The sequence below is a fragment of the Reichenbachiella sp. genome (genome assembly GCF_039969095.1).
Lineage (GTDB): Bacteria > Bacteroidota > Bacteroidia > Cytophagales > Cyclobacteriaceae > Reichenbachiella.
In genome coordinates this window covers 461,374-576,716 of sequence record NZ_JBDVOL010000013.1, presented here as the reverse complement: position 1 = coordinate 576,716, position 115,343 = coordinate 461,374, and the positions used below count along the sequence as shown (strand labels likewise).

At 39.4% G+C, this 115,343-nt stretch carries 86 protein-coding genes and 1 CRISPR repeat array (2 of these 87 only partly in view); of the genes, 53 read left to right on the top strand and 33 right to left on the bottom strand.

Annotation, left to right across the window (positions count from 1 at the left end; all coding sequences use genetic code 11):
* The 5 genes from ABJH98_RS14945 to bshC all read left to right on the top strand — a co-directional run.
* Positions 1-81, top strand: the end of a protein-coding gene (locus ABJH98_RS14945; RefSeq protein WP_348308502.1) for an efflux RND transporter periplasmic adaptor subunit. 1,170 nt of this gene lie to the left of the window's left edge; 81 of the gene's 1,251 nt are visible here — the last part of the coding sequence; the start codon falls outside the window, past its left edge; its stop codon occupies positions 79-81.
* Between the two features lie 36 nt (positions 82-117).
* Positions 118-831, top strand: coding sequence for an ABC transporter ATP-binding protein (locus ABJH98_RS14940; protein WP_348308501.1), 714 nt, complete (start codon positions 118-120; stop codon positions 829-831).
* A gap of 146 nt (positions 832-977) precedes the next feature.
* Entirely contained in the window at positions 978-2,372 is a 1,395-nt protein-coding gene (locus ABJH98_RS14935) for a TolC family protein (RefSeq protein ID WP_348308500.1), read from the top strand.
* A gap of 255 nt (positions 2,373-2,627) precedes the next feature.
* A complete protein-coding gene (rimO, locus tag ABJH98_RS14930; protein ID WP_348308499.1) occupies positions 2,628-3,944 on the top strand; it encodes a 30S ribosomal protein S12 methylthiotransferase RimO in 1,317 nt (438 codons plus the stop codon).
* A gap of 91 nt (positions 3,945-4,035) precedes the next feature.
* A complete protein-coding gene (gene bshC, locus ABJH98_RS14925; protein WP_348308498.1) occupies positions 4,036-5,589 on the top strand; it encodes a bacillithiol biosynthesis cysteine-adding enzyme BshC in 1,554 nt (517 codons plus the stop codon).
* Positions 5,590-5,647: 58 nt separating this feature from the next.
* Here bshC and typA read toward each other — a convergent pair whose 3' ends face one another.
* The 3 genes from typA to ABJH98_RS14910 form a co-directional block, all read right to left on the bottom strand.
* Positions 5,648-7,426, bottom strand: a complete 1,779-nt coding sequence (typA, locus tag ABJH98_RS14920) for a translational GTPase TypA (protein ID WP_348308497.1) — start codon at positions 7,424-7,426, stop codon at positions 5,648-5,650.
* An 84-nt stretch (positions 7,427-7,510) separates the two neighbouring features.
* Positions 7,511-8,296, bottom strand: a complete 786-nt coding sequence (locus ABJH98_RS14915; protein ID WP_348308496.1) for a hypothetical protein — start codon at positions 8,294-8,296, stop codon at positions 7,511-7,513.
* 58 nt (positions 8,297-8,354) lie between these two features.
* Entirely contained in the window at positions 8,355-9,227 is an 873-nt protein-coding gene (locus ABJH98_RS14910) for a YegS/Rv2252/BmrU family lipid kinase (protein WP_348308495.1), read from the bottom strand.
* 143 nt (positions 9,228-9,370) lie between these two features.
* On the opposite strand from ABJH98_RS14910, the gene ABJH98_RS14905 reads away from it, so the two are divergent.
* Positions 9,371-10,123 carry a pirin family protein gene (locus ABJH98_RS14905; protein ID WP_348308494.1) on the top strand — a complete coding sequence of 251 codons (753 nt, stop codon included), beginning with the start codon at positions 9,371-9,373 and terminating at the stop codon, positions 10,121-10,123.
* A 58-nt stretch (positions 10,124-10,181) separates the two neighbouring features.
* Here the strand turns inward: ABJH98_RS14905 and ABJH98_RS14900 are convergent, their stop codons facing one another.
* Positions 10,182-11,084 carry a DUF3078 domain-containing protein gene (locus ABJH98_RS14900; RefSeq protein WP_348308493.1) on the bottom strand — a complete coding sequence of 301 codons (903 nt, stop codon included), beginning with the start codon at positions 11,082-11,084 and terminating at the stop codon, positions 10,182-10,184.
* A gap of 75 nt (positions 11,085-11,159) precedes the next feature.
* The gene (locus ABJH98_RS14895) at positions 11,160-12,845 is read right to left on the bottom strand and encodes an AMP-binding protein (protein WP_348308492.1); all 1,686 of its coding nucleotides are present in this window, start codon (positions 12,843-12,845) and stop codon (positions 11,160-11,162) included.
* Positions 12,846-13,714: 869 nt separating this feature from the next.
* Between ABJH98_RS14895 and ABJH98_RS14890 the strand changes: the two genes are divergently transcribed.
* From ABJH98_RS14890 to frr, 4 genes are all read left to right on the top strand, one after another.
* Complete coding sequence (locus ABJH98_RS14890) at positions 13,715-14,179, top strand: Lrp/AsnC ligand binding domain-containing protein (protein WP_348308491.1); 465 nt, start codon at positions 13,715-13,717, stop codon at positions 14,177-14,179.
* A gap of 62 nt (positions 14,180-14,241) precedes the next feature.
* A complete protein-coding gene (locus ABJH98_RS14885; protein ID WP_348308490.1) occupies positions 14,242-14,736 on the top strand; it encodes an acetyl-CoA carboxylase biotin carboxyl carrier protein subunit in 495 nt (164 codons plus the stop codon).
* 68 nt (positions 14,737-14,804) lie between these two features.
* Positions 14,805-15,509 (top strand): UMP kinase, encoded by a 705-nt coding sequence (pyrH, locus tag ABJH98_RS14880; protein ID WP_348308489.1) that lies wholly within the window; start codon positions 14,805-14,807, stop codon positions 15,507-15,509.
* A gap of 56 nt (positions 15,510-15,565) precedes the next feature.
* Positions 15,566-16,126: a ribosome recycling factor gene (gene frr / locus ABJH98_RS14875; RefSeq protein ID WP_348308488.1), complete on the top strand. Its 561-nt coding sequence runs from the start codon at positions 15,566-15,568 to the stop codon at positions 16,124-16,126.
* On the opposite strand, the gene nadD is transcribed toward frr, so the two are convergent.
* The 4 genes from nadD to ABJH98_RS14855 all read right to left on the bottom strand — a co-directional run bounded on the left by nadD (position 16,127) and on the right by ABJH98_RS14855 (position 18,156).
* Entirely contained in the window at positions 16,127-16,699 is a 573-nt protein-coding gene (gene nadD / locus ABJH98_RS14870; RefSeq protein ID WP_348308487.1) for a nicotinate (nicotinamide) nucleotide adenylyltransferase, read from the bottom strand.
* Between the two features lie 10 nt (positions 16,700-16,709).
* Entirely contained in the window at positions 16,710-17,279 is a 570-nt protein-coding gene (gene gmk / locus ABJH98_RS14865) for a guanylate kinase (RefSeq protein ID WP_348308486.1), read from the bottom strand.
* 3 nt (positions 17,280-17,282) lie between these two features.
* Positions 17,283-17,513: a hypothetical protein gene (locus ABJH98_RS14860; protein ID WP_348308485.1), complete on the bottom strand. Its 231-nt coding sequence runs from the start codon at positions 17,511-17,513 to the stop codon at positions 17,283-17,285.
* 64 nt (positions 17,514-17,577) lie between these two features.
* Positions 17,578-18,156 (bottom strand): sigma-70 family RNA polymerase sigma factor, encoded by a 579-nt coding sequence (locus ABJH98_RS14855; protein ID WP_348308484.1) that lies wholly within the window; start codon positions 18,154-18,156, stop codon positions 17,578-17,580.
* A gap of 288 nt (positions 18,157-18,444) precedes the next feature.
* Between ABJH98_RS14855 and ABJH98_RS14850 the strand changes: the two genes are divergently transcribed.
* The 7 genes from ABJH98_RS14850 (at position 18,445) to ABJH98_RS14820 (ending at position 32,539) form a co-directional block, all read left to right on the top strand.
* Positions 18,445-20,064: a DUF6377 domain-containing protein gene (locus ABJH98_RS14850; RefSeq protein ID WP_348308483.1), complete on the top strand. Its 1,620-nt coding sequence runs from the start codon at positions 18,445-18,447 to the stop codon at positions 20,062-20,064.
* A 271-nt stretch (positions 20,065-20,335) separates the two neighbouring features.
* Positions 20,336-23,293, top strand: coding sequence for a TonB-dependent receptor (locus ABJH98_RS14845; RefSeq protein ID WP_348308482.1), 2,958 nt, complete (start codon positions 20,336-20,338; stop codon positions 23,291-23,293).
* A gap of 20 nt (positions 23,294-23,313) precedes the next feature.
* On the top strand, positions 23,314-24,777 hold the full coding sequence (locus ABJH98_RS14840) for a RagB/SusD family nutrient uptake outer membrane protein (RefSeq protein WP_348308481.1): 1,464 nt from the start codon (positions 23,314-23,316) through the stop codon (positions 24,775-24,777).
* A 63-nt stretch (positions 24,778-24,840) separates the two neighbouring features.
* On the top strand, positions 24,841-25,782 hold the full coding sequence (locus ABJH98_RS14835; protein WP_348308480.1) for a PKD domain-containing protein: 942 nt from the start codon (positions 24,841-24,843) through the stop codon (positions 25,780-25,782).
* A gap of 77 nt (positions 25,783-25,859) precedes the next feature.
* Positions 25,860-27,305, top strand: coding sequence for a glycoside hydrolase family 30 beta sandwich domain-containing protein (locus tag ABJH98_RS14830; RefSeq protein WP_348308479.1), 1,446 nt, complete (start codon positions 25,860-25,862; stop codon positions 27,303-27,305).
* Between the two features lie 7 nt (positions 27,306-27,312).
* Positions 27,313-28,773 (top strand): glycoside hydrolase family 30 protein, encoded by a 1,461-nt coding sequence (locus tag ABJH98_RS14825; RefSeq protein ID WP_348308478.1) that lies wholly within the window; start codon positions 27,313-27,315, stop codon positions 28,771-28,773.
* 136 nt (positions 28,774-28,909) lie between these two features.
* Positions 28,910-32,539: a carbohydrate-binding protein gene (locus ABJH98_RS14820; protein WP_348308477.1), complete on the top strand. Its 3,630-nt coding sequence runs from the start codon at positions 28,910-28,912 to the stop codon at positions 32,537-32,539.
* Between the two features lie 190 nt (positions 32,540-32,729).
* Here the strand turns inward: ABJH98_RS14820 and ahcY are convergent, their stop codons facing one another.
* Both ahcY and ABJH98_RS14810 read right to left on the bottom strand, forming a co-directional pair.
* Positions 32,730-34,031 carry an adenosylhomocysteinase gene (gene ahcY / locus ABJH98_RS14815; RefSeq protein ID WP_348308476.1) on the bottom strand — a complete coding sequence of 434 codons (1,302 nt, stop codon included), beginning with the start codon at positions 34,029-34,031 and terminating at the stop codon, positions 32,730-32,732.
* A gap of 72 nt (positions 34,032-34,103) precedes the next feature.
* Positions 34,104-34,859, bottom strand: coding sequence for a biotin--[acetyl-CoA-carboxylase] ligase (locus tag ABJH98_RS14810; protein ID WP_348308475.1), 756 nt, complete (start codon positions 34,857-34,859; stop codon positions 34,104-34,106).
* A gap of 40 nt (positions 34,860-34,899) precedes the next feature.
* Here ABJH98_RS14810 and rsfS point away from each other — a divergent pair, with 40 nt between their 5' ends.
* Genes rsfS through ABJH98_RS14775 form a run of 7 tightly spaced genes read left to right on the top strand, consistent with a single transcriptional unit; the run spans position 34,900 to position 41,221 of the window.
* Entirely contained in the window at positions 34,900-35,271 is a 372-nt protein-coding gene (gene rsfS, locus ABJH98_RS14805; RefSeq protein WP_348308474.1) for a ribosome silencing factor, read from the top strand.
* Positions 35,272-35,320: 49 nt separating this feature from the next.
* Complete coding sequence (ftsH, locus tag ABJH98_RS14800; protein WP_348308473.1) at positions 35,321-37,417, top strand: ATP-dependent zinc metalloprotease FtsH; 2,097 nt, start codon at positions 35,321-35,323, stop codon at positions 37,415-37,417.
* A 45-nt stretch (positions 37,418-37,462) separates the two neighbouring features.
* A complete protein-coding gene (locus ABJH98_RS14795; RefSeq protein ID WP_348308472.1) occupies positions 37,463-38,233 on the top strand; it encodes a UDP-2,3-diacylglucosamine diphosphatase in 771 nt (256 codons plus the stop codon).
* Complete coding sequence (locus ABJH98_RS14790; RefSeq protein WP_348308471.1) at positions 38,230-39,033, top strand: hypothetical protein; 804 nt, start codon at positions 38,230-38,232, stop codon at positions 39,031-39,033. Before ABJH98_RS14795 ends, ABJH98_RS14790 begins: the two co-directional genes overlap by 4 nt.
* A gap of 25 nt (positions 39,034-39,058) precedes the next feature.
* The gene (locus ABJH98_RS14785; RefSeq protein ID WP_348308470.1) at positions 39,059-39,502 is read left to right on the top strand and encodes a DUF6452 family protein; all 444 of its coding nucleotides are present in this window, start codon (positions 39,059-39,061) and stop codon (positions 39,500-39,502) included.
* Entirely contained in the window at positions 39,477-40,196 is a 720-nt protein-coding gene (locus tag ABJH98_RS14780; RefSeq protein ID WP_348308469.1) for a DUF6048 family protein, read from the top strand. The genes ABJH98_RS14785 and ABJH98_RS14780 overlap by 26 nt, the downstream gene beginning before the upstream one ends.
* A 2-nt stretch (positions 40,197-40,198) precedes the next feature.
* On the top strand, positions 40,199-41,221 hold the full coding sequence (locus ABJH98_RS14775; RefSeq protein ID WP_348308468.1) for an NAD-binding protein: 1,023 nt from the start codon (positions 40,199-40,201) through the stop codon (positions 41,219-41,221).
* 59 nt (positions 41,222-41,280) lie between these two features.
* Here the strand turns inward: ABJH98_RS14775 and ABJH98_RS14770 are convergent, their stop codons facing one another.
* From ABJH98_RS14770 to ABJH98_RS14755, 4 genes are all read right to left on the bottom strand, one after another.
* Entirely contained in the window at positions 41,281-42,600 is a 1,320-nt protein-coding gene (locus ABJH98_RS14770; protein WP_348308467.1) for an inositol-3-phosphate synthase, read from the bottom strand.
* A gap of 18 nt (positions 42,601-42,618) precedes the next feature.
* Positions 42,619-43,617, bottom strand: coding sequence for an NAD(P)-dependent oxidoreductase (locus ABJH98_RS14765; protein ID WP_348308466.1), 999 nt, complete (start codon positions 43,615-43,617; stop codon positions 42,619-42,621).
* A gap of 70 nt (positions 43,618-43,687) precedes the next feature.
* Complete coding sequence (locus ABJH98_RS14760; protein WP_348308465.1) at positions 43,688-44,920, bottom strand: pyridoxal phosphate-dependent aminotransferase family protein; 1,233 nt, start codon at positions 44,918-44,920, stop codon at positions 43,688-43,690.
* 135 nt (positions 44,921-45,055) lie between these two features.
* Entirely contained in the window at positions 45,056-46,177 is a 1,122-nt protein-coding gene (locus tag ABJH98_RS14755) for a hypothetical protein (protein ID WP_348308464.1), read from the bottom strand.
* A 363-nt stretch (positions 46,178-46,540) separates the two neighbouring features.
* On the opposite strand from ABJH98_RS14755, the gene ABJH98_RS14750 reads away from it, so the two are divergent.
* Positions 46,541-47,140, top strand: coding sequence for a DUF2306 domain-containing protein (locus ABJH98_RS14750; RefSeq protein WP_348308463.1), 600 nt, complete (start codon positions 46,541-46,543; stop codon positions 47,138-47,140).
* Positions 47,141-47,154: 14 nt separating this feature from the next.
* Here the strand turns inward: ABJH98_RS14750 and ABJH98_RS14745 are convergent, their stop codons facing one another.
* The 7 genes from ABJH98_RS14745 to cas9 all read right to left on the bottom strand — a co-directional run bounded on the left by ABJH98_RS14745 (position 47,155) and on the right by cas9 (position 58,587).
* A complete protein-coding gene (locus ABJH98_RS14745; protein WP_348308462.1) occupies positions 47,155-49,038 on the bottom strand; it encodes a tetratricopeptide repeat protein in 1,884 nt (627 codons plus the stop codon).
* A gap of 694 nt (positions 49,039-49,732) precedes the next feature.
* A complete protein-coding gene (locus ABJH98_RS14740) occupies positions 49,733-50,467 on the bottom strand; it encodes a response regulator (RefSeq protein ID WP_348308461.1) in 735 nt (244 codons plus the stop codon).
* Positions 50,468-50,619: 152 nt separating this feature from the next.
* A CRISPR array of direct repeats spans positions 50,620-51,514; the repeat unit is 37 nt; unit sequence AGTTGTGATTGGCTAACAAATTGGTATCTTAAATAGC.
* 51 nt (positions 51,515-51,565) lie between these two features.
* On the bottom strand, positions 51,566-51,904 hold the full coding sequence (cas2, locus tag ABJH98_RS14735) for a CRISPR-associated endonuclease Cas2 (protein WP_348308460.1): 339 nt from the start codon (positions 51,902-51,904) through the stop codon (positions 51,566-51,568).
* Entirely contained in the window at positions 51,886-52,803 is a 918-nt protein-coding gene (cas1, locus tag ABJH98_RS14730; RefSeq protein ID WP_348308459.1) for a type II CRISPR-associated endonuclease Cas1, read from the bottom strand. Before cas1 ends, cas2 begins: the two co-directional genes overlap by 19 nt.
* Before the next feature lie 11 nt (positions 52,804-52,814).
* On the bottom strand, positions 52,815-53,399 hold the full coding sequence (locus ABJH98_RS14725) for a transposase (RefSeq protein ID WP_348308458.1): 585 nt from the start codon (positions 53,397-53,399) through the stop codon (positions 52,815-52,817).
* Positions 53,400-53,474: 75 nt separating this feature from the next.
* The gene (locus ABJH98_RS14720; RefSeq protein ID WP_348308457.1) at positions 53,475-54,116 is read right to left on the bottom strand and encodes a hypothetical protein; all 642 of its coding nucleotides are present in this window, start codon (positions 54,114-54,116) and stop codon (positions 53,475-53,477) included.
* A gap of 367 nt (positions 54,117-54,483) precedes the next feature.
* Positions 54,484-58,587: a type II CRISPR RNA-guided endonuclease Cas9 gene (gene cas9 / locus ABJH98_RS14715; RefSeq protein ID WP_348308456.1), complete on the bottom strand. Its 4,104-nt coding sequence runs from the start codon at positions 58,585-58,587 to the stop codon at positions 54,484-54,486.
* A gap of 304 nt (positions 58,588-58,891) precedes the next feature.
* Here cas9 and ABJH98_RS14710 point away from each other — a divergent pair, with 304 nt between their 5' ends.
* Positions 58,892-62,113 carry a caspase family protein gene (locus tag ABJH98_RS14710; protein ID WP_348308455.1) on the top strand — a complete coding sequence of 1,074 codons (3,222 nt, stop codon included), beginning with the start codon at positions 58,892-58,894 and terminating at the stop codon, positions 62,111-62,113.
* 1 nt (position 62,114) lies between these two features.
* Here the strand turns inward: ABJH98_RS14710 and ABJH98_RS14705 are convergent, their stop codons facing one another.
* Positions 62,115-72,926, bottom strand: coding sequence for a BspA family leucine-rich repeat surface protein (locus ABJH98_RS14705; RefSeq protein ID WP_348308454.1), 10,812 nt, complete (start codon positions 72,924-72,926; stop codon positions 62,115-62,117).
* A gap of 236 nt (positions 72,927-73,162) precedes the next feature.
* Between ABJH98_RS14705 and ABJH98_RS14700 the strand changes: the two genes are divergently transcribed.
* Together ABJH98_RS14700 and ABJH98_RS14695 are read left to right on the top strand one after the other, a co-directional pair.
* The gene (locus ABJH98_RS14700; protein WP_348308453.1) at positions 73,163-74,968 is read left to right on the top strand and encodes a tetratricopeptide repeat protein; all 1,806 of its coding nucleotides are present in this window, start codon (positions 73,163-73,165) and stop codon (positions 74,966-74,968) included.
* 152 nt (positions 74,969-75,120) lie between these two features.
* Entirely contained in the window at positions 75,121-77,127 is a 2,007-nt protein-coding gene (locus tag ABJH98_RS14695; RefSeq protein ID WP_348308452.1) for a tetratricopeptide repeat protein, read from the top strand.
* Here the strand turns inward: ABJH98_RS14695 and ABJH98_RS14690 are convergent.
* Positions 77,124-79,250, bottom strand: coding sequence for a response regulator (locus tag ABJH98_RS14690; protein WP_348308451.1), 2,127 nt, complete (start codon positions 79,248-79,250; stop codon positions 77,124-77,126). The genes ABJH98_RS14695 and ABJH98_RS14690 overlap by 4 nt on opposite strands.
* Before the next feature lie 121 nt (positions 79,251-79,371).
* Here ABJH98_RS14690 and ABJH98_RS14685 point away from each other — a divergent pair, with 121 nt between their 5' ends.
* The 3 genes from ABJH98_RS14685 (at position 79,372) to ABJH98_RS14675 (ending at position 82,942) form a co-directional block, all read left to right on the top strand.
* The gene (locus tag ABJH98_RS14685; RefSeq protein WP_348308450.1) at positions 79,372-80,115 is read left to right on the top strand and encodes a LytTR family DNA-binding domain-containing protein; all 744 of its coding nucleotides are present in this window, start codon (positions 79,372-79,374) and stop codon (positions 80,113-80,115) included.
* Positions 80,116-80,312: 197 nt separating this feature from the next.
* Positions 80,313-81,719: a hypothetical protein gene (locus ABJH98_RS14680; RefSeq protein ID WP_348308449.1), complete on the top strand. Its 1,407-nt coding sequence runs from the start codon at positions 80,313-80,315 to the stop codon at positions 81,717-81,719.
* Between the two features lie 23 nt (positions 81,720-81,742).
* Positions 81,743-82,942, top strand: coding sequence for a hypothetical protein (locus tag ABJH98_RS14675; protein WP_348308448.1), 1,200 nt, complete (start codon positions 81,743-81,745; stop codon positions 82,940-82,942).
* A gap of 171 nt (positions 82,943-83,113) precedes the next feature.
* Here ABJH98_RS14675 and ABJH98_RS14670 read toward each other — a convergent pair whose 3' ends face one another.
* From ABJH98_RS14670 to ABJH98_RS14655, 4 genes are all read right to left on the bottom strand, one after another.
* Positions 83,114-83,752 carry a tail fiber protein gene (locus ABJH98_RS14670; RefSeq protein WP_348308447.1) on the bottom strand — a complete coding sequence of 213 codons (639 nt, stop codon included), beginning with the start codon at positions 83,750-83,752 and terminating at the stop codon, positions 83,114-83,116.
* 19 nt (positions 83,753-83,771) lie between these two features.
* Positions 83,772-85,406 carry a hypothetical protein gene (locus ABJH98_RS14665; RefSeq protein WP_348308446.1) on the bottom strand — a complete coding sequence of 545 codons (1,635 nt, stop codon included), beginning with the start codon at positions 85,404-85,406 and terminating at the stop codon, positions 83,772-83,774.
* Between the two features lie 78 nt (positions 85,407-85,484).
* Positions 85,485-85,973 carry a T9SS type A sorting domain-containing protein gene (locus ABJH98_RS14660; RefSeq protein ID WP_348308445.1) on the bottom strand — a complete coding sequence of 163 codons (489 nt, stop codon included), beginning with the start codon at positions 85,971-85,973 and terminating at the stop codon, positions 85,485-85,487.
* Positions 85,974-86,325: 352 nt separating this feature from the next.
* Positions 86,326-87,753, bottom strand: a complete 1,428-nt coding sequence (locus tag ABJH98_RS14655; protein WP_348308444.1) for a hypothetical protein — start codon at positions 87,751-87,753, stop codon at positions 86,326-86,328.
* Positions 87,754-88,192: 439 nt separating this feature from the next.
* Here ABJH98_RS14655 and ABJH98_RS14650 point away from each other — a divergent pair, with 439 nt between their 5' ends.
* Genes ABJH98_RS14650 through ABJH98_RS14640 form a run of 3 tightly spaced genes read left to right on the top strand, consistent with a single transcriptional unit; the run spans position 88,193 to position 91,177 of the window.
* Positions 88,193-88,669 carry a hypothetical protein gene (locus ABJH98_RS14650; RefSeq protein WP_348308443.1) on the top strand — a complete coding sequence of 159 codons (477 nt, stop codon included), beginning with the start codon at positions 88,193-88,195 and terminating at the stop codon, positions 88,667-88,669.
* Between the two features lie 31 nt (positions 88,670-88,700).
* Positions 88,701-90,548 carry an ATP-binding protein gene (locus tag ABJH98_RS14645; RefSeq protein WP_348308442.1) on the top strand — a complete coding sequence of 616 codons (1,848 nt, stop codon included), beginning with the start codon at positions 88,701-88,703 and terminating at the stop codon, positions 90,546-90,548.
* Positions 90,545-91,177, top strand: coding sequence for a response regulator transcription factor (locus tag ABJH98_RS14640; protein WP_348308441.1), 633 nt, complete (start codon positions 90,545-90,547; stop codon positions 91,175-91,177). The genes ABJH98_RS14645 and ABJH98_RS14640 overlap by 4 nt, the downstream gene beginning before the upstream one ends.
* Here the strand turns inward: ABJH98_RS14640 and ABJH98_RS14635 are convergent.
* The 3 genes from ABJH98_RS14635 to lysA all read right to left on the bottom strand — a co-directional run bounded on the left by ABJH98_RS14635 (position 91,170) and on the right by lysA (position 95,109).
* A complete protein-coding gene (locus tag ABJH98_RS14635; RefSeq protein WP_348308440.1) occupies positions 91,170-92,105 on the bottom strand; it encodes an ABC transporter ATP-binding protein in 936 nt (311 codons plus the stop codon). The two genes, ABJH98_RS14640 and ABJH98_RS14635, sit on opposite strands and share 8 nt — an antisense overlap.
* A 107-nt stretch (positions 92,106-92,212) precedes the next feature.
* Complete coding sequence (locus tag ABJH98_RS14630) at positions 92,213-93,718, bottom strand: HAMP domain-containing sensor histidine kinase (RefSeq protein WP_348308439.1); 1,506 nt, start codon at positions 93,716-93,718, stop codon at positions 92,213-92,215.
* 215 nt (positions 93,719-93,933) lie between these two features.
* On the bottom strand, positions 93,934-95,109 hold the full coding sequence (gene lysA, locus ABJH98_RS14625) for a diaminopimelate decarboxylase (RefSeq protein ID WP_348308438.1): 1,176 nt from the start codon (positions 95,107-95,109) through the stop codon (positions 93,934-93,936).
* A gap of 111 nt (positions 95,110-95,220) precedes the next feature.
* Here lysA and ABJH98_RS14620 point away from each other — a divergent pair, with 111 nt between their 5' ends.
* The gene (locus tag ABJH98_RS14620) at positions 95,221-95,892 is read left to right on the top strand and encodes a hypothetical protein (RefSeq protein ID WP_348308437.1); all 672 of its coding nucleotides are present in this window, start codon (positions 95,221-95,223) and stop codon (positions 95,890-95,892) included.
* 27 nt (positions 95,893-95,919) lie between these two features.
* Here the strand turns inward: ABJH98_RS14620 and ABJH98_RS14615 are convergent, their stop codons facing one another.
* On the bottom strand, positions 95,920-96,675 hold the full coding sequence (locus ABJH98_RS14615) for a M23 family metallopeptidase (protein ID WP_348308436.1): 756 nt from the start codon (positions 96,673-96,675) through the stop codon (positions 95,920-95,922).
* 1 nt (position 96,676) lies between these two features.
* Positions 96,677-97,012 carry a PadR family transcriptional regulator gene (locus ABJH98_RS14610; RefSeq protein WP_348308435.1) on the bottom strand — a complete coding sequence of 112 codons (336 nt, stop codon included), beginning with the start codon at positions 97,010-97,012 and terminating at the stop codon, positions 96,677-96,679.
* Positions 97,013-97,331: 319 nt separating this feature from the next.
* Here ABJH98_RS14610 and ABJH98_RS14605 point away from each other — a divergent pair, with 319 nt between their 5' ends.
* The 18 genes from ABJH98_RS14605 to ABJH98_RS14520 all read left to right on the top strand — a co-directional run.
* A complete protein-coding gene (locus ABJH98_RS14605) occupies positions 97,332-98,594 on the top strand; it encodes a cytochrome c3 family protein (RefSeq protein WP_348308434.1) in 1,263 nt (420 codons plus the stop codon).
* A gap of 73 nt (positions 98,595-98,667) precedes the next feature.
* Positions 98,668-101,733: a TAT-variant-translocated molybdopterin oxidoreductase gene (locus ABJH98_RS14600; RefSeq protein WP_348308433.1), complete on the top strand. Its 3,066-nt coding sequence runs from the start codon at positions 98,668-98,670 to the stop codon at positions 101,731-101,733.
* 19 nt (positions 101,734-101,752) lie between these two features.
* Positions 101,753-103,114 (top strand): NrfD/PsrC family molybdoenzyme membrane anchor subunit, encoded by a 1,362-nt coding sequence (nrfD, locus tag ABJH98_RS14595; protein ID WP_348308432.1) that lies wholly within the window; start codon positions 101,753-101,755, stop codon positions 103,112-103,114.
* Position 103,115: 1 nt separating this feature from the next.
* On the top strand, positions 103,116-103,646 hold the full coding sequence (locus ABJH98_RS14590; RefSeq protein WP_348308431.1) for a DUF3341 domain-containing protein: 531 nt from the start codon (positions 103,116-103,118) through the stop codon (positions 103,644-103,646).
* Positions 103,647-103,680: 34 nt separating this feature from the next.
* On the top strand, positions 103,681-104,301 hold the full coding sequence (locus ABJH98_RS14585; RefSeq protein WP_348308430.1) for a cytochrome c: 621 nt from the start codon (positions 103,681-103,683) through the stop codon (positions 104,299-104,301).
* A gap of 19 nt (positions 104,302-104,320) precedes the next feature.
* On the top strand, positions 104,321-105,571 hold the full coding sequence (locus tag ABJH98_RS14580; protein ID WP_348308429.1) for a quinol:cytochrome C oxidoreductase: 1,251 nt from the start codon (positions 104,321-104,323) through the stop codon (positions 105,569-105,571).
* A gap of 31 nt (positions 105,572-105,602) precedes the next feature.
* Positions 105,603-106,658, top strand: a complete 1,056-nt coding sequence (locus ABJH98_RS14575) for a cytochrome c oxidase subunit II (protein ID WP_348308428.1) — start codon at positions 105,603-105,605, stop codon at positions 106,656-106,658.
* An 11-nt stretch (positions 106,659-106,669) separates the two neighbouring features.
* Positions 106,670-108,514: a cbb3-type cytochrome c oxidase subunit I gene (locus tag ABJH98_RS14570; protein WP_348308427.1), complete on the top strand. Its 1,845-nt coding sequence runs from the start codon at positions 106,670-106,672 to the stop codon at positions 108,512-108,514.
* Between the two features lie 10 nt (positions 108,515-108,524).
* Positions 108,525-109,598: a COX15/CtaA family protein gene (locus ABJH98_RS14565; RefSeq protein WP_348308426.1), complete on the top strand. Its 1,074-nt coding sequence runs from the start codon at positions 108,525-108,527 to the stop codon at positions 109,596-109,598.
* Entirely contained in the window at positions 109,591-110,487 is an 897-nt protein-coding gene (gene cyoE, locus ABJH98_RS14560) for a heme o synthase (protein WP_348308425.1), read from the top strand. The genes ABJH98_RS14565 and cyoE overlap by 8 nt, the downstream gene beginning before the upstream one ends.
* A gap of 13 nt (positions 110,488-110,500) precedes the next feature.
* On the top strand, positions 110,501-111,070 hold the full coding sequence (locus tag ABJH98_RS14555) for a cytochrome c oxidase subunit 3 (protein ID WP_348308424.1): 570 nt from the start codon (positions 110,501-110,503) through the stop codon (positions 111,068-111,070).
* Positions 111,071-111,087: 17 nt separating this feature from the next.
* Positions 111,088-111,837 carry a cytochrome c oxidase subunit 3 gene (locus tag ABJH98_RS14550; protein WP_348308423.1) on the top strand — a complete coding sequence of 250 codons (750 nt, stop codon included), beginning with the start codon at positions 111,088-111,090 and terminating at the stop codon, positions 111,835-111,837.
* Between the two features lie 21 nt (positions 111,838-111,858).
* Entirely contained in the window at positions 111,859-112,188 is a 330-nt protein-coding gene (locus ABJH98_RS14545; protein WP_348308422.1) for a cytochrome C oxidase subunit IV family protein, read from the top strand.
* Between the two features lie 56 nt (positions 112,189-112,244).
* Entirely contained in the window at positions 112,245-112,835 is a 591-nt protein-coding gene (locus ABJH98_RS14540; RefSeq protein ID WP_348308421.1) for a hypothetical protein, read from the top strand.
* A 13-nt stretch (positions 112,836-112,848) separates the two neighbouring features.
* Positions 112,849-113,421: a DUF420 domain-containing protein gene (locus ABJH98_RS14535; RefSeq protein ID WP_348308420.1), complete on the top strand. Its 573-nt coding sequence runs from the start codon at positions 112,849-112,851 to the stop codon at positions 113,419-113,421.
* Positions 113,422-113,457: 36 nt separating this feature from the next.
* On the top strand, positions 113,458-113,715 hold the full coding sequence (locus tag ABJH98_RS14530) for a hypothetical protein (protein ID WP_348308419.1): 258 nt from the start codon (positions 113,458-113,460) through the stop codon (positions 113,713-113,715).
* 25 nt (positions 113,716-113,740) lie between these two features.
* Positions 113,741-114,058: a DUF983 domain-containing protein gene (locus ABJH98_RS14525; protein ID WP_348308418.1), complete on the top strand. Its 318-nt coding sequence runs from the start codon at positions 113,741-113,743 to the stop codon at positions 114,056-114,058.
* A gap of 116 nt (positions 114,059-114,174) precedes the next feature.
* Positions 114,175-115,343, top strand: partial view of an ATP-binding protein gene (locus tag ABJH98_RS14520; protein ID WP_348308417.1) — the beginning only. Its footprint extends 2,368 nt past the window's final position; only the first 1,169 of its 3,537 coding nucleotides appear in the window; its start codon is at positions 114,175-114,177; the stop codon falls past the right edge of the window.

The following is a 115,343-nucleotide window of genomic DNA, read 5'->3' as shown; positions in this document are numbered from 1 at the left end:
GAAGGCTTGCAACCAGGCGAGAAAGTTGTTGTCTCTTCATACGATGGTTATGAAGACAAAGACAGACTTGTATTTAAATAAAAAATAAAGAACTAAAACATACTAAACAATATTCAAATGGAAAACGCGAATACGCTACTCAAAACCGACGGATTAAAGAAATTCTACTATACAGATGAGATTGAAACCACTGCATTGGCAGGAGTGAACCTCAACGTGAATGAAGGAGAATTCGTCGCTATCATGGGACCATCAGGTTGCGGTAAATCTACCTTGCTCAACATCGTAGGCCTACTCGACAACCCTTCTGAAGGAGAGTTTTATTTCAGAGATGAAGAGATCTCAGAATACAGTGAAAGACAAAGAGCCGATCTGAGAAAAGCTAACATTGGATTTGTATTCCAGAGCTTCAACTTGATCGACGAGTTAACCGTATTCGAAAACATAGAATTGCCATTGATCTACTTGAAGTACTCAGCTTCTGAGCGTAAGAAAAGAGTAGAAGAAGTAATGGAGCACATGAAAATCATGCACAGAAGAAATCACTTCCCTCAGCAGCTTTCAGGTGGTCAGCAGCAAAGAGTTGCAATTTCAAGAGCTGTAGTAGCAAAACCGAAGTTGATCCTTGCCGATGAGCCTACAGGTAACTTGGATTCAGCAAACGGTCAGGAAGTAATGACACTGTTGAGCGATTTGAATGAGCAAGGAACTACAGTTGTCATGGTGACTCACTCACCAGTAGATGCAGAGTATGCAGACCGAGTGATCCACCTTTTCGATGGTCAGATCGTATCTGAAAATGTAAATGCTAAGGACAAAGCATTAGTTTAAAATAATTACCAATTACAACTGCTCTATAAGTTAGTTGGTGTTCTCCTAAAAAGAACACCGGCTGGCTTACTACGGCCGAACCTCAGGGACAAAACTCAAACTCAACTACCCCAAGGGCATACTCAAAGACTTGAAAACTTGAAGAAATGAAGATAGGAATAGTGAAAAGGATGGTTTTTTTATTGGTGCTCGTAGCACTTGGTGTGCAGGTAACTGCTCAGAATCAGGATTCTACAGCGGCACCTCAACAAAAACAGGAAAAGAAAATACTTACATTGGATGAATGTATGAGAATTGCCATGCAAAACAATATCGAGCTAAAAAGATCGAAAAACAATGCTCAAATTGCTAGTGCGAATTATTTTCAGAGCATGATGGAGTACCTTCCGAATGTTAGCGGAAACATAAACTATGACTGGTACAATGGAACTTTCTTTGATAATACAGCAGCCAGACAGGTGACGGAAGTTACCAATTCTTCCAATCCAAATTTGAGTGCCAACATGGTGCTGTTTAATGGCTTTAACAATCATTTTTACAGAAAATCAACGGAAAATCGACGTGAGGCAGCTATTAATGCAATTAATGAGCAAAAGATAGGTGTTGAATCAAATGTGTTGGCTTCTTATCTACAGGTGGTACTGGATAAAGAAAATATCAAAATTTCAGAAAACTTGATAGCCCTGCTGGAAGCACAATTGGAACGCGAAAAAAAGAGACATGAAGTAGGTGTCGGAAATCTTGAGTTGGTTTACAACTTTCAGTCGCAGCTAGCGAATGAAAATTTAAACTTGGTTACCGCCAAAAATAGGTTGATGACTGATATGCTAACCTTGCTACAGGTGCTACAACTAGAAGTGTCAGCGAACTATGATGTAGCTCCTTATGAGCTAGCTCCTGGAGAGCATTTAGCTGACAAAGAACAATTTGCAGAAGTTTTAGAATCTTCGTTGAGCTACTCACCTGGAATCAAAAGAGCTGTGGCAGCATCAGAGGCCTCGCGTTATGATTATAAAAGTGCTCAAGCTGGATATATGCCAACCATTACTGCCTTTGGGCGAATTGGTTCTAGTTTTTCATCCAATGGTGCAAGGAATCCGGAGACTGGTAATTATGACGCCGGTGCCTCCTTTGATGATCAGATGAATTGGAACAAATTTGATTACTTGAACCTCTCCATGAATATCCCCATTTTCAATAATTGGAGAACAAAAAATAGCTCGCAAGTTGCCAAACTGAATATGGAAAATGCTGCATTAGACTTGGAACAAACCGAATTAAATGTAACAAATACTATCCAACAGGTCTATGTAGACCTCATCTCAGCTCAGGCTACTCATAAGGCGGCGGAAGAGAATTTAATTGCTTTGAACCAGTCGTTTGAATTTGCGGAAACCAGATATGAGAATGGTAATACTGATTTTTTTACCTATTTGGAGAGCTTGAACAACAAGAATCGAGCAGAGATAGAGCTGGTCAATGCTAAGTACCAAATTGTATTCAGAAAGAAAATCCTCGATGTTTATAGAGGCTTATTATAAGGTCAAAACTCAAAACTCTAATTCAGAACCGTCCCGATTGCATCGAGGCGGTTTTTTTGTGTCGGTGATTTAAACCTTACAGGTTTTGCTGCATTTTAGTCTGTTGTTTCTAGAACCAACAGTGCATGATTAATCTGCAATGGCTCTAAAATCAAACCTGCAAGGTTTCATTGAATAAAACACCAACTTTCAATTCACTTCCCGTAATTTTGCACCCGCCTGCCGGCTGGCAGGGCTCAATAAAATCCAAAGGCATTGAAGACTAAAGGCAGAAAAAAGGAGAAGGTGAATATCGTGACATTGGGTTGCGCTAAAAATCTAGTGGATTCAGAAGTGATACTCACTCAACTGAAGGGGAATGATATCGATGCGGTACATGAGTCTAAGAAAAATGATGCTACCACAGTCATTGTCAATACTTGCGGATTTATAGAAAACGCCAAGCAAGAGTCCATCGACACTATTCTGAAATTTGTTGATGCCAAGCAAGAAGGCCATATCGAAAAATTGTATGTGACCGGTTGTTTGTCGCACCGCTACAAAGATGACTTAGCCAAAGAGATCACAGATGTAGATGAGTACTTTGGCACAACAGACCTCAAGTCTATCCTAGCCAAATTCAATGCCGATTACAAGCATGAGCTGATCGGAGAGAGAGAAATTGCCACTGATTCTCACTACGCATATTTGAAAATAGCTGAAGGCTGTGATCGACCGTGCTCGTTTTGTGCCATTCCCTTGATGCGTGGCAAGCATGTATCTCGACCAATTGAAGAGTTGGTTACTGAGGCTAAGAACCTTGTCAAGAACGGTGTTAAAGAAATTTTATTGATCGCACAGGATTCGACTTATTACGGACTTGATTTATACAAGAAAAGAAACCTAGCTGAGTTGCTCGAAAAACTTTCTGAAGTAGAAGGCTTGGATTGGATCCGTTTGCATTACGCCTTTCCTACTGGATTTCCAGAAGACATTCTGAAGGTGATGGCAGAAAAGAAAAATATCTGTAGCTATTTGGATATTCCTCTACAGCATGGTTCGTCCAAGGTGCTCAAATTGATGCGAAGAGGAACCGATCGTCAAAAGACTACAAAGTTGCTTCATAAGATCAGAGAACAAGTGCCTGGCATTGCCATTCGTACGACTATGATTGTAGGTCACCCAGGAGAGACGGAAGAAGATTTTCAGGAGTTGATGGATTTTGTGGAGGAGAGCAAATTTGACCGCTTGGGCGTATTCGCTTATTCTCATGAGGAAGACACGCATGCTGGTACTATGAATGATGATGTGCCCGAGGAGGTTAAGAATGAAAGAGTAGATGCTCTCATGGAGTTGCAAGAGGGTATTTCCTTAGAAATAAATGAAGGCAAAATCGGGAATACTTACAAAACTCTCATAGATCGAAAAGATGGAGAATATTTCGTAGGGCGCACCGAGTTTGATTCACCAGAAGTAGACAATGAAGTGTTGATCAGTGCCAAAGATCACTACTTACGCGTGGGTGATTTTGCTAATATTAAAATTACAGCTGCCGAACCGTTCGACCTGTATGGCGAACCAGTTATTGAATAATTGAATGGTTTTAAACCAATTCAGCATCTTATTTTCAGACTGTGCGTAAACCCATGCATCTTTTTTATATTTAGAAAAATCTTGACAAAGCATGCAGGTAGAAAAAATTGATCTACGCGATACTAATTCCTTTTCAAACTTCTTTTTAGACTATTTGGATGACAAAGAGGCCTTAAGAAAATTTCACAGCCTTCGGCCCAAAATTGAATGTTTTGAGGAGCAAATCAGTAAAAAGCAGTTTGCTGATGAAAACAGACAAGTACTTTGTCAGGTGTTGGAGGAGCAATACGGAAAAGTAAATAAGTCCTCCGCTGTCGAAACAAATCTTACCAATCTAAAAGAGTCCAATACCTACACCATAACGACTGGCCACCAACTCAACATCTTCACAGGCCCGCTTTATTTCATCTACAAAATTGCCACTGTGGTAAATGCCTGTAAGGCGCTAAAGGAAAAATATCCGACTTGCAATTTTGTGCCAGTCTATTGGATGGCTTCAGAAGATCACGATTTTGACGAAATCTCCTATTTCAATCTGTTTGGAAAAAAGTATGAATGGAAAACCGATCAGACTGGAGCAGTGGGCAGGTTCAAGAATGACGGATTAAAAGATGTACTGGAATCATTGCCAGAAAAAACGCCTTTGTTTGAACAAGCCTATTTGGAAAATGAAAACCTCGCAGACGCTGTTAGATACTACGTTAATGAACTATTCGCAGATGAAGGAGTAGTGGTCATTGATGCGGATCATTCAAAGCTCAAAGGTCTATTTGCGCCAATCATAAAGGATGAATTGTTAAACAGCCAGTCCAATGATTTGGTGGAAGCAACTAATACTGAACTAGAGGCCGCTGGTTACACACCTCAGGTTTATTCTCGTGAAATCAACTTTTTCTACTTACAGGAAAGTAGTCGTGAACGTATCCTAAGAGAAGAAGAGAGTTACCAAGTAAATAACACTTCCTTGAAATTTTCAGAAGCTGAAATACTTGCTGAGTTGGAAAATCATCCGGAGCGATTTAGCCCCAATGTGGTGATGAGGCCATTGTATCAAGAGGTGATTTTGCCAAACCTCGCCTATGTGGGAGGACCGGCAGAGATGATCTACTGGCTTCAACTACCTAAAGTTTTTGAACAGTACGAAACAGCTTTTCCTATCCTTCTGCCAAGAAATTTTGCACTTTATATCAATAAAGGCTTTCAGAAAAAGATGGAAAAATTTGAATTATCATCTACTGATATTTTTAGAGATGTAGAAGACCTGAAAGCAGATTACTTGGCTAAGCACGGTGAAAATGAAATGAATCTGAATGGTGAGGTAGATGATTTGAAAGAAGTGTACGATATGCTCATTGAAAAAGCCGAAACCATTGATGCTTCTCTCAAGGGCTTTATTGCTGCAGAACATGCCAAAGCAGCAAAAGGGCTGGATAATATTGCTAAAAGACTCAAAAAGTCTGAAGAACAAAAGCACGAAATTGCGTTGAACCAAATTGGTGCATTGAAGGAAAAACTCTTTCCTGGAGGCGGCTTACAAGAACGCCACGACAATTTCTTGAACTTCTATTTGAACGATCCCAATTTCGTCAAAGAGATACTGGAGTCATTAGATGCATTTGATTTGAGAATGCACGTGCTCAAATAGATATAAAAAAGGCAACTCGTGTGAGTTGCCTTTCAATAATTTTATCTGTGTCAGAGGATTAAGGTTTGAAATCAATTTTTCTCATCCTTAATGAAACTGGAGTAATTTCAGCATATTCATCTTTTCCAATATATTCCAAAGCTTCTTCTAATGAGAATTTTTTGGCTGGAATAATCTTTGCGTTGTTATCAGTACCTGACGTTCTCATGTTAGTCAGCTTTTTACCCTTCTGGATATTGATCGCTAAATCATTGGCTCTAGAGTGCTCTCCAATGACTTGACCAATATACAAGTCTTCTCCTGGATCCACGAAGAAAATACCTCTGTCCTGAAGTTTGTCTATCGAATAGGCCGTACCAGGCCCTGTTTCCATAGATACCAATGAACCATTGAGTCGGCCAGGGATATCTCCTTTGTATGGTTCATATCCGTTAAACCTGTGAGTCATCACTGCTTCACCTGCCGTAGCAGTCAATACTTGGTTTCTCAATCCAATCAAGCCTCTGGCAGGGATGTTGAATTCCAAATGCTGTACATCACCTTTAGGTTCCATGATGGTTAATTCACCTTTTCGTTTGGTAACTAACTCGATGGCTTTACCTGAAGTTTCTTCTGGTACGTCGATCACTAAGTGCTCTACTGGCTCGCATCGCACACCATCAATTTCTTTAAAAATTACCTGAGGCTGGCCTACTTGTAATTCGTAGCCTTCTCTTCTCATCGTTTCTATCAAAACGGACAAGTGAAGGACACCACGACCGTATACCAAAAATTTATCTTCAGTGTCAGTTTCTTCAACTCGAAGAGCCAGATTCTTTTCTGTTTCTTTCATCAAACGATCTCTCAAGTGTCTTGAGGTTACGAATTTTCCTTCTTTTCCGAAGAAAGGAGAATTGTTGATTGTGAATAGCATGTTCATGGTAGGCTCATCTACACCTACTCTCTCTAGTGGCTCTGGATTTTCAAAGTCAGTGATAGTATCGCCAATTTCAAAATCATCAATTCCTGTTACCGCACAAATGTCTCCGCACTCTACTTTTTCTACGCTTCTTTTACCAAGCCCTTCAAAAACGTGAAGTTCTTTTATTCTAACACGTTTAACGGTGCCATCTTTTTTAGTCAATCCAAGGCTTTCTCCAACAGAAATGGAACCTTGATGAAGTCTGCCAATAGCTATTCGTCCTGTAAAAGAAGAAAAGTCCAAAGAAGTAATTTTCATTCTTAGAACACCTTCTTTTTTCTCTGGAGCTGGAATGGCCTCCAAAATAGTATCTAATAAGGGTTCAAGTGACCCAGTTTCATTTTTCCAATCATGGCTCATCCAGCCATGTTTAGAAGAACCATAGAGCGTTTGGAAGTCCAATTGCTCTTCTGTAGCCTCAAGGTTGAACATCAAGTCGAAAACTTCTTCATGCACTTCATCAGGACGACAATTTTCCTTGTCTACCTTATTTACAACTACGATAGGAGTAAGTCCAAGCGACAATGCTTTTCCTAGTACAAATCTGGTTTGAGGCATAGCGCCTTCAAATGCATCTACCAAAAGGATAACGCCATCGGCCATGCTTAATACACGTTCAACTTCACCGCCAAAATCGGCGTGACCTGGAGTATCGATAATATTGATTTTTGTGCCTTTGTAGTTTACAGACACATTTTTTGAAAGAATCGTGATGCCACGCTCCCTTTCAAGATCATTTGAATCGAGGATCAATTCATTATTGTCCTGAGCTCTTTTTGCGTCATTTGCCTGAGCAGCATAAATGATCTTGTCGACCAAGGTAGTTTTACCGTGGTCAACGTGTGCTATGATAGCAACGTTTCTGATTTCTGTCATCCTTCTAAAAATTAAAGCGCAAAATTACGTCTATTTAATGAGAAGAACAGAGCTTAAGAGATTAATTCATTAATAAATCAGACGCTAGAGCTCTTCCAGCTCGCTATCCACCGAATCTGCCGTGATAGGCACCGTGATTTTATTTTTGGGGAGGCTAATATTTTGTTTGCTTTCTTCTGTTTGGGATTGTTCTATAGTATCAGTTGCCTCAGGTTCAGTTTTGGTGTTTTGTGCGGCTTTTAATAAATCATCAGGGTTTCCGACAGTCACATTCCAGAATGGATCCCTAAGGTCATAATACTTATTATTATACTGCGTCAGCATAATTTTTACTGCATAGTTTAGCCTATTCAATGCGTCAATTTGATAGTCTTTTCGATTCATCGGGTGAAAAATAAAGAACTTGATGACTGGAAAAGCTTTTTTGCGCAGATCTCCAAGAATAGAAGTAATACGAATTTCGCCGGCGTCATTTTCAGCTTGCATTCGGTCAAGAGCATCTTTACAAAAAAGGGCGAGACCATTTAATAATTCAAAATAGGGCCAAATGTCCCCATTTTGCTCCTTTTTCATATCTTCGACATAATCTTCACAAAAAACTTTGAGGATGTTTAATTGAGGAATGCAGAGGGCTGGTTGGGTATATACGTTGGGTTGCCATAGAATTTCACGAAAAGTAAAAATTGAGGGAAGAAGTTCTGTATCGTAATTCTCTTCTTTTTTCAATTTTAGGATATCGTCAGATTTGAGCCGTGATATGGTAATGTCTCCGGTCACTAATTCATAAATCCATTGATCTCCCTCATTGGCAGTTTTTGGCTTTGGTGCCAATTCCATAAATTCCCAAATCTCGTTTAGATCAATTTTCATAACTAATTTTCAGCTTAAAGCCTCTTAAACAAATATATCTTAAAGGAAATTAAATTACCTAATATAAGATTTTAAGGGAGTTGGACTCGATTTTCACTGTTATTGGTTGGCCAGAATCGAAAGGCTCACCATCAATGTGAGCAATTGAATCAGATGATTCAAGTTTTAATGACTTGAATTTGTAGGATTCACAATATTTTGATTGAGGTAATTTCTTGTTGAAAACTTTGAGTATAATACCAAGCATGGACCAGATTGGAAATGGTTTAATGATGACTAGGTTGAGCCAGCCATCATTAGTTTGTGCGGTAGGAGAGATGAAAGCGTTATTTCCAAATTGAGAAGCGTTAGCAAATGTTACTAAGAATGCTTTAGTATTAACTTTTACTTCATCCATCACAATATTATAAGTAGCAGGTTGAAAGGTAAAAAAATTATAGACCGATAACCAGGCGTAAGATAGGAGGCCTCTTTTTCCAAATTGATCAAATGCTTTGGCAATCGTCGCATCAAAACCCATTCCAGCTACGCATAAAAAAAGTTTACTATTCAATAGACCTGTGTCCATGAGCTGTATTTTGCTGGTGTTCAATCTTTTAATTGCTTTGATTGGATGCATAGGAATGGAAAAGTGTCTGGCTAGCCCATTTCCAGATCCTCTGGGTATAATAGCGAGTGCTGTGTCGGATTTATTGAGACCTTGAGCCACTTCATTGATGGTGCCATCACCGCCAACTGCACAAACTATATCAGTGTTATTTCTAACCGCCTCTTGTGCAAATCGAGTGGCATCCCCTTTGGCTTGGGTATATTTAATACTCGAATTGAATCGGTTAGCATCGAGATTACTGGAAATTAAGGATTCCCAATCCAGTGGTTTACCAATACCAGAAATGGGGTTTATTACAAAAAGAATTTGCTGTTTGGGCATACTTGAGATTGGCGTAGAATTAATTGAACCAAAATTGTGATGCAATAATAGGAAGAGGGTATCAAAATGATCATTTTTTGTGCATAATTAATTTGTAATTACAATATATGTAACAACATATAATATATTGCGTTTAGTAGATCATGAGTGTAGAGATAGTAAGTAAACATCATCAAGCTCAAGGAGCATTTGATTTTGGTAGAATAAGAGAAAACAAACCCATTGGTTTTCCTCATGAGAGAGGCGGTATCAGTTCTATGTCTAATTTGTTTTATTGGGCGCATGCTTGGTCGGATACTGGCGGATTGATAGATACTCATCCACACCAAGGATTTGAAATCATGTCTTATGTATTGGGTGGAAAGATTTCCCATTATGATACAAAATATGATCGATGGTTAGATTTGGATACTGGTGATGCGCAAGTCATTAGAGCTGGAAATGGAATTTCACATGCTGAAAAGGTATTGCCTGGTGGAGAATTTTTTCAAATTTGGTTTGACCCTGATTTGACTAAGACCATGAAAAAGGAGGCCTCCTATTCGGATATCAAGTCTTCGGATTTTCCGACGAAAACATTAGCCAATGGCCAAGCTAAAACTATCATAGGTCAGGGGTCACCATTTGAGATTGATGCGGAAGGAATCGAAGTCACGGATATTAGCGAAATTTCAAAAAGATGGGATATGACACTTGACAAGGAAAAAGTGTACAGCATTTATGTAGTAGAAGGGGAGGGAAAAGTGGCAAGAAGTTCGGTGGCTCCCAATGATTTTTTGGTAGTCAAAAGTGAAGATCAAATTGCTATAGATTTCACTGGAAAGGCCAGATTGTTCATCATCCAATCGCCATCAAAAGTATCCTATAAAACTTATGCTGAAGGACAGCTGATTTAAAACAAGAAGAGGCGAAATAAATTCCTTTCGTCTCTTCTTGTTTTATGCTATTTGCAATTTATCCTCTTTTACCACCGAATTGAAGTGCTAGACCAAGTCCGATAATATTTTTGAATTGCCATTTGTCTGTAAAACCTATCACATCTCCCGACCCATCGACTTCTTCAAATTTTATATCATAGTCATAAATAATTTGATTATAAATATTGGCTGACAGGACGTTATTAATTTTCATTGTCAATGTGTTTTCCCAGTTCACATCAATTTTTTCAGGATTTTCTGTGTAGTTGCTAAACAATATAAGCGTTGAGGTTAGAGTGCCATTAGTAAAAATTTCCTTATCAAAAGTAGCCAAAAATTTACCCCCTAATTCAGCTCTATATTTATCTCCTGGATCTACGCCAAATGCACCAATCGCAGCAAGTTGATCGTCATTTACAAAAGTTATCTTGCTAGTAAGTGGACTTATCGTAATACTAAAATATTCTTTAGGTTTCCAGTCAATACCAAGTGAAACCATCAAGTACCCAGGTGCCATGAATTTCGATATGTAATTTTCTTGATTGACATCAGTTTCTCCATAACCTTTTGCAAACTGGGTTCTGAAATCAACAGTTGCGTTATAGAACCAAACCTCCTTAGCATCAATTTTTTTACCATAACTTGAAGTGAACACTAATCGGTCATCAGATTTTCTTTCTTTCGACTCAGCTTCTTTAATTAAGCCGATGCCCATATCAATTGTGTTTTTCCAACGATTATTTCCTTTTTTATAATCAAAAAAGTATTTGAAATATGTACCTCCGGCAATTGAACTAGATCCACCAGCAGCCCAATTTGTGAGTGTGGCTTGGTTAAAATTGATTCCAAAACTGCCACCTTTATTCCAATAGGTAGTATCAGATTGCGCGAATAATATAGCTGGGGACAAAAGAAAAATTGAAAGAATAAATTGCTTCATTGGTTTAAATTTTGATTGATTAATTCAATACGGGCAAAAGTAGAACAAATGAAGGAATCTAATATCAAACTAGTATTATTCGTAAGAATTTACTTTGGCATCTTCCTCTTTTAGCACTCTCCTTAAAATTTTGCCTACATTGGATTTAGGTAACTCGGAAGTAAATTCTATATGCTTCGGACATTTGTATCCCGTCAAAATCTCATGTGCATGAGATTTGATTTCCTCAACTGTTAAAGACGGGTCTTTTTTAACGATAAAAACTTTTACTGCTTCAGTAGATTTATTGTCAGGTACTCCAATGGCACCTACTTCAAGTACTTTTTCATGTCTCGCAATAGCATCCTCTATTTCGTTAGGATATACATTAAAACCAGAGACTAGAATCATTTCTTTTTTTCTATCTACAATTTTGATAAAACCGTCTTTGTCTATTACAGCGATATCTCCGGTCTTGAACCATTCGCCATTCATTACTTGAGTAGTATCTTCTGGACGTTCCCAATAACCTTTCATGACTTGAGGACCTTTAGCACAAAGTTCACCAGGCTCCCCTAGCGCAACTTCATTTCCATCATCATCAAGCATTTTGATATCTGTACTCGATATCGGCAGCCCTATGGTGCCAACTCGGTCTGACCCATCCAGTGGGTTAATTGTTAGAACTGGTGAAGTTTCTGTCAAGCCATATCCTTCGGCTAATGAGGCACCAGTTGTCTTGAGCCATTTTTCTGCAACTACTTTTTGAACAGCCATCCCACCACCAAAAGCTACTTTGAGTTTAGAAAAATCTAATTCAGCAAATTTTGGTTGGTTGAGTAGTCCATTAAACAAGGTATTAACACCTGTGATGACTGAGAATTGGTGTTTGTTCAATTCTTTGACAAAACCTGGCATATCTCTGGGGTTAGTAATTAACACATTTTTTGCTCCCATTTTAAACATAACCAAGCAGTTGCAAGTCAGTGCAAATACATGGTACAAAGGCAAAGCAGTAATGACAGTTTCTTTGCCTTCTTGGAGCATAATGCTCATCCATGCACATACCTGTTCCAAGTTGGATACTAAGTTTCTATGGGTAAGCATGGCTCCTTTAGATACACCTGTTGTTCCTCCAGTATATTGCAAAAAGGCAATGTCATTACCGGTCAACTCCACTTTTTGGAATTGGCTAGACTGACCGGTTTTCAATGCATCATTAAATGAGATTGTATTAGGCAATGAAAATGAAGGCACCATTTTCTTAATTCTTTTCACAACAAAATTGGTAATAGGTCTTTTTAGTCCTCCCAATAAATCACCTATTTCGGTAGTGACGATAGTCTCAATCGAAGTTTCAGATAAGATTTCTTCAAGATTGCACGCAAAATTTTCCAGAATCACAATGGCCTTAGCTCCAGAGTCATTGAATTGGTGTTTCATTTCGGCTGGAGTGTATAGCGGATTAGTATTGACTACTACGAAACCGCACTTCAATGCCGCAAACATGGCAATCGGGTATTGCAAAAGGTTAGGCATCTGGATGGCCAATCGATCTCCTTTTTTGAGATTGGTGTGGTTTTGTAAGAATGAAGCAAACTGATCTACTTTTTCTTCAAATTCACTATACGAAAAGCATTTGCCCATATTTTCCATGGCGGGTCTATCTCCATATTTATCAAACCCTACTTCAAAAAGATGTGGAAGTGAAGTGTATTCATCTGGATTGATCGTTTGAGGAACTCCTTTCGGGTAGTGTTGAAACCAAGTATGCGTAGCCATTTTGTTTTGTTATTGCTTGAAGATTCTTTTCTTCATATATCTGAAGAAATTTAAAAATCCTCTAAAGATGGTGAATGAGAGTGGAATTATCAAAAAGTGAAAGGTACTTTTAGAATACTAAAAGCTAAAAATGAAAAAAGTCTGGAAAACCAGACTCTTTCATTAAACAACATTAACCCAAAAATGATAGCTGTAGGAGAAGGATTCGAACCTTCACGGAGAGGTTAGTCTCAAGTTGAGATTTGTCCCAGTTCCCCACCCCCGAGAGAGGAGGGCATGGCTGCCTGTTTCATCACCCTACAGTATTAAACAAAAGAACGTCTTTTCGTTTGTTTTGATAATTCAAAGGTAGTAAAAGGTGCTCTATATTGAAAATATTACATTAAAAAGAGTGAATAAATAGATTATTTTTACTTTATTAGTGTAATTATTGATAATATCATAATTACGTACTGGATTAGGGTGCTGAAATTGCGAATTATACATCGTTAACGATAAAGGTTGGTTTAATGAGTCAATTTTGCATGATTTGCTAAAAATGAAAAAAGTCTGGAAAACCAGACTCTTTCATTAAACAACATTAACCCAAAAATGATAGCTGTAGGAGAAGGATTCGAACCTCCACGGAGTAGTTAGTCGCAAGGAGCGATTTATCCAAAATCTCCACCCCCGAGATAGGAGGGCATGGCTGCCTGTTTCATCACCCTACAGTATTAAACAAAAGAACGTCTTTTCGTTTGTTATTGATAATGTAAAATTAAGAAAACAGCTGATATATTAAAAATATCACATTAATTAGCTTAATTATTTACATATCATTTAATATTTTATTAATATTGTTGAATAATTACTAAAATCAGTATTGAAACATGCCAAAAAATTATGAAATTGATGATGTGGATTTGAAGATCCTTTCCCATCTCATGCTGGATGCAAAAACACCTTATACTGAAATAGCCAAAAAAGTTTATGTGTCTGGAGGTACAGTTCATGTGAGAATGAAAAAAATGGAAGAGCTGGGTGTAGTAAAAGGCACTACGCTTCAGTTGGATTATTCAAAACTAGGATTTGACGTGACTTGCTTTTTAGGGATTTATCTTCAAAAAAGTTCTTTATACGACACTGTAGTTGATAACCTAAGAGCAATTCCTGAAATTGTTAAAATCCATTATACTACAGGTAACTATAACATTTTTATCAAAATTCATTGTAGAGATACCAATCACTTAAGAGAAGTTTTGCATGACAAGATTCAAAAGGTTGAAGGTATTGACCGTACGGAGACTTTTATATCGCTTGATGAAAGTATGAGTCGCCCCATTCAATTGGGATAATTTTCTCTATAGTTATTGTGGTTTGAGTCAAGGCAGTTATTTTTGGCTCAAACAGCATAATAATGATAAAAGCCCAAATAGGAGAAAAAACATTCGAGATTGACCAAGAGCAGGACGAATACAAATTCAATGGTCAGCCCTTCAAGTTTGATTTTGCAAAATCTGGAAATGGAGACTTACATTTCTTAGTAAACAACAAGTCCTATCAGACCAAAGTCATTTCCATAAACAAGGAAGAGAAAACAGTTGATGTAAAAGTCAATAACACACCTTATACGGTCAGTATTAAGGATAATTTGGACTTGCTATTAGCCAAGCTAGGCATGGAATCTGTTGGTCAGGTTGGAGCAAGTGATGTAAAAGCTCCAATGCCAGGACTTATACTAGAAGTGTTAGTTAGTGAAGGGCAAGAAGTAAAAAAAGGAGACCACCTACTCATCTTGGAGGCAATGAAAATGGAAAATGTGATAAAAAGCCCTGCGGATGGTGTGATAAACGGTCTTCATGCAACAAAAGGAGAAAGCGTAGAAAAAGGGAAAATTTTACTTTCATTATAAATACCAAGTGTCAATTTCCCTCCTATCTTTGTGAAATTTTTGTTTAACATCATAATCACAAATCACCGATGAAGTATAAGAGAATATTGTTGAAGTTAAGTGGAGAGGCCCTAATGGGAGATAATCAATATGGCATAGATGCTTCAAGACTTGAACAATATGTAAATGATATCAAAGAAGTCAAAGATTTAGGTGTAGAAATAGCCATTGTCATCGGTGGAGGCAATATTTTCAGAGGAGTGCAAGCGGAGGACTCGGGAATTGACAGGGTCCAAGGTGATTATATGGGCATGCTGGCCACTGTGATCAACGCCATGGCTTTGCAGTCGGCACTTGAAAAAACAGGACTTTATACTCGACTCATGTCTGGTATCAAAATAGAAGAAGTTTGTGAACCATTTATTAAGCGAAGAGCAGTCCGTCATTTAGAAAAGGGGAGAATCGTGATTTTCGGTGCAGGAATTGGTAATCCTTACTTTACTACAGACTCTACAGCTAGTTTGAGAGCCATCGAAATGGAAGCTGATGTGGTCTTGAAAGGCACAAGAGTAGATGGCGTATATACCGCAGACCCCGAAAAAGACCCTACCGCAACCAAATTTCAAAGTATCAGTTTTCAAGATGTATATGAAAAAGGCTTGAATGTGATGGATATGACAGCGTTTACTCTTTGTCAAGAAAACAACCTGCCAATTATCGTATTTGATATGAACAAAAAGGGAAACCTAAAAGCAATTGTGGCTGGTGAAGATGTGGGAACCCTTATCTCCTAATTGGTATTTTTTGAAATTATTATCTTTGAAAGAATCACTGAAATTATAATATAGTCATGGAAGAAATTGAAATGTATTTGGAAGAAGCCAAGGAATTAATGGACAAGTCTGTTAAACATTGCCTTCAGGAGCTTACAAAAATTCGAGCTGGCAAAGCGATGCCCAACATGCTTGATGGATTAATGGTTGAGTATTATGGTGCCATGACACCAATCAATCAGGTGGCGGTAGTAAGCACTCCAGATGCTCGTACCTTGTCTGTAAAACCATTTGAAAAGAGTATTATCGCGGATATTGAAAAAGCCATTATTAATAGTGATTTAGGCCTAAACCCTCAAAATGATGGCGAACAAATTCGCATAAACATTCCTCCATTGACTGAGGAGCGAAGATTGAACTTGATGAAGCAAGTAAAATCTGAAGCAGAAAATGGAAAAATCAGTATCAGAAATGTGAGAAAAGACACCAATGATTCATTAAAGGCGCTTGTCAAAGAAGGAGCTTCCGAAGATGCGGTCAAAGGAGCGGAGGGAGATGTTCAGAAATTAACGGATCAGCATGTTTCTCAAATTGATGACTTGGTAGTAGCCAAAGAAAAAGATATTATGACGATTTAATTATTGGTAGAATTTTTTTCTGGCAATAAAGTCTTCGACTTCAGTGGGCACTAGATATTTGATCGAGTGCCCATTTTTTATATTAGACCGTATGAAGGTAGCAGATATGTCTAATAATGGGGCTTCTATAAAATGAACTTTATCTGATATTTCAATTTCAGATTTTTTACTATTAGGTCTGGGATAGACGAGCAAATCATGGTGTTCGAGAATTGTTTTATAGTTTTTCCACTTATGAAAAGAGGCCAGGTTGTCTCCTCCTATAATGAGTGAAAACTCTTTGTCTGGATGTTTCTCAGAAAGTATGGCCAAGGTATGAGCAGTATAATTTGGTTTGGGTAGATTGAATTCGATGTCCGAAGTCCTAAACTTAGCATTGCTTGCAATGGCCGCCTCAACCATATCCAATCGATCAAACTCATGTAGGAGATTGTTGTTTCTTTTGAATGGGTTTTGCGGGCTAACGACAAACCAAAGTTCATCAATAAAGGTACTGTCCAGCATGGTTTGGGCAACGATCATATGCCCAATGTGAATAGGATTGAATGAACCAAAAAATAGGCCGACTTTCATAAACCTAAAGTTATGCTAAAAAGTCGCTAATCAACTTTTTAGCATTTTCATACGACTCTTCAAGTTTGTCATTCACAAGCGTGACATCAAATTTGTTCTCAAAGGACATTTCAAATTTCGCCTTGTAGAGTCTTCTGGATAGACTGGCTTCATCTTCTGTGCCTCGGTCTTTGAGGCGCTCGGCTAACACATTTTCGTCCAAGACTTTTACAAATATAGAAAGGGCATCGTCTCCAAAATATTCTTTCAAACTAATACCACCTTTTACATCTACATCGAAAATAACGTGATGACCTTTTTTCCAAATCCTGTCTATCTCGGACTTTAGCGTACCATAGAAATTTCCTTCATATACTTCTTCCCATTCGATAAACTCGCTATTGTCAATTTTTGATTTGAATTCTTCAGGAGTTAAGAAATGATAATCTTTTCCATTGGTTTCTGAACGACCCCGTCGATCTCTTGTTGATGCCGAAATGGAAAATTCAATGTTTGGGAATTCCGATAGGATATGTTTGACTATGGTTGTTTTTCCAGATCCGGAAGGAGCAGAAAAGATAATTGCTTTGCCTTTTTGCATGAATTAAGCAGATTTAGCGATTTTGGTTTTAATGGCATCAGCTAGACCTTCAGGTACTTCCTTGCTTGCCAGTTTTAATTGCATGAGCTTTTTTATTTCCTGATCTAAATTGTAGTGTTCGAGACATTTCAAACACATTTTTAGATGTCTTTTTAAATACACCTCCTGAGACCGAGTGGCTTGTCCATCTAGCACTATTTGAACCAAGTCTAGATACTCAGTGCACCTGGCCATTCCAGTTCGGAATTTAATTTCACGTACCATTTTTTTTAAACTCACAATCGCGCAAATCTAATTATTAATATCCCATGCTGTGCGCATAGGATTGTAATTTTTCTTTCAACAAGTTTCTGGCTCTATGCAATCTTGATCTAACTGTCCCGATTGGAATATCCAATATTTTAGCCATTTCCTCATACGTGAATCCTTCAAGGTCACATAGTATTATTACAGTTCGAAAATCAACGTCTAAGGAAGCCAGGGCTATCGTAATTTCATCTCCTATAAGATTTTTTACTGTATCTATTCTCAAATCTGTAGTCACTGATTTTTGAGTGCCTTCAGAATTATAATAGCCTTCGACTTCCTGATAATCCACCTTCGTAGGTTGTTTGCTTTTTTTACGAAAGTCGTTGATAAAACTGTTTTTCATGATCCTGAACAGCCATGCTTTTGCATTAGTTCCCTGATGAAATGAATTTATAAATCGGTAGGATTTCATAAAGGTATCCTGCACTAGATCTTTTGCATCATCTTCATCATATGTGAGGCGATGCGCAAAATTGTACATGGCACGGATGTGAGGCATAAACTCTTCATTGAAGATTTTATCCTTTGCTTGCGTGGAATAGTTGTTTTTGGTCGGTGACTCTTCCATTAGTTTCGATTGACGTTCAATTTACATGTATGAACACACAATCCTACGTACTTAAATTTATACGGTTTTGCTGAGTTAATAAATTATATCAATGGTTTAACTCATTTTGCCTATAAAAAAGGCCGCATTGTCTCAGTAAGTACGAAGACAAGCGGCCTTTTGGATTTGCTGACAACGTAAAAATTATTTGAATTTAGATTTTTCACTTTAATATGACACATTTGTATCTCGTCACTATTTCGAAACTGGCATACATTGAGAAAGTTTTTGTTAATTATTGTTTGTATTATGAGTACCACGCAGGTTCATGGGTCTGAAGAAATAGACTCCATGTATACGATGCTGGAGTTCCACATGTCCAAACGCATCGACTACGAATCTGAAAAGTTGGCCAGAATCAATAATCTCAAAATTATTCTTGGTTCTGAGGAAATAAGTATTACAGAGAGTCATCATGTGGTCAATCGGCTTATAACAGAATACACTACTCTAAGCTTCGATTCTACGCTCTATTATATTAATTACAATTTGAGTGATCAAAGTATTTTGGACAACCCTGTAGCTTATAATGAGACTATTTTAACCCAAGCTATACTTTTTGTGAAGTCTGGTGCATACAAGGAGAGTTTGGATATTGTAAGTCAGGTAAAACGTCGAGCACTCGACAAAACAGGGAAAGTGAGATATTACAACGTATATCGAAAAATATATGAGGATTTATCGTTTTATACTTCTCTGGCGAAGAATAGGGTTAGATATGAAGCATTGTATCAAGCTTATACAGATTCGGTGCTGAATATCTTGAATTCGGACTCACCAGTTCGTCTGGCTATTCAAGAAAAGCAGTTTCGTGATTCTAGACAGCTAGAGCTATGTAAAAATATCAATGATAAGCGAATACAAGATTTGGAATTAGGTACCTCGCAGTATTCGATGGTCACATTCGAGAGGTCTTTGCTTTACGAATTGAAAGGGGATCTGGAAAACGAAATAAAATATTTGATTTTGTCTGCTATTTCGGATATTCGGGCATCAATTAAAGACCATGCTTCATTAACAAAACTTTCATTGTTGCTTTATGAAAATGGGCAAATTGAAAGGGCTTATCAATACATTCAATTTTCATCCCAAGATGCAGAGTATTTCAATTCCAGACTGCGTTTCGTCGAAATTTCAAATATTCTACCACTCATTACCAATGCCTATCAAAACATCATCAACGAACAAAATAGTGACCTCAAAAGATATTCTGTTATTACAAGTGTTTTGTCAGTCGTATTGACTTTTTTACTCTACAGTACATTTAGGCAAGTAAAAAAGGTTCGAACTACACGTAATGCATTGCGACTGGCCAATGACACTTTGAAGGAATTGAATGAGGAGTTGAGCGAATCCAATCAAAACCTGAAAAACCTCAATGCAAAGCTGGTAGTTTCGGACAAGGTGAAAGAGCAATACATTGCCAACTTCTTGAACATTTGCTCAGAATTCATAGATAAGTTGGAAAACTATCAGCGCATGGTCAAACGATTGGTATCTACCAGAAAGTTTGACAAACTGATGACTCGGGCAAGTTCTCAAGAATTCATAGATGCCGAAGTGGAAGCGTTTTATCAAACGTTCGACACTACGTTTCTTAATATATACCCAGATTTTGTAGATCGTGTAAATGATTTACTCGAAGAGGATCAAAAAATTGAATTGAAAAAAGGTGAAGTGCTTAATACTGAACTTAGAATATTCGCTTTAATCCGACTGGGTATTGAAGATAGTTCTCAAATATCAAAACTGCTACGCTACTCTGTAAACACCATCTATAATTATAGAGCAAAAGTCAAAAACAAAGCCGTCAGTCCTAGGGACAAATTCGAAAAAAGAGTAATGCAAATAGATGCTTTCACAAGCTAAAAAATATATCGTCTTTTTACTTGAATGAGGGCAGATTCTATTCTGTTTTGACAAAAAACCTTAATACGCTCAATTATTCTGTCCACTTTTTTTGAAAATCACTTTTCAGTTATGTATCAGATAATCAGATAGTAACGAATTTTCACTTTCCACTTTTATCCACTTTCTCACCACTTGATCTGGGAATCAGCTTGTCACTCAGCCTTATTTGTGAAGGTCAATGGATCACCCTTGACTCGATTGGCCAGAATTGATAAACAAAACAAAAAGCATGGATAAGAGACGATTACTTAAGAAGATTTTAGGGGCTATGATGATCGTGCTGTTGCAGGCAACTGCATCCTGGGCACAGACCACAATAAAAGGAGAAATCCTTGATCCAAATGGAGATGCCATACCAGGTGTTACCATTCAAATCGTAGGGGGCACATCAGGTACAATTACCCAATTTGACGGGAGTTTTGAGATCAATTACGATTTCAATGAAACGGATCAACTAGCCATCAGCGCGATTGGTTATGTGAGTCAAACACTGACAGTTGGAACGCAGAGCTATTTCAAAGTTAGCTTGGAGGAAGACGTGATCGCATTAGATGAGATCATAGTGGTGGGTTATGGCTCTCAGGAACAAAAAGATGTGACAGGATCAATCGCGGTAGTAGATGATGAGGATATGACGCTCAGGCCCAATACTCAAATAGGATCGCTCATACAAGGAAAGGCAGCTGGTGTACAGGTCATGTCTAGTAGTGGAAAACCGTCACAAGGGTTGAATTTGAGAATCAGAGGTACTAACTCCATCAATGCAGGGAGTGAGCCACTCTATGTGGTGGATGGAGTGCCTACTACAGATACACGATCACTTAATCCAGCAGATGTGGCATCCATCTCTATTTTAAAAGATGCTTCTTCGGCGGCCATTTACGGTGCGCAAGGAGCCAATGGCGTGGTGCTGATTACAACCAAAAGTGGTGATTCGGAGCAAACACAAATTTCATTCAATGCCTATGGTGGTTTTTCTGAAGTATGGAAAAAACAGGATGTACTTCAAAGTAGAGATTATATCGAGCTGATGCAGGAGATGGGTCAAAATACAGATTGGACGCTTTACACAGCCAATACCGATTGGCAGGACGAAATATTCCAACGCGGAATTTCACAGAACTACCAGCTTGCCATTTCCGGCAAGGATGATAAGACCAACTATTACATATCAGGTGGATGGACAGATCAAAAAGGAGCGGTAAGAACTTCTGAAATGAATAGAGCCAATTTCAAAGTAAACCTTGATCATGAAGTGAATGATTGGCTAAAAGTAGGGACTAGAACCGCATATACTAGCTATTCTGATGTAGATGTAACCGACAATCAAAGTGTTAATCAAGGAGGTGTATTGCTCGGGGCATTGTCTACTCCCTCTATAATTGAAATTTACAACCCTGATGGATCTTTCACAAGCAATCCATTTCAAAACTGGGAGAATCCAATAGCAAGTACAGACGGATCTGACCGGCAGTATAAGAACGATAGGCTATTAGCCAATGTCTACGCCGAAATTTCATTTTTAGAGAATTTCACCTTCAAATCAAATATTGGAATTGATCATGGCGATGGGATTTACGATTACTTCTTGGATCCCTATCTGACCAGTTACGGTAAAGCACTTAACGGGCGTGCTGAAAATACTACCAATAAGTCTCGATACTATATTGTCGATAATACACTGAGCTATAAGAAATCCTTAGGAAAGAGCCAACTAGAAGTCTTAGTTGGAGCTGTTCAGCAAAAATTTCTTTGGGAAGATAATGGAGTAGTTACGCAAAACTTCTCGAGTAATGGTATACAGACACCAAACGCTGGTTCTGAATTAATTGAAGCCACGGCTAGTAAATCAGAAAAAGCAAATCAGTCTTATATCAGTAGGCTGACTTATGATTACGATGATAAATATCTTTTAACGGCCAATTTCAGAGCCGATGGGTCTAGTGTTTTTGGACCAAAAAGTCGTTGGGGATTTTTTCCATCAGTATCGGCAGGTTGGAGACTATCGGAGGAAGCGTTTTTAAATACTTCCAGTTTGATCAGTGACCTGAAATTAAGAGCCGGTTGGGGAATTGTGGGTAACGACCAACTTGATGACGCTAACAGATATTCATATTTAGGTTTGGTAGGCAGTGGAGCCAATTACCCGATAGGGGGAAGTCCACAGCCTGGTACGTATCCTGCATCCATTAGCAATTCGACCTTGAAATGGGAAGAGTCAAATCAAATAAACATCGGAGTAGATCTGGCAGTTTGGAACAATCGAATTGGCTTGACCATAGATGCCTATCGCAAAACAACTACAGATTTGCTACTCAACGCGCCGCTGCCCCGTACTTCAGGATTCGACAATGCCATTCAAAATATTGGGTCATTAGAAAACAAAGGCGTTGAATTTGTTTTGAGTTCAGTGAATTACGACGGAGAATTTCGCTGGGATACTGATATCAACTTGTCTCTCAATAGAAATGAAGTGCTGGATATCGTAGGACAAGAAATTTTCGACGGCAATGTAGCCGGAAGAGGTGAAGCAAGTTTGGTTCGAGAAGGAGAATCGCTTGGAACGCTTTATGGCTATGTTTTTGGTGGCGTAGATCCAGCCACAGGTGATGCTTATTACATCGGGCAAGACGAAGGCAGTACTTTCGCTCCATCCGCTGATGACAGACGAATCATTGGTAATGCCAACCCTGACTTTATTTATGGTATGACCAATACCTTTTCTTACAAGGGTATTTCATTTTTGGTATTCTTGCAAGGGTCCTATGGTAATGACATATTGAATGCTTCCAGAATGGATATTGAGGGCATGACCGATCCTAAAAATCAATCGGCCGCAGTGTTAGATAGATGGAAGCAGCCTGGCGATATTACTAACATTCCAAGTTCGAGCTGGGGTAATACCGACAACTCAAGAATATCCACACGATTTATCGAAGATGCGTCCTACTTGCGGATCAAGACGGTGACTATAGGTTATGACTTACCACACACCTTATTATCCAAAATTAATCTCACCGGACTCAAGGTCTATCTGACTGGAGAAAACCTATTCACTTTCACCAAATACAGTGGATTCGACCCTGAAGTGAACGCTTTTGGGTACAGCAATACGGCTCAGGGAATTGACTTTGGCACCTATCCTCAGACCAGAAATGTAATCGCAGGTCTAAGTCTTACTTTTTAATCATACAAAGCAAAAAAGTGATGAAAACATATATAAATACAATCATAGTCTTTGGACTAATAACAATGACAAGTTGTAATGATTTCCTGGATCTTGAACCTATTTCGGAAGAGACCACTGAAGTCGGTTATGACAATGCAGGACAAATAGAAGCAGCACTGACTGGAGCTTATGAATCGTTTCAATCCTCTCAGTATTATGCATGGGACAAGGTAATGTTTCAAGATATCAGATCTGACAATCACTATGCAGGTGGAGACAATCCGGAGATTTTTCAATTTGATTGGTTGACTGTTACTCCTACGAATTCTCGGTTGTTTGAAGATTGGTCCAATATCTACAACGCTATTGCCAAAGCCAATATGGTTTTAGAGCGGGCGCCATTGGTATCAGACCCTGTTTTGAGCGAGACTCGTAGAGATCAAATCATGGGAGAGGCTTATTTCCTGCGTGCTTACCATCACTACACGTTGGTGACTACCTGGGGTGATGTGCCGATTATGGACAAATTCACTTCCTCAACTGACCCAAGTGAGATACGTCCCAAGAAAAACACACAAGAGGAAGTGTATGATCAAATTATTGATGACCTAGATCTAGCCATTTCATTATTGCCAGATGCATATGGTAGCAATGCAGATATAAATAAAGCAAGAGCTACCACAGGTGCAGCTCATGCGTTGGCAGCCAAAGCGTATTTGCAACGTCCGTCGAAAGACTACTCTAGCGCTTTGCATCATGCGGAAGCGGTAGAGGCCAGTGCTGCGAACTATCGATTGATTGACTACAATCACTTGTTTGATGGTAATCACTACAACAATGATGAGTCAATTATGGAAGTACAATTTCTCGGAGGAGCAGAAGGCACCTGGGGACCGCAGATGCATTTGCCACCCTCTATTTCAGGAGATACTTGGAGAAAATTTACTACCCCATCGCACAACTTGATCGACGCATACAATGCAGAAGGAGACGCCACCAGACTCAATGCAGCTGTCATTTTTGAAGCGGTATCATGGGTGGATGAATTCTGGGGAAATGCTACTGGAAGCTCTATTCCATTCGCCTACAAATGGAAAAATGCGGACGGCTGGGCCAGTGCAGATAGATTCTACTTATTCAGATTGGGTGATATCATTTTACTCAAAGCGGAAGCCCTTGCAGGATTGAATAGGCTTGGTGAAGCTGCACAAGAAGTAAACAGAATTAGAAACCGAGCAGATTTGGCGGATTTGCCTGCAGCAGCACAAGCAAGTCAAAGCGCCATGATGGATGTCATATTAAAAGAAAGAAGGTTGGAATTGGCGCAAGAAGGACAAAGATGGGACGATCTCGTCCGGTTTGATAAGGTAGTCAGTGTGATGTCGTCATTGGTAGAAACTGACCTGAGAACTGGCCAGCCTTTCGACTATGTGATGGACGAGAGTAAAATCTTCGTACCTATCCCACAAGAGGAACTGGATAGAAATCCCAACCTAAAGTAGAAAAAAACCACCTTTAAAAGTGACGCTTAGCAAAACGAAAACTAAATATTAAAACTTATGATTATGAAAAATTTACTAAAAAACAGCTTGTATTTAATGGTCTTCTTGATGGGAGCATTATTGGTTTCTTGTGGTGATGATGAGGAAGATACTACACCTCCTGTCGATCCACCAATTGCTGGTTTTACCTTGGAAAAAAATGAGGAAAACAATCTGATTGTGACATTCACAAATACCTCCATAGGTGGTGAAACTTATAGTTGGGATTTTGGTGATGATTCTGACTTAGTTACTACGAAAGATGCTACATATACTTTTACTGCTAGCGGTACTTATACCGTGACTTTGACTGTGACCAACGAAGGAGGAACTGATGAACAATCTCAGGATATCACAGTGTCTGGATTTGGTCCCAACTTGGTGAATGGTGGTGATATGACAGATGAAGAGGCTTGGACATTGTCTACGCTGTGGGGTGGTGATGATAACGTGATGAATCATGGCTTCTCCGATGATACATTTGTTTTCTTGAGTGGCGCCGATGCAGAAACTGGTGACCCATATCAATATTCTAACTACTCATTTTCTCAGGAAATAGCACTTGAGGCGGGTGGTACTTATCATTTTAGTGCAGATGTGAGTAGTGCGACAGGTACAAATGCTACTTGGTTCGAAGTCTATTTTCTTAAAGTAGCACCAGACACAGAAGATGTAATTGTAGATATGCAAGTTGGAATAAAGGCATATGGCGAAGGCGAAGATTGCACCAAAGATGAGTTCAGTGGAGATATCATGACTATAGCTGCCGCTTGTACATCTGTCAACGCATTCGATCAACTGTTAAGTGCGGAAGGTGTATTTACTCCATCTGCTGAAGATTTGTCTGAAGATGGAACCATATTCCTAGTGTTCAAAGTAGGCTCTGGATGGGCACCTGAAGGTGAAATTGCTGGATTTGGTGATGGACTAATCCTAGATAATGTAGTAATCAAAGAAGCTATCTGATAGAGATAATTTTAGTAGAAACAAAAAAGGATTGCATACTGGCGGGCTGATCTGCTCGCCAGTTTTAAATACTCAATATGAAATTAAAATTTCTGGTAATTCTGTTACTTATTGGATTCTCCAATCAAAAATGTAAGGACAAAGTGGAAGAGGAGTTTGAGCCGCCAGTGGTAGAGCCACCTGTGGGTGAAATCCCTGAAGTGCAGATGTATCTCACCACGTCCAACGCGACACAAAAAATTGCACTGCAGGAAGTGGGCATAGATTTTCCATTAGAGACTCCCAATTATACAATCACCATTGATCATTCTGAAGTGTATCAAGAAATTGACGGATTTGGATTTGCCCTTACAGGAGGAAGTGCCATGCATCTCAACAGTATGTCAGTTGCCGCTCGGGCGCAGCTACTCAACAGGCTCTTTGACACTACAGGCGAATCTATTGGTATTTCATATATCCGAATCAGCATCGGAGCTTCTGACCTGGACGAATCAGTATTTTCATACAATGATTTACCTGATGGCGAGACGGACGAAATGCAAGAACAATTTTCCATCGAACCAGATCGAACCCACCTGATACCCATATTGAAAGAAATTTTAGCGATCAATCCTGACCTCAAAATCATGGCGACGCCTTGGTCACCACCCACTTGGATGAAGACCAATGGATCTAGCAAGGGTGGCCAATTGCTGGAGAAATATTACGATTCTTACGGGCTCTATCTGGCCAAGTACATAGAAGCAATGGCAGCTGAAAACATCACTATTGAAAGTATGTCTGTGCAAAATGAGCCGTTGCATCCTGGCAACAACCCTAGCATGAGCATGTCAGCCGAAGAGCAGTTGGCTTTTATCAAAACAGCCTTGGGGCCCACTTTTGAAGAAAGAAATATCGACACCAAAATCATCCTGTATGATCACAATGCAGATAGACCGGATTACCCAATGACGATATTGGCCGATGAGGAGGCCTATCAATACGTGGATGGATCTGGATTTCACTTATATGGTGGCGATATCAGTGCGCTATCTCAAGTGAGAAACGCCTACCCAGAAAAAAACATTTATTTCACTGAGCAGTGGTACGGTGCACCAGGTAACTTTTCAGGAGACCTGAAATGGCACATTCGTGAACTAATCATCGGTGCGACGAGAAATTGGAGCAAGAATGTTATAGAATGGAACCTCTCCTCTGCGCCTGACCTGGGACCTCATACAGACGGTGGGTGTGATCAATGTCTCGGTGGTATATCCATAGATGGAGATAATGTCACCTACAATGCGGGCTATTATGTGGTTGCTCATGCCTCTCGATTCGTACGCCCGGGTAGCCTCCGAATCATGACCAATAGTGGCGGAGATATATCTAATGTCGCATTCAAAACCGAAAATAATCAAGTGGTGCTGATCGTGCTAAACAATAGTGAGGCCACTAAAGCAATCAATGTAGAACAAAATGAAGTCCAATTCTCAACAGTCTTGGATGCCGGATCTGTTGCTACTTATTTATGGAATGAATAATAAAAACATGAAAAATACAATTTACTTTCTGCTTGCCTTTATTTTCTTGAATGCTTGCGCATCCAAGTCCGTAGATTCCAGAAAAGAAAATCAATATCCGCCAATAGCTTTAAAAGAAGCTAAGGTTTTTCTCACCGCTAAGGATACAGATTTACGATTGGCTGACATGGGAAATCAAACGTTTGAGCCAGGAAATCAACCGCTCGAAACCGAGCTGTCCATTTTCATCAACCCCAACAAACGCTTTCAGAAATTTGTTGGCATTGGCGGAGCAATCACAGATGCTTCCGCAGAAACCTTTGCCAAACTGCCAAAGGACAAACAAGATGAGCTGATCAAAGCCTATTACTCCGTAGATGGCATTAATTATTCATTATTGAGAACGCATATTCACAGCTGCGATTTTAGTCCGGGTTCTTATACCTATGTAGCAGACGGAGACAAGGAGTTGAAGACTTTCAACATTTCCCATGATTTGGAATATCGAATTCCGATGATGAAGCGTGCCATAGCAGAAGCAGGAGGTGAACTTATGACATACGTTTCACCATGGTCGCCACCAGCCTTTATGAAGTCCAATGGAGACATGCTCAAAGGGGGTAGTTTAATGCCTGACTATTATGATTCTTGGGCACTGTATTATGCGAAGTTCATTAAAGAATACGAAGCTTTGGGTATACCAATCTGGGGACTGACGATACAGAATGAACCGATGGCTACGCAGAGATGGGAGTCTTGTATTTATACAGCCAGTCAGGAACGAGATTTTGTAAAAAATCATTTGGGACCAACCCTTCAAAAAGAGGGTTTAGGAGATAAAAACATCATCGTATGGGATCACAATCGCGACCTGATTACCAATAGAGCCAATACGATATTGGAAGACCCTGAGGCAGCCAAATATGTCTGGGGTACCGGCTTTCATTGGTATGAAACCTGGACCGGATCAGATCCGAAGTTTGAGAATGTGGGTAAAGTGAAAGAATCATTTCCTGATAAGCAGTTGATGTTTACAGAAGGATGTAATGAAAACTTTGATCCTGCCAAATACCAATATTGGCCGAATGCAGAGAGATACGGCAAGTCCATGATCAATGATTTCAACAATGGTACAGCAGGCTGGACCGATTGGAATATTCTATTGGATCAGACCGGTGGACCTAATCATGTCGAGAACTTCTGTTTTGCACCTATACACGGAGATACTCTTACAGGGGAGTTGATATACACACCGTCCTACTACTATATAGGACATTTTTCAAAGTTTATCAGACCAGGAGCACGACGTATAAGTACTGTCGCTAGTAGAAGTGCTTTGATGGCAACTACCTGGTGCAATGTGGACCAGTCTATGGCGACCATCGTGATGAATGAAAGTGATGAAGAGATTACATATAAACTTTATGTAGGCGACCAAGTGACCAATCTGAAGATACCGGCCAGGGCGATTCAGACGGTTCTCTATTAGAAAGTTAGCCTTCGCGGTAGTTATATAAGGCAGCACAAAGTTCGATACTCCCCCCTTTTAATTTTTTGACTTTAAAAGTCAAATGCTCCATTGGGGGCGATACAAATTGTAACTAAACTACTATTATATGACGAACATGTATCATTTATTATCGCGAAAAGGGGGAGTGATGCTACTGCTGCTCCTATCTTTTCTCTGTATGCGGAGACCTGTGTCTGCCCAATTCGTGCACACGGACGGAACGCAAATTTTAGACGAAAATGGCAACGACATTTACTTCAGTGGGATGAATCTGGGGAATTGGTTGCTATGGGAAGGCTACCTGATGATGGGTGACTTCAACTACAGAACGCATTCGCAGTTTCTACAAAGTGTGAGTGAAGCCTTCGGCAATGACATGACCAAGGCCAAAGAATTTGAACACCAGTGGCGGATGAATTACCTGACTCAACAAGGGATTTCGGATTTGAAGGCCCTGGGATATAATTCGGTGAGGGTGCCTTTCAATTACAATATGTTTTGGGATGGTAGCGCGGTTACCAATCATGGATTCCAATACTTTGATCGGGTCATCGAGTTTTGTCGAAACGAAGGCATGTATGTAATGCTTGATATGCATGCAGCACCAGGCTATCAAAACCCAGGTGACCATTCGGATAACGTCAATTCCAATGCAAGCCAACCGCGCGAAACCGTCACCTTTTGGGATGGAAATAATGTGGAAATAGCCAGTACGGTATGGAGACATATTGCCAACTATTACAAGAACGAGCCTGTAGTATGGGGATACGATCTGATTAACGAACCAGTGCCACAGCCAGGTCGTGAGTTTGAACTAATGGCCTCTATGATTGCAATGAGAAATGCCATTCGTGAAGTGGACAGCAATCACATCATCATCGCGGAAGGGAGCTGGTGGGGGTCTGACATGCAGAAGCTTGACTGGATGGATCCTGAAACACAAAATCAAAGCGGAATCGATTATCGGTGGGACAATAATATGGTATATCAAACGCATCATTACTCTAATGACGTATCTGCGCTGGATGGTCGATTGGCCATTTGTAATAAGCTCAACATGCCTATGATTTTAGGAGAATATGGTGAGAGTGACAACAACAATTTGCGAAACATGACCGACTGGTGCATCAATAACAATGTGGATTATTTCCCATGGTCATTTAAAAAGATGTCGCATGATAAGTGTCTTTGGACTATTCATCCCAATCAGCCATATGAAGAACTCAAAGCCTTTATCAATAATGGTATACCGCCATCAGCGAGTCTATACGATGATATGATCGCTTTTGCGCAAAACAATATATCTAATGGCAGCCCAGGCTTGACCTTTGATCAAGGTTGGTATGAAGCGACTAAGCCCCCATGTGATCTTGGAGCACCAGCTAATTTGGATGGAGGCACACCGACTCCAAGCCAAATCACGCTAACGTGGGGAGATACGGCGAATGGTGAAGATCACTATTCCGTATCAAGAAACGGCGCCACTATCGCCACCTTACCGGCTAATAGCACGTCCTATGTTGACAGCGGACTCTCTGACGAAACGTGCTATTCTTACACGGTTACAGCTGTAGGTTCTTGCCCTCGTGGGGTCAACCTTCAAGTATGTACACCCTGTGGCGGCACACAAAGTCCTTATTTGGGTACGGCAGCCAATTTGCCTGGTACGATCGAAGCCGAAAGCTTTGACACAGGATGTTCAGGTCAAGCCTATTTTGATACTGGAGATGGCAACAATGGCGGTGATTACCGAGATGGGAATGTAGATATTTCTGCTACCGTAGATGGAGATTCGGATTACAATGTAGGCTGGGTTGAAGCAGGAGAGTGGCTGGAATACACCGTGGATGTGTCCAGTTCAGGAACTTACTATCTGTCCTATAGAGTGGCTACCCCAGAAAGTACAGGTCAAATCCAACTCAAGGTAGATGGTACCACTTTGGTGACTACCGATATTCCTGCTACAGGCGATTGGAATGCGTGGGAAACCGTGGAGGCTCAAGCAGTAGATTTAAGTGCAGGTGAGCAGGTCATCCAGATTTACTTTAGTGGAGGTAGTGTCAATTTAAATTCGTTCACCTTGACTTCTGGTGCACCTAATGCCGCTCCAGTAGCTGATGCAGGTGCTGATCAGTCATTGTCTAGCAGTGCTACATCGACCACGCTCGATGGAAGCGGCAGCTACGACTCGGACAATGGGCCTTCAGCTTTGACTTATGTATGGACACAGACTTCAGGTAATACGGTGAGCCTTTCTGACGCTACGGTTGAGTCGCCTATCGTATCTGGCCTAAGTGCTGGCAATTCTTATGAATTTCAGTTGGTCGTGAATGATGGCTCCAAAAGCAGTGCGCCATCTTCTCTGACGGTATCAGTAGATCAGGCACCTGTTTCATTCCCGTTGAGATTGGAGGCGGAGAATTATTCTTCGCAAAATGGCATCCAAACCGAAGACTGCCAAGAAGGCGGACAAAATGTAGGTTGGATCGATGGGGGAGATTGGATTCAGTTTGATAATATCCATATTCCTGTGTCAGGCACCTACACGATCACCTATCGTGTGGCTAGCCAAAACAATCAAGGAACATTCGACCTCACCACCAATAATGGCAGCACGAATCATGGTAGTGTAGATGTGAGCGAGTCAGGTTCCAATGGTTGGCAGGATTGGAAATCCATCACTCAGACCGTCACTTTGCCTGCTGGTAGCAATGACTATCGAATTTCGATCACAGGCGGAGGGTTCAATATCAACTGGTTTGAGATAGCTTCAGGAGGAGTGGTCATACCAAACCAAGCCCCTGTAGCTGATGCAGGTAGTAACCAAACGTTAGCTAGCGGAACGACTTCTACAAGTTTAGACGGAAGTGGAAGTAGTGACCCGGACGCTGGTCCTTCATCGCTGACCTATAGCTGGACGCAACTGTCTGGATCCAATGCTTCGATCTCTAATCCATCCGATGTTTCACCAACGGTTAGTGGATTGTCGGACGGCAATTCTTATATTTTCCAGTTGATTGTGAATGATGGCGAAGATGATAGTAGTGCTTCGACAGTGACCATTTCTGTGAATAATGGTTCGTCTGGTACCGCACTTAGAATTGAAGCAGAAGACTATTTCGAAATGTATGGATTGCAAACGGAGAACACCTCAGATACTGGCGGTGGTCAAAACGTCGGCTGGATCGACGGTGGCGACTGGGCTGGCTATGAAGTAGACATTCCTACTACAGGTGCCTATACAGTTAGTTATCGTGTGGCCAGTCAAAATGGCGGTGGTCAGATACAGCTGGAGCAATTTGGTGGAGGAACGGTTTTCGGCTCAGTAAATGTCTCTTCCACTGGTGGTTGGCAGAATTGGACTACGATTTCGCATACTGTGAATTTGCAAGCTGGTGTGCAAGATTTAGCACTTGCCTTCCCATCTGGCGGATTGAATCTCAACTGGATTGAAATCAGCAACACTTCTGGCGCGAGAATTCGAACGACCCAGCAAGACCTTGATAAAGTGAAACTCAGTTTGTTCCCAAATCCCGCGATCACAGAGGTTAAACTTACAGGCTTAGGGAGTCAATTCGACCAGCTAATGATTTATGGGCTGATGGGCGAAATGAAGGGCTCCATTCAAGTGAAGGGCCTTTCAGAAACTACTATAGATGTTTCGGCCTTTAGCCCAGGCTTGTACTTTGCTGTATTATCTCAAAATGGAAGTGCCAAAGGTAGAATAAAATTCAAAGTGCAGTAATAAACACGCGAAAGGGCCACTGGGGGGTGGCCTTGTGCTAAATAGGCAAAGCAAATAGTGCGACTTTATGTGGTGCTATTGCTTTGTCGTTTGGTATTCAATAAGCAAAACCTGTTCTTGGAATTCAGGTATAAAAAAAGGTCAAGATACATTGTATCATGACCTTTAACTTTTCGTAATTCAGACTTTCTTAGTATCTGTAGTATTCTGGCTTGTATGGACCTTCGGGAGTCACACCAATGTAATCTGCTTGATCTTTGCTCAATACATCTAACTCTACGCCAATTTTAGATAAGTGCAATCTTGCTACTTTTTCATCCAAGTGCTTCGGCAACATGTATACTTTATTTTCATAAGCATCCGTATTGTTCCAAAGTTCCAGCTGAGCCAAAGTTTGATTGGTGAATGAATTGGACATCACAAAAGATGGGTGACCAGTAGCACAGCCTAAGTTTACCAAACGACCTTCTGCTAATAGAATGATTTCTTTGCCATTCAAGTTATAAAGATCTACCTGAGGTTTGATCTCATCTTTCTGTGCATTACTGTTCAACCAAGCGACGTCGATTTCATTGTCGAAGTGGCCAATGTTACACACAATAGCTTTGTCTTTCATTTTCTCGAAATGACGACCTACGATGATGTCCTTATTTCCAGTAGTGGTAACAATGATATCGCCTTCAGCTACTGCATCATCCATTTTCTTTACAGCAAAACCATCCATGGCCGCTTGCAATGCACATATTGGATCGATTTCGGTTACGATCACTCTTGCACCCGCACCTCTCAAGGAAGCGGCAGACCCTTTTCCTACATCTCCATATCCAGCGACTACGGCTACTTTTCCAGCCATCATCACGTCAGTAGCTCTTCTGATCGCATCTACTAATGACTCTTTACATCCATATTTGTTGTCAAATTTAGACTTGGTGACCGAGTCGTTTACGTTAATGGCAGGCATTGGTAACGTGCCTTTTTCTTCTCTTTCTTGAAGTCTGTGTACTCCAGTGGTGGTTTCTTCCGAAAGTCCCTTGATGTCTTTTACTAACTCAGGAAATCTGTCAAGTACCATATTAGTTAAGTCACCACCATCATCAAGAATCATATTCAATGGTTTGTCTCCTTCGAATGCTGTCAATGTCTGTTCGATACACCAATCAAATTCTTCGTCCGATAGACCTTTCCATGCAAAAACAGGAATTCCTGCAGCGGCTATGGCAGCAGCAGCATGATCTTGCGTTGAAAAAATGTTACACGATGACCAGGTAACTTCTGCACCAAGTTCAACTAGTGTTTCTATTAGAACTGCAGTTTGAATGGTCATGTGAAGGCATCCAGCGATTCTAGCTCCAGCCAAAGGCTTACTTGCGCCGTACTCTTCTCTCAGTGACATGAGACCAGGCATTTCCGCCTCAGCTAACTTAATTTCTTTTCGGCCAAAGTCAGCCAGACTAATGTCCTTTACCTTAAATTTTGATGCTGTATCTATCATTTCTTTATATTTTTCAATTTGCGACTGCAAAGTTAAGTGATTAATTCATGACGAAAAAACGCAAGTATTGGTTCATTTATAAGCGACTTCCTTAAAAGCAAATTGATGAACGATTTCATCTTCCTGAATTTGTAACAAACCGTTTGAGTTGACACCAATGATTTTGCCACTAAATGCTCGGCCGGCGGTTTCATAAGTACTCTCTTGATCAAACAGATATAAGCGCCTCATATACTGTGCTTCTAACATTTTCAGTTGGCCATTTTTTAGCTCTAAATATTTCTTTTCCAGTTGTATGAGAACTTGTTCTATGAGGTCATTTATTTCCAGTTCTTCTCCTGTTATATCTAATATGGAAGTAGCGTGAAGGTTAGAAAATTGAGTTTGATTAAGGTTCAGACCGATTCCAATGATCGAAAATTCTATGTGTGGACCTTTAAGTATATTCTCAATAAGAATACCGCCTATTTTTCTATTTCGATAATAGATGTCATTGGGCCATTTGATTTTTAAATCTTTTCCTAAAATTGGAAACAAGGTATTGTGGATAGCCAATGTAGATATTAAATGTAACTGGAATTGATTCTGTGCAGATACAAGCGTAGGTCTTAGAATCACAGAAAATGTCGCATTTTTTCCAGGTTCGCTTTCCCAGCTATTTCCTCTTTGGCCTCGGCCATTTTGTTGATCATGTGTGATAATGGTGGTGCCTTCTACCTGAGGTTTGTCTTTGAGTAAATCAGCAGCCATGTCATTGGTCGAATGACATTGTGACAGAAAAAGAACGTTTTTTCCAAGGAATTGAGTTTTGGCAAAGAATTTATGCAACTTATATTAGTTAATTTTGTAGTAAATTTAGAGACAAAGCATGACAGTAATAAAGGAAGCTCAAAAATCTCAAATATTGAGCGATGCGGTGATAGAGGGAATGAAAGAATTAAAGGCTTCTGATATTGTACTGATTGATTTGAGAAATATAGGCAATGCTGTTGCCGATTTTTTTGTAATTTGCTCTGGAAATTCAGATACACAAATTGATGCCATTTCTGACTCTGTAGAAGAAGTAGTCTACAAATCCACTTCGGATAGTCCTTGGAGAAAGGAAGGAAAAGAAAATCGAGAATGGATATTGATGGATTATGCTAATGTAGTGGTGCACATCTTTAGAAAAGATCGCAGAGAATTTTACTCCCTTGAAAAGCTTTGGGGAGATGCTATCATCACTTCTATCGAAGATTAAAACTTAATCAGCAGTAAGGCGTTTAACACAATTTTATAAATAACACATAATGGCGGATAAACCGAGAAAGAGCAGTACGAATCAACCCAATAAACCAAATTATCAGATTTGGGTAATATTGGGATTAATGGCCTTCATTTTTGGCATCTCGTATTTTTCTAACAATAATTCTGCAGTAGAAATTTCATTCAAAAGATTTGAGCAGATGGTGCTCAGCAACGATGTGAAGCAGGTTGTTCTTATAGGCAATCAGAAAATTGTAGAAGTAACGCTCAAAGAAGAAGCATTACAAAATAGTAAGTACAAAATTCAGTTGGAGCAGCAGAATAGATTTGGTGTTCAAAATACCGGCCCCCAGTATTTTTTCAAAATTGAGAGCATAGATATTTTTGCCAATAAGAAGAAGGACCTGGATGCTCAATTAAAATCAGGCAACGACTATGAGTATTTAGTCGATGATCGATCTGATTATACCCACATATTTTTGAATTCTGGTTTCTTCATTATCATCATTTTAGGCTTTTGGCTATTGATGAGACGAATGACTGGAGGCGGGGGTCCTGGTGGACAAATTTTCAATATTGGAAAATCAAAAGCTGCACTCTTTGATGCAGAAAACAAAGTCAAAATTACTTTTGACAATGTGGCTGGACTTGATGAAGCAAAGGAAGAAGTAAAAGAGATTGTTGACTTTTTAAAGAACCCTTCTAAATTCACTAAACTAGGTGGTAAAATACCAAAGGGTGCACTTCTCGTAGGCCCTCCTGGTACAGGAAAAACTTTATTAGCAAAAGCTGTAGCAGGCGAAGCTGCTGTTCCTTTCTTTACGCTTTCAGGGTCTGATTTTGTAGAAATGTTTGTTGGAGTTGGCGCTGCAAGAGTGAGAGACCTTTTCAAGCAAGCCAAGGAAAAAGCGCCTTGTATTGTATTTATTGATGAGATTGACGCCATAGGAAGGTCGAGAGGCAAAGGTCAAATGCCAGGCTCAAATGATGAACGTGAAAATACGTTGAATTCATTACTTGTTGAGATGGATGGATTCTCGACAGATTCTGGAGTAATCATATTGGCAGCTACTAACCGGCCTGACGTATTAGATTCAGCTTTATTAAGACCAGGAAGATTTGATAGACAAATTAGCATTGACAAACCAGATATTGTTGGGAGAGATGCTATTTTCAAAGTTCATTTGGGGCCAATTAAAAGTGATAAAGATGTTGATTCTAGAAAATTGGCAGCTCAGACACCTGGCTTTGCAGGAGCTGAAATCGCCAACGTATGTAATGAAGCAGCTTTAATTGCTGCCAGAAAAGATAAAAAAGCTGTTGATCTTAAAGATTTCCAAGACGCTATCGATAGAGTGATTGGTGGATTAGAGAAGAAGAGTAAAATTATTTCTCCAGAAGAAAAGAAAATTGTGGCCTATCACGAAGCAGGACACGCTGTCGCTGGATGGTATTTGGAACATGCGGATCCTTTGGTGAAAGTAAGTATTGTGCCTCGTGGATACGCAGCATTAGGTTATGCGCAATACCTACCAAGAGAGCAGCACTTACATCAAACTGAACAATTGATGGACGAGATGTGTATGGCACTAGGTGGCCGAGCGGCAGAAGAAATTGTGTTTGGAAAGATTTCAACTGGTGCTTTGAGTGATTTGGAAAGAATTACTAAAATGGCCTATAGTATTGTGACCGTTTATGGTATGAATGAAGCCATCGGAAATATTTCCTTCTACGATAGTAAACAATCTGAATACAATTTTAACAAGCCATATTCTGATGCCACAGCTGAATTGATTGACAAAGAAGTTAAAAAGATTGTAGACGAGGCTTACAAGCGAACCAAAAATCTCCTCAGTGATAAAAGAGAACAATTGGAGAAAATTGCTGTTGAGCTTCTTGAGAAAGAAATCATCTTTCAGGCTGATTTGGAAGAATTGATTGGCAAGCGTCCGTTCGAAAAAGACACGAATTATGCCGCTTTTACTAATGGTACCTTGGGACCTAAAGGAGAAGCAGAAGAGAAAAACGAAAAGGCAATAGAGGAGCTGAAGTCAGAGATTAAATCTGAAGTAGAGAATGAAGAGGAAAGCAAATCTTCTACTCCTGAGAATCTGGAAGAAACCACTGAAGATTCTAAATAATACAATAAATTGGGGCTATGAATTATAGCCCCAATTTATTTTCAGATGAATAATTTCCTATCTGAATTGGAAAAAAATAAGAAAGTCTATTTTGCTAGTGACTTTCATTTGGGAGTGCCGAATGATCAGCAATCCAAGCTGAGAGAAAAACGCATTGTTCAATGGCTGGATACAATTTCTAAAGATGCTCAAACGATCTTTCTACTTGGCGATGTTTTCGATTTTTGGTTTGAGTATAAGGAAGTAGTTCCTAAAGGTTATGTACGACTATTAGGCAAATTGGCTGAGCTTGCAGACCAAGGAATAACAATCATACTCTTTTCAGGCAACCACGATCTTTGGTTGAAAAATTACCTTTCAAAGGAAATTGGAATCAAAATATACCATGAGCCGCAATCTTATCAAATGGGCCCACATACGTTTTATTTGGCGCATGGTGATGGGCTGGGGCCGGGTGATAAAAAATTCAGGTTTTACAAAAGCATTTTCAAAAATTCGTTTTGTCAGTGGTTATTTAGATGGCTCCATCCAGATATAGGTGTGGCGCTGGCCAAGTGGTGGTCTAGTGGAAGTCGAATAGCACAAGCCAATGAACCTTTAAAATTTCATGGAGAGAAAGAATGGCTGATTATTCATAGTAAGCAAATTGAAAAGCAAAAGCATCATGATTACTACGTGTATGGTCATAGACATATTCCGGGGATTCATGAGTTATCGAATGATTCATCCTATGTGAATCTTGGAGAATGGGTATTCGATAGCCCATATGCCGTATATGACGGAGTGAAATTGGAGCTAAAGACTTTTTCAAAATGAAGGTATTCATCACTTGTGTTTTGTTGAATTTGCCGGTGGTACTCTTCGCCCAATCCTGGGAATTAGTAAAAAATGTTTCACATGCAGGAATAGATAAATGCTCGATAGACCAGATGGGGAACGTATATATGGTTAACCAACAAGGTACAGTTTCTAAATATACAGCAGATGGAAAATTGATGCTTGAGTATGCCCCTATACAAGTAGCTAATATTCATGAAATTACAGCCAACTCACAGCTCAAGGTTACTTTGTTTTATAAGGATCTGCAAGAATTCGTGTTGCTGAATAGATATTTATCATCGCCAATTACCTATCGCTTGTCAGATTTTAATCTTGGCTATATAGAGGAGGTTGCGCCTAATTTTCAGCAAACGCTATGGGTGCTTGATATCTCTGATTTTTCGATCAAGTTGCTAGACCCTAGCCGAAATCAACTTCTCGAGCAGAAGTCTCTGGCACAGGTATTGGATCAAAATCAAGCAGAGATTCAGTCGTTTCACGCCCATCAGAATAGGATGTATATCGTAGAAAAGTCGTTAGGAGTTTTGGTCTTTGATAATATTGGTAATTACCTATTCAAATTAACGTCTGAGGCACCCGATGATGTAGGGTTTGATAAAGACTATATGTATTATGAAAAAGAGGGAAGCTTAATGCTTGTGCACTTGTACGATGGAGAAAATCTAACACGGTCAATAGACAATATTCAATTTACCAAAATGGTTTATTCCAATAGTCGACTGATCGCAATTACCCCTCAGGGATTCAATATATATCAGTATCTTAGCCAGCAATAATCAAAGTAATTGCACAATTCTAGATATGCGTGAAGTTGTTATTATTTGCCTCGGAATTTTGATACTCTGGGCATGTGGAGAAGAGCCAGATTGTGATACAGGGGTGCCAAAAAATAGCATAACTGTAAAATTCTATGATAGTGAAGATTCTACTGCACTTTACAAGAAATTTATTAGAGTAACAGAGAGAAGTTCCAACACCATATTTTATAACTCTTCGGATTCTTTGCAAAGTTTTGAGTTAAATCTAAACCCGAATGTTGATCAATTGACTTATGTATTTGTGTCAAGTACTTCAGTAGATACGCTCACGCTCAGCTACACCACACAATTAGAATGGCTGTCAGAAGAATGTGGCCCTTCCTATTTTTATGATGAACTGGATGTAGTGAGTTCTTCATATACTTTTGATTTGGTTTCTACTTTTATAGATGTTGCTATTGATGAGAACATTAAAATATACAATTAGTCTATCGATTTTGGTGGTGTGCTTTGCAGCTTCCGCTCAAGAAGCTAAGAAAGACTTTGTGCCTTCCGAAATCATTTTTGCTTCTGACGTTATAGGTCTGGGAAAAACTTTGTTTTCGGATGAGACCAAACTCGAATTCCATTCCAAAATTGATTTTCACCATTATTTTTTGGCGGGAGATTTTGGAGTAGATAAAATTAATCTATCAGGCGAAGGGTTTGATTATCACTCAGAGGGCACTTTTTTCCGCATAGGTCCTCATATCAATATGATGCCTTACAACAAGCACAGAAGTAGTATTTTCTTTGGTTTGATGTATGCACGAAGTAGTTTCAATGACAGAATGGATTATTCCCAATCAGACTCAGGATGGGGCGGGGGTCAGATTAGTTATACCAACGACAATTTAAAGGCTCGCTGGTTTGAAGCTAATATGGGGATTAATGTCAAAGTAGTTGGGCCGCTATACTTGGGATATACCATTCGATTTAAATTTTCAAAATCACTTTCTGATACTGGTGAGCTTCTGCCTTTCGAAATCCCAGGGTTTGGTCAGGCAGCTAAAGGCAGCCAATTTGGTTTTAATTATTATGTGATATACAAGTTAAGATTTAGAGATAAGCCTGTCCCAAAGAGACCAATTAAGGTGTCGCCAAGAGAGGATAGGGATAAACAAGAACCGACTGGCCGGTAACTATGTTATTTTTTGAGCGATACAGAGATTTTAAAAAACTTTTCATCAGTGCGTTTCTGTTGATTGCTTCCCTATGTACAGGTATGATTGGTTTCGTGATGATCGAAGGGTTTAGTTGGATCGAGTCTTTCTATATGGCTGTCATCACCTTCTCTACAGTGGGCTTCAACGAAGTCTATCCATTGTCAGAAAACGGAAGATTGTTTACGAGTATCTATATCATTTTCAACTTAATGATATTTGCTTATGTAGTGTCTGTTTTTTCTACTTATCTTTTTGAAGGAGAATTTAATAGACTATACCGAAAATATATATTTGGTAAAGAAGTCAAAAAAATGAAGGATCATATCATTGTTTGTGGATTTGGCCGTAATGGCAACAAGGCTTGTGAAGAATTAAGGAGTCAGAAGGTGAATTTTGTGGTTGTGGATAGGGATGAGCAATTGATTGATCTGATTCAGAATGTAAAAAAATACAAGTTCATTCTGGGAGACCCTACGCAAGAAGAAATTTTGGAAGAAGCTGGCATTAGAAAAGCTAAGGCACTTATAACCACATTACCTAGTGATGCGGAAAATGTCTTTCTAACCCTCACAGCAAAGGATTTGAATCCAGATGTTCAAATAATATCAAGAGCTTCTGAAGAAAATACAATCAAAAAGCTAAAACAGGCCGGGGCACAGCACGTAATTATGCCAGATGCCATAGGTGGTTTGCACATGGCTCAACACATTACAAAACCATTTGTGATTGAATATTTGGATCAATTATCTGGGCATCAGGAGGATGGACTGACACTTGAAGAAGTACGATACGAAGATTTAAAATCTGATTTCCAAGGGCAATCCATCGAATCTATGGATATCAGAAACCGCACGGATGTGACGGTGGTTGGTTTGAATGACAAATTCGGGAAGTTCGTATTTAATCCTTCGTCAAAAGTACTGATGGAACCTGGTGTGGTTATGGTGATCGTAGGTACCTATCCGAAAGTTCAGGATTTCAAATCTGAGTATTTGAAATAAAAAATCCCTACCATTTTACAATAGTAGGGATCGTATCTATTCTTAGGATTGACGAATTATCAATCGTAATAATCTAGTCCAAGATTGGTGATCAAATCTTCACCAGCCATGTATCTCAATGTGTTTTTCAACTTCATCAACTGAACGAAGATGTCATGCTGTGGTTTCAATCCTTTCTTAGCCTGTGGAGACTTTAGATAGAATGACAACCATTCTTGAATACCACCTTTCATACCGGCTCTAGAAGCTAAATCCAAGAACAAAGCCAAGTCTAGCACCAATGGTGCTGCCAAGATTGAATCCTTACATAGGAAATCCACTTTAATCTGCATTTTGTAGCCTAGCCATCCTTTGATATCGATGTTATCCCAACCTTCTTTGTCATCGCCTCTTGGAGGGTAGTAGTTGATTCTAACTTTGTGGTAAAGATCACCGTATAGCTTTGGGTGCAAAGCTGGCTCAAGAATATCCTCCAGTACGCCCAATTTTGAAACCTCTTTTGTTTTGAAGTTATCTGGGTCGTCAAGTACTTCCCCATCTCTGTTGCCTAAGATGTTAGTAGAGAACCAACCATCAATACCTAGTGATCTTGCTTTCAAACCTGGTGCAAGAATAGTCTTCATCAAAGTTTGACCAGTTTTAAAGTCCTTACCAGCAATAGGTGCACCAGTTTGTTTTGCGAGTTCTACCATCGCATCTACATCACACGATAAATTAGGAGCACCATTGACATAAGGAATTCCCATTTTCACAGCTGCGTAGGCATAAATCATACTTGGAGCAATGTCTGGATGATTGTTTCTCATGCCTTCCTCAAGCTTTTCAATGGTTGAGTGAACCTCTCCTTCTTTTATGTAAATTTCAGTAGATCCACACCAAACCATGACCAATCTGTCACAACCGTTCTCTTCTTTGAACTTCTTCATGTCGTCCATGAGTGCTTCGGCTAGCTCCATTTTATTGGCATATCCAGTTTTGATATGGGTACCCTCTAATCTCTTTACATAGTTTTTATCAAAGACGGCCTTCATAGGTTTGATTTGCTCTAATTCGTCTTTCAACTCATTAAGTAAATCTTTGTCGAGCACCTTAGCATGCATGGCCGCTTCGTAGGCATTATCTGCAAATACATCCCATCCACCTAAAACTACATTTTCGAGTGGAGCTAATGGAATAAAATCTTTAATCAATGGATTTCTATTCTCTGTTCTTTTGCCCAACCTTATGGTTCCCATTTGAGTCAAAGATCCGATTGGGTCGGATAAACCATTTCTGATACTGAGTACTCCTGCCATGAAGGTAGTAGATACCGCACCCATCCCTGGGGTTAGAATGCCTAGCTTTCCTTTAGGCTCCTGAATTGTAATTTTGTCTGACATCTATATTCTATTTTAACGCTATTTTAACCAATGTTCGTTTCTGTACCAGTCGATAGTCTCCTGAATTCCTTCATAAAGCTTGTATTTTGGCTCTATAGCCATGTCTTTATAGAAATCTCGGGAATCGCACATCCAGTTCGAACACTTGAGTTCCTTTATTTTTTCAATATTTAATTGGGACAAATTTCCCGAAATTCTGGTATATATTTCAGAGAAAAAGGCCACCACGTATACCACAAAGAGCGGTAGTTTAATTTTCAATGTTTTTTTGTTTAAGCATTCTTTTATAAGCGCATTAAACTTTTCGTTATCATACTGCCCATTATCTGATAAGAAATATTTCTTATTTTCAATACTTGAGGTAGTTGCAGTAACTATACCTCTAGCCAAGTCTTTCACATATATAAAGGACAACAATTGCAGCTTCCCCCCCACATATAATTCGAGGTTTTTGTTCATCAAATCAAAAACTGGAAACATGTCTTTATCTCCTGGCCCGAAAACCGGAGGTGGGCGCAAAATTACATAAGGTAAAGAACATTTTTGCTCTATATACTCCTCTGCTTTTTTCTTGCTCCATCCATAGGCTGATACCGGATCTCCTTTTTGATCGATTTGAATCATTTGATCACCTATACCAGGTGAAGAAGCAGCTAGACTGCTTACAAGTGAAAACTTTTTGATGGGTTGCTGAGAACTTTCAAGTGCCTTTATTAGATTGATTGTATAGGTGCAATTGACCAAATCATAATCTGGTGTATGAGTAGTTTTGGTGATTCCAGCATTGTGAATCACATAGTCAATCGAACCATGCTTATCTATGAAATTATCAAATGTGGTCTTTAGATTATCTATTGAAGTTAAATCTAATTCTAAAAAGTCAACCTTTTTATTTGAAAGGCTAGATCGATCGCTTGTTTTTCTAACTGCGGCAAAAACATTTAGATCCTGTTCTAAAGCATAGTCCACCAAAAACTTACCAATAAATCCAGTCGCACCTGTGATTATTATGTTCATTGGAATGTTTTATGTGGAATAATGTTAGCAGTGAGGGTAAAAATAAAGCCTGAAATTCAGGCTTTTTGATTTAGGCTTCTTTTGAGATCAATGCGGGCTCAGTGATGACCTCTTCAGGTTCACCAAATCCGATCATTTTCCTTGCTTTGATAAACTTGTCAATAGCCACATCAATTTGCTCATGAGAATGAGTGGCCATTAATGAAAACCTCAATAAAGATGCATTGCTAGGAACAGCAGGTGAAATCACGGGATTTACAAAAACACCTTCATTGAATAGCATTTGAGTGACCTGAAAAGTTTTGGTGTTATCTCTTACGTAGATCGGGACAATTGGGGATTCAGCATCGCCAATATCAAACTCATTTTCTTTTAAACACTTGATCGTATAATTGGTATTGTCCCAAAGTTTTTCAATTCTTTCAGGCTCATTTTTTATGATCTCCAGAGCAGCCAAAGCACTAGCTGCAGACGCAGGTGGGATACTGGCGCTGAACATAAGTGCTCGTGCATTATGTTTCATATATTCTACAGCATCATGATCCGCTGCAACAAAACCTCCGAGTGAAGCTAAAGATTTACTAAAAGTACCTACGATAAAATCCACATCATCTTCCAGACCAAAATGTGAAGCAGTTCCAGATCCTTGCTTACCTATTACACCTACAGAGTGAGCGTCGTCTACAATAATGGTTGCACCATATTTTTTAGAGAGGCTCACTATTTGTGGAAGTTTTACAATGTCACCTTCCATACTGAAGATGCCATCAACTACAATCATTTTTACTGCGTCATCTGGTAGTCTGCACAATTGTTTTTCGAGAGACTCCATATCGTTGTGCTTGAATTTAAGCACTTTTGAAAATGACAAACGGGTACCGTCAATAATTGAAGCATGATCAAGTTCGTCGATGAGGATGTAGTCATTTCGACCCGTAAGACAAGAAATAGTTCCCAGGTTGGATTGAAATCCAGTACTGAATACTAAGGCAGCGTCTTTTTTGAAGTATTCTGCTAATTTGTTTTCCAATTGTACATGTAGATCCAAAGTTCCATTGAGGAATCTTGAGCCTGCACATCCAGTTCCATATTTGTCTACGGCTTGTTTGGCGGCTTCCTTCACCTTCGGGTGATTCGTTAATCCCAAATAGCTATTTGAGCCAAACATTAAAACTCTTTTGTCATTGATTATGACTTCAGTGTCTTGATTTGATCCAATTTCTCTGAAATAAGGATACAGTCCTGAAGCTCTAGCTTCTTTAGCTACAGTGTACTTCGCCAATCGTTGTCGTAAAATACTCATCAATTATCGGTTTTGTAAAGAATAAATTGGTGCTTTATGTCGTCCCTCAAGCTGATGTTTTAGAATAAAATCTCTAAAACTCGCAAATTACCAATTTATATTCTTTAAAATTCAATTAGTCCCTTTTATGTTTCGTTAGATTGCTTTTTTAAACAATCTATGTTTCTTGTAAACTTTACCATTAATATTTTCAATGGCTTTGTTCATCAATTCATTGTTTTCTAAAATCCAAGAAGCTTCGCCAAATGACATTCCTTTTCTCTTTGCTTCTTCGAACGCTTTCATATAGAAATAAGCATCTATTCCCAGCTTTCTATATCCTTCGACGATTCCTAGCGTCACAATACGTACGCTATCGATATTTTTTTTGTGATAAAGTAACTTGAAAATGCCAAAAGGAAGCAATCTTCCTCTTTTTAGCTTCTTCAGAGGTACATTCATGTCAGGTATACTCAACGTAAAGCCAATAGGTTCTCCATTGTGCTCCGCTATCAATACAAAATCTGGGTCAACGATTTGTTTCATGTCCTTAGCTGCATGTTTAAATTCAGCATCAGTCATTGGGACAAATCCCCAGTTCTTTTCCCAGGCGGAATTGTATATCTGAATGATTTTATCAATTTCCTCCGAAAATTTCTTCAGGTTGATTTTTCTTATGGTGATTCCTCTTCCATTCAATCTTTCGAGTATCTTGTCAGACATACGTATGAGTTTGTCAGGCACATCTTTAGTCAAGATTTTATAGGACAATAGATCCATGTCCTTTTCGAAGCCATACTTTTCAAGAAATTCCTTGTAATATGCCTTGTTGTAGGGCATCATGATCGTAGGAGATGAATCAAACCCTTCGATCAATGTCCCACAGGTTTCATTCGTAGAGTAATTCTCTGGTCCAGATAGTTTAGTTAGACCTCGTTCTTTTTGCCAATCAGAGACAGTATCCAAAAGGGTTTTTGCGACGTCATAATTTTCAATGACATCAAAAAATCCAAACTTCCCAGATGAATCACCTGTGTATTCAAGGTAATTGTTGTTTTTGACTGCAGCAATCCTCCCTACTATTTTGTCATTGTCGTATGCAAGGAAGAAATCTGCTTCAGAATGTTGAAAGAACGGATGATTTTTTTTATCCAATAAATCTTTTTGAGCCAGAAATAATTCAGGTACATAGTTTTCATCATCAGCATAGAGCTCATGCGGAAAATCTATAAAGTCCTTTAAATCTTTTTTGTCCTGAACCTTCTTTACTTCAATCATTCAACTTAATAAGGTTGTTGCGCACCATTAGAAAATGAAGCGCAAAGATATATCTATTGGTTATGTATTCATATTTAAATTTTAAATTTTGTAGCTCTACATAGAGTCAATATTAATTTAAAATTAATGCCAATTTAGTAGCCTATGAAATTGTAGTTTACGGTATTTTTTTGGATTCTCCGAATGATTAATTGCATGATTCAGAGAATGGCATGGAAAACCGTCACCTACATTTATAGTACGACAATCCTTTAATAGATATCACCCAATTAAAATTTAATTTTTTTTCGTTTTTGTAATATCATTCTGTTTAAAGGCACTTATTGTGTAATATATTAGACTTTCGTTAACCTCAAATATTGAATGATGAAAAAAATAGGGTGGGTAGTATTTGGTTTTTTCTCAATAGGTATCTATCCTATACTGTATGGATTGGTTGATATGAGTCAGGGATTTTTAGGAGGAAAGACCGAAGAGGTATTAAATAGTTCTGCCTGGAATTGGTTCTTTTATCAACACATTGGTTTTGGTGCCATAAGTATGTTGTCAGGATGGACACAATTCAGCAAGAGAATCAGAGCCAAAAACATTAATATTCATCGTACACTTGGAAAAATTTATGTTGGGTCTGTGATACTTAGCGGAATGGCTGGTTTGTATTTGTCATTTTTTGCTACGGGAGGAGTTATTGCCGCTTTTGGTTTTGGAGCTATGGCTCTAGCCTGGTTAGGTACAACGGTTATGGCATTTATTACTGTAAAAAAAGGGCAAATTGAAGCTCATCAGAACTGGATGATAAGGAGTTATGCAGTTTGCTGGGCAGCGGTAACTCTTCGTCTTTGGTTACCCATTCTGCAAGGTGGTATTGGTATGGATTTTATTTCAGCCTATTTATTGGTTTCCTGGTTGAGTTGGGTGCCTAATTTGATGGTCGCGGAGTGGATCGTATATGAAACTAAGTAAAGTTGAATACTCCGCTAATTATTATTGAACATGAAGTTTCGAAGATTGTCATCAGGTCCCATTTCCAGCTTTTTCTTGAGTCTATTTACTTTTGTTTTTACGGAACCGACAGTCAGATGAATGACACTGGCAATTTCCTTATTCGACATACCTATTTTGAGGTAGGCACTTAGTTTTAAATCGTCATTGGACAGACTGGCATTTATTTGCTTGAGATTTTCAAAGAATAAGGGATGAACATCCTGAAAGTGATGATGAAAATTTTCCCAACTATCATCAATTGAAAAACTATTTGAAATGGTCTTTTTTAGATCTTTAAAGTCAGGAGTTAATTCGTTATTTAACTTTTTTTCCAATAAACTAACCTTTTGTTCCAGATCCTGTAGTAATGAATTTTTTTCGTGTGCCGCCATAGCCATGGTTGCTAATTGTCGTTCTTTAGCGTGAATGGTGGCTTCAGCCAATTGATTTTCTCTTTCTCGAAGCGTTTTTAGGCTCTTATTTTTAATGGATAATATTTCATTAGCTTTTCGTTTTAGTTTGTACGAGCGGATGGAGAGAAATGCTATAAGTGCAAGTAAAACCACAAGACCAATGGCACTTATTAATAAAATTTGATTTCGCGTTGCAGTGGTCTCAAGCTCGTAAATTTCTTTTTCTTTCTCAGAAAGTTGGTGTTGAGCTTCTAGTTTTGCTATTACTTTTTGTTTTTCTAAACTGAACAAACTGTCTTCAATGATATCCGCTTGTTTGTATAATTCAAGAGCTTCATTATATCCGCCAGTTTTTTGTTTCAGCCTAGACAAGGCTTGCTTCAGTCTCACTATTTCTCTAGGCGCTCCTGACCTCAGCACTAGAGCACTGTCCAAAGCCGCTATTGCTAAATTGTTAGATCCAAAACCTTCGAGCATGATTCCTTTTGCATAAAGAAATTCTCCTTGTGCAGTATGATCAAAAAGTTTAGATACGTCAATGGAATCTAAAAGATGTTTGGTTTCATTGTATTGGCCGTTGTCTGCATAAAAAGTGGCTAGTTGCACTAAATAATTGTTCTTATTCAAAGGAGTCATTAATGAAATGGCCTTTTTAGTATAAATAATGGCCGAATCTAGATTGCCTAAATCACGATACAACAACCCCAAATCAAAATTGACATACACTTCTGAGGATTGATCTGGATGCTCTTCCACTATTTTTAGACTTTGCAACAAGTAGCGACGTGCTGTTTCATAGTTTTTGTTGTTTTTGTGAGCAGCCGCTATTTTATTCCTTAGCAAAATGATACTAGTATAATCTCCAATTTTTTGTGCCAACTCAATGGCTTCTTGACTTTCACGAATCACATCATCATATCTGGAAGTAACCATATAACTATATAAAAGAAGGTTGAATATGTACAGATAGTTATTTGGGAACTGATTGATTAAGAATTCTTTGTTTTGCGCGAGAAGGTCACTTACAGCAGCGTAATTCTGGGTTCTTAAAAGACTGCTAGCCTTCACTTCCAGAGCGAGTGCCAAATGTCGGGGTTCAGCTTTTTTAGATAATGCTAACAATTTGTCCGCATAAAAAATGGTCGAATCATATGCCATCTTACTATAGTATTCTTCGGCCAGCCGATAATAAATTTTAGGGGTTGAAAGCTCTTCTTCTTCTGAATAATTCAGCGCTCGGGATAAAAAATGTATGGTCTGATCATTCGTTAGGCTGTCTAGTGAATATTCAATTACATCCACATAACTAGATAGGTTGGTAGAATTTAGTGATTGGCTAGATGAATCAAGCCAATGTAAGAGTTGTATTTTGGAATCAAATGAACGAAGAGAATCGCTCTCATTCGAATAGGTAAAATGATTGCAAAAAAGGCTAACTACTAAAATGATAATTAAAGTTCTCATGGCTATAGATTCTAAAAATCTGGTGTGCAAAGAAAGTCATTTTGTTGAATCTCATTTTTGGTCACCTGAAATAATTGTTGTGATAGCACTGGTGTACTTATTTGTGCCTTTTATACAAATATTTATGCTATTGATACCCTTTTGTTACCCATAAACTCTTTGAGCATGGGTCTGTACTATCTTTCTTTGAGGTGTTCTTAAAAGAAGAATTTTTAAACTTCATTGATCTTTTAATAGCCAGCACATAATTGTTACAATCTGGGTATCGGTGGAATACCGATCCTGTTTTATGACCAACCTGACTAACGAAATACGAAAGGAAAAGCCGTTGGCTAAGTTGAGAAAAGGGCGTCTTTTTATGAAACTATCTAGTCAAATAAGAAGACAAAAGCAGCGAGTAAGTATGGGGCACAATAGAATTGTGCTCCATTTCTAAAAAAAGACTAAGGAAAAGTTATGAAATATTTAGATGCACTGATTTGTCCATGGAATATTTTCTTAGATAGAGGAAAGTACAGACTCAGCATTATATGTCTAGTCATGCAGCTCTCTCTTTTGGGCTGGTTGCCAGCATCTCTATGGTCCATGCTGTCCCTGAAAAATATGAATGATAAATAATTAATACCCGGAAGGTGCACGTCCTTCCACACACCTTTTCAAGTAGATAAAAAGACCCCGAGACGCGGGGTCTTTTTTAATTATAAATACTTAGAAAGTCTCTGAGATCATCTTCTGGCTCTATGTGGAGTTTTTCTTTAATATCTGAAATGTTGGACTCGATAGATTCTAACTTCTGATCCATGTTATTGGAAATATTAATGAGCGTAATCCCAATTTTTGCATAAGCACAGATACGAAGTTGAGTGGGAGTTAAATTTTTAAAATCTCCTTTTAGATTTTCGAAAAAACTAGGGTGCATCTGGTCGAACTTCACAATGAAACTTGCCCAAGACTCACTTTCTGCAAATTGTTGCTCTTTAGGTTTTTCTCTATAAAGCTCTGGAAGGATCTCCTGATTGGAGTTGAGTTTAATTCCAGGTTTTTTAACTATTGTTCTTTTATTGGCATTATATGCGATTGCTTTTTCGACTGCTTCATCAATCTGATCAGGCCCCTTGAGTGGTTTTGATAAAAAACACGAAGCACCTGCGGCAATCAAGTCATCCTCCGTTTCCCAATGAGAGGAAACTATGATTATGATAGGATCATGTTCTAATGCATCAATAGTGGCAAATGCATCCGCTTCTTTCATCTGAACATCCAAGAAAAGTATGTCTGGCTTTATATCATCTATAGCCATGATTCCTTCGATTGGATTCAGGTAACATTCCAACAAGTCAACGTACTTAGTATGTTGCGCGTATGCAGCCATGACTGTCAATAAAATCTTGTCATCGTCGATATAGACGGCTGTATATTTCTTCTTCACCTCTTCCATTTTGCCGCAAAATACAAATTCCTATTTCTTTTAAGTAAATTTTTCGATGAGTGATTTTATAATCGTTTGGATTTTTTATATCGTTTGAGAAATATGTTTTGGTGTATAATTAAGTAGAACTATTCAAAGCTTTCAATTATGACGGTTGTGATTGGCTAACAAATTGGTATCTTAAATAGCGCGGGGTTTATTGTAGCGTATAGGCATTCGGTTGTGATTGGCTAACAAATTGGTATCTTAAATAGCAAAAGCCGAGGACTGGATAAGCAAGGGAGAGTTGTGATTGGCTAACAAATTGGTATCTTAAATAGCACTCAATAACAAAGGAATATTCCAATACTAGTTGTGATTGGCTAACAAATTGGTATCTTAAATAGCGAGCAGTTGGTAAAGAATTTGACGACCTAAGTTGTGATTGGCTAACAAATTGGTATCTTAAATAGCGCCGAACTTCCCTACGGCCCACGTCAACAAGTTGTGATTGGCTAACAAATTGGTATCTTAAATAGCCGAGTCTGGCTGCATCGGTAGTCAGAGTAAGTTGTGATTGGCTAACAAATTGGTATCTTAAATAGCCTGGAGATGTATCTGGTGGTGCAACATCTAGTTGTGATTGGCTAACAAATTGGTATCTTAAATAGCAGCACTACTTAATAATTTTGCTTGATTAGAGTTGTGATTGGCTAACAAATTGGTATCTTAAATAGCCCTTAAACTCAGTATTAAAAAAATCATCTAGTTGTGATTGGCTAACAAATTGGTATCTTAAATAGCTGCTCCAGTCTCCACCCCAGGCGAATCCTAGTTGTGATTGGCTAACAAATTGGTATCTTAAATAGCTTTTCAAACGAGCCAAAGCCGATTGCGGTAGTTGTGATTGGCTAACAAATTGGTATCTTAAATAGCAATAGATCTAGAATAGCTCAGTATGCTGTAGTTGTGATTGGCTAACAAATTGGTATCTTAAATAGCTAGGTATGCGGTGCCGGTGAATGGAGTAGTGTTGTGATTGGCTAACAAATTGGTATCTTAAATAGCACAGGTAGTGGTAACTGCCTGTGCTGTTGTGTTTTAAGCTACAGATTATTGTCAAAAAAGGGACAATTGTTGTGGGACTTCTGGAAGTTCTTTGGCTTTTTTTCCGAAGTACAACTCCATCATACCGAATTGTTTGTCGGTTACGATCATGATGCCTACATGTCCATCAGGTGGTAGATTGAGCTTCACTCTTTTGATATGCACGTTGGCATTTTCCCGGCTGGGACAATGTCGTAGATAGATTGAAAATTGAAACATACTGAATCCATCTTTGAGTAACTTTTTCCTGAAACCTGCGGCACGTTTGCGGTCTATTTTAGTTTCGGTAGGCAAATCAAAAAATACTAACACCCACATGACTCGATATTGATTTAAGCGACTGGTTTGCATCGCTGTGGAAGTTTGAGCGTATCGCGTTGACCTAGTAGGCATTCGGCCAAACTGGCCGTGGTTTGTTGCAAGGCAATCATCAATGGGCGACGCTCCTTGCCTAGCATCACGTCTACTACTGGGAGCTGAAGGAGGTGCTGTTTTAAGGTAGGCGATAAGTCATAAATATCGATATCCTCCATATCCATGATGGATAATACCAACTCGTCGACAATCGGTCGATAGGGTTCCATGATATCGTCGGCCAGGCAATAGGCATTGTAGCGATTGTGATGATGGATGCCGAAGGTAGGCAATAGACCCGACCCGACAAGCGATCGAGCGGTGATGGCCCTAAGTATGGCATAACCATAATTGAGCATATTGTTGGGCTCGTCCTCGTACCTACCTCGTCTGAACGAATCGGTGTGTGCAGCAAAGAGGTGTTTCCAATAGTAGGCAGCTGCCCTAGCTTCAAAATTGTCTGGATCACCAGATTTTACCTTGCCTGCCCAGCGAATCATGTTGTCATGGTCGATACAAATGGCTGCAAGCAACGAGGCTTGATTGGTGATTTTGCTTTTGATCACTTGCTGCCATAGTCTTTTTTTTAGCGGTTCATTGGCTTGTATTTGGGCTGAATACCGCTCTTGCTGCAGAGTGTGACCAGAGAGATTGAGATGAAGGCCTGTCGGCAAATGGCGTTCATCGCAGCTGATAAGCGCTACGTTATTTTCCATCAGGCGATGTATAAGACCTTGTGTGATGGTGACTCCGTAATGATCCAAAATCGTAACACCAACGTCTTCAATGGGTATGGTCACTTTTTCTTTTTCCTTTTCTGGAAAATCAATGACCATTTGTTGGTCTTTTGTACTGAGGTAGGCAGGATTGCCAAAGTATAAGGTGCGCTTGATCATGGTTTTTTTGTTTAAAAATCAATGAAAAGGGATTGGTCTGGCAAGAAACTTTGCTCTCGGTGATATTGGATAAACTTTTCTTTGCCACAAAACCAGTCTAACATAAATTCACGTTTGACTTTGGTTTTTCGATCAGTTAGATAGGTGGGATAGGAGGAGTGCTGCCAATCCTCCAGATGAATACAAAAACCATGGTGGATAGGGTTTCTGTGTATGTATGCCACCACTGTAGTCAGGTAGGCATCGTTGGTGATGGCTTTTCGCTTGAAATTGGGAATAAATAAGCTGCCTTTTCGGGAATGCATTTTATTGAAGGCCTTGGTGTAACTATTGAATAAATTGGAAAATGCCTGTGAAATGGTTTTGTTCGCTGGTTTTGAATTTAAACCTCCAAGGTTTTCGAAAACCTTGGAGGTTTGTGTCCGGATCAGAAAATGGATATGGTTAGGCATCAAACAATAGGCATAAGTTTCTGCCATAGGTTCGATGTATTTGGCCCACTGGCGTAGAAAAAAATGGTAGTTTTCGTTTGAGCGAAATAGGTTTTCGTTACCGTTGGCATGATTGTAAATGTGGTAGTAAGTTTCGGGTTGCATGGTGTTGGTGTCTTGGTATTTTTAACTTTTCCAAAGTTGCAACTTTGGAAAAGTTAATGTTTAAGATTTAGTGTATCAATCATTCACCACTTTGCTCGCAGAGAGATACCCGTTGTAAAAACTGGCGTTGGCACGTTTGTACCGCTTGAGTACTCGGTCGAGTTTTACTATACACTCCTTGCCTTGCTCAAAGAGTGACTCTAGGCTTTGGGTGGCTTGTCGACTGGCTACTTGATAGGAACGCGGTTTGCCTCGTGAGGCCAGAAATTGATCTAAATCGAGTTTGACATCTTCTATTTGCTCGGCTGTGAGCCCATAGTCAGTCATGTCGTTTAGGTTCGCTTCGAGCAAGCCAATGACCTGTTTTACCTTGGTTTCGAAGTTTTCGTAGGGGAGTGCGACATAGTCGGTTTTGGAGTTGTGAGCCTGTGAGACCAGCTCGGCATTGCCGACATCCTCTCCATAGGCCTCCAGTAGGTCGTCTAGATAGTCCATCTTCTCTGCGATGGTTTTTTTGAACCCCATAACTGATTTTCCAATGTGCACTTGGGCATCTGCCTGGTCGGCAGCTATCTGTTTGATTGCCAACTGCGTGGTGTTGAGTTGGTTTTTGTAATTGCCAATGATGGGGATGGCATTCCACACCGCTGCCTGTTTTTCTAGGTAGTCGTTGGTAGTTTGGAACATTTCAAGATGATTAATTTGTCTTTGATTCATAACTTTTGTTTTAGTTGAAAAAATGAAAACAAATTTTCCTCATTTTGCTGCTGTATGGTCTTATCATTTTTCAGGTGTAATTAGTCGTTTTTTAGAAGTCAGGAGGCCTTTTTCTCTTGTAAAGGGTTGTTTTTTGATCGAAAGCGTTCATTTTTCGGATGTAAGAGGTTGTTTGTCGATTGTACATGGTCGTTTGTTGCTCGTCAGTACTTGTTTTTTGTCTGTAGATAGTTGTTTTTCTATTGCCAGTACTTGTTTTTTTGACTTTAGGGGTTGTTTTGCTTGAAACTGTTTTTTTTTGTTACTGATTTATTTTTTTTCAGACCTGACAGGTTTTGAAAACCTGTCAGGTCTGGCTTGTTTATGGTTATTCTCCGATTTTGACGATTTGGCCTAGGTGGTTAATTCTGACTTTTATGATTCCAATTACTCCAGATAATCCACTTCTGATCCATGTGGTTCCATTTAGGCTTTTGGTCATTTCAACATTGGTTTCCAAATGGTGTCGAAAGAAGTAATCTTTGTTGGTGAATTTCTGCACCCTAAACAAGTGAGGACTAATCAGTGTGTTGTTCTGAGGGTCTAATAGGTCTATGTCTGCTGGGTTAAAATCGCTATTAGGAAAGATGAACATCTCATTTTGTTTCATGGTGAAAAGGAACTTCCAACCTTCCAGGTGCTCCCTATTGATGATGGGTATGCCACTGTTGACACGGGCTACTGCCTCATAGAAGGAGACTACCTCTTCCTGCAAGTTTCCTTTTTGGTCTTCGTAGATCGCGACATGATGGTTGTTGCCCGTACTGACAAAGTCTACAGGGATTCGGTTTCCCTCCTCATCGATTATATCTTGACCATTATGATCTTTTTTGGAATGTAGCGCCTCTGCATTGTTGACTCCACGGATGGTTACTCTTTTGATACAAGCACCATTTTGCTGGTCTTGCCAGATGGGATTTTTGTCTAGATTAGAAAAAGCATCTTGTGCTTTGCCGCCATATTCATCGAGTCTGGCTTGTAAGATTTGTTTGACGCCTTGGTCGATGACTTTGTCGAGTTTGAGCGTGGGGTCTACCTCTTTTCGAATGGTGTATTGCTGTTCCCAGATGAGGGTTTTGACCATCTCTGGCACTTCAGTGCCATCACTACATAATACTGGGTTTTTAGCAGGAGCATTTTTTCCTGCAAAGGCTTTTTTGGGATCATTGCTATTCTCGGCGAGTCGCAGGAGGAGGGCGGCTTTGTAGCTGGGGTGTGTGACTTGCTCGATTGCTTCTTTGGTGCATTTAGTTCCGATTTTGAGTGATTTGGTGACGGGTACTTGGATGCGACCATACACGGTCTCTTTGTGCATTTGTCCTCTAGGTGTCAGGGTGAGTTGTGCTTTGGTTTTGCCAGCTATCTTGTTTTTGTTTCTGGTGACGACTTTGTTTTTGTTTTTAAACGAGATGAGTATAGACTCTAGGTGCGTCTTCGCTTCGGTACGGAAGTGTTGCATAGGTTTGACAAACCTTCTTTTCTTTCGCCCATTTTTTTGATCTACTAGATGTGTGATTTTGTTCCTGATGGCAAACAGCTTTGAGTTTTTGTTGTCCCGTGCCGCATTGAGGTTGTTGAGATACTGGATATGATTGTGTGTGGTAAATGCGACTGTAAGGGCGTCCATGGCATGATGGCGATGGTCGTTTCGTTTGGTCCAGTCAATGATTTGTTCTTTGGACTCATTGTGTCGATTGGTGATGGTCTCGGTCATGCCTAGTGTTCGGTATTTTTCTAGATTTAGCTCTTTCATCACGTTGATCAGATCCCAATCTTCACGCAGACGATCGGTGACTGTGCCAGTTGTGGGTACTACAGATTTGCATATATCCATGAGCATTGTACGGGCTTTTTTGGCAATGTATTGACTGTCTCGGAGATCTCTTTCGATGAAGCCTTCCCCTATGTCTTTACTTGTCATGAGAAGCTTTTTGTATTTGGCTTTGTTGATGATGTCTTCTTTGTAAAGAAATTCTATACGTTTAGTGTATTGCTCTACGGTCGCCTCATCGTAGTGACTTGTCATAAAGTCAATTGCTGTTTCACTACCTTTTTCCAAATTGACCTGACGAACAGCTAGTGTTTTGTTAGAAAAGCTATCGTCAAACAGTCTGGATTTAGGAATGATATGTTCAATATCAAACTCCTTCGAAAAGAGTTTTTCCTTTTGAATATAGGTATCGGTATATAGTGTTTTGTAACCATTTTTGCCTAGCTCTAGGTAGAGTTTGTAGCGGATGATATCGTTTCGTGTGGGATTCTTGATCCCAAATTCCTTATTCAAAACGGCTCTATATTCATCATGAAGACCTTTGGATCGGTTGATGTTGAGGGTCATCTCGGCTCTTTGCTTGGCATTCTTTTTTAGTTCGCGTGCGAGTTCTATTCTGATTTCATCGGGTTTGCCCAGTTTGGGATCATCGAGAATTTGATTGATGACATTCACCAGTTGATTAAGGATCTTTTCTACTATGGGGTTTCTTAGGCTGTTTTTAGCCAATATTCCTAGTTTGTCTTTGAGTACCCTTTTTTCATTTTCTTCTTTGGTTAGTGATGAGGAGTGGTTGTAGCCTGCAGCCTTGCATGCGTCGCTGTATTGCTGCTCTTTGATGAAAGGATATATTTTTCGAATGGCCTTTTGGCTTAAACTGCCATAGTCGTCTTGAAATAACACGTTGGCGATGATACGTGCATATTCAAGTTTGAACCCAAACTTGTCTTGAAGTAGTCTATATAAGCGCTCATTGCCAGAGTTAGAATCATCTCCCTCATAGGAGTAGAGTAGGTGCCATAGCTGATAAGACGCTTGTTGTTCAAAGTCTGAGTGATCCAACTCCGCATCAAAGACTAGAATCTCTTTGGAGATACCCCAAGACTCGAATAAAGAACCTAGTGCATCAATTATTTCTGTTGGACTGAGTTTTTTGAAATCTACTTCATGTCCTTCGAGTTCCATGATTTTTTGATACGCAGCAAAGAGTACTTGATTGGTGCGATTGCCTTGTAGTTCGGTATAGTTGATCTCCCATTGGGTAGGTTTGATGTTTAGCAGTTTGAGTATTTCTGTTTTCTTTAGGTTGCCTTTGATGTTTAGATGATCAAAGAGCATTTGTTTGGTTTCTTGATCAAACACAAACTCCTCTTTTGTCTCTTTACTGATGATTCTGACATTGGATAGATCCTGCCATATTTTGAACTCCTGAAAGAGTGGCGAGGACTTGGGAATGACTCTAGACCCAATAGTTTTCGATTTTGTTTGTCCACCATGGTTTACTTCTTTGACTTGACATTCGAATTCACAGAAGCTAATGAGTCCCTTTTGCGATTTGAGTCTACGCTGATAGAAGATGATGATGTCACGGATTTCCTTTCGTAGTGTGTCAGTCATTTCGGGATGAAATGATCTTTGTGTCTCCCAGATTTGGTTGAATTCGCCGAGATAGTCTTGTCTGTAGAATACTTGGTTTTTGGTTTTAAAGTGTGGGTTGGCTTTTAGTTGTCGATAGAGATATTGTCCTACGGTCTCTTCATTGAAGTAGAGTTCCTTGCTGCGATCACTGATTGCACCCAGATAGCCACTAGAGGAGTTGATATCATTGTTGATTTCTTGGAGGACTATGGCTAATGCTTCCAGTTCTAGTTGTTGTGATAGGCCTTGTGTTCTCCACAGGTACTTTTCTAATTTCTTTTCTGCGGGTTTTCCAGTTTGTTTTATACCGACCAAATCAAAAGGCTCTTTACAAATAGCCCATGATTGTGTCTTATTCTTATTGAGCAGGTTTTGCTTCAGGTTGTCTGACAACTGAATAGGGTAGTACTTTTTTTGATGATTCCATATCAAGTCAAATTCAGTTTGTAGATCGGAGGGGTAATATTCAGGTAGACTTTTGTGCTTTTTTTTAAGTCTTTGGTAACTGTATTGTCCAGGGGTGAGCTTTTCATTGTAGATTTTTTTGGCAATTGACATGCCGTCTATTGCTTGTCCTTCGTCTTCGTCGTTGGTTTTTCTACTGCTTTTATAACCCCGTTTTTTGTTGATGCTAAGAAGAACTCTAGCCAATTCTTCTTTTTCTATTTTATCAGTGGCAGCTCTTGATCTGAGAGCGTATGTACTGTGTGTAGCGTTATTGACTGCTTCACTTAGAATGGTTTTGTCAGTGATGAAACCTTCTTTTTTGAGTAGTGCTATGAGATTATCTCGTCTTTGTTTGTAACGCTGGAGATTGCGACGTGCGCCTCTTTTGAGTGTTCTGTCTGCATTGACCGAAATAGATTTTCCTTTTTCGAAATCCTGTTGCTCTTCTGTGCTCAATGGATTTACTCTTACGCCAAGTTTGATAATAGAAGACGTTTCATTTTGATTTTCAGCTTCATGGATAAATGCCCAACCGATACTGGTGGTGCCTAAATCAAGTCCTAATATTTTTTTCATTGTCAGTTAGTTTTATCTATATTCGTCTTACCAATATGTTAGCTAATCACAATAAGGATTATTCCGTTGTGAAAACATTTAGTGCCTCGACTACCTTCGGGGCTTATTTTATACCAATAAAATTTTCTCGAATCTGCTGCAATAGGTCTATCGGACGATGACCATGGGTATCTAATATAATTGATGGGGCTTTGGCAAGCAAAATACAGCAAATATCCGTTGATATAGTCCAAGTATTTCCTTGAAATATCCTTTACTGTATTTGACTGTTTTATCTTTATCCCAAATTCAAAATCCCACACCTTTGAAAAGATTATTGACCTTTTTCATTTTATCATTAGCCATTCACCAGCTTTTGGCGCAGGAATATCCCTTGGAAACTGTAATTCAAAGGGGACATCGTGCGGCTGTAAGAGCTGTGGCTTACTCACCAGACGGTAAATTTTTAGCCACAGGGAGTCGTGACAACAGTATTAAACTATGGCAACTTTCTACAGGCAGAGAAATTCGTACTTTTTTAGGACATCTTAGTTCAGTCAATACGTTGGCTTTTGACCCTACTGGTCAATGGTTGGCCAGCGGCTCATCCGACAATTCCGTACTCATCTGGGAAGTGGCTACAGGAAAAATCCGAACGAAAATAGAAGGACATGACAACAGAGTGTCATCACTTGACTTCAATGAGGAAGGCACCATGCTAGCTTCTGGCGGGTGGGATCGTTTGGTCTATGTGTGGGATCCAGAAAGTGGGGATAAATTAGGGGAATATCGAGGAAATGCAGCCCGTGGAGTGGGAGTGGGTGTACAGGTTTTGTTTTCTAAAGACAGCAAGAAATTGATTACAGGTAATGATGATGGGAAAATCATTATTTATGATGTGGAATCAAAAGTAGCTGAAGATACTCTGCGTAACATTAGCCCGAGCTCCTGTGGGGGGTGTGCAAGTTTTATCCAGCTAGACGAAAAGGGGACAAAACTATTATCGGCCAGTCGAAGGGGGCCTGTAACGCTCTGGGATTGGAAGGCTGGTAAAATTATAAAGGAATATAGTGGTGAGGGAGAAGATTATACGGCCACTGGAATCAGAGGAAATTCAGTGTTCGTTTCAGACGAAGATACCGTCAAGGTTTGGAATACATCTGGCAAACTTTTGAAGAAAATATTGATTGCTGATACAGAGATCAACTCAGCCACCTTGAGCCCTAATGGACAGTACATAGCCACAGCTACCAACGATAGAGTGACAAGAATTTGGAATGTTCAAGGAGGGAAATTAGAAAAAAACTTACAAGGCTTTTTGAATCATGTGGTAGATAACGGATTGGGGCTTGATCCAGAATCTTACTGGCAGTTTAATATCAGCAGATATGTTGGTTATCGAGAAGTCATACGTGTGTCTCCTAATGAGCGATGGGTAGCAAAAGCACGAGGTTCTTCTGTTCAACTTTGGGATTTGACGAAAGGACGTGTGGTGCGATCATTCGATGGTCATGAAAGTGGTGTGATCAGTTTCGAGTTTTCCAACAATGGAGAACATCTTTTTACGGCTAGTGCAGACAAAACCATCAAAATGTGGGAAGTTTCGAATGGTGAATTATTAAAAACCTTTAAAGGTCATCGCGAACTCATTTTTGAATTGGCTTTAAGCCAAAATGGAAAATATTTGGTTTCAGGCAGCTGGGATGCTACTGCTAGGCTGTGGGATATAGAGACTGGAGAAGAAATCAAAGTCTATAGAATGGATCAAAATTCGCCATACACGTTAGCCTTTGCTCAGAATGATCTCTATCTAGTCGTAGGTACTTTGGGAAAAGAGTTTAAGCTATTAGAAATTGACTCTGGGGAGCCTGCACGTACTTTAGTCGGGCATACTGAAATTGTATCAGACATTCAAGTGCGAAATGGACAAGTACTCAGTAGTAGCTGGGACGGGAAGGCCAAGCTTTGGGATTTGGCTTCAGGATTGAGTGTACAAAAATTTGTTGGACATGAAGGTCATATCTACGCTTCATCCTTTGATAAAGGTGGCCAATGGGTTGTGACTGCTGGGTCTGATCGAGTGGCTCGACTTTGGGATATTGAATCTGGAGAAATGATTAAATCATTCAAAGGACATACGGATATAATCACTTCAGCCCAGTTTATCCATAAGGACACGCACTTGATTACACATAGTCTGGATGGCACCACACGAATTTGGGACGTCGATTCTGGGAAAGAGATTATTTCACATATCCTATTAAATGATGGGGATTGGTTGGTGACTAATCAGAATGGTTATTTTGACGCTACAGAAAAAGCCAAACAAAATATTTTCTTTGTTCGGGGACTTAAGAGCTATTCCTTGGATCAATTCTTTGAAGACTTTTATCAACCAGGAATTTTGGGGCAATCTTTAAAAGCAGATGGTTTACTCAATGAAAATATTAACATCAAGTCCAAACTGAAAGACTCGCCACCTCCTACGGTTGAAATTATATCACCTAGCTCAGGAGAACATTTGACTAAAAACGAAATAGATGTAATGGTGAAAATCACTGACGAAGGGGGTGGAATGGATGAGGTGAAACTTTTGCATAATGGCAAACGGCTACCCGGACACGATCGAATGGCCAGAGTAAAACCCAAGCCAGGTAAGTCTGTATTCCATCATTATCCGGTTCAATTAGTGCCAGGTAAAAATATAATTGCCATTTCGGCTTTTAGTGAGGAGCGCATTGAGTCTGAACTCACCCAACGGGAAATATTTGCAGATGGCATCCATGAAGATATTACATGTCATGTGATGGCCATTGGAATTAACAAATACAAAAATCCGAGCCTTGATTTGAATTATGCACTTGAAGATGCGGAAGCTTTTTTGAAATTGGTGAAAACTAAGGGAAAAAAACTGTTCAATAAAACGGAGGTTTATTCTCTTTTTAATGAAGAAGCCACTAAGGAAAATATGCTGTCTATGTTGGATGAAATAGCCGCAAAAGCCAGACCTCAGGATGTGTTTTTCTTTTATTATGCTGGACATGGCAGTATGGTAGAGGGCAATTTCTATTTCATACCTACAGAAAATATCAGATTGTATGATTTTGATTTATTGACTAATGAGGCGGTAAACGCCTCTACTCTTCAGCAAAAATTTGCGAATATCAGCGCACTCAAACAACTCGTGGTATTGGATGCCTGTCAGTCAGGTGGATCTACAGAATTATTGGCCGTGAGAGGAGCAAGCGAAGAAAAGGCGATGGCGCAATTGTCACGGAGTTCGGGTGTACATGTGCTGGCGGCCTCTGGGAGTGAGCAATTTGCAACTGAGTTTGCAGAATTAGGTCATGGGCTCTTTACCTATGTATTGCTGGAGGCTCTGAGTGGGAAGGCCGATGGAGCACCTAAGGACGGAAAAGTTACCATTTACGAACTGAAAGCATACATTGATTCACAGGTACCAGAATACTCAACTCAGTATAAAGGCAGACCACAATACCCCGTTACCTATTCGCGCGGGCAAGACTTTCCTGTGGTGCTGGAATAGACTATTTTTTGATTACTCGTGTCAGCTCGCTAGTATGATTGGTTCCAATAAAATACACACCATTGGAATAGGTAGATAGATCAAAAACAAAATCTCTTTGGTTGATTTGTACCTGATCTATTTCAGCTAAAACTACTCCAGTTATATTATATAATCGAATGACTAAAGGACGAATGATCATTTCATTTTTAGAGATGTTGATCATCGATGAAGTTGGATTAGGCCATATTTTCAATTCTTCAGAGGCATTAGGTTCTACACTCAATACAGACCTTATATAAGGATCAGATATAGTGGAACAATCTCCATGAAATACTTCTACCGTATGGGAGGCCGTTTCAAATACACTTCGTTTTACGAACACGTTTTGGTTTGTTTCTCCTGACATTGGATTGTCATTTTCATACCATTGATAGCTATCACCTTCGCTAGACATAAGCTCAACTGTACCGAAAACTACTCCGACTTCGGTAATAGTAGGTTGTATTTCATTGACGGTAACTTCAAATTCTTCAGACGTTAGTACAAGGCCAGTCACTACTGAGTTGGTAATTTCTAAATAGTATACGCCAGCGTCTGTAGTTTCTATTTCAGCAATTGACAACTGATTTGAAGTCTGGTTGCTCATAGCCGTTTCGTCTTTGTACCATTGATACAAATTGTTGTTGCCGCCGACGGCTATAGTCACATCCAAACTACCACATTGATCAACTGTCTGATCTTCTGGCCCGGCGATTATACTTTGAGGAGAGTAAGTAATACCAGTAATTCCAATATTGGGTTCAATGTCATCAAAATGAAAATTATTCTCTTCCATTTCTAGTGTCATTAGTTGAGTAAGACTTGATAGATCTGGAAAATCATCCAACTGATTGTCATCCACCTCGAAATAAATCAGGTTAGTCATATTAACAAAGCCAGCCGGAATAGCTCCTGTAATTTCGTTATGATCAATACTAAATTCTTCTAAGAGAGTTAAGTTTTCCAGGGTCGTTGGAAAGTCTCCAGACAACTGATTATCATCCAATTCTAATTCTATCAGTAGTGTTAATGCACCTAACTCTGAAGGAATACTACCAGTGAGTTGGTTATCGTTTAGATCTAGTTCTACCAGATTGATTAGACTGCCGATCTCAGTAGGAATGTTCCCAGAGAGTTGATTGTTGTCTAATTCAATTTCTTCTAATAGTGACAATTCATCAATCCATGATGGAATACTTCCAGTGAGTTCATTGTAGTCAAGTAACAAACTAGTGAGCTGAGTTAGATTTCTGATTTCTGTTGGAATAGTTCCAGTCAATTGGTTATCACTAAGTTCCAATTTGATAAGATTCGTCAGACTACCCAACTCTGTAGGAATGCTTCCTGTGAACTGATTTTCTGTTAATTCTAATTCTTCTAAGTTGATGAGATTTTCTAGCTCAGTTGGTATAGATCCATTCAACTGATTATTGTCTAGATCTAAATCCACCAGATTAACTAAATCTCCTAATTCTGTTGGTATTGATCCAGTCAATTCATTTGTATCCAAATAAAGATCCATAAGTTCAGTAAGGTTACCGATATCACTTGAGATTGAGCCACTCAACTGATTCTCACCTAGATAGAGGTAATTTAGATTCGTTAGATTCCAAATTTCATCTGGAATTTCGCCTGTGAGCTGATTGTCATATATTTCCAAGTCCGTCAGATTTAATAGTTCACCTATTTCTGTTGGAATTGCTCCTGATATTTGGTTTTTGTTTAAACGTAGTTCAACTAGATCAGTGAGATCACCAATTTCGGTTGGAATCGTACCTACTAGATTGTTTTCTGATAAGTATATATTTTCTACTCTTTCATCAGCCACCTCTATGCCATACCAAGTATCTACATCATTGCTGGATAGCCAATTACTGTTGACTGTCCAGTTGTCTCCTTCCGTGTCATTGTATAGCGCAATCAAGGCATCATAGTCTTGTTCGGATACACCATGGGTGAGATCGCTTACAATGGGTTCATACATCGCAAACTCAGAAGTGCCATCAGTACCGCTGGTAGCGGTCGCAGTAATGATGTCGTTGTCAATATCAATGGTGAGACCTGAAAGATTCCATGACGTCGCATCAGCAGTATTAGCCATGCCTAAGTATTCTTTACCTTGTGATGGTGTACAATCATTATCGCGATAGACGTGTATAGATTCGAAAAATCCGGCCGTCCCAGATACCGACGTGGAGGTAACTGATTCTATCACCGGCGGTTGCTTGTCGTTATTGCCTTGGCCGTTCAGATAGATACCACTTCCGTTGCAAAAGATGGCATTAGCCAGAATATCATTGCCGAGATCGGTGCTCTTGTCAAGGTTAATTCCAGAGCCGGAATTATGCGCGATTGTGTTTTCTACTCCTGTTCCACCAACAGTCAAGTTAGTGGTATTCCCAGAGGAACTGATGCCATCGTCACCGTTAGGTAGCGCATTGGTTCCTGATGCATCCATACCAATGATATTGGCAAAAATTGTAATTCCATCCGAATTATAAAGTGCTATGCCATAGATGTTATTACCGGATATTACATTGCCTTGGATGTTGACATTGTGAGATTCATAAATATCTAACCCATAGTCATTCGGTTGAGCCGAGGTGCCTGAGGCGTTTGTGCCGATATAGTTGCCCAAGACTAATGAATTGTCGGAATCGGCTATATCGATACCAGATTGTGTGCTCCAAGCTACAATATTTCCTTCATTGGCTCCTAGTCCACCGATTATTGTAGCTTGAGCGTTTGATTCTACCTTGATGCCCGAGGTGTTGCCTGCGGCAGAACCCTGCTCACCAAACCCAACGATATTATTTTTTATGATAGAACCATCTGCTCTGCCGATGAAAATACCATGACGTGAGTTGCCTACCAAATTGCCATGGATATTAGGCCCTGCAGCCAAGGTCATATCTACACCGATGCCATAACTGTCATTGGATAGATTAAAATTAGTTACATTAAAACCTGCGATTTCTACACCCAAAGCCGCTGCTTGTAAGCCAAAATCTAACGTTCCCTGTCCATCTATTTTGATGCGATAATCACCATCGCCTGGTTGGGATTCTGCATTCAAGAAGGCCGCTTCTGTAATTGGTGGTAAATCAGTGGCAGGAGAAATGGTCCATATTTCCTCAAATACGACATCGTCTATTTCGTAGTTTGGATCGGAGGTAGGAATGTTGAAGGTGATGGTATTGAGATCTGAATCTGCATTGGCATTGTCTATTGCCCAGCGTAATGATCCTATTCCAGCGTCATTCGTATTGGTTACAGTAAATGAATTAGGGCCAACATCTGATGTTACCCAGTTGGAGTTGTCTCCATTAAGCGTAAAATTGTTGAGCGTGCCATCGTTTTGGTTTGAACTTCTATCCGGAAGTTGATTTATTGAATGTCCGTAAAAAGAATCAAAAGTGTTGTTGCCTTCATGCTCTCCTTGATCGAATTTGAAGTAAACTGCTAATTCGGATTCATTGCCGAGCAAAGTATTGAACATATTTGATTCTATTTCTGGTTGAGACCGTATATCGTCCCACAATCGAATCTCATCAATGGCTCCACTGAAAATTTGATCGGTTCCACCACAAATAGTACCGCCCGAACTGATATTCGAACCAATAGCTAAATGAGCTGGACCATCAGGAATTTCTGAAGGCAAGACTCCAGTAGAAGTAAGCATACTAGTAGTTTCTTCAACACCATTTACATATAGTTTCACCCTATCTAATCCATCATTTGTATCTGCTGCGCCGTCATAAGTAACTGCCACATGATACCATTCATTCAGATTTAAAACGGTATTTCCGCCAATTGTACGGTGCTGAGTGAGCGCAAGATCTCCAAAGTACCCAAATCTGATTATGCCGTCTTCTCGTACTCCAAAAGTCATTTGTCTCTCGTCAACTGCACAATTCGAATTTCCTTGTTTTGAGAAGATGATTTCGCCAGAGGACCCTATATCTGTCAAATAAATCCATGATTCTATACTAAAGGATTTGTCTGCTCCTATAAACAATTCGTCTAGAACATCTCCTAAATCAACAAAATCATCAACTCCATCAAAACTTAACGCATGACCTGGATGAGTGATCGTATTGCCAGCTTTAGCGTTCGAATAGTCAGAATAGCCAAAAGTATTTCTTGCTCGAACTCTGAAACGGTAAGTGTTTTCAGCAGATACACTAGTAATTGAATGAGTAGCGGTAGCAGTACCATTCGAACCAGTGGTAACAATTAAATTATCACCTACAAAATCATAATCCCTTCCTTCTGCCACTTCAATTCGAAACTCCGTTTCATTAGAAGAATTATCATCCCAAATGAGGTCTATTTGGGTAGGGGAAACCTCTACCACTCTCAAGTTTGTAGGTGCAATGGGCGTAAATCTGTTATCGGCATCCACCCAGTTGGAGCTAGATCCATCTAGGGAAAATCCGAATAATGTGCCATCGTTCTGATTTTGACTTCTGTCGGGCAACACATCAATCGCTGGACTGGTGTTGTCTCCAAATGCAATACCTTGATCGAAGCGGTAATAAGCAATCAAATTGCTCTCATTGCCTGTTAATGACTCAAACATATGATCATTAATTTCAGATTGAGTTCTTGCTACTCCCCATATTCTCACTTCATCAATTTGTGCGTCGGCGAAGGCAGTTAAGCCTGAATTGGCTCCGATGAGGAAGTCTGAAGTTGAAGAGGCCATACTTCCTCCAGATGTACCTAAATTGACACCAGATTTGATCAATTGTCCATCCACATAGAGCTCTAAATCGTCACCTCGTCTTACGCCTGCTACATGATGCCAGTCGGTGTCTGTAATCGCATTGGCATCTGAGTCTAATCCCGAAAAGGAATCGTCTGAACGGTAAAATAAGAGCGTGATGTTCTTGTTGTTGCCAGTGAAATCTCTATCATATTGAAATCCAAATTGTCGTTGACCAGCCTGGTCCTTTGAAAGAAAGTATCTGCTTGACGGGGTGAGGTCGTTCGGTTTAAACCAAAGTTCGAAGGTGAAATCGCCCGACCCGAAATCCAACGCTGACGGGTCTGAGACTCGCACGTAGTCGTTGTCTCCATCAAAATCCAAGGCATGGCCGGGAGCCACCATGAAGACAGAGGCATCGGATATCGGTGTCACAAAAGTGCCCAAGTCTGCTTGCAATCGGTAATAGTAGTTGATGCCTGCACTCAGGCCTACAGAGACAGAAGCGGTGCCACCTGCAGCCAAGCTTTGGCCTGTGATGAGCGGACTTGAGAAGTCTTCGTCATCGTCCACATCTATTAAAAGTTCTGTGGCGCCAGATATAGGAATCCAATTGGCCGTAAATCCAGCAGTGGTAATGTCCGTAGCATTAAGCAAGGAGGTGCCTTTCCAAAATTCCGAGGTGCCATAGGTATCGGTTGTTACAGTGGCAGTATAAATTTTTCCTGGATCAAAAGTAGGCGGGCTTGTCACCGACCAGGTGAAATCGTTGACTGCTTCACTATCTACAAAAGTTTTACCTTGATTGCCTGAGACTGGGTCTACTTCATAGATATGAATGGTTCCAGTCGTATTGTCGCCCACCGTGCCAGATATAGTTGATGCCGTCACGGATGTAATCATAGGAGGATCTATACCACCATCTGCACCATGGAGCAATTCAAGACTAGCTCCATTTTCATAAATACTGTTATCTGTAATAATGGTTTCCATATAAGCATTTCCATTCAATTGAATAGCTACGCCTAGGTTGTAGGCAATGAAGTTGCCCTCGCCCGCAGCTCCACCGATAATAGGCGAGTCACTATAAGTCGGCGGGTCGCCTTCATCCAACTCACTAGTTATACCAGTACCATTAGGAAGTGCTGTTCCAGCTGTATTTCTACCGATGTAATTTCTTCTGATGTGTATTTCGTTGCCATTGCGTGGTGTTTGCATCCATATTCCAGTTTCGGTATTCCCAGAGATGATGTTGTCCTCAATAAATCCACTGGCCTGAACCCAAACACCAATGCCGTTAGGGATTGCTGTGCTTTCGTCATCACTTATTCCTATTTTGTTGTTTTGGACGAAATTATCCGAGTAGGATATAGCAAGGCCAATTTGAGTGTTTCCTGAAATTACATTATTTGTAAAATAATTGTCGTACGACTCGGAGTAGTTATATCCAAAATCTAATCCAATGTTGTTAGGATCGGCAGACGACCCTGTCACATCCGTGCCGATATAGTTGTAAGAAATGTTATTGTTATTGGGGTATTCTGAGTAAATGCCAGTTTCGTTCCCACTTAGCACGTTAGACTTGCCAGAGGCTCCAATGGTCACATTCTCTAAGTGAGAGGAAGTTATGCCAATGTCAAACCCTTGTATTTTAAGTCCATATATTTCATGCCCTTCATCACCATCTATGTAAAGTCCAGAATACAAATCTCCCGCATCCTGAATGACGATCATCCGATCTGTCACTCGATCCCAACCAGTTTGCGTGGTTCCGTCAATTGTTACTGGAAAACCATTATAATTCCCGATATCATCTAGTTCAGTGGTAGGAGTGATCGTCCAGCTCGAACCCGAACCATCACCTGAAAGATTGAATGAAATGGTTGTTGGATGCCAAGTATCTCTTGCATCCAAAATGGCTTGCCTTAATGACCCAGAACCATCGTTGTCTGTATTCGTTACCACATATTCATTTTGATAAAGGGTAACTCCGAAGCCACTATTGGCAGCAGTGGCGCCTCCGATATTTGAGGCATCATTTCCTGTAAACGCAGAATTATTAAATGTGAATTCCAAATCAGTGATAACATCGATGTTGTCATGACTAGAAGCATTTCCCGAAAGGGTAAATGAGGCAAATGTACCATCATCTGATATAGTCATATTGGGCGTAAGGCCAAGCAAAGCATTACTAATGGTATAGTCAGTATTGTAAGTCAATGTACCCCCAGTAGGAGTGAAAGTGTCTCCCTCGATTGTAAAGATAATGGAGCCAGCTACCGAACCGTCGTTAGCATCCACTTCGCGAATGGCATCTCCTAAAGTGAATTGACTCACTCGATCTAAAGAACTCCCAATAATGAACAATTTGGTTCCTTGTGGATTGAATTCGAGTCCAGTTGGATTACCCTGCTGTGGACCCACGTCAAGACTTCCATCATGTGTAGGTGTAGTGGTGAGGTCGAATGGAACGCTAAGTGAATATTGATTGATAGCGTCATTTTCTGTGCCAATGATAAACATTTTGCTTCCGTCTTGATTGAATGCAATGTCTTGAGGTTGAGTTGTTTCACCCGATATATCAAATGGAGTGGCTGACGAAATGCCTGCCGTAAGGTCAAATGGAGTCGTGACTGTGTATTGATTGACCTGGTCATCCGTCTCATTCACAACATACAGCAAAGATCCATCGTGATTAAAGCAAAGACCTCGGGTAGCTGCTCCATCTAAGGAAATATCTATATTTCCATCAGAAGTAGGCGCAGTATTGATGTCAAAAGGGACGCTCAGGCTATATTGATAAATAAAGCCTACATTGTTGATGGTGTACATCTTGGTGCCATCATTGTTAAAAACAATACTATTTGGGTTGGAGAGGCCACCAAAAATCCCATCTGCAGTTATACCAGACGTGGTCTCAAAAGGAGTAGTCAAGGCAAACTGATTGACTTCATCTCCTGAAGTCCCCACAACATACATTTTGGTGCCGTCATTACTGAATGTGATTCCTCTTGGGGTAGTTTCATATGTACTGATCCCGAAAGGTGTACCGTCAAAACTGACATAGTTGGTTAAGTCTATGCCAGAAGAATAGGAGAGAAAGGGGCAATTATTTATGTCTTCGGAGAACGTCCACCCATCCCCAATCAAATCATCTCGTGCACTAGAACCAGCACAATAGGTAAGGCCTGATGCCCCAAGCTCTACGCCAGACTGAACTGAAGGTAAAGCCGCCCATGCGATTAATGTGGCATCGTAGTTTGCCTCAGAAATTGCAGAATAATCGAGCATATCAACCATGTAAGTCACATTGCTAATGTCCCAAGCAGCTAGGCTCTGATCAAAAGCCGTAGCATTTATGAACATGGTACCCATATTATCAACCATGCCAAGTTTATCACCCCAAGCGCTGAGATTCTGATTGAACACAGCGTTGTTGCTAAACATAGAACTCATGTCAGTGACTTTGCTTACGTCCCAACCACTAATATCTTGATTGAAAGAAGTGCCATTAAACATAGTACTCATTGAGGCAACTTCCCCGACTTCCCAACTTGAGATATCTTGATCAAACTTGGTTTGGCTAAACATATTACCCATATTTTGGACATTGTCTACTTCCCAGTTGCTCAAATTTTCATCGAAGTTGGTGGCTTGTCGAAACAATCCTTGCATATTGGTAATGCTACTCACATTCCAATGATTGAAATTACCACTCAGATTGGTGCAATTCCAAAACATATGATCCATGCTGATAACATTGGATAGGTCTGGTGCATCTATCGCATTGACATCTAAATATGTAGCTTGAGCAAACATATTGGTCATATCAGCCCAGGCTATGTTTCCCCATTGTTCTACGGTTAGCATATTTTCAGCTCCAGTGAGATCAGCTATGAACCATGGGAATAGACCTGAAATTTCGATTTGATAAATGTGACCCGCTGTGAGGCCAGTGATCGTGTAATTTCCAGTTTGTGCATTGATTGATCCGTCTCCGACTCCCATACTGGTCAAATTAGTCCAAACCAAGTCGTAGTTGTACATCCCTGTTGATTTGTATATAGTGAGCTCTCCATTGGCAGGGGCTGTCCATGTGGTTATGAAGGGTAATTCTAGAGACGCACTGATTAATTCAGAAGTATTACTACTAGCAGTTTGTGTGGCGGATATATTAATGAATCCATCATTAATTAATGCAACATCTATCTGATGATTCCAATTTCCACTACCATCGGCTGTTGTGGCTCCCAAATATTGTTGAGATTCGTCTTCAGTGTCCGCGAACAATTCTATGGTAGCATCGTTAGCTGAAGTGCCCGAAATCAGGCCGTTATAAGTAGAATTTATCACAGGTAAGGAAATACTGCTTTGAGCGCTATTGGAAACTAAAATGGCTTCTCCAGTATTGCTGTAGATCGAATTTTGAGTAATCCAGTTTTGATCCGTTCCACAGTCTGTAACTTCAATACCATCACCACCATTGTAGGCGATAATATTCTCCTGAAAAGTATTTGATGTAGCTTGACTTTCGATAAGAATTCCATCAGATCCATTGCCTAAAGGACTTTCTCCATCTGCTTGTAGCCCTATATAATTCATATGGATGGTGTTGCTAGTGGCTGAAGCATTAAATACTAAAATACCTTCCAACGTATTGCCAGAAATCACGTTAGCTCCTGCTTCGGTTCCATTTCCAATATTAGTACCAGAGCCTACACCAAGCCGGATGCCTTCGTTGTCGTTGGGGATAGCTGCAGAACCATCCAAGCTCGTTCCGATAAAATTAGCCAGAATATCAAACCCTCCGATGCTGATTCCAATACCATAGTTGTTTCCCGAAATGATATTTCCTTCTCCTGCTACATCTCCACCAACCTCACCAGATCCGCCTGCCAGGGAAATTCCTGCTCCAGAATTCCCACGGTCTATAGTGCCAGTTTCGTCTAATCCAATCAAGTTGCCGTGAATGGCCACTGAACCCCCTCCGATGCTAATACCAATGCTATTTGCAGAAATCAAATTCCGCCCAGTACTGGCACCATTGCCGATTTGAATGGTTGAAGAAGTGCCATCGACTCGTATGCCATAATTATTAGGAAGTGCAGTAGTTCCGTCTGCTCCTAATCCAATGTAATTGTTGTAGACAGTGACGTTATAGGTATCAGAAATTTCAATTCCATGATTGGTGTTGCCTGAAATAATGTTTCGGGCTGATAAAGTGATTGCTCCGATTTGACTTCCGTCACTTCCATTGAGTAGATAAACTCCTTGCGCACCATTCCCTCTATCTAGGACTCCTGTGGCATCTACACCAATGTAACTGTTAATAACATTGGTATTTGTGGATCCATTTATTCGAATGCCTTCACTTCCATTATGTGAGATGATATTTACAAGTTCCCCAGCTACACCAATTAATGTCCCAGTTGAACCAGAGATATCAATACCTCTAGTATTTCCAACATTTGAATCTCCATCCAAGCCAATTCCAATTCTATTGCCAGAAATAACAGTGCTGTTCGAAGCACCAGCTATACGTATTCCGAAAGAGTTGCCTCCAATCACATTTGCTCCTGCAAGTGTGCCATCTCCGATAACTGTACCAGTAGCACCATTATTGATATAAATACCAGAATAATTAGCTGCATCAGTAGTATTTCCACCCAAAGTAACACCTAATTTACATGCGTAAATTTCATTAGCTGTTGCTACTGAGCCATCAACCAATATGGCCGCATTCGGAGCGTTTGCAAATCCTCGCATGTGCAGCCCTTGAATTACACAACTAGCTCCATTAATAATAATACCACTTATTGTGCTTCCAGGCTGAATAGTGATATCATTACTCCCTGCATTAATAGTGGTCTCATCATCTGTTAGAGTCAAAGAGGCATCGATTGTGATGATGAAATCCGCTGAAAAAGTGATTTCATCCGCACCAAAATTTGCATTGGCTTGGGCTATGGCCCATCTCAGTGAGCCGGCATTGGTATCATCAAGATTATTGGTGACCGTGTAGGTGTTGGCCATGGCTATTGTGCTATAGCACAATAGAATCATGGCTAGGTATTTTTGCTTCATGAGTATGGTGGTCTTGGATAATAAACCTGTTGAGGACAGACTTATTCATCAATTAAACTAGTAATCCACTCGTCTCATAGCTGATATAAGTATATAATTTAAATAATTAAGTACTTACTTCAAATCAATCAGCTAGAAATTCATTTGTGTATGACTTCTCAATTTCTTTAAAATTACTTTCAAAGTCTTCCAAGTAGATTTATCATTGACAATTACTACTTGAAACCTGAATAATAATGCCTAAAAATCTTGCTGCAATCGCCTTGGTGTCCTTTCTATTTTTCATATCCAAGGTGCAAGCTCAGAGCAACGAGCTAGATAGTATCAAAGCTTTGCTACAAAGTCATCAGCAACAAGATACTGCGCGTGTCAAGTTGCTAATAGATGCAGCAGACGCATCAATCACTACAGACATCAACGCTGGATTACCCTTGATTCAAGAAGCCTTGGAGCTTTCAAGAGCTATTAGTTTTGAAAGGGGGAAAGGTCAGGCTCTGAATGCGCTATGTACTTCATACCTCCTGAAAGGTAAATTGGATTCTGCACTCAATGCTTCTTCTAAAGCGGAGAAAGTTTTGCTTGCTATATCCGACAGGCAAAATTTGACTGTCACCTATGGAAATATGGCTAGAATCTACTCGATCAAAGGAGATCATGACAAAGCACTGGCGATACAGCTAAAAAATATTGATTTAATTAAGGATAACCCTCCCAGTTCAAAAAAAGCGAGTTTCTATTTTTATGCGGGTAAATTCTGCCAAGCACTAGGGAAAATAGAAGAGACTAAAACTTATTTTGAAATAGCTTTGGGTATAGCCAAATCCTGTGATTTCGATACAGGAGTAGCAATAGCTGAGAGTAGCTTAGCGACCCTGTATGAGCAGCTCGAAGAATATCAGGAGGCGATTCAAATGCTCAATAAATCTCTGGCTTATTACGAGTCGCAGGGGCAAAGCGTGAATGTAGCGGCTTCTTATATGTCGTTAGCCAAGTGTTATGCGGGGTTAGAAAAATATGAACAAGCCATAGTAAAGAATACCAAGGCGATTACAATTTATGAAAGTCAAAAAAATCTCAAAACACTTAGGCTGGCTTTCGAACTTCAATCCCAATACTTAGAAAACCTAGATAGATATAAAGAGGCTAATTTTTATTTGAAGAAGTATAGAGCGGCGCAAGATTCGCTTTTTTCTACGGACAAAGTCAAATTAATTGAGGAGCTTCATGCCAAATACGAAACAGAAAAAAAGGAAGCAGAGATTGCCGCACTATCGCAAACGGCCATTATTCAAAATTTGAAATTGGAACAAAAAAATCTAGCCATTAGCATAGCAGGGGTATTGGTACTATTGATTGGTGGTTTGGTGTTTTTTGTGACTCGTCAGAAGTCACTTAAAAGCTCTCAAAGCCAAATGGAATTGGAGCAGCGTTTTTTAAGATCTCAACTCAATCCACATTTTATTTCTAATGCTTTACTGGCGGTACAAAACTTCATGATCAAAAATCAGTCGGAGATGGCTGTGACATATTTGTCTAAATTCTCAAAATTGATGCGTGAAACATTAGAGAATTCCAGGAAAGAATTTATACCACTAGAAGACGAATTGGCCATGCTGACCAATTTTATGGATGTACATAAAATGAGATTGAATGATACTTTCGAATATGAGTTGCACGTATCTGGTGATATTGACCCTGAAGTGGATACCATTCCTCCTATGTTTGTTCAGCCTTTTGTAGAGAACGCGATCGAACATGGCATTTCACAAGCCGAGGGCAAGGGAAAAATAGATTTGTATTTCGAAAAGGAGGAAGAGTATATTTCAATTGTCATCAAAGACAATGGTGGTGGCTATGCTCAGTCTAACACTCAAGGCAAAGACCATATTTCACTCTCTACAATCATCATCAGAGAGCGCATGGAGATATTCAATAAAACTTTGAAAAGAAAAATACAGCTCATCTTGGCAGATGTAAAAAGCGATGACGGCAAGACGCTCGGCGCTCAGGTGGAGCTGAAGGTGCCTTTTGGATATGTTTGAAAGACATAAAAAAAGATAATTCATGATTATTACCATGAACAAATGGATTCATTGACGAAATTTCATGAAATCAAAACATTATTTTGAGGAACTTACTGATGATGACTTTATTTGTGGTCAATTGTTTCCGAAGTCACAAACAAAGTATATTAATGAAGTACTACTTGAAACCTATATTTACGATGCCCAAATATGTGCTTGCCATTTGTTTACTTGTTATCATTTCCCCTCTATTTGGTCAAGAGAAGACCCTGAATGAACTCAATGATTTAGCCAAATCCATTCGGTGCACTGAAATTCTCAAAGCGGATTCAATTTCTGATCTTGTGATTCAAAAGGCAACAGAAATGGAACTTCCATCTGCACTGGGTACTGCATATCTAAATAAAGGGGCAAGTGCAGTATGCGGAGGAAAAATGGACGAAGGTATAAGCTATTTTAAAATTGCCTTAAATGCATTTAATAGTATAAATGATCAAAAAGGAGAGTTTGAAGCGTACGAATTGTATGCTTCGGTCTATCTGCGCAAGAGCATGCCCGATTCGGCATTCCATTTTTCAAAAAGCCAACTAGCAACAGCTGAAGCGCTGGAAGATTCAGTTTTGATTGCCACAGCGTATCTCACTATGAGTTCCATTCATACGATCATAGCACAGAATGATTCGATTGTTTACTATGCTTTGGCAGGGTTGAAAACTTTAGGTGACATTGAAAATGATAATTTGAGAGGGAGATTAAATATAGGTTTGGGTAATGCCTACTATCAAAACGAAGATTACGACTTAGCCGTCAAATACTATACACAAGCCAGACAGTACATTGATGAAGATGACCTAAATATGCGTAGAATTGAACATAATTTGGGTAGTGTATTCACAAGATTAAAAGCTTATGACTCCTCTTTTTATTATTTGAATCATACGATTGAAATAAACAAAAAGAATGGAGTAAAGCTGTTTTTGGCCTATAACTATCAGTCGTTGGCTGAGAACTATTCAGCTTCTGGAGATTGCGAAAATTCCATTAAGTACAACTTACTCGCACTGGAGATGAGTAACGAGCTGAATGAAAGAAGAAGCAAATCTGGCGTCCTCGGTAACATTTCAAAATGCTATCTCGAAATTGGGAAAGTGGAGGAAGCGATTGAAAGTGCTAAGCAGGCCGTTGAACTTACCAAAGAGATTGGAGATCAGGATAAATTGGCGGACTCTTATTTTTTATTGAGTAAAGCTTACGAACAAAAGGGAGATTATAAATTGGCTTTTGATGCTCACAAAAGGTTCTATACCATGGACAGCCTGAACCTAGGAAGAGATAAGCAGGCTACCATTTCTCTGCTCGAAACCAAATACGAGACCGAAAAAAAGGAAGCAGAAATAGCTTCACTTTCTCAGCAGTCTACCATCCAATCTCTGGAGTTGGAACAAAAGAATTTGGCCATCACAGTTGGAGGTGTTCTTGTGTTATTGATTGGTGGTCTCGTGTTTTTTGTGACGCGTCAGAAGTCGCTTAAAAGCTCACAAAGCCAAATGGAATTGGAACAGCGTTTTCTTCGATCTCAACTCAATCCACATTTTATTTCTAATGCTTTACTGGCGGTACAAAATTTCATGCTCAAAAATCAGTCGGAGATGGCTGTGACTTATTTGTCTAAGTTCTCAAAATTGATGCGCGAAACCTTAGAAAATTCCAGGAAGGAGTTTATTCCTCTAGAAGACGAATTGGCGATGTTGACCAATTTTATGGATGTACATAAAATGAGATTGAATGATACTTTCGAATATGAAGTACATGTCTCAGATGAGATCGACCCTGAAGTGGATACTATCCCTCCCATGTTTGTTCAGCCTTTTGTTGAGAATGCGATCGAACATGGCATTTCTCAAGCGGAAGGTCTTGGGAAAATTGATTTGTTTTTCGAAAAGGAGCAAGACTATATTTCAATTGTCATCAAAGACAATGGTGGTGGCTATGTACAATCTAATACTCAAGCTAAAGACCATGTTTCACTCTCCACGACCATCATCAGAGAACGAATGGAAATTTTTAATAAAACGTTGAAAAGAAAAATCCAATTGGTATTGGCAGATATAAAGAATGAAGACGGCAAGACTCTTGGTGCTCAGGTAGAGCTAAAAGTGCCCTTCAGATATATTTAATTCCTTTCTAATTCCAGGCTTAATTTGGTACCAAATCGATTGGTATACAAGTCGTTAAAGTGGGTGTAATTCTTAAAACCCACTTCAAGCGCGAGTTCTTTTAAATTCGTACGTGGTGACTGATCTAATAAACGTCGTGCTTTCTGCAATCGCACTTCAGTGATGAGCGCTTTTGGACTTAGCCCTGTTTGGGATTTTACTTTTCTGTATAGCGAACTCACGGACATAGAAAAGTGGTGACTAATTTCTGTCATTCCAAAATAGTGATGGGTACAATTGTCAGCTATGTATTGCTCTAGCTCTTCAATAAAAGGTGTCAATGGAAGGGCTGTTTCTTCGATGTTATTTTCAGTAACAAAGAGCTTGCGACTATTGAAATTATTCAGTCCATTGCTAATTCTCACTAACAACTCTTCTTCTTCAAATGGTTTGGTGAGATAATCGTCTATACCAAGACGTAACATTCGCATTTTAGCTTCACTATCCGCACGAGCGGTCAGCATGAGAATTGGAATATCAATATTTCTACTTTTGATTTCTTTCACCAATTCATATCCATCCATTTGAGGCATCATATAATCAGTCACTATATAATGAATGCCTTCCTTCTCTAATATTTCTAGGGCTTTTAGACCATTTTCAGCTTCGAGGACTTTGTATTCTTGAAGCACATTTTTCACATATGCCCTCATATCCGTCTGATCTTCCACCAACAAAACTTTGACGTCAGACTGTAAGATTGGAGTGATTTCGGAGTTTGCCTCAACCTCATCAGCCAAATCGATTGTTTTCGAAAGTTCGGATGTTTTTTGATGGACAGGTAATGTGATAAAAAACGTGCTTCCTTTTCCTTCCTGACTTTCTACTTCCAAACTTCCATCATGATTGATCAAAATTTCTCTACTAAATGCAAGTCCTATACCACTACCTCCTGCGCGATTGATGCTGTTATCTATTTGATAGAATCTGTTAAAAACCTTTGGAAGGTCTTCGTTTTTAATGCCAATGCCCGAGTCCTGAATTTGTATTTGAATTTTTCCTTTGGATTCGGATACAATTCCAACAGCTACATTCCCACCTTCAGGAGTATATTTCAGCGCATTCGTCAAGACATTTCCAATGGCTCGCTCTAGATAAACAGGATCACATCTTACTATTAATTCTTCATGGGATGAAGGTGCATGAAACTGATAGTTTATATTTTTATTTTCAAAGTTTGAGGTGAATGAAAGGAAAACTTTATTGATGAAATTGGAGATTAAAATGGACTCCTTTTTCATTTCAAATGATTGTGATTCCATTTTAGTTAGATCTAAAACATCATCTACGATTCGCTTTATTTTATAAACTTGAGGCTTAATTTGTTTAACCGAGTTTTTAATCTTTTTATCCGTTGATTCTTTTCCCAATTTAGATACATGTCCGTTCAAGATGGTGAGTGGTGTACGGATCTCATGAGCGACATTGATGAAAAATTGATTTTGAAAATCGTGTAGTGCTTCTAATTCTGTTTTCTGATTTTCAATCAACACTTTATCAGCTAGCGCGAGATCCTTTTGCTGCTCTAGCAAAGTCTCATGGGCGACGTTGGATCTTTTGAAATAATTGACAATCAGAAATACTACGATGAATAGGACTGAGATGATGGCTGTATTCGGATAATTGCTAGTGGTATATAGGTCTGGAAGAAACAGGGGAGAGTTGAAACCGACCAAAGCTATGGATAGTGCCAAATAATGATATTTGGGTTGCTGCAAAAACAGAAGTGCAAACAAGGGGAGCACCAAGTACCAAAACTCCATGTACTTGCCTGGAGCCAGATAGATACAGAGCAATAGGCACTGCATGAAGAATGTAAGAATGAATAAACCTCTAGCTTTTTTGTACTTCTTTTTGGATTGTAAAAAAAGAATAAAAGAGAGTACCGAAAACTGCATCAAGTGGCTGGCAACTACTTTGATCAATTCTTCTTTTGAATGAATGAAAAAATCTAGTGTAATGAATAGAATGATAATAAGACACCAATTGGCACAAATGATATTCAGAAGTTGCACTCGTTTCTTTTCATTGGCTGGAAGGTCATCACCAATTCCAAATTGAAATACCTTTTGCAGTAGGGTCATGCAAGCAAAAATATTCTAATTGATAAGCAAGTACCTATAAAAATGAACGATTTGAAAAATAAATGACCTGTTTCGTAAATTGAGTCTATCTACCTTTGGTAACATAACAAAACCTAAAACTATGCGAGTTGTACTAATAGACGACGAGTCAACCGTTCGAGAAAATTTAAAAATTTTACTGAACATTTATGCTTCCGATATGGAGGTAGTAGGAGAAGCTGGAGGAGTCCAAGAGGGACTAGATTGCATCCGAAAGCATGAGCCTGATTTGGTGTTGCTGGATGTAGAAATGAAAGATGGGACAGGATTCGATCTATTGGCCATGTATGGCGAACTTGATTTTAAACTCATCTTTGTTACTGGACATAATGCATATGCGATAAAAGCATTTAAATACAGCGCGATTGATTATTTGCTTAAGCCGGTAGATCCGGAAGAGCTTAGTAAAGCACTGGACAAAGCAAGGCAGTTCTTCGATAGTCAAGATCAAAACTTGAGAGTGGCAAACTTGGTTCAAAACAAACAAACACCATGTTTGGATCAAAAGATCATTTTGAAAGATGCAGAGACGGTATACTTAGTGGCGATTAAAGACATTGTACGCTGTGAGTCAGAAGCCAACTACACGCATTTTTATCTAGCAGATGGTCGACACATCATGGTGTCCCGAACTCTTAAGGAATTTGATCAGATTTTTGCATGTCAATCATTTTTTCGAGCCCACCAGTCTCATTTGATCAATTTGAATCATTTCGATAGGTACGAAAAGAAAGAAGGAGGAGTCGTTTTCATGAAAGATGGAAGTATTCTTCCTGTAGCCGTGCGTAAAAAAGATGCCCTAATGACTGTTTTGGAGACGCTATAAATTTAATTAGCAATAAAATATCAAATAGCTAAAAAGCAACACTCCAAGTGTTGCTTTTTCTTTTTGTGCTCTGAATCGAATATTCATTTCATTTAAACGGATATTCAATAGTTCCTACCGTATAATCATTTGATCAGAATACCATGTGGTAGTCATCTAGTTTAGTTACCGATTTTAAAACAATCATAACTAAAACTATGAAACCTCTACTAGAATACTCTACAAACCATTGTGCTTACTTGGCGCACCGTGAGACCCATGTGTGGTCTAGGATACTAATTGAAATATTGGTGTTGTTATTACTTTCCTATGGCTCTGTTATCGGGCAGGAAAGTCAATCACAGATTTTGAAGAATTTCGAGTCTGGAAGCTATTCTGTATATAAAGTGGCAAACAAAAAGCTGCAATCAGTAAGTAAACCTTGGCCTGTTCAAATCACAGACGATGCCAGTCAAGTGACCATAAAGCGTGCAGGTATCATAGACGAGGTATTCAAGCCTGATGTACCGGGTTATCCTGCCTATTTCGCTTATAAAGTATTCAGACTGTCTTTTATCAATGACTATGCCGTGTACTATGAGTGGAATGGAAAGCAGCAGGCCACTACTAAGTATGTGCTCGTCAAGCCTGGTGGAAAGCTAGATGGCAAGTTGGAAGATGTAAATAGAAGCGTTGAAACCTATGCCATAGCAACCTTCAAAAACCAAACCAATGCGCGGGCAGATGTAAAAGAAGAAAAGGCCGAATTGGCGGAAGCTGAGCGCAAAGCCAATTCGTTGGAAGACAAACAAGTCTCTAAAATTGAAATCAAACTGGTTTCTCAGCCAGAAAAAGTAGCGCATTTCAGCGAAGCCATACGGTATGGAGTTGTAGCCACTTTGTCTAATGGAGCGAAATTGAGTACGCCTAATCTAGGTGGTAAGATTCCTTGGAGCGACTTCAAACTATCTAATACAGGTTGTAGCAATACAATTGAACAAGCCAGAGTAGATGAAGATGCTAGTAAGCTACCAAAAGATGAAATAGTCCTACAGGTGAGCTCGATATACCATACAAACCTAAAAGCTAAAAAAGCAATTCCGACTACTAATGATGTCAGCATCAATGTAAATCAAAATGGATTTTGGGGAAGTGAGAGACATAAGTACATGACGATTTTTCAAGGAGTTGATGGACAGCATGCTGGCCCTGGCGATAACCTAATCATAAAAGTGAAAACTGTAAAACATGCAAAGACCGGAGCTAGCCTCAATAAAATTGAAGTGTTTAATCAAACCAAAAACAAAACAGTTGCCCGCTATAAACTGACAACCAATACTCAGCTCACCATCAACGCCAAAGGAGGACAAGGCATGGATGGGTGGAAAGGAAGAAAAGGTGAAACAGTAGGCGGCAATGGTGGCAATGGAGCCAGAGGAGGTAACGTCACTTTGATCAAGGATCCATCGGTTTCTCAACTGAATATTATTATCAATAATCAAGGTGGTAGAGGAGGAAAGGGAGGCCCTCCATATTACTCTACCGGCCGAATCGGAAATGCTGGAAACAGCGGAAATGATGGCGTACTCACGACAAATGTTGCGCCTGTTAAACTTAATTTTTAACCAAAACTATAAAACCAATACAAATGAAAAAGTTAGCAAAAATCTTGACAGTGGCAGTGATCGCGTTGATCATCTACCCACACCAATCAGACGCGCAATTCGGAAAGCTGAAAAGTGCAATGAGTAAATCAAAATCAGGCTCAGGTAGCAAAGGTGGAAATGCCTTTGAAAGCTTTAACTCTGAAACAGACGAAATGGGAATTACAGGAGCCTATTATGGCTTGAGTGATAGCAAAGCCTATGGATTTAAATTCATAAAAGAGAATGAAGGCAAATTGGTCAATCAGCTATATTATTTCGAAAAAGCCGGTGCTGACCCTCAGGTAAAAATGGATATGAAAGAGAGCTACTATAGAAAGGCAGAAGTGAAGCTTTTTTATCACTGGTTGTCTGCTAGCGCCTCTGGCTATATCGAGTTGATCGAAGTAGATCCAGGGGTATTGGCTCAGATTAAATCTGATCGAAGCTATAATGATGGCCCTGTTGCACTTGATGCTACTAGAACAGTCGTTGATGTATATGCAAAAGACAAATCTAATTTTGATACTTGGGATGTAGAAACGGCTCAGGCCAAAGTAGATATGCTGATAGGATCGCTAAAAGCGGACGAAGTAGTGAAAATCAAAAAGAAGCTGGAAAGGTTTGAAGTGTATAGCAAGTATAAAGGAAAGATCGCTTTCGCTAAAGGAACCAACTATCTCAGAAATCAAAAGAGCAATGAGCCGACAGAAAAGCCTGCTAACTTTATTACGAAAGCAGAGCTTGGTGCTACTGTAGCTTTCAAGCCATACTTTGAGATGCCACTAGAGCAATCTCACCCTGGTGCTTGGTTCAATATTACTTATGAGATGGCTGGACAAACGACTGATAGAGAAAAGCTCAGAAAGTCAAGTACGATCTTCGCTGAAAACATTCCGCAAATAGATAAGGATCAGGAAAAGTTCTACTTCTGGTATCCAAAAGTGACTGTAAATACTTCCAACAATGTAGCTGATTATGCCTTTTTGGAATTGCTTAGAAAAACACAAGATGATCTTTCGGCCGGCCAGGTGTACGATTTGAAAGTTACGGTTTGGGCATATAAAGATGGTGCAAACATAGATCCAGTAGCCAGCAGTACTATTCAATTGGAATATACCAAAGAGGACAATGGAACTAAAAAATTATTGTTTGATCCAGTTAAGGGATGGGTGACTGTCCTGGAGGATTTACTAGATGAATAGTAGTATTTTGAGAAATAGGTGTGGTTTTACAAGCCTTAAAAAAAGGTTTTGTAGTACGAAAGAGTTGGCCTTTTGGTCAGCTCTTTCTCTGTTTAGTACATATTCTCCTTAAACAATCAACAGTCGTTTCAAAAAAGAAACAACTGCTGACTTAACTCACCTTTTTCAAGCTTAATCTCTACTTGGGAAAATACCATCCCAGTTGATAATGTAGTTCATGCAAAGCCAGGGCTGCATGTTTTCATGAGCAAGATTTCCACCCGTCATTCCACAAACACTTTCTACTGCAACTTCGATATTTCCTTGCAAACTCGTTTCTATTTCTAGAGCCGCACTATTCATGGCCGATGTAGCCGCAGTTAAGTCGGTAGAATAAATATCATCGCCAGTGAGTTTTTTTGTTTGTGCTGGAAATGCTTTGGCGGGAGATTGCGTACCTCCGGCAGTTGCCACACACTTTATTTCACCTGTAGAATCTGCAGAAAGATTATTAACAACTTTGGGTGTACTGGTTATCATATGATTATGTGCTGGAATCTGAGTCTGTTGCAAGGTTACAATCTCAAGTCCACCTGATTGACCCAGTACTCTGGGAGTCAGGTCTTTACCGTCTCCTGCGCCGATTGGGGTTTTACCTCTAAAATCTGGCAGTTGAAAAGTGGAAGTACCATTCCCGCCATAATATGTTCCGATGAGGGCAGCTAAACCTGAGTAGTCTGATATGGCTAAAGTTTGACCTTCACAAGCTAACCATCCCCTTGGGATGAAATTTCCTGCGAATAATTTGATTTCTCCTATAAACGTTGGCATAATTCTTTATTTAGTTGTTTTATAAATTTCCAATCCAAACCCCAAGTGTACTGCTGTAGTAAAAGACGTACATATTGGTGCCTCCATCTGAAAAGGTTAGACTCGAAAGTGATGTTAAAGCCAGGTGCAGTGATTTTCCATTGCCGTTAATACCTGCGGATGAGGTTGTAGAACAAACCACGACTTTCATACCATCGGTAGGTGATGCTGGAAAAGTAGCAGTAAATGCTCCATTGATGAATACAATTTGGTCACCAGTTGACAAAGTAGTGTTTGAACTTATGTTGGTTACTGTAGTGCCGCCAGCTGCAGGAGCTTCCCAAGACACAGCAGATCCATTAGTGGTTAAGTATTTTCCAGAATGCCCTGACTGTGAAGGCAATTCGATTTCATTGTTTGGATCTCCATCTGCTTCAGCTGTGAGATATCCATTGTTGGCGACGTAAGCATCTACTTGTGATTCGTTGAGTTGTGTATTATCATCTCCGTCACTCAAGCCTGTAGGTACACCAGTCAAACTAGAGAATGCGCCATCAAAACCTGCACTAGTAGTGATCCATTCTGGAGATGTACCATTAGTACTGAGTATTTTTCCAGATTGTCCAGTTTGAGAGGGCAGCTCTATTTCATTAGTTGGGTCTCCATCTACTTCAGCTGTGAGGTATCCATTGTTGGCCACATAGGCATCTACTTGTGTTTCGTTGAGTTGCGTGTCAGTGTTATCCATATATCCGCTAAGGTCAATCGTAGTAGCAGATCCATTATTGGTAATGCTTAGATTATCACCAGACAATTGTAAATCCTGAATCTCATTGGTTGTAGATCCATCTACTTCTGTAAATGATGTTAAATATCCATTATTAGCTACGTAGGTGTCTACTTCCGCTTCTGTAAGTTGACTTCCTGCATCTTCATATACACTCAAATCAATTGCTGTTGCAGAAGAATTGTTCGTAATTGTTAAAATATGATCTGTTAGATCCAAGTCTTGAATTTCATTTGAGGTAGATCCATCTACTTCTGCTGTGAGGTAGCCATTGTTGGCTACATAGTCGTCTACTTCTGATTCTGTCAATTGTGTATCATCATCACCGTCACTTATTCCAGTTGGGATATTGGATAGGTTTGAAAAGTCTCCATCGAAATCGGATCCTGCAGGTACATTCGTCAAATCGTTGTAGTCGCCACTAAATACATTGGCGGCTTCGTCAGCAAAAAGTGCGCTGGTAGCAAGATCCGCATAGTCAGAATGTAGCGCATATGGGACGCTCATCAACTGACTGGTACCAGATATGGTATAGTTTGTACCCCCTTCAATATCAATTTCTGTTTTAATAAAAAATACACCAGATGGCCATAATATTTCGAGAAAGGAGCCACTAACTACAGTGCCTTCGCCTATGGCAATGCTGACTAAACCATTGGCATTGGTGGAAGGGTTTTGCGTTTCTATATAAACAGCTGTGCCGTCCGCGCTGCCTTCTAAGATGCTTATTTGCATGCCAATAGTCTGTTCTGAAATTAATGCACTCGATGCATCTCGAACTACTGCTTGATAACTCATTTTAGCAGGTGATTGTGCTTGCAATTGTTGCACTATCAAAAGGCAAAAAACAAATAGCGTTGCTAATACGATTATAAATATCTTTTTCATAGTATTAATTTTAATGGTGATGGCGATCTATTGATTTCTCTAATTGATTTGAATTCAAAAAGTGCTTAAGGTTTTAGTTTATCTTTTGATAATCCGGAAACTTTTAAGTCGTTTCATTCTTCTGGAAACTTCCAAAATGTAAATGGCTTCAGCCAGATCTCGCATGGGGATAGTTGCTTGATTATTTTCTAGGCTAGTACTTTTTAGAAGAGTACCATTCATATCAAATAGATTGACATCTAGTCGTTCTTCTTTTCCCTGCATCTGAACAGTTAAAAAATCAATCACGGGATTGGGGAAAGTAGATAGCTGAATATCCAATTGAATATTTTCCTGAGCTGCCCCCAAAATAACTTCAACGTCATATGACTGTAGAACACCTGCACCTGCAGAGCCTCCAGGTCCATTGCTTGAAGTAGTAATTAATTGCCCAATACCATAGCTCACAGAGCCAGACGAGGTACTTGCTTCTCCACTTGCGGACAAGAATGCTTGCTGTCCAGAAACCAAATGGGAGCCAAGAAACATCATGACCAATGCGATTGAAAGTAGGTTTATTTTTCTCATTGTAATTTTTGATTTATTCAATTAAAACTGACTTTTTTAGTGGTGGTGCAGCAAGAGCCCATTGGGCCCTTACTTTGATCCACCTGCATGTTGTTATGGGTTAAATCCCTCAGTATTGAACTCCAGACAAACTTCGGGATTGGATCGAAAGGGTCAATCAGGCAGGAAGGGTATAATGTGGCATACCTCTTTTGGGGTAGTAATCTCAAAAAAGTGATTAGAAATAAGGAGAACTGTTATTTTTTATTGCTAGGAATAAAAAAATGTCTCTTTGAGCTTGACTCAAAAAGACATTTAGATATTCGATTTGGATAATTTTGCTTAGAGCAAATTATTATGAATGCTAGGAGAATTAGTTGATAGGACAAGCTACACCGCTGCCCCAGGCTACATTGTTTTTTATAACCTTCCCTTCTTTCAATTTGTCGGCTGGTACCTGACAGACAGGCTCCCAATTCGAAGAGCTTACCTCGTCTTGAATCAATAATTGCCACTGGTCAGAGACTAATATTGGCGTGCTTGATGGAGATGAATTAGTCCCTGCTGGTAGTGTACCTATCACCGTTCCGTTTTGAACCACCTTTAGTTTTGTATTGGCATAATTCTCGATTTTCAATGCAATATTGGGAACCGGACAGGGTAAGAGCGCTGGATTACAGTTCGCTGGAGCAGTAGAAGGACTGGTGGTTGTGCCGGCAGCAGGCACGCTGATTCGACTAGCTGTTTGAAATTGAGCTGCCAGTTCTTTATAACCGCCATTAAATTGCCCATAGGTAAATTCAACAATAGGTTTTGTAGGGTCAGATTCTTGGGTGAATAAACCATGATAGCCTTCCTTTTCAAAGAACTCAAAGGCAATTTGTCCCGAAAGTTGCTCATATAGTGTGGGATTGTTGAATACTTGAGTTACAATAGCCCAGTCTCTTGTAGAATCAGGTGCACTCCCAGATTGTATATTGAGCCCACCAGACTCAGTGAGAAATACAGGTACAGGTAAAGTAGTGACTTCCGCTGCTAGACCATCATAAGCATTGAGTGGACCATGACCAGTAGAAGGGTTGACATATCTATAAGTGTTTATTCCAATATAATCAGCACGCTCAGCAGGGCTTCCTGCAGCATAATATTGAGCTACTACATCAGTACCAATACCACCCCAGGCTTTGAGTGTAGAAGTTGGTCCATCCTGCATGGCTACGCCTACTGGTACTGCTCTGAGACTTTGAGTGTTCATGTATTTTTTCAAGTCTCTGATCATTGATTTTATGACTGCTGCGTCTTGCTTAATAGTATCGTTAGCGGCGTTAGCATTATTTTTTTTAGCAGTGTAAATCTCACCAGGAAAAACCACTTCGTTTCCAACAGAAAAGGCAAGCGTATTTGGATACGAACAAAATTCTTGAGCTACAGCAGTAATTCTATTATATATATCTATTGTGTATTTGGGGTCTATTCGATCTACTGAAATACTTGGTGTAACTGTTCCAATCATTACATAGATATTGTTTGCCTCAAGCAAATTCATCACTTTTTTATGACTGAGTTCAGTGTTTACCTGATATACACGAACTGTGTTTACGCCCAAAAAAGTAAGATGAGGCAAGACAATATTTTTGATATAATCATAATTGACATCAGCTAGTAAGTCGTCGGTTTTATTTATTGGCATGAATGAAGAAAGGGCAATACCCCTTACCATAAAGCGAGTTCCTGAAGCATCAACGAATGCTTTTCCATAGGTTGAGATAGCACCAGAAGGTGTGGTTAGATCATTTGACATGGTTATCTAATTTACTGTATTCTTACTCTATTTAGGCTTTTCAGAATCCGCCAGATCCCTTTATGTTAGGAAAAGTCAAATATGATTGTTGTAAAATTTGAATCTATCATGCAGAAGTATGAAATAAAAGCATACTTCTTTAAAGGTATAAGCTCAAGCAAAAAGAGTTTTGCAAAAGCTAGTGTTAAGTGATAACATCTTTTTGAAGCGAAATCGACTATCACATTAAGCGGATTGAATTGGATTCAAATGATAGGATGTGTGATAATGGGTAAGTTGGAAAGAAAGTATTTGCACAATTCGAAGTTCACACCTAATTTTCATGGTCTCTCAAGTGGTATTTTTTACAATACCTCTTTTGGAGTATCCAAGGAGTAAAAGTACTAGCTACTTTTGAGATATAATTATTATGTAACTTTTAGAGATAAATTAAATAATCATGAGCCAAACTGAAACCACATTGCACGTCGCAGTGTATTTAAACGTCGAAAACATTGTAAAAAAGTACCCCAATCCAGATGGGTCTATTATTGATTTAGTCAATGGATCAGAAACATTTTTTCAATTTTTACCAACCAATAGCCAAGGATATATAGAAGTATCTACAGACAAGAAACAAATTACTTTCACGCTAAGTGATTCTGAAGGGCATTGTGATGGCAGGTTTTGGTTGACTCGATTTATAAACGAAGATCAAGGGGCAATTGCAGGAAGTACAGCTAACAAAGGAGGAGAATTAGTGCCAGCAAATATTTTGACGGTAGATGTAAATCCAAACCTTCAGGTTGGAGAAACCGAAGATTTTAAGCTACACTGTTATTTTATATACTTCAATGAAGCTACAGGAGATAATTTGGTTTATCACTGTATGACTGATCCAAAACTTCAAGCAGATCAACCAGGAGGCGGCGGTTGAAGTTGATTACTAAAAAAACAGAAATAATAGAGTGAAGAAAATTTTATTAATTTTTTTGATGCTTTTTGCTTTTAGGAGTTATGGGCAGGATCAGTCTAGGGCTGACAGTTTGAAGCTACTACTTTCTGAAGATAAAGTAATTAATGATTCTATTAGATTATTAACCCTCAGTGAATTGGTTAGAGCTTCTTCAGCACCGGAAGACAAACTCTTATATGCTGATATGTTGTTAGAATTAGCTGGAAAAACTAATGAACGAGATTATATAATAACTGCGTATCTGTCCAAAGGAGTGGCTTATAGGTTGAAAGGTAAATTAAAAGAATCATTTGAGAGCCTTTTTGCTGGAGCTCAATTGGCGATTGATATACAAAATCATGCTTATAAGGAAAAGGTATTTTTAGAGATTGCAAATACATATACATCAAATGATGATATTAGAAATGCATTAGTCTATGAGAAGAAAGCGATTAAAGCTGGAAGATTACATGGAGGAAAACAACCACTTGCTATAAACTTGCTTAACACAGGCTATAGCTATTATACATTAAATTATTTGGACTCAGCTTTGTTATTATACAACGAAGCTGAACCCATTTTTGAAGAAATAGGACTTGCTATAGGAAAGGCTTACACCATTGGCAATCGAGCCTTGGTCTTTTGGAAACAAGGGGATTATGAAACGGCAGAAAAGGACCTATTAGAGGCTATAGAATTGCTTAAGCCCCTTGGTGATCAGTATGGTATGTCTGATTATCACAATCAGCTCGGCAGCATCTATCTCGAGCAAGACAAAATAAAAGAGACCATCTGGCATACCGAAAAAGCTATCCAGATGGGGGAGGCTTTGGGCCTGAAGGAGCAAATCAGAGATGCGTCACTTCTTCTGTCTGATTTATATAAAAGACAAAATGAATACCAAAAGGCATTGAGTTATCAAACGCAATATCTGGCCTACAAAGACAGCATTGAAAATACTGAGCAAACCAAAAAAATGGCTGATATGCGTACAGAGTTTGAAGTCAACCTAAGAGAGAAAGAAATTGACCTGCTGGAGGAGCGTGAAGCCTTGCAGTGGACTTATATCGCGATAGCAGTGGCGCTATTAATCTTGGCTATTGTGTTATTACTTTATTTCCGACAAAGATTTTTGACTACTCAGCTGAAAGCTAGCGCAGATAGAAAACAGCAAAATGATCGCATAAAGGATCTACTTGGTTCACAAGAAACTAAAGCGCTTCAAGCTATGGTAAAGGGTCAGGACAAAGAAAGACGAAAACTAGCTCAGGATTTACATAATCACTTCGGTAGCCTATTGGCTACTTTGAAAGTGAATCTGAACGGAATGGATGATGTGAAATCCGAGAGACACAAAACCATGACCACGCTGGTGGACCAAGCCTGCACGGATATTCGAGATATGTCGCATTCACTCAATATGGGTATTTCTGAAAATTTTGGATTGGTTCCAGCGCTGAAAGAACTGACTGGTCACTTGCAGCAGTCTGGTGGATTGAAGGTAGAGTTCGCTGCAGCTATGGGGGATCATCAATTGAATTCTGAAAATGAAATTATCATCTACCGAATAGTCCAGGAGCTTGTGAGTAATGTGCTCAAACATGCAGAAGCAACCAAACTGTCTGTGTCACTGACCTACTTTGAGGAAGAAAGCTTGGTGAACATTATAGTGCAGGACAATGGCAAAGGCTTTGATGAGAATCTGGTAGAAAAAGAATCGGACGGCATGGGATTGGGCAGCTTGAGAGAAATGGTGGAGCGCTTTGAGGGAGATATTACATTTGATACAAATCGACAAAGTGGCACTACGGTAAATATCGATTTACCCTTTGCCACACAACCTGACCTAACTGAATTATGATAAAAGTACTGATAGTTGAAGACCATGACCTTTTTGCTGAAGGGGTAAAGTCCATGTTCAAACCTGAAGACGGGATAGAAGTGGTCAGTCATTCCAAGAATGGACACCAAGTGGCTGGTATTCTTGACACCACTGAAGTTGATGTCATATTAATGGATATTGACATGCCCATCATAGATGGGATCGCAACCATGGAATTGTTGAAAGGCAAAGGCTTTGATGTTCCTACACTCATGCTTACCATGCATCAATCCATGAAGCAGATCAAAGGTGCGCTAGAAAAAGGTGCTCAGGGTTATATACTCAAGGATGCTGGAAAAGATGAATTGATAGAAGCCATTCGAACCACCAGCCAGCGGAAGAATTATTTTCACCCAAAAATTAATGAGCAAGTATTTGATTATTTCCGTGGAAAAAGCAGTTCCAAATCAAGTATTGATGAATTATCTGAAAGGGAAAAAGAAATCATAAAATGTCTGGCAGATGGATCTAATAGTAAAGCTATTGCGAATCAATTATTCATCAGTGAACATACAGTGAAGACTCACAGAAGAAATATCATGCACAAGCTCAAAGTAAAAACTTCAGCTGAGCTGATTAGGCTGGCCATGGAAAAGCAAATTATTTAAGATCTACATCAAAACAGACTGTATCTCCCTTTTTATGAGGGTTAATTGAATAGCATAAGGCTAGTTCAGATTGGTCAGAAATATTTAGCAAGGTATGAAAGTGCATGCCCATAAAAATACAATCTTCTACCTTGGCCTCATATTTACCTATTGTGCTGATGGTTATCTTTTCTGGCCGAATGAGTAGTTTTTTCTTACCGATTTTCAATTCATTAATTGGCCCTAAAAATTTGGCCGCATATAGAGATTTGGGGTTTTGATATACAGTAATGGGTTGTCCTTGCTGTTCGATTTTCCCCTGATTCAAAATTAGAATCTGATCGGCAACAGCTAGAGCTTCAGCTGGATCATGGCTTACCAATAGTACAGTAATTCCTAGGGTACGCAGCATGCCAATAATCTCTTTTCTTACCTCAGCTTTCATTGGTAAATCAAGGTTGCTAAATGGCTCGTCCAGTAGCACAACGTTGGGTTCGTCTGCTACCGCAGCAGCCATGGCAATGCGTTGTTGTTGTCCTCCAGAAAGCTCTCGAGGATAGCGATCTTTGTAGTCTTCAAGCTTACACAATTCAAGCAACTCTTCGATTCGAGCATTTTTCTCTTCGAATGAATAATGAGATATTTTCTTACCAATATTATCACCCACTGTCCAAAATTGCTGAAGTTTGAAATCCTGAGGGACATACGCTAGGTGGTCGTATCCTGGAACTAAATGATGAGAAGGCCCTGTGATTTCTTCTCCATCTACTTTTATATGTCCACCATTGGCATCTTCTAATCCAGCGATTATTTTCAATAAGGTACTCTTGCCAGAGCCACTTTCACCAAGAATGTAGGCTACTCGTCCAGATTTTATTTCAAATGAAATGTTGGACAAAGCTTCGACTCCATTATCGTAGGTTTTAGAAATTTTGGAGAGTTTGATCAAAGAAGTGAATTAGATGATAAGTAGCAAAAAGAATGTAAAGAAGACGTTTTACCAACGGAATCATTAAAATTGATTGCCATTTTCTGAATTAGACAACATATAACTCCTTAATTAAGATAAATGGTAAAAATGGTTCCTTTTTCAGGTTTACTTTTCACCTCAATGTGCCCATGGTGATGATCAATAATGGTTTTGATCAAATAGAGTCCGAGCCCACTTCCTTCTTTAGTGGGGTCTAATTGTTTAAATGGCTCGAGAATTTCTGTGCCACTCACACTAGAATTAAACCCAATACCATTGTCTCTTACTTCTAAAATGGTGTGATCATTTTCTCTATAGGATTCAATTTCTATTTCAAGCAAGCGATTTGGACTACTATATTTGATGGCATTGGTAATAAGGTTCAAAAAGATACTCCTTAATTGGGCTTCAGGGTATTTTACTGTTGGACATTTAGCAAACCATTTAGTAATAATGATTTTAGAAGTTTTCATCTGTACAGAGATGCTTTTCTCTATTTCAGTTAACAGTTGATCGAAATAAACAAGTTCTGCTTTGGTATCTAATGTTTCTCTCAGTTGATGAACTTCATTTAGTGCGTTCACTACCGTTTGAATTTGTTTTGCTGATGATTTGGCATGATCCAGGAGTTGGTCGTAGTCGTCGCTTTTTTTATCTAGCTGATCTAGCAAACCGAGAAGGTTGGTGATGGAGGCCTTAAGATCATGGGCGGTGCTATAAGAAAAATGTATGTGACGTTCTATTTCTTCTTGCGCATCATGTAGTTTCACAACCATTTCATTGAAAGTAGTGGTAAGTTCGGCAGTGAGCCCAGAAGGAGGCGTGTTTACTTGAACTGAAGTTTCACCCTTGCTTACTCTTTTGACTCCTTCGGTCAATTGATGAATAGGAATGGTACTTTTATTACTGGAGATAAAAGAAATAATGATGGCAATCATTACAAAAAAGCAAGTAAATAAAACGACAAGCCTGAGTGTGGTTCTTTCATCTATTTCTATACTGTTTACAACTGTCTCCGTATATTTTTCTATTTGAAGCAACATAGCTTCTACTTGCTTGTTGAATTTTTCCTCTTCTGCTTCTACGTCTTCGACTCTGTCTATGGCTTCAGCCAATTGTCCAGCTTTTAATAAATCAATGACTGCTATGGCGTCTCGTTCATAGCTGAGATGCTCCTTTTCCATTCTTTTAAGAGAATTGAGGAGATCTTTCATAATAATTCGTTGATTGTCAGAAGTAGCCTCAGATATGCCAACTTTTACCTGTTCCTCTGCCTCTATTAGTTCTTCATCGACCAGCTTGGCTAAAGATTTAAAAACACTATCTGCCAGCGCAAAATTTTCGCTTGCCCCATCATACTTGCCTATTTCTTCTGCAAAACGTACTGCTCTTTCGAAATTAATGGACTGCTCGAGCTGGTGGGTTTCCAAATTAGTCATGGCTTCAATAAGCGGAACATCTATACGAGCCACTTCATCTATGGAATTATGGCTATTGTAAATGCGTAAAGTGCTAAAAATGCCAATCGCAATTAATAAAACAATAAGAAACAAACTAGCTCCCGATATATGCTTTGAGAGGTTTTTTTTCACTTGCCAATCAACTTTTCATTAATAAATCCTAAAAATATCTATGACCGATCAAGTCGGACCATATCTGGGTAAAAGGCGTGGATTTTAAATGTACATTATTTTAATGACACTATAAGTTGAAATGAGCAATTTGTGGAGGCACTTAACAAGAAAAAGACAAGTAAATACTTGCCTTAATCTCTATTATTAACTAATTATTATTTTAAATGATGCAGCTATATGGTCAGAAGTTCTGGAGCTTTTTTGCTACTAGCTATATGGTTTTCTAAGGAAATTTCATCTGAGTAAATAGCTGCTGCACGTTCTCTCAAGTTATAATTTGAGCTTAAAACCTGTCCATACGCACCAGCTGATTTGATGATCAAATAATCTCCTCTATAAGTTTTAGGCAATTCTGTTTTTCCGAATGTATCTGAACTTTCACAAATCGGACCCACTACATGATAAGGCTCGGGTTCACCTGTTTTAGATAAATTTTCAACTTTATGGAAAGCGTTGTATAGTGCAGGTCGGAGTAGATCTGTCATGCCAGCATCTATGATGGCAAAATTCGAATTCACACCTTTTTTAACATATAATACTTTTGAAATCAAAGAACCACATTGACCGACAATAGATCTTCCTAGTTCGAAATGAACGGTTTGTCCATCTTCCAAATTCAAGAATTTCTCAAAAACCTTAAAGTACTCGATGAAATTTGGAATCATTTGAGATGCTGGATTGGAATAGTTGATACCGAGTCCTCCGCCTACATTGATGTGTTCTAAAATTATACCTCGCGCCTTCAGGCTTGCAGTCACATGATTGGCCTGTTGACATAGGTTGGCAAAGGGGTTTAGATTCAAAATCTGAGAGCCAATATGAAAATGTATTCCCTTCAACGCGAGGTTTTTGTGTTTCAATATTTCATCTACCGCCGCGTCCAACTCTGTAATGGGAATTCCGAATTTATTTTCGTTTAATCCCGTTGTAATTTTATGATGTGTCTGAGCGTCTACATTAGGGTTTATTCTAAATGCTATGCTTGCAACTGCTCCATATCTTTCAGCTATTTCATTGATCACTTCGAGTTCTTCGATGGACTCACAATTGATACTATGAATTCCTTGAGAAATAGCCAATTCTAACTCTTCATCAGATTTTCCAATTCCAGCTAAAACAATATCATTTGGTTCGAAACCAATTTCAAGGGCTTTTTTGATTTCATTACCACTTACACAATCAGCTCCCAAGCCATGTTTCTTTATGGTTTTTAGGATTCGATCTTCAGCATTAGCCTTGATCGCATAGTGTACTTTAAAATTGGGATTGTTGATTGCAGACTGCATGTTAACCAGTGTGTTTTCCAACAGCGTCAAATCGTAGTAATAAAAAGGTGTTCTAACCGACATTTTTGGTTTCAATTTTAAATTATGAGTTCAAAAGTATTTTTAATACGAGCCTGTGTGAAATAAATGTTATAATTATTCATAATATTTGCGCTTTGTTAAATATTTAACGTGATGAAGAAAATATCGGATATTGTAGAAGAAGGAATTAGAAAAATGCCATTTATCGAGGAGGCGATGACAGCCAATTTGATCAATTATTCTTCGCTGGCGCGATTACTTCAACCATACGTTTCTAAGGTTTTGATGAAGGATGCTACGGAGGCATCTATTCTGATGGCACTCAAGCGGCGTTCTACAATGGGCGCTAATGCGCTCAATCTCAATCCAAAAAATTTCAGAGAGCACATTGGCGATATCTTTGTTCGCTCAGGCTTGTCTACCTTCACCTATGCCAATTCTCCTACTTTAACAGAGAATCAGACTCGCTTGTTGCTTGAGGTGCAGAGCTTACCAGATACTTATTGCTCTTTTACCCAAGGGATGTATGAGCGCACACTGATTGTGAGTGAAAATATTGTGGATCGTGTAAAAAGAATATTTGAAAAGGAGACTTATGTGACAGGCAATAGTCAGTTGAGTTCGGCTACTGTCATGCTGAAAGCTTCAAATGTGAGAGCTTATGGGCTCTATTATTATATTTTCAAAATGATCGCCTGGTACGGCATTACAGTGATAGAGGTCGTCTCCACTTCCAACGAATTTTCAATTGTAGTAGAACAGAAAAATATCAATGATGCCTTTTCGGTTTTAATGAAAATTAAAATGGATGAAGGAGGGATTTAGTCTGTTTTTGTCGAGATAATTGGTATATCAGTCAAATTGATTATCCAAGACCTTATCCTCCATGTAATCTTCTTGAGCAGTGAGATAACCTAGAGGATCTACATGTTCTCCTTCTTTAATTACCTCATAATGCAGATGAGGTGCTGTCGATGCACCTGTATTACCAGATAGGCCAATTGTTTGCCCAAGTGTTACCAATTCTCCTTCTTTCACTATAATTTTTGACAGATGGGCATATCTTGTGATATATCCTTCTGTATGTTCTATTTCAACTTTATAACCATAGCCAGTTAATTTCTCTTGCACAGAAATTACAGTTCCTGAAGCTGTAGATTGGACAGGTGTTCCAGTTTTTGCAGAAAAATCAATACCCTTATGAAAGTCATGTTCCTTCTTTAGTGGATTATAGCGTTTTCCGAAATTAGAAGTGATGCGCTTATAATGATCCAATGGCGAAATAGTAGGAGGTTCCTGTGCGTCCACACCACCAAAGACAATCATGAATAGGGAAGCAGCAATTCCTGACGCCAATATCTGACTGATGGTTTTACGTCTTTGTTTTTTTATTACTGGGGATGTTTGCTTCAATTCTTCGAACCCTTCATTGCCGAAGTCGGAAAGCACTTCTTTGTAAGCAATCGAAAATGGCTTGCCATCTGTGAGTTGATTTTCCACCATACAGCAAATATGATCTAGTAATTCAGTTCGGAATCCTTTAGAAAGTCCTCTGGACTTCAAATCGTTCGAAATGTATAAGTATTGTGTTTTAGAGAGTGATTTCATTTTACTTACTTAATTGTGGATTCAGTAGATGTAGCATCGTTTGTACAAATTCTGTAAATTCATTAGACCGAATGGTTGCTTCTTGTCCTCCAGATTCTGTCACTTGATAGTACTTTCTTTTTCTGCCATTGATGTTTTCTACATGAGTAGTTACTAGTCCATCAGCTTCTAACCTATGTAAGGTCGGATATAATGCTCCTTCCGTTAATTGGATTTTTTCATTGGTCAAAATCTTTACTTTTTGAGTGATTTCATACCCGTACATTTGACCATTAGCTGAAAGCAATTTCAGAATAATGGTTTTAAGTGTTCCTTTAAGCAATTCTTTTGAATACATAAGGCAAATATACATAAGAATATTATGTATATAATTATTTGTTAATAAAATATAAGTGGCAATCAAGGAATCAGTACTTATACCTATTTATACTGTTGATATGATTTAGTAGATTCGAACATGTCGATTTATTTATATCAATTCTAAATAGCATGTTTTTTAGCTAAAATATTAATTGTAAACTACTGATAAACAGCGACATAACATACCCTTAACAGGGGGGTGAGGATATAGCTACGTAGAAGGCATTATTATGTTTTTGAAATACAAGAGCCCGATGTTACATTTGCACCACTTTAAAAAAGGAAAGCTAAAACTGATGTCAAAAAAATATAGTTTACACTCCAGAGCGGGATTTTTAAGCACTAAAACCGTTCTATTCCTCTCCTTGATTTTTTCAGTTTTGTTCACGCAAAATACCGCTGTAGCGCAGGATGACGGCATCCCTACAGACGAGGCAAGCATTTCAGCTGGAGAAAAATTATTTAAGGCCAATTGTACGGTTTGTCATGCAGTGAATGATAAGGTGATTGGACCTGCGTTGAGAGACATACATAAAAGAAGAAACCTTGATTGGATTAAAGCATTTGTTAAGAACTCTCAGAAAGTTATTCAGAGTGGCGACGAATACGCGGTAAACCTTTACAACGAATATAATAAAACGGAGATGACCGCCTTCGATTTCGAAGATGCGGAAATCGCTTCTATAGTAGGATATCTTAAAGTCGAGTCAGCAAAAGAAATTGTCGTTGCTGCAGAAGAAACTGCTGCTACAGGTGGTGGTGAAGTTGCTGCTCAGGAGCCTTCACAATTCGTGAATGTTGTCATGATCGTTCTATTAGTTGTTCTAGTTCTGATACTAGGCGTATTAGGCATGATCATTACCATGTTGAAAAAGTATTTGTCTCAGAAAGATGATTTGACTGAAGAAGATAGAGAAATCGCTGAGCAAACTTTCGATGTTGGTGCGTTAGTGAAAAGCAACGCATTCTTAGGATTAGCTGCATTTGTATTTACTGCATTGATTATGAAAGCTGCCCTTGACGGTATATTCACTATAGGTGTGCAGCAAGGCTATCAGCCAGATCAACCAATCGCATTCTCACACAAAATTCACGCAGGAGACTATAAGATCGACTGTAACTACTGCCACACAGGTGTTAGAAAGAGTAAGAATGCTAACATTCCTTCTCCAAACATCTGTATGAACTGTCACTCATCGATCAAGACAGAATCTCCTGAGATTCAGAAGATCTACGCGGCGATCGAAAACAATGAGCCGATCGAGTGGGTGAGAATTCACAACTTGCCAGATTTGGCTTACTTCAATCACTCTCAGCACGTGCAAGTGGGTGGTGTTGAATGTCAGACTTGTCACGGCCCGATCGAAGAAATGGACAAAGTATCACAGTATGCACCATTGACCATGGGCTGGTGTATCAACTGTCACAGAGAGACTGATGTGAATACGAAAGGAAACGATTATTATAATAAGTTGGTGGAGATGCACAATGCGCATAGCAAAGAGCCAATGAAAGTAGAAGACATTGGAGGACTTGAATGTTCTAAATGTCACTATTAATTATATAAAGAATATTAAGACACTTTTATTGAAGTGGAAAACACTTCAAACGACTAAGAAAGTCAATTAACACATGAAAGAGACCAAAAAGCAATATTGGAAAGGGTTAGAGGAATTGACCAAAAACCCTGAATTCGAAAAGCATGCTGACAAAGAGTTTCCAGAGTACTTGCCGATTAGCGGTGAGAGTGAAGGAACTGGAGCCAGCAGAAGGGACTTCTTGAAATTGATGGGATTTGGTGTAGCAGCAGCCTCATTGGCCGCTTGTGAAACCCCTGTCAGAAAAGCTATTCCTTATTTGAACAAACCAGTGGATGTAGATCCAGGTGTTCCAAATTATTATGCTTCGTCTTATGTGAATGGTAACGAATACTGTTCTGTAGTAGTAAAGACTAGAGAAGGTCGTCCGATCAAAATCGATGGCAATAAACTCTCTACCGTTAGTGGTGGAGGTACTTCTTCTCAAGCACAGGCTTCTGTGCTTTCCCTTTACGACAAAGAAAGATTGCAAGGACCAGAATTGGGTGGTAAATCTGTTTCATGGGATGAACTAGATGCTGAAGTAGCTAAGCAATTGGCGGGAGCGAATAGAATTGCTCTAGTTAGCGCATCAGTTTTTAGTCCTTCTACTTTGGCTACTATCGAGGCGCTGAAAGCGAAGTATGCAGGTCTTGAATTGATCGAATATGATCAAGTGTCTTTTAGTGGTGCATTGGCAGCGAATGAAAAATCTTTCGGAAAGAGAGCTATTCCTTCTTACGACTTCAGTAAAGCAGATACCATAGTTTCTTTCGACGCTGACTTCTTAGGCAACTGGTTGAACGGTGCGCTGCACAGCAAGCAGTTCGCACAAACCAGAAGATTGAATGACAAAAAGAAAACCATGTCGAGATTGTACTCTTTCGAGTCTAATCTTTCATTGACTGGTTCTAATGCAGATTACAGAAATGCAATCAAGCCATCTGAGCAAGGGGCTTACATTGCTAACTTATATAATATGCTAGCCGCTAAAGTTGGCGCTCCTGCAGTATCTGCTCCTAAAGTGGGTGATACAGCTGTATTGACAAAAGCAGCAAACGACCTTTGGTCAAGCAAGGCGAAGTCATTAGTAGTTTCAGGATCAAATGATGAGAACGTTCAAGTGCTTGTCAATGCGATCAACAACTTATTAGGTTGCTATGGCACTACGATTGATCTAGCTTCTGCAGTCAACACTAGAAAAGGAGACGACAAAGCAATGGTAAACTTCATCAAAGACCTGAATGCAGGTAACATTGATGGAGTTTTGTTTTTTAATAGCAATCCTGTTTATGATCACGCGCTAGGTGCTCAGATCGCTACAGGTTTGAAAAAAGCTAAATTCTCTCTTTCTACTTCAGATAGAAAAGATGAGACCGCTAGTTTGACTAGCGCCATCGCTCCAGACAATCACTTTTTGGAGTCTTGGAATGATTTTGAGCCAGTAACTGGCAAATTCAGTTTATCACAGCCTACTATTTCTAATTTGTTCAACACGCGTCAAGCGGGACAATCTTTCCTAGTATGGTCTGGTAGCAGTGAGTCTTACTTTGATTTTGTAAAAGCAAGATGGACAGCAAAAGCGGACGGCGACAAGCAAACGTATTGGGACAAAACAGTACAAGCTGGTATTGTAGAAAATACTGTAGAAGCTGAGGAAGTTACTTTCTCAGCAGATGTAGCAGCAGCTGGTTCGGGCATCAAGTCGACAGCCTCTGGTGTTGAGCTAGTGATGTATGAAAAATCGGCCATCGGAAACGGATCTCAGGCCAACAATCCATGGTTGCAAGAAATGCCAGATCCGATCACCAAAGCAGTTTGGGACAACTACTTGACGATTTCACCTAAAATGGCTGAAGAGCTAGGGTTGAAATTGGGAGACATGACTACTCAGCTAGTTTCACTAAAAGTTGGAAATAATGAGCCTATTAAAGTTCCTGCCATGGTTCAGCCAGGTCAGGCCAACGGAACGGTTGGGTTAGCAGTAGGATACGGTAGAACTAGCGGCGGTAAAGTAGCTAACGGTGTGGGAGTAAATGCTTACCCATTGATGGACTACAAAACTGGCGCACAGAGCAAAGCGGTAACCACAGGCGTTTCTGTTTCACTAAGCGGAGAAGAATACAGAGTGGCTCAGACACAAACGCACCATACTTACATGGGCAGAGAGAATGTGATTCAAGAGTCTATACTTTCAAAATATCAAAAAGACCCAAGCGCAGGTAGAGATTTTCCAATGATCACTACGTACAGCGGGAAAACTAAACCAGGTAACGTATCACTTTGGTCTGGACATGAGTATCCAAACCACCACTGGGGTATGACAATCGACTTGAACTCTTGTACTGGATGTGGAGCATGTACCGTTTCTTGCCAGGCAGAAAACAACGTACCTGTAGTAGGTAAAGAAGAAGTACTCAACCGAAGAGAAATGACTTGGTTGAGAATTGATAGATATTATAGCAGTGACGCGGAAGAAGGTGATTTGAAAGACATGGAGATTCCTTCAGCGGAAAACCCAGAAGTTACTTTCCAGCCAATGATGTGTCAGCAGTGTAACAACGCTCCTTGTGAGACAGTTTGTCCTGTAGCTGCTACCAACCACTCTACGGAAGGGTTGAACCAAATGGCTTACAACAGATGTATCGGTACAAGATATTGTGCGAACAACTGTCCATATAAAGTAAGAAGATTCAACTGGTTCAAGTATCACGACAACGATCAGTTCCCTGAAAACACTTCTATGAACAATGATTTGGGTAAAATGGTATTGAACCCAGACGTCACTGTTCGATCAAGAGGAGTAATGGAAAAATGTTCATTCTGTGTTCAGAGAATCCAGTATGGCAAATTAGAAGCGAAGAAAGAAGGAAGAAGACCGGTAGATGGTGAAATTACTTCGGCTTGTGCTTCGGCTTGTCCATCAGAAGCCATCGTATTCGGTGACTTGAAAGATCCTAAATCAAGAATTTCACAAATGTTGAAATTGGAAAACGGAGAAAACGGACCAGAAGTGAAAGAAGAAAGAGCTTACCACGTGTTGGAAGAGCTTGCAGTGAAGCCTAATGTATGGTACTTCACTAAGATTAGAAATAAGGAAGAAAAAGAAGCTAACGCTTAATTTATAAATTTAAATCAATATGCACGCAGAAGCAGTAGTTCGTAAACCTCTCGTCACAGGGGGCAAAACGGTACACGACGTCACTGAGGACATTTGTATAAGAGTAGAGCAGGCACCTGCCAAGTCTTGGTACGCCGCTATGGCCGTATCCTTGGCACTCTTGGGCTATGGTACCTTTTGTGTCTTCACTCTAGTTTGGGAAGGCATCGGTAGCTGGGGTCTAAACAAAACCGTAGGTTGGGCTTGGGATATCACCAACTTCGTATGGTGGGTAGGTATCGGTCATGCGGGTACATTGATTTCCGCTATCTTGTTGCTGTTTAGGCAGCGATGGAGAATGTCGATCAACCGTGCGGCAGAGGCGATGACTATTTTTGCCGTAATCTGTGCGCTGCAGTTTCCACTCCTTCACATGGGGCGTCCATGGATCGGAGCGATCTGGGCCTTGCCACTACCGAATACTTACGGTTCACTTTGGGTAAACTTTAACTCACCGCTGCTTTGGGATGTATTTGCAATTTCGACTTACTTCTCAGTTTCTCTTGTTTTCTGGTATATCGGATTAGTTCCTGACTTCGCTACCATTAGAGATAGAGCAACTGGCATCAGCAAAAAAATATACGGCGCACTTTCTCTTGGATGGGACGGCGCAGCCAAAACCTGGTCTCGTTATGAAACAGTAGCCTTGGTATTGGCCGGATTGGCTACACCACTGGTACTATCCGTACACACCATTGTATCCTTTGATTTTGCTACCTCGGTAATCCCAGGATGGCATACCACGATTTTCCCTCCTTACTTTGTGGCAGGAGCGATTTTCTCAGGATTCGCGATGGTATTGACCTTAATGATCGTTACCAGACACGTTTACAAACTTCAAGACTATATCACGATCGAGCACATCTCATTGATGAACATTATTATCATGGTGACTGGTTCTATCGTAGGTGTGGCTTATATCACAGAGCTTTTCATCGCTTGGTATTCAGGTGTAGAAGGTGAGCAATATGCTTTCTTCAACAGAGCATTGGGGCCTTATTGGTGGGCGTATGCTTCCATGATGACTTGTAATGTGATCTCTCCCCAGTTATTCTGGTTCAAGAAAATTAGAACAAGTATCGCTGCTACATTCGTGATCTCGATTATCGTGAACATCGGAATGTGGTTCGAGCGATTTGTAATTATTGTAACTTCCCTACATAGAGACTTCTTGCCTTCAAGTTGGGCGATGTTCTATCCGACTTGGGTGGATATAGGGGTGTACATCTTTACCTTCGGATTGTTCTTCACTTGTTTCTTCGCTTTCGCGAAATTCTTTCCAGTGATCAACATGGCCGAGGTGAAAAGTATTATTAAAGCAACCGGAGAAAAAAAGAAATAAAATGAGCGACGGTAATAAAAACTTTGTTTTAGGCGTATTCGACGATGAGGATGTATTGCTCAAAGCAATCGCTCAGGTTCGTCAGGGTGGTGTAAAGATTCACGAAGTGTTCTCTCCATTTCCTGTGCATGGTATCGACGATGTACTAGGGTATAAGGGATCACGATTGTCTATCGCTGCTTTTATCTTTGGATTGTTAGGAACTACATTGGCATTGACCATGCAAATTGGAATGATGACGGTGGATTGGCCAATGATTGTAGGTGGTAAGGATTTCTTGCCTTTCCCAACTTTCATTCCAGTAACTTTTGAATTGACTGTATTACTTGGTGCTTTCGGTATGGTAGGTACTTTCTTCGTAGTGAGTGACTTGAAACCATGGGCGAAGCCAAGAATATTCGATTTAAGAATTACTGATGACAAGCACATTGTGGCTGTAGATTTAGATAAGAATAAAATGAGTGAAGCAGACATCAAAAAGGCTTTGGCAGATGCAGGTGCTCAGGAAGTGAATAACAAGCAGTTCGACTAAAATCTTAGGATTCTAATTAGGAAAAAATATTAAAATGAATTTTAATAAATACATCAACAGGATCGTCATAGTTGCAACAGGATTTGTTGTGGCATCTTGCGCTTCCAGAGGCAATGATACCGGAGTGGAATACGCTCCACAAATGTATCACTCAGTACCTTACGAAGGACTTTCTCAAATCACAGATAAAGAAGCAGGACGCTGGTTGACTTCTCAGGAAGGCGGCGAAGCTGAATTCTACACTTCGAATCCTAACAACCCAAATGAAATGAACATGAGGGAAGCTGTGCCAAACACAGTGAGAAGAGGGGAAGCTTTACCTTATAGAATTCCTAAAGATTCTTTGGATCTAGCGGCAAGAACGTTGAAAAATCCTTTGGATTCTTCAGCTGCAGTAGTTGCAGAAGGAAAAGTACTTTTCGGAAGATACTGTTTGCATTGTCATGGAGAGACAGGATTAGGTGATGGTCTCGTAGGTCAAGTATTTAAAGGAGTTACTCCTTACAATTCAAGAGCAGTAAAAGACAAGCCAGAAGGCCACATCTTCCACGTAATTACTGCGGGTAAAGGAAGAATGGGATCTCATGCTTCACAAGTAAGCGTGAATGATCGTTGGAAAATAGTTCGATTTGTTCAAACCCTTCAAAACCAATAAATCTTAAGGAGATCTTATTATGAGCGACGAAAAATATATATTCTCAGCAGGAGCCAAAAAGAACATTCTAATCACTTTCGTGGTTGGATTGGTATTAGCTGCTCTCGGCGTAGTGATGATGAATATGGGCGGACATGACGCACATGGAGCTGCTGCAGATGCAGGACATCACGGTTTTAATTGGACACAGCGTCTATATGCCAACCTTTGGATCAACAATTTGTTCTTTACAGGACTTGCTGCCATAGGCATCTTCTTTATTGCGATTCAGTACGTAGCGCAGGCAGGCTGGTCAGTAGGTTTGAAAAGAATCCCAATGGCCATGGCGAGTTGGTTGCCGATTGGAGCAGGATTGATGATCATCGTTTTCTTGATTGCCAACCATGATTTATTTCACTGGACACACGAATACTTATACGATAAAGCTGACGAGAGATTTGATGAAATTCTCTACAACAAGAAAGGTTATTTGAACTTTGGGTTCTATATGGCTAGAATGGTTGGATTTTTCGCTGTTTGGTACATCTTATTCAGATTGATCAGAAAGCAAATGTTGGCTGAAGATATTGATGGTGGTGTAGATCACTGGAAAAAGAATGTAACCCTTTCAGCTATCTTTTTGGTGTTCTTCGGATATTCTTCAAGTGTCGCTGCTTGGGATTGGGTGATGTCAATCGACCCACACTGGTTTAGTACCATGTTTGGATGGTATGTATTTGCTAGCTGGTGGGTATCTGGTTTGGCTTTGATTGCTTTCATAGCAGTTTTATTGAAAGACAAAGGCTATTTGAAGATCGTAAATGCTAATCACCTACACGATATAGGTAAGTTCATTTGGGGATTTAGTATTTTCTGGACCTACATCTGGTTCTCTCAGTTCCTATTGATCTATTATGCGAATATTCCTGAAGAAACGATCTACTTTGTAGAGAGATGGAAAAGTGATCAATATTCGGTTTACTTCTTCTTAAACTTAATATTGAACTTCTTCTTACCATTCTTGTTGTTATTACCAAGAGAGGCAAAGAGACATACAAGATTCTTGAAAGTAGTTCCTCCAATCATTTTATTTGGACATTGGATCGATTTCTACTTGATGGTAACTCCAGGCACGTTGAAAGAAAACGGTGGATTTGGACTTTTGGAGATAGGATTGATCATGGTATATGCATCGGCTTTCATTTACACGGTATTACATTCTTTAGCTAAGCATCCGCTAGTAGCTAAGAATCACCCAATGATGGAAGAAACATTGCATCATCATATTTAAGAAATTAATTACAAAATAGACATTTAAAGACATGATGAATATTGTAATCTTGTTAGCCGTGGTATTGATAGTAGCCATCTTGGTCACTATCTTCAGAGCACATACCTTGGTACAAGTCGTAAGAGGAAAAGAAGGTGATCCAATGGGTACCAGCAATAAAGTAAATGGTGCTTTATTCATGGTATTTCTGATCTTGGGTACTGTGTTGTTCTTCGTATATTCTTATACCGAATTTGATAGATATACTGTGCCAGTAGCTTCTGAGCATGGCAAGATCACATTTAACTTATTTTGGATTACTACAGCGATCACTACAGCGGTATTCATATTGACGAATGCAGCCTTGTTCTATTTCGCTTGGAGATATAGACATAAGCCAGATCAAAAAGCGCATTTCTATCCTCACAACAATACACTAGAGATGATTTGGACTTTTATTCCAGCGGTTGTCTTGGCATTGTTGGTATTTTCTGGATGGAAAGCTTGGGTAAAGATTACCGACACTGCGCCTGCAAATGCAGAGCAAATTGAAATTTTCGGATATCAATACGCGTGGGCTTCTAGATATCCTGGACCTGATGGTAAATTGGGACCATTCGATTACAAGCTAATCGATTCTGACAATAGATTAGGAGTTGATTTTTCTAACTCTAATTCGAAGGATGATTTCTTGCCAAGAGAAATTCATATCCCAAAAGGAGAGCCTGTATTGTTGAAAATCAGAGCAAGAGATGTGATTCACTCGGTGTATATGCCTCATTTTAGATTACAAATGAATGCAGTACCAGGTATGCCAACACAATTTTGGTTTGTACCTACTAAATCTACTGCTGATATGGCGGAGGAAACTGGAAATCCAGACTTTCAATACGAATTGGTATGTAATAAAATTTGTGGAAAAGCTCATTTCTCTATGAGAGCAATTGTAATCGTAGACGAAAAAGAAGATTACGAAAAGTGGAAAGCAGAGCAAAAATCGTGGTTATCTAAAAACCCTGATTATCTAGCGAATATAGAAGCAACCAGCCCAGTTCAAGTGGCTGTAGAAGAAAATGTAAGTGGTGAGGAAGTGAATACTTCATTATAATAAAAGAAATCATGGCAGTTACTGAAGTACAATTAGACGAACAACATGCAGGTCACGATGATCACGATCACGAGCATCATGGCAATTTTGTAACAAATTATATTTTCTCACAAGACCACAAAGTGATAGGAAAGCAATTTCTAATCACCGGTATCTTATGGGCAATTATTGGAGGTGGACTTTCTATCATCTTCAGATTGCAATTAGGTTTCCCAGGGATTGAATTGGAATGGTTGAGACCATTGTTAGGCAACTGGATTACTGAAACAGGTCAGCTAGACACCGAATTTTATCTCGCATTGGTTACGATGCATGGTACCATAATGGTATTCTTTGTATTGACGGCAGGATTGAGTGGAACGTTCAGTAATTTCTTGATTCCGCTTCAGATTGGAGCACGCGATATGGCTTCAGGATTTATGAACATGCTGTCTTATTGGTTCTTTTTTCTTTCAAGTACCATCATGTTTATTTCATTATTCATATCTACAGGACCTGCAGCAGGTGGATGGACGATTTACCCTCCATTGAGTGCATTGCCTCAGGCTATTGGTGGATCTGGATTAGGAATGACGCTTTGGTTGGTTTCTATGATTTTCTTTATTGCTTCTACGCTTTTAGGAGGAATTAACTATATCACAACGATTATCAACTTGAGAACAGAAGGCATGTCATTCACTAGAATGCCATTGACGATTTGGGCATTCTTTTTAACTGCCATTTTAGGTCTGTTGTCATTCCCTGTTTTGGTAGCAGCAGCATTATTATTAGTATTCGATAGATCATTTGGTACAAGTTTCTACTTGTCTGATATTTATATAGGAGGAGAGGCTTTGCCAAATTCAGGGGGGAGCCCAATATTGTTCCAGCATTTGTTCTGGTTCCTAGGTCACCCAGAGGTATATATTATTATTTTACCAGCCTTGGGGATCACTTCTGAGATTATTTCAACCAACTCGCGTAAGCCTATCTTTGGTTACAAAGCGATGATTGGTTCAATGATGGGAATTGGTGTATTGTCCTTCGTGGTTTGGGCACACCACATGTTCGTTACTGGGATGAGCCCGTTCTTGGGATCTATCTTTATGGTATTGACTTTGGTGATTGCGGTTCCATCTGCGATTAAAGCATTTAACTACATAACTACTTTGTGGAAAGGAAACATCCGATTCACAACTGCGATGATGTTCTCTATCGGTTTGGTATCGTTGTTTATTTCTGGTGGAGTAACTGGAATTTTCCTTGGTAACTCTGCGCTGGATATATTCTTACATGATACATACTTCGTAGTAGCTCACTTCCATTTGGTAATGGGTAGCTCAGCTTTCTTCGGAATGGTAGCAGGTATTTATCACTGGTATCCTAAGATGTTTGGTCGAATGCTGGATGAGAAATTGGGATATGTTCACTTTTGGTTGACGTTTGTTGGGGTATACATGGTATTCTTCCCAATGCATTACATCGGTATTGCTGGTTTCCCAAGGAGATATTATTCATTCACTAACTTCGATGCATTCAGCTCATTTGGTGATTTGAACATGTTTGTAACGATAGCTGCAATTATTACTTTTGGAGCGCAGTTCTTGTTTGTTTTCAACTTCTTCTACTCTATGTGGAGAGGTAAGAAGGCACCTTTGAATCCATGGGAATCAAATACTTTGGAATGGACGACTCCAAGAGAGCCTGGACATGGTAACTGGCCTGGAGATATTCCTAAAGTATACAGATGGCCTTACGATTACAGTAAGCCAGGTGCAGAAGGAGACTTCATTCCTCAGACTATTCCGTTATCTCAAACACCTGAATCTAACCTGCCTCATGAAGCTGAAGAAGCCAAAGAGGAGAAAGTAGATTGAGGACTAAGAAATGACTAAAGAACCTAAAAAAGGTTTATTTATAAAATTTAATACCCTAACGATCATTGCCGTTTACTTTTTAATCTTAGTAGGCGGCATTGTTCGTAGTACAGGGTCTGGCATGGGATGTCCTGATTGGCCCAAGTGCTTCGGTTCTTACATCCCTCCAACTTCGGAAAGTGAGTTGCCAGATAATTACAAAGAGCGTTATGCTGAGAAGCGGATGCAAAAGAATGAAAGGCTGGCTGGATTGGTTAGAAGTTTAGGTTTTTCAGGATTAGCCAGAGATATTCAGAAAGGCAAAAATGTGGAGGAAACTCATGGATTCAATTTCGCAAGAACCTGGACGGAATATGTGAATCGCCTGGTGGGTGTAGTAGTAGGTATTTTAATAATTATTTGTACAGTGTTGTCATATAGCTATATACATACGAAAAAAAGAATTTTCTTCCTTTCGGTAGCGGCATTGCTGTTAGTGATTTTTCAGGGTTGGATTGGGTCATTGGTTGTATCTACCAATCTATTGCCAGGTATGATTACGTTTCATATGATTTTAGCAATTGGTTTGATCGCTTTATTACTAAAAGTAAGAGTGATCACGACCAAAGAAAGTATTGAAGGATTAATGTCCTACAAACCCTATAAGGTCAGAAGATTATTGGTGATTTGTATGGTGTTGTTCTTTGCACAGATACTCATGGGTACTCAAGTCCGTGAGGCCATCGATAGTTTGGCATTATCGCTTGGTGAAGAGCAGCGGTTCAGTTGGATTGAGAATTTGGGAATTATTTTTTACATGCATAGATCTTACTCATTACTGTTATTGGTGCTTCATGCGTATTTGATCTATCGTTTGACGAAAAGCATAGAAAATTTTAGCACTTCAAAATACTTGGTTTGGGGTCTATTGATTTTGGTAATAGCCGAAATATTAACAGGAGCAGTATTGGCTAATTTTGCATTGCCATATGTATTACAGCCAATTCATTTATTGTTGGCATTAATGATATTTGGAATACAATATTTCTTGTATTTGATCATAAAGGAAAAGGAAGACTCAACTAATAAGTTGGCAAATGGGTAAGGTAGAAAATCATATTGCAGGAACATTAACTACAGGTGCTAAAATTGGTGCTTATGTGGAATTATTGAAGCCGAGGTTGTCATTCCTAGTGGCTTTTTCTTCCGGATTTGGATACATTTTGGCATCCAATGGTCAGTTGAATTGGGCGAATCTCTTGTTGCTTTCTTTTGGTGGAATGTTGGTATCTGGAGCTTCAGTCACCATTAATCAAATTATCGAAATAGAATACGATGCGCTCATGAAGCGTACAAAGAATCGACCACTTCCCACAGGTAAGATTTCAAAGCAAGAAGCTAGTATTTTCAGTGTGCTGGTAGCTATCGTTGGATTATATATTCTGTATTTATCCACCAATCCCCTGACGGTACTATTGTCATTCGTCTCACTGATCCTATACAGTTTTGTATATACCCCTATGAAAAGAGTAGGGCCAATAGCCGTCTTCATCGGCGCCATTCCTGGAGCATTGCCACCATTATTGGGATGGGTAGCGGCTACTGGGGTAATTTCATTTGAAGCACTGATCATTTTTGGAATCCAGTTCATCTGGCAATTCCCCCATTTCTGGGCGATTGCTTGGGTGGGAGACGAAGATTATAAAAAAGCAGGTTTTAAGCTCTTACCAAATAATGGGCGCAAAGATTTGAATACAGCGATAAATATTATGATCTACACTTTGTTCTTGTTGCCGCTAGGTCTACTGCCTACTTATTTTGGAGTGACTGGATTGAATTCAGCGGTAATAGTTACGATCTGTGGCTGTGGATTTTTGGCTCAGACATTTAGTTTGATGAGAGACAATTCAGACAAAGCAGCTTTGAAGATTATGTTTGGTTCTTTTTTGTATCTGCCCATCGTGCAGATCGCCTATATGTTAGATAAAATTTGATATGAACGCAGCAATGGCACTAAAAAAAGATAAAGGTACTCAGTTTAAAATGCATCCGAAGAAATTTGCACTTTGGCTATTTATGGTATCTATAGTCATGCTTTTTGCAGCACTGACCAGTGCGTATGTAGTGAAGCAGTCGGATGGAGTTTGGTTGGATTTTGAATTGCCATTTGTATTCGACATGACCAGTATTATCATTATTGCAAGTAGTGTGGTTATGCAATTGGCCTATTATTTTGCTAAAAAGGATGAAATCGCTAAGATGAGAGTGATGTTGTTGCTGACAGCAGCAACTGGTATTGGCTTCTTAGTTGGACAATATATGGGCTGGCAAGCCTTGGTGGAACAAGGGGTATATTTTGTAGGTAATCCTGCAGGATCTTTCTTGTATGTACTCACGGGAGTTCATGGATTTCACCTGATCAGTGCATTAATATTTATTGCAGTAGTGGCTGTTGCCGCTTTTAAGTATAAGGTTCATTCTAAAAGTTTAGACCAGCTCGAAATGTGTGCTACATATTGGCATTTTTTGGGTGGACTTTGGTTGTATTTATACTTATTTTTGACACTTAATCATTAAAATTTAAATTTCAGATCATGGCTGGTTCAGCAGTTGTAGTAGAAGAAAATAACGAAAAATTGTGGCAGGGTGGAACAGAGCCCATGAAGGCCAGTTATGGAAAACTGATGATGTGGTTTTTCCTGCTTTCAGATGCATTTACGTTCTCCTCTTTGTTGGTGGCGTATGGATTGATTAGATATAGTCACCCAGCATTCGAAGGAGACTTGGCTAACTTCGCTTTCTCCCAAGAATATTGGCCTGTGCCAGACATGGTGTTTAATGGTTTTCCATTGATGCATGGTGTTCACTGGCCTTTAGTGTTTGTTGGATTGATGACATTCATTCTCATCATGAGTTCAGTTACTATGGTATTGGCTGTAGAAGCTGGTCAAAGAAATGACAGAAAAGCAGTAGAAAAATGGATGCTTTGGACAATCGTAGGAGGTTTAACTTTCTTGGGATGTCAAGCTTGGGAATGGACCCACTTTATCGTCGGCACAGACAATGGAGGTAGTCTTTTAGATGGTTCTATTTTTTATGGTGCTAATTTGTCTATGAATCAATATGGACCACCAAATTTTGCTGCGTTGTTTTTCTTCATTACAGGATTTCACGGATTCCACGTATTTAGTGGAGTAGTGATCAACTTCATCATCTTCTACCAAACTGTAGTAGGTAAGCTTGAGAAAAGAGGACATTACGAAATGGTGGAAAAAGTAGGCTTGTATTGGCACTTTGTAGATCTAGTTTGGGTATTCGTATTTACCTTCTTCTACCTCATTTAAGTTTAAAAAACATTTCATAAAATGGAAATAGAAAATAAAGAGCAGGTGGTTATACCTGCAGATAAAGCAAAAATCAAGCATATATGGATGGTAACTCTATATCTGTTTTTGATCACAGCAGGAGAATTTGCAATTGCTTTCACTTTGGATGCAAGTCCAATCAAGACAATTATATTTATTGTGATGACAATTGTGAAAGCTTACTTCATCATGTCAGAGTTTATGCACTTAGGACACGAAACTAAAGGTTTGAAGTGGAGTATTGTAGGGCCTTTGGCATTTGTAGTATGGCTTATCGGTGCCTTATTGATCCAAGGTGATGCGATTTTCACTGCCATTTACGGAGGATAAGAAATATAGAACGAATTTGAAATGCCGTTGAGAGACGGCATTTTTTTTTTGCTGAAATGAAAAAGACCAAGTCAATAATTTTATTTTTGACACTGATTCTTCCAGTTGCCTTTTACCTTTTTTTACAAGGCTTTGGCAAGAATCAATTTGCCATTCCTATCTATTTTGAATCGGGAATAGTAGCACCTTTAGATGGTTGTCCGCCTTCAGTTTCAAAACAACCTTATCAGTTAGATCAAGAAACTCTTGTAGAGTTGATGGGAGAAGGTGCACCTCTCGAAGATATTACGGTTTACGAGTTGGGAAATTCCACCTCAGATCATTTTAGAAACAATCTGTACACATTTCTGGAGAAATACAAAGATGAGGATGATGTCAAACTCGTTTCAATAAAAGAGCTGAAGGATACCGTTTTTGCACCCTCACGTTATGGAGCCTGGCAAAGATTTAATCTTGCAGATAGCAATTTGATGCGATTGGGAAGATGTATATTGCAATTGGATTTGAACCCTCAAATGAAAACTGATAGCGGCTTGGTATTAGTCGATAAAAAACAGCAAATAAGAGGGTATTATGATCCCATGATACTCAAAGAAATTGATCGTTTGAATACAGAATTATATATTCTGCTGAGTGATCAAAACTAGAAAAACTACAAAAATGAAAGATAGTAAAGTTGCATTGATTGTAATCATCCTATTGTCTGTGGCAGTACCAGGATTGATTGGAGTATTTCTATTTTCACCCTACAAAATTTCAGCTGACTATGTTTGGCTCAAAGACATACCTGCATTTAATGCTTTGATCAATTCTATGACGGCGATTTTCCTCTTGATGGGAAAAAGATATGCTCGGCAGGGCGAAATCTTATGGCATAAATTTTTCATGTCATTTGCTCTTACATTGGGAATTATATTCGTTTTATCCTATTCTGTTTATCACTCTACCAGCCCTTCGGCTATTTTTGGTGATACCAACTTGAATGGTATTCTTGAGCATGGCGAAGAAGTGCGAATTGGAAATCTTAGATATTTTTATCTGACGGTATTACTATCCCACATTGGAATGTCAATCGTAGTAGTTCCTTTCGTCTTGTTTGCCTTTTATTTTGCCATAGCTGGTGAAATTGAGAAACACAAAAAGACTGTAAAATACACATGGCCCATATGGATGTATGTGTCGGTGACTGGTGTATTGGTTTATTTTCTGGCAAGTCCATACTATCCTCAATAATTCTCGTAAATACATCTAAGAGATTACTGGATTCAAATGAAAAAGATATTTTTTACCATTTGTTTTATCACACTGCAAAGTGTGGAGTTATTAGCACAATGTGCCATGTGTAAAACGACCATTGTGAATAATGTAAGTCACGGTGAGTTGAGTTTGGCAGAGGGTTTGAATTTCGGAATCATGTATTTGTTCTTTACGCCCTATTTAGTCATTCCTATTGTCGGATTACTTTGGTATTTAACAAGCAAAAAAAATGCAAAAGAAAAGCTCAAGCGAAGCACTGCTCACCTGTAAATGTCCACGTTGCCGGGAGGGAAATATGTTTAAGTATTCTTTGAAGGAAAAGTGGTTCAGTATGGAAATGCACGAAAAGTGCCCAAAATGTGAACAGACCTATGAACCAGAGCCTGGATTCTATTTCGGAGCTATGTTTGTGAGCTACGCTTTTTCAGCGGCAATTACTTTAGTAACAGGTTTTGTACTTTATAATTTCTTCAACAATCCAGACACTTGGGTGTACATGGCTGTTGTGATGACTGCGGTGGCTTTACTCTGGCCTGCTATGTTCAAGTACTCAAGAGCTATATTTTTACACCTTTTTGGTGGCATCAGATTCAATTCTAAATACTCCAGTTAGCATATTTTTGTGTATTTTGATCAACAGATTCAAATACCAAAATTATCAATATTAAAAAATACATATTCTCAGGTTTAGGCCTTTCTGCTATCTCATTTGCAGTTTTAGCTTATCTCGTGGCATTTTCTAAAATAGATGTGGCGAGTGAGGCGGAGCAAATTGAATCTACTATTGCAGATCATTATCAGCGATTCGATATGGCCTATGAACTGGTTGAGGATCGGATTCCTTTTTTTCAACCCATTTTAGGGATTGATTTTTTAGTATACAATCAAAAGGGAAAGCTGATTAGTTGGACAGATAATTTGCTCATTCCTCCTTTAGAAGCATTTATTCTAGCACCATCCGAGCCCATACTTTCCACTTATCAAGGAGAGTATTTGTTCAAAACATATGACCGAATTTCTGAGGACGGAGCATATAAAATTATAGCGTTCGTTCCAGTAAGGAGAGTTTTTGACTCTGTACTTCGATCCTTTCCAGATCAATATAATCGATCTATTATACCTAATAATATTGAAATTGGATATGGCGTTCAGTCGATTCCAATTACCCATCTAGGAAAGGCATTGTTTAGTGTGCAATGGACAAGTGAATCAAATTATGCACCTGAAGCGAATTACCTTATTTTAACTACTATATTTTTATTTTTTGCTGGCCTCTTTTTAGCCTTTTACTATTCTGCGCTATGGATAAAGAATAAAAAAGGATTCAGTTATGGTGCTGCTTTTTTAATAGGCATTTTCATTTTGACGAGAGGCGGAATGATCCTTTTGGAATTTCCTAGTGCTTATTTTAGACTCGGCGTATTTGCGGGATCTACATTCAAATTTGAATGGTTTTATTCTAGCTTGGGTGATGCCTTATTGAATGTCTGTGCATTGAATATATTTCTGGTTTATCTTTTGGCTCAGAAGGGAAATTTTGCAGCATGGATAGATAAAAAATGGGCAAAACTAATTTGCTATGTATCAATCGTGCTTGGATATTTTGCCTTCTACTTATTTGCGGACACTGTACAGATCATACTAGCACATTCGCAGATATCATTGGACATTACTCAGTCCTTGCAATTTCCACTAGAGCGTATTTTCGGATACCTGCTGGTCTCTTTAGTGGCGATATTATACTTTCTAATTACTTACTTCGGGTTCGATTCTTTTCGATATATCGATGGAAATCGGCGTCATTTTCTTACTGTTCATGTCATTTGTCTCGCTATTTCGTGGCTATTAATGTTTAGTTACAATAATATTTGGCTAGTGCTTATGGGCAATTTGGTCTA

Coding starts and splice junctions, on each gene's coding strand:
- ABJH98_RS14940 (WP_348308501.1), top strand. CDS start 118: ATGGAAAACGCGAATACGCTACTCAAAACCGACGGATTAAAGAAATTC.
- ABJH98_RS14935 (WP_348308500.1), top strand. CDS start 978: ATGAAGATAGGAATAGTGAAAAGGATGGTTTTTTTATTGGTGCTCGTA.
- bshC (WP_348308498.1), top strand. CDS start 4,036: ATGCAGGTAGAAAAAATTGATCTACGCGATACTAATTCCTTTTCAAAC.
- typA (WP_348308497.1), bottom strand. CDS start 7,426: ATGACAGAAATCAGAAACGTTGCTATCATAGCACACGTTGACCACGGT.
- ABJH98_RS14915 (WP_348308496.1), bottom strand. CDS start 8,296: ATGAAAATTGATCTAAACGAGATTTGGGAATTTATGGAATTGGCACCA.
- ABJH98_RS14910 (WP_348308495.1), bottom strand. CDS start 9,227: ATGCCCAAACAGCAAATTCTTTTTGTAATAAACCCCATTTCTGGTATT.
- ABJH98_RS14905 (WP_348308494.1), top strand. CDS start 9,371: ATGAGTGTAGAGATAGTAAGTAAACATCATCAAGCTCAAGGAGCATTT.
- ABJH98_RS14900 (WP_348308493.1), bottom strand. CDS start 11,084: ATGAAGCAATTTATTCTTTCAATTTTTCTTTTGTCCCCAGCTATATTA.
- ABJH98_RS14895 (WP_348308492.1), bottom strand. CDS start 12,845: ATGGCTACGCATACTTGGTTTCAACACTACCCGAAAGGAGTTCCTCAA.
- ABJH98_RS14890 (WP_348308491.1), top strand. CDS start 13,715: ATGCCAAAAAATTATGAAATTGATGATGTGGATTTGAAGATCCTTTCC.
- ABJH98_RS14885 (WP_348308490.1), top strand. CDS start 14,242: ATGATAAAAGCCCAAATAGGAGAAAAAACATTCGAGATTGACCAAGAG.
- pyrH (WP_348308489.1), top strand. CDS start 14,805: ATGAAGTATAAGAGAATATTGTTGAAGTTAAGTGGAGAGGCCCTAATG.
- frr (WP_348308488.1), top strand. CDS start 15,566: ATGGAAGAAATTGAAATGTATTTGGAAGAAGCCAAGGAATTAATGGAC.
- nadD (WP_348308487.1), bottom strand. CDS start 16,699: ATGAAAGTCGGCCTATTTTTTGGTTCATTCAATCCTATTCACATTGGG.
- gmk (WP_348308486.1), bottom strand. CDS start 17,279: ATGCAAAAAGGCAAAGCAATTATCTTTTCTGCTCCTTCCGGATCTGGA.
- ABJH98_RS14860 (WP_348308485.1), bottom strand. CDS start 17,513: ATGGCCAGGTGCACTGAGTATCTAGACTTGGTTCAAATAGTGCTAGAT.
- ABJH98_RS14855 (WP_348308484.1), bottom strand. CDS start 18,156: ATGGAAGAGTCACCGACCAAAAACAACTATTCCACGCAAGCAAAGGAT.
- ABJH98_RS14850 (WP_348308483.1), top strand. CDS start 18,445: ATGAGTACCACGCAGGTTCATGGGTCTGAAGAAATAGACTCCATGTAT.
- ABJH98_RS14845 (WP_348308482.1), top strand. CDS start 20,336: ATGGATAAGAGACGATTACTTAAGAAGATTTTAGGGGCTATGATGATC.
- ABJH98_RS14840 (WP_348308481.1), top strand. CDS start 23,314: ATGAAAACATATATAAATACAATCATAGTCTTTGGACTAATAACAATG.
- ABJH98_RS14835 (WP_348308480.1), top strand. CDS start 24,841: ATGAAAAATTTACTAAAAAACAGCTTGTATTTAATGGTCTTCTTGATG.
- ABJH98_RS14830 (WP_348308479.1), top strand. CDS start 25,860: ATGAAATTAAAATTTCTGGTAATTCTGTTACTTATTGGATTCTCCAAT.
- ABJH98_RS14825 (WP_348308478.1), top strand. CDS start 27,313: ATGAAAAATACAATTTACTTTCTGCTTGCCTTTATTTTCTTGAATGCT.
- ABJH98_RS14820 (WP_348308477.1), top strand. CDS start 28,910: ATGTATCATTTATTATCGCGAAAAGGGGGAGTGATGCTACTGCTGCTC.
- ahcY (WP_348308476.1), bottom strand. CDS start 34,031: ATGATAGATACAGCATCAAAATTTAAGGTAAAGGACATTAGTCTGGCT.
- rsfS (WP_348308474.1), top strand. CDS start 34,900: ATGACAGTAATAAAGGAAGCTCAAAAATCTCAAATATTGAGCGATGCG.
- ftsH (WP_348308473.1), top strand. CDS start 35,321: ATGGCGGATAAACCGAGAAAGAGCAGTACGAATCAACCCAATAAACCA.
- ABJH98_RS14795 (WP_348308472.1), top strand. CDS start 37,463: ATGAATAATTTCCTATCTGAATTGGAAAAAAATAAGAAAGTCTATTTT.
- ABJH98_RS14790 (WP_348308471.1), top strand. CDS start 38,230: ATGAAGGTATTCATCACTTGTGTTTTGTTGAATTTGCCGGTGGTACTC.
- ABJH98_RS14785 (WP_348308470.1), top strand. CDS start 39,059: ATGCGTGAAGTTGTTATTATTTGCCTCGGAATTTTGATACTCTGGGCA.
- ABJH98_RS14780 (WP_348308469.1), top strand. CDS start 39,477: ATGAGAACATTAAAATATACAATTAGTCTATCGATTTTGGTGGTGTGC.
- ABJH98_RS14775 (WP_348308468.1), top strand. CDS start 40,199: ATGTTATTTTTTGAGCGATACAGAGATTTTAAAAAACTTTTCATCAGT.
- ABJH98_RS14770 (WP_348308467.1), bottom strand. CDS start 42,600: ATGTCAGACAAAATTACAATTCAGGAGCCTAAAGGAAAGCTAGGCATT.
- ABJH98_RS14765 (WP_348308466.1), bottom strand. CDS start 43,617: ATGAACATAATAATCACAGGTGCGACTGGATTTATTGGTAAGTTTTTG.
- ABJH98_RS14760 (WP_348308465.1), bottom strand. CDS start 44,920: ATGAGTATTTTACGACAACGATTGGCGAAGTACACTGTAGCTAAAGAA.
- ABJH98_RS14755 (WP_348308464.1), bottom strand. CDS start 46,177: ATGATTGAAGTAAAGAAGGTTCAGGACAAAAAAGATTTAAAGGACTTT.
- ABJH98_RS14750 (WP_348308463.1), top strand. CDS start 46,541: ATGATGAAAAAAATAGGGTGGGTAGTATTTGGTTTTTTCTCAATAGGT.
- ABJH98_RS14745 (WP_348308462.1), bottom strand. CDS start 49,038: ATGAGAACTTTAATTATCATTTTAGTAGTTAGCCTTTTTTGCAATCAT.
- cas2 (WP_348308460.1), bottom strand. CDS start 51,904: ATGCAAACCAGTCGCTTAAATCAATATCGAGTCATGTGGGTGTTAGTA.
- cas1 (WP_348308459.1), bottom strand. CDS start 52,803: ATGATCAAGCGCACCTTATACTTTGGCAATCCTGCCTACCTCAGTACA.
- ABJH98_RS14725 (WP_348308458.1), bottom strand. CDS start 53,399: ATGCAACCCGAAACTTACTACCACATTTACAATCATGCCAACGGTAAC.
- ABJH98_RS14720 (WP_348308457.1), bottom strand. CDS start 54,116: ATGAATCAAAGACAAATTAATCATCTTGAAATGTTCCAAACTACCAAC.
- cas9 (WP_348308456.1), bottom strand. CDS start 58,587: ATGAAAAAAATATTAGGACTTGATTTAGGCACCACCAGTATCGGTTGG.
- ABJH98_RS14705 (WP_348308454.1), bottom strand. CDS start 72,926: ATGAAGCAAAAATACCTAGCCATGATTCTATTGTGCTATAGCACAATA.
- ABJH98_RS14700 (WP_348308453.1), top strand. CDS start 73,163: ATGCCTAAAAATCTTGCTGCAATCGCCTTGGTGTCCTTTCTATTTTTC.
- ABJH98_RS14695 (WP_348308452.1), top strand. CDS start 75,121: ATGAAGTACTACTTGAAACCTATATTTACGATGCCCAAATATGTGCTT.
- ABJH98_RS14690 (WP_348308451.1), bottom strand. CDS start 79,250: ATGACCCTACTGCAAAAGGTATTTCAATTTGGAATTGGTGATGACCTT.
- ABJH98_RS14685 (WP_348308450.1), top strand. CDS start 79,372: ATGCGAGTTGTACTAATAGACGACGAGTCAACCGTTCGAGAAAATTTA.
- ABJH98_RS14680 (WP_348308449.1), top strand. CDS start 80,313: ATGAAACCTCTACTAGAATACTCTACAAACCATTGTGCTTACTTGGCG.
- ABJH98_RS14675 (WP_348308448.1), top strand. CDS start 81,743: ATGAAAAAGTTAGCAAAAATCTTGACAGTGGCAGTGATCGCGTTGATC.
- ABJH98_RS14670 (WP_348308447.1), bottom strand. CDS start 83,752: ATGCCAACGTTTATAGGAGAAATCAAATTATTCGCAGGAAATTTCATC.
- ABJH98_RS14665 (WP_348308446.1), bottom strand. CDS start 85,406: ATGAAAAAGATATTTATAATCGTATTAGCAACGCTATTTGTTTTTTGC.
- ABJH98_RS14660 (WP_348308445.1), bottom strand. CDS start 85,973: ATGAGAAAAATAAACCTACTTTCAATCGCATTGGTCATGATGTTTCTT.
- ABJH98_RS14655 (WP_348308444.1), bottom strand. CDS start 87,753: ATGTCAAATGATCTAACCACACCTTCTGGTGCTATCTCAACCTATGGA.
- ABJH98_RS14650 (WP_348308443.1), top strand. CDS start 88,193: ATGAGCCAAACTGAAACCACATTGCACGTCGCAGTGTATTTAAACGTC.
- ABJH98_RS14640 (WP_348308441.1), top strand. CDS start 90,545: ATGATAAAAGTACTGATAGTTGAAGACCATGACCTTTTTGCTGAAGGG.
- lysA (WP_348308438.1), bottom strand. CDS start 95,109: ATGTCGGTTAGAACACCTTTTTATTACTACGATTTGACGCTGTTGGAA.
- ABJH98_RS14620 (WP_348308437.1), top strand. CDS start 95,221: ATGAAGAAAATATCGGATATTGTAGAAGAAGGAATTAGAAAAATGCCA.
- ABJH98_RS14615 (WP_348308436.1), bottom strand. CDS start 96,675: ATGAAATCACTCTCTAAAACACAATACTTATACATTTCGAACGATTTG.
- ABJH98_RS14610 (WP_348308435.1), bottom strand. CDS start 97,012: ATGTATTCAAAAGAATTGCTTAAAGGAACACTTAAAACCATTATTCTG.
- ABJH98_RS14605 (WP_348308434.1), top strand. CDS start 97,332: ATGTCAAAAAAATATAGTTTACACTCCAGAGCGGGATTTTTAAGCACT.
- ABJH98_RS14600 (WP_348308433.1), top strand. CDS start 98,668: ATGAAAGAGACCAAAAAGCAATATTGGAAAGGGTTAGAGGAATTGACC.
- nrfD (WP_348308432.1), top strand. CDS start 101,753: ATGCACGCAGAAGCAGTAGTTCGTAAACCTCTCGTCACAGGGGGCAAA.
- ABJH98_RS14590 (WP_348308431.1), top strand. CDS start 103,116: ATGAGCGACGGTAATAAAAACTTTGTTTTAGGCGTATTCGACGATGAG.
- ABJH98_RS14585 (WP_348308430.1), top strand. CDS start 103,681: ATGAATTTTAATAAATACATCAACAGGATCGTCATAGTTGCAACAGGA.
- ABJH98_RS14580 (WP_348308429.1), top strand. CDS start 104,321: ATGAGCGACGAAAAATATATATTCTCAGCAGGAGCCAAAAAGAACATT.
- ABJH98_RS14575 (WP_348308428.1), top strand. CDS start 105,603: ATGATGAATATTGTAATCTTGTTAGCCGTGGTATTGATAGTAGCCATC.
- ABJH98_RS14570 (WP_348308427.1), top strand. CDS start 106,670: ATGGCAGTTACTGAAGTACAATTAGACGAACAACATGCAGGTCACGAT.
- ABJH98_RS14565 (WP_348308426.1), top strand. CDS start 108,525: ATGACTAAAGAACCTAAAAAAGGTTTATTTATAAAATTTAATACCCTA.
- cyoE (WP_348308425.1), top strand. CDS start 109,591: ATGGGTAAGGTAGAAAATCATATTGCAGGAACATTAACTACAGGTGCT.
- ABJH98_RS14555 (WP_348308424.1), top strand. CDS start 110,501: ATGGCACTAAAAAAAGATAAAGGTACTCAGTTTAAAATGCATCCGAAG.
- ABJH98_RS14550 (WP_348308423.1), top strand. CDS start 111,088: ATGGCTGGTTCAGCAGTTGTAGTAGAAGAAAATAACGAAAAATTGTGG.
- ABJH98_RS14545 (WP_348308422.1), top strand. CDS start 111,859: ATGGAAATAGAAAATAAAGAGCAGGTGGTTATACCTGCAGATAAAGCA.
- ABJH98_RS14540 (WP_348308421.1), top strand. CDS start 112,245: ATGAAAAAGACCAAGTCAATAATTTTATTTTTGACACTGATTCTTCCA.
- ABJH98_RS14535 (WP_348308420.1), top strand. CDS start 112,849: ATGAAAGATAGTAAAGTTGCATTGATTGTAATCATCCTATTGTCTGTG.
- ABJH98_RS14530 (WP_348308419.1), top strand. CDS start 113,458: ATGAAAAAGATATTTTTTACCATTTGTTTTATCACACTGCAAAGTGTG.
- ABJH98_RS14525 (WP_348308418.1), top strand. CDS start 113,741: ATGTTTAAGTATTCTTTGAAGGAAAAGTGGTTCAGTATGGAAATGCAC.